This window comes from Roseovarius tibetensis (genome assembly GCF_050896375.1).
Lineage (GTDB): Bacteria > Pseudomonadota > Alphaproteobacteria > Rhodobacterales > Rhodobacteraceae > Roseovarius > Roseovarius tibetensis.
In genome coordinates this window covers 1-110,039 of the sequence record NZ_JBPBBB010000010.1, presented here as the reverse complement: position 1 = coordinate 110,039, position 110,039 = coordinate 1, and the positions used below count along the sequence as shown (strand labels likewise).

Genomic DNA, 110,039 nt, shown 5'->3' with positions numbered 1-110,039 from the left:
GTCCCTTCCCGTTGTGATCTGAGTTGGCAGATACTGCGTACCACCCGGTACAAACATTCAAAAGAGTGTCTCGCCAACAGATGTATGACAGGGGAACAAGATGCCACTCGATGCACCGCAGACAAGTACGATGTCCCGCACCGCGATGAAGGCGGAGATGCTGGACGCTGAAACAGAGCTTGCCCTCGCTTACGCGTGGCGGGATCACCGCGACGAAGCCGCGCTTCACCGGCTCATCAACGCGTATATGCGGCTTGCCATTTCCATGGCGTCAAAGTTCCGCCGCTACGGCGCGCCGATGAACGACCTCATTCAGGAGGCCGGTCTTGGCCTGATGAAGGCCGCCGACAAGTTCGATCCCGACCGGGGGGTGCGCTTTTCGACCTATGCCGTGTGGTGGATCAAGGCCAGCATCCAGGATTACGTGATGCGCAATTGGTCGATGGTGCGCACCGGCTCGACCTCCTCGCAAAAGTCGCTGTTCTTCAACATGCGCCGCGTGCAGGCCCGGATCGAGCGCGAGGCGATGGCCCGCGGCGAGGAACTGGATGGCTACCAACTGCGCGAGATGATCGCCCACGAGGTCGGCGTGCCACTGCGCGATGTCGAGATGATGGAAGGGCGCCTGTCGGGTTCTGACTTTTCGCTCAACGCCACGCAATCGTCCGAGGACGAGGGGCGCGAGTGGATTGACACGATCGAGGATGTCGGGTCGCGCGGCGACGAAGAGGTCGAGAAGGATCACGATCTGCAGGCGCTGCGCGACTGGCTGACCGATGCGATGTCCAACCTCAACGACCGTGAGCGGTTCATTGTCCGCGAGCGCAAGCTTCGCGACGGGGCCCGCACTCTGGAAAGCCTTGGTGAAGAGCTGAACCTCAGCAAGGAACGCGTGCGCCAGCTCGAAGCGGCGGCGTTCCAGAAGATGCGCAAACATCTTGAAAAGCATGGGGGCGAGGTGGAAAGCCTTCTGGCATGAACCTTCGGCCCGTTCTGACAGCCCTTGCGATCTGCGCCGCCCTTCCGGGGGCGGCGCAAGACGTTGCGATCCTGGGCGAGATCCACGACAATCCCGCGCATCACGCCGAACAGGCCGAACAGGTCGAACGGCTGCAGCCCGCCGCCCTTGTCTTCGAGATGCTGACCCCGGATCAGGCCGCGCGCGTGACACCCGAGTTGCGCGGCGATTCCGACGCGCTGGAGGCCGCGCTCGACTGGGCATCGGGCGGCTGGCCCGAATTCTCGATGTATTACCCGATCTTCACCGCCGCGCCAAAGGCCGCGATCTATGGCGCAATGGTGCCGCGCGATGCGGCGCGGGCTGTCTTCGAGGGCGGGCCGGCGGACGTGTTCGGCGAGGGTGCCGCGCGCTACGGGTTGGACGAAGATCTGCCGCCCGAGCAGCAGGCGACCCGCGAGGCGTTGCAGATGCAGGCCCACTGCGACGCGCTGCCCGAAGACATGCTGCCCGGCATGGTGGATGTCCAGCGCCTGCGCGATGCGGTTTTGGCGCGAACGGTGGTCGAGGCCATTGATGATACCGGCGGCCCCGTCGCGGTGATCACCGGCAATGGCCATGCGCGCCGCGATTGGGGCGTTCCGGCGGTGCTGGCCCGCGTCGCCCCGGATCTCGACCTCTGGGTCTTGGGCCAGACCGAAGAGGATCGCCCGCTGGAGGGCGGGTTCGACGTGGTCAGATCCGCGCCCGCCCCGGACCGCCCCGACCCCTGCGACGCGTTCCGGTGACAGCCCGCGCCCTTGTGCCGGCGCGGCACCCGGCCTAATGTCGCCGGGCAACCGGAGGGACCGTCCATGCTCGCCTCGAAACGCATTCTTCTGATCATCGGCGGTGGCATCGCGGCGTTCAAGACGCTCGACCTGATCCGCAGATTGCGCGAGCGCGGCGCCGATGTGACGCCTGTTCTGACGCGGGCGGGGGCGGAATTCGTCACGCCCCTGTCGGTCTCGGCGCTGGCCGGACGCAAGGTATTCTCCGATCTCTTCGATCTGACCGACGAGGCCGAGATGGGCCATATCGAGCTCAGCCGGTCCGCCGACCTGATCGTGGTGGCCCCTGCCACCGCCGACCTGATGGCGAAGATGGCGGCGGGGCAGGCCGATGACCTCGCCTCTACGCTGCTCTTGGCAACCGACACGCCCGTTCTGATCGCCCCGGCGATGAATGTCCGGATGTGGCAGCACGCGGCCACGCAGCGCAATATCGCGACGCTGACGGCAGATGGCATCGGCCTTGTCGGCCCGAACGAGGGCGACATGGCCTGCGGCGAATACGGCCCCGGCCGCATGGCCGAGGTGCCGGAGATGATCGCGGCCATCGAGAGCGCGCTGTCGGCGGGGCCGTTGCAGGGGCGGCGGGTGCTGGTGACCTCTGGGCCGACGCATGAGCCCATCGACCCGGTGCGCTACATCGCCAACCGCTCGTCCGGTGCGCAGGGCACGGCCATCGCCCGCGCCCTCGCCGCTCTTGGGGCCGAGGTCGTCTTCGTCACCGGCCCCGCAACGGTGCCGCCCCCCGAGGGGGTCGAGGTGATCCGCGTCGAGACCGCGCGCGAGATGCTGGCGGCGGTCGAGGCCGCGCTGCCGGTCGACGTGGTGATCTGTGCCGCGGCGGTGGCCGACTGGCATGTTGCGGGTCAGAGCGACCGCAAGATGAAAAAGACGGCAGGCGGGATGCCCGCGCTGGAGTTTGCCGAGAACCCCGATATCCTTGCGACCGTGTCGCAGCGCGGCACGGACCGGCCCGGGCTGGTCGTCGGATTTGCTGCCGAAACCCATGACGTCGAGGAACACGCCACCGCGAAACGCGCGCGCAAGGGCTGCGACTGGATTCTGGCCAACGATGTAAGCCATGCGACCGGCATCATGGGCGGTACCGAGAACGCGGTGACGCTGATCACCGAAGACGGGGCCGAGACCTGGCCGCGCATGGGCAAGAGCGACGTCGCCAGACAGCTGGCCGACCGGATCACACGGGTGCTGGCCTGAGGATTTTCGAGTATTTCTGGAAAGATGAAGGTGGCGCATGGTGACGGTCGCGGTGCAATGGGATGACGGGGCGGATCGCGCCCTGGGGCTGCCCGAATATGCAACGGCGGGGGCGGCCGGGGCCGATCTGCGCGCGAACCTCCCCGACCGCCGCGCGGTGGTGCTGGCGCCCGGCGCGCGCGTGCTGGTGCCCACCGGGCTGCGGATCGCCGTGCCCGAGGGCTACGAGGTGCAGTTGCGTCCGCGCTCGGGGCTGGCGCTGCGTCACGGGATCACCTTGCCCAACAGTCCTGCCACCATCGACAGCGACTATCGCGGTCCCCTTGGCGTGATCGTGATGAATGCCGGGGCGGAGCCGTTCGAGATCGTGCATGGCGCGCGTATCGCGCAGATGGTGGTCGCGCCGGTCGTGCGGGCGCAGTTTGAAACCGCGGCTGATCTTGACGAGACGGCGCGCGGGACGGGCGGCTTCGGCTCGACAGGGGGTCTCTGATGTTGCTGGTTCTGGTCATGGCGGCGGCGATCTGGGGTATGGGGGCGGCCATGGGCACCCCGCGGCGCCTGAGATGGGCGATGATCGCGGGGCTCTGGGTGGCGGTGACGCTGGCGCATCTGGTGCTGCCCTTTGGGCATCCGATCCGTGCCGCCACGGGCGAGCGCGCGGCGTTGTGGCTGATGATCGGCGGGGCGGCGGGGATCGTTCTGGTCTACCGCGCGGGGCTGGGCGCGTTGCGGACACGCGCCGGAACCCGTGCGGCTGAAGCTGCACGCAAGGCCGAAGACCACGCCGGCACACCGCTATTCGGAGCCGCCGAGCTGGACCGTTACGCAAGGCATATCGTGCTGCGCGAGATCGGAGGGCCGGGGCAGAAGGCGTTGAAAGAGGCGCGGGTGCTGGTCATCGGGGCGGGTGGGCTAGGCTCGCCCGCGATTCTCTATCTGGGGGCCGCCGGGGTGGGCACGATCGGGGTGATCGACGATGACACGGTCGAGAATTCCAACCTGCAACGGCAGGTCATTCATGACGATGCGGGGATCGGCCTGTCCAAGGCGCAATCTGCCGCGCAGCGGGTTCAGGCGCAGAACCCGCATGTCGTGATGCGGCCCTACCGCAGGCGTCTGACGCCCGAGATCGCGTCCGATCTTTTCAATGACTACGACCTGATCCTCGACGGCACCGACAATTTCGACACGCGGTACCTGTCCAATGCCACCGCCGCCGCCCAGAACAAGCCGCTGGTGTCCGGCGCGTTATCGCAATGGGAGGGACAACTGAGCGTCTTCGATCCCGCCCGCGGCACGCCGTGCTACGAGTGCCTGTTTCCCGAGGCGCCGGCTCCGGGGCTGGCCCCGTCCTGCGCCGAGGCCGGGGTGTTGGGGCCGTTGCCCGGCGTGGTGGGCGCGATGATGGCTGTCGAGGCGGTCAAGCTGATCACCGGGGCAGGGCAGGCATTACGCGGTGAGATGCTGATCTATGATGCGCTGTATGGCGAGAGCCGCAAGATCGGCGTGCAGCGCCGGGCCGATTGCCCGATCTGCGGCGACAAAGGAGACAGAGATGACCAACCCCTTGCTGGCTGACTGGCACACGCCCTTCGCTCTGGCCCCGTTCGACAGCATTACAGACGACGATTTCGCGCCCGCCTTCGAGACGGCATTGGACGCGGCGCGGGCCGAGGTTGCGGCGATCGCCGAAAATCCCGAGCCCGCGACCTTCGCCAACACCATCGAGGCGCTGGAATCCTCCGGCGCGGCGCTAGACAAGGTGTTGTCGGTGTTCTTCACGCTGGCGGGTGCCGACAGCACCCCGAAGCGGCAGGAATTGCAGCGCGATTTCGGGCCGAAGCTGGCCGCGTATTCCTCGGAGCTTTACGGCAACAAGGCGCTGTTCGCACGGGTCGCGGCGCTGTGGCACGCGCGTGCCGATCTGGGGCTGAGCGCGGAAGAGGACCGGCTGTTGATGCTGACGCATCGCGCGTTCCGCCGTGCCGGTGCCGCGCTGACCGGCGACGAGGAGGCGCGGATGCGCGCGATCATGGCGCGGCTGGCCGAACTTGGCACCGCGTTCACGCAGAACCTGCTGGCCGATGAGGCGGGCTGGCACATGGAACTGGGCGAGGATGATCTGGGCGGGCTGCCGGATTTTGTCGTGGCCTCGGCCCGGGCCGCCGGGCGCGACAAGGGGCTGGACGCGCCGGTGATCACGCTGTCACGCTCGCTGATTGTGCCGTTCCTGCAGTTTTCCGCGCGGCGCGACCTGCGCAAGCGCGCCTTTCAGGCCTGGACCGCGCGCGGCGCCACGGGCGGCGAGACCGACAACCGACGCCTTGCCGAGGAGATCCTCGCGCTGCGGTCCGAGCGCGCTGGCCTGCTGGGATATGACAGTTTCGCCGCCTACAAGCTGGAAACCGAGATGGCCAGGACGCCGGAGGCCGTGCGCGATCTGCTGATGTCAGTCTGGGCGCCGGCGCGCGCGCAGGCCGAACGCGACGCCGAGACGCTGGCGGCGATGATGCATGCCGACGGGGTCAATGGCGAGCTGGAGCCGTGGGACTGGCGCTATTATTCGGAGAAACGGCGGCAGGCCGAGCATGATCTCGACGAGGCCGCGCTGAAGCCGTACCTGTCGCTCGACCGGATGATCGAGGCGGCGCAGGCCTGTGCGACCCGTCTGTTCGGACTGGAATTCACACTGCTGGACGTACCGCTGTACCATCCCGATTGCCGGGCCTGGGAGGTGACGCGCGGCGGGCGCCATGTCGCGGTGTTCATCGGGGATTATTTCGCGCGCGCATCGAAGCGGTCGGGTGCCTGGTGCTCGTCGATGCGGGGTCAGGCCAAGCGGCCGAAGGTGCAGGGCCCCGTCGTCATCAACGTGTGCAATTTTGCCAAGGGTGATCCGGCGCTGCTGAGTTATGACGACGCGCGGACACTGTTTCACGAGTTCGGGCATGCGCTGCATCACCTGCTGTCGGACGTGAGTTACGAATCGCTGTCGGGCACCTCGGTGGCGCGCGATTTCGTGGAACTGCCCAGCCAGTTGTTCGAGCATTGGCTGGAAGTGCCCGAGGTGCTGGAACGCTACGCCACCCATGTCGAAACCGGCGAGGCGATGCCGCGCGACATGTTGGACCGGCTACTGGCCGCGACGACCCATGACATTGGGTTCCAGACGGTCGAATACCTTGCCTCGGCGTTGGTCGATCTGTCCTTTCACGAGGGTACGCCGCCCGACGATCTGATGGCCGCGCAGCAGGCCGTTCTGGACGATCTCGGGATGCCGCACGCCATCGCGATGCGCCATGCGGCCCCGCATTTCGCGCATGTCTTCGCGGGCGACGGCTATTCTGCTGGCTATTACAGCTACATGTGGTCCGAGGTCATGGATGCCGACGCCTTCGCCAGTTTCGAGGAGGGCGCCGGGCCGTTCGACGCCGACCGCGCGCAGGCGCTGGAGCGTCACATCCTGTCGCGCGGCGGGTCCGAAGATCCGGTCGCGCTGTATGAGGGGTTCCGAGGGCGGCTTCCGGGCGTGGAGGCCTTGCTGCGCGGGCGTGGGCTGGCCGTCGCCTGAAGCGCGCGACCCATCCCGGTCGGCAACGAAAAACCCCTGCCAGGGGATGCCTGGCAGGGGTCGTTTTTTCAGTACGCGGTGCGTGGTGCGATTACTCTTGCTGGCCCATGAACATCAGCAGGAACTGGAACATGTTCAGGAAGCTGATGTAGAGGTTCAGCGCGCCGTCATAGGCGGCCTTGTCCAGCCATTCCTGATCGCCTTGCGCGGCATGCGCCACGTAGACGTTCTTGATTTCCTGCGTGTGATACGCGGTGAGACCCGCGAAGATCAGAACGCCGATGGACGAGATCGCGAACATCATCGCTTCGCTTTGCAGGAAGATGTTGATGATCATCGCCACGATCAGACCGATGACCCCCATGATGAGGAAGCTACCCCAGCCCGAGATGTCCTTTTTGGTCGTGTATCCCCACAGCGACAGGCCGGAGAACGCGATCGCGGTGACAACGAAGGTCTGGGCGATCGAGAAACTCGTGAACACGAGGAAGATCGAGCTGAGCGAAAGCCCGATCAGGGCCGCGAAGCCGAAAAAGCCCAGTTGCACGCCCGCCGCTGGTGCCCGGCGCAAAAGCGACCCCCAACCAAGAAAGATGAAGGCGAGCGGCGCAAGCATCACGACCCATTTTAGCGGCGACAGATACAGCGCGGCGCCCAGACCTGTCAGCATCTTGCCATTGCCCAGTTCGGCGGCGGCAGCGGATGGATCGGTCGTCACGGCCAGTCCCGAAATCGCCCACGCCGCCAGTGCGGTGATGAGCATGCCGATAGACATGGTCGCGTAGACCTTGTTCATGTGTGCGCGTAGTCCGGCGTCGATCTGCGTGCTGCGTGCACCCGTCGTCGACGACCGGATCGTGTCAAACTCTGCCATAAATCCCTCCGATATGTGATGGCCACCCCACGTTTGGGGCTTTGACATCAATATCGGTTAGGCCGGTCCCGTTTTCAAGTTTTTCCGACAGTTTTCGACATGCATTGCGCGCTGCCGCCCGTCGGTTATGCAGGGTTGCGTCGGTGCGCGCCGGAATGATCCGACACTGTATCGCGGGGCCGCGTGCATGTGTCCGCGCACCTCATCCTGTCGGCGGTGTGACGACGACCTTGCCCGTGGATGTGCGGCTGCGCAGAAGTTCGAGCGCCTCGTCTGCCCGATCCAGTGGCATGACATGGCTGACATGCGGCTTGATCCGGCCCGCCGCGTACCAGTCGAAGAGGGTGCGCAGGCTGTTGGTCACGACCTCCGGGCGAAACTTGAGATAGCCGCCCCAGTACAGCCCCATGACCGCAAGGTTCTTGACCAGCAGGTGATTGGCGGGGATTTGCGGCACATCGCCGCTGGCAAAGCCGATGGTCAGGAGCCGTGCCTCGGGGTTGCAGGCTCGAAACGCGGCCTTGAACTGATCGCCGCCGACGGGATCATACACCACATCGACGCCGCCCAAGCCCTTGCAGACCTCGCGGATATCCTCGGTCCTGGCGTCGATGAGATGGTCCGCGCCGGCCTTGCGGGCGACGTCGAGCTTGTCAGACCCTCGTGCGCAGGCGATGACGCGGGCGCCCATCAGCTTGCCGATCTCGACCGCCGTCAACCCCACGCCGCCCGCCGCGCCGAGCACCAGTAGCGTCTCTCCGGGCTGCAGCCGCGCGGTATGGGCCAGCGCCACGTGGCTCGTGCCATAGGCGATCTGAAAGGCGGCCGCGTCGGTGAAGCTCATCTCGTCGGGCAGCACTACCGCGCGTTCGGCGGGGAAACACCCGTATTCCGCCAGGCCGCCATGACCGGCGAACACGGCGACACGGCTGCCGATCGGTGGCCCCTGCGTGTCGGGGCCGACCGCGTCGACGATGCCGGCAACCTCCATCCCAAGGGTGAAGGGGGGCTCCGGGGTTTCCTGATACTCGCCCTTTATCATCAGCAAATCGGCGAAATTTAGCCCGCATGCCGCAATGCGGACACCGATTTCACCCGGACCGGGGGTCGGCGTCTCGATGTCGAGAATAGTGGGCTGTGCCCCGGCGGCTGTGATGGCATAGGCTTGCATGGTTTCCCGTCCGGCAGATGACAGGTCACGCTAGACCACGACAGGCACGGGTTTCAATACGATTCGAGCAGCCGTTGCCGGGGTGGCCCCGACCCCCGGATTGACGGATCGCATCTGCATCCCGATCGCACGGGTTCGTGTTTGAATTGAGTGATTTGGGTCGCTGGCACGTATACGCATAGCGATATGGCTTGTTTTTCGGGACGGAATTGGTATGTACTACAAACGCTGCTGGGATGCGTGGCGTTGGTCTTAATTCGCGTTGTACCGAATATGTGTTATCCGGTCGGAGCATCTTAGTGAGGAAGAGGAAAATCGTATGTCGCACCCCGTGGATGTGCATGTCGGAAAACGGATCCGGCATCGTCGCTGGCTGGTCGGAATGACCCAGCAGCAGCTTGCTGCAGCGGTAGGAATAAAATTTCAGCAAATTCAGAAATACGAAACCGGGGCCAACCGTGTCAGTGCCTCAAGGCTCTGGGATATAGCGTCGGCGCTCGATGTTCAGGTAAGTTTCTTTTTCGACGGTCTGTGCGACAAGGAAAGCGCGGGACGGTCGGACCATCTTTCGGACGACCTGATCGGTGACAAGGAAGCACTTGATCTGGTGCGGTCTTACTACGCGATCCCGGAAAACCAACGCCGCCGTCTGTTCGATCTCGCACGGGTCCTGAGCGACGTGGCTTGAGCCAAAGCGCGGACCGCGTTGTTTCCGTGTCGGAGCACGAATCGGAATTGGCTCTGGACAGAGATGCGATCAGGGCAACAGCGCATGCTGTTGCTGACGCGGCACGGTCGGCGATCGGGCCGTTCTTTCGCGTTGCCGATCTTGGGGCCGACAACAAGATGTCCGACGGATCGTTCGATCCGGTAACGGAGGCGGATCGCGCCGCCGAAACCGCAATGCGCGCCGTTTTGGCGGAATTGCGGCCCGAGGACTCCATTCTCGGGGAAGAGCATGGCCCGAAGCACGGGACATCGGGCCTGACCTGGGTGCTCGACCCGATCGACGGAACACGCGCATTCCTGTCGGGCGCGCCGACATGGGGTGTCCTGATAGCGGTTTCCGACGAAACCGGACCCTTGTACGGGATAATCGACCAACCCTACATCAATGAACGGTTCGAGGGCGGCTTCGGCCAGTCCGTGCTGACCGGCCCGCGTGGCACGATGCCCTTGCGCACAAAGGGAAACCGTCCGTTGGCGGAGGCCATCCTGTTCACCACCTTCCCCGAACTGGGCACGCCGGCCGAGGGGGCAGGCTTTGCCGCCGTCGCCGAGCGGGTAAAGCTGACCCGGTATGGCCTTGATTGCTATGCATATGCCATGCTGGCCCTTGGACAGATCGACCTTGTGATCGAGGCGGGGCTTGCCGGCTACGATATCCAGGCGCCGATTGCCGTCATCGAGGCGGCGGGCGGAATCGTCACCGACTGGCGGGGCAGACCCGCGCATGACGGCGGGCGCGTGCTGGCCGCAGCGGGGCGCGAGCAGCACGAGGCGGCCCTCGATATCCTGTCGCGCGTGCCGTGATCACCGGACCTCGCGCGGTCCGGCCCGGTCATCGACCCGGCCTTTGATCGTGGCACCGGCACCTCAGCCGAAAATGCGGGGTTTCAGCTTGAGAATCGTCTCGCCCATTTCCGTACTGATCTGCCGCGCGGCTGTCAGGGCCTCTTGATGGGCCCCGTAGCCGGTGGCGACGGCGGCGTCAATCGTCGCGCTTTGCACCAGACTTGCCACAAGATCGGGGTGATCGCGCGCGTAGCCGTCTCCGAACTCGGCATCTATGGCGCGGATGGCCTCGGCGAGACGCCTGGCGGGGGTCGTGGGGGTCTCGGTCATCAGTGGCTCCTGTGCTTGTTGGGCGCAGATGGTAGGGTGCCGGGTCAGGGTATCCAATCCGACCTGCGCCGCCAGATTTCCAGCGCCGCGCGGTCTGCGATCGGCGTCAGGCAACGGCATGACCGGCAACCCAGACCTGCGCGACGGCGCGGTCGTCGCCCATCATGATCGTCGGGAAAAGCGCCTCCCATACATCCTCGGCCCGGTCGGCGCGTTGCGATATGGCGGGCGTCGAAGCGAGATCGAGCGCCACGAGGTCGGCCTCCATGCCGGGGGCGATCGTGCCGATGAGATCGCCCATGTGCAGCGCCCGCGCCGAGCCGGCGGTCGCCAGCCACAAAAGCTGCGCGGGATGCAGGGCGGTGCCGGTCAGCTGTCCGATCTCGTATGCCGCCGCCATGGTGCGCAGCATCGAAAAGGACGACCCGCCGCCGGTATCGGTGGCAAGCCCGATGCGGTGGCCGTCGGCTACGCGCGCGGCCATGTCGAACAGCCCCGAGCCGATAAAGCCGTTGGACGTTGGGCAATGGATCAGCGCCGCGCCCACCTCGGCCAGCCGGGCGCGTTCGCGCGGGGTCAGGTGGATGGCATGGCCGTACAGCCCGCGCGCGCCCAGCAGGCCGTGCGCCTCATACGTATCCAGGTAGTCGCGCGCGTCGGGGAAAAGGGATTTCACCCACGCGACCTCGTCGGTCTGTTCCGCGAGATGCGTCTGCATCAGGCAGTCCGGGTATTCGGCCCAGAGCGCACCAAGCGCGTCTAGCTGCGCGGGCGTCGAGGTCGGGGAAAAGCGCGGCGTGATGGCATATCCCAGACGGTCCACGCCGTGCCATGCCTGCAACAGCCGCTTGCTGTCGTCATAGGCCGATTGCGCGGTGTCGCGCAGGCCGTCGGGCGCATTGCGGTCCATGCAGGTCTTGCCCGCCACGGCGCGCAGGCCCCGCGCGCGGGCCGCCTCGAAGAATGCCGTGACGCTGCCAGGATGGATCGTGCCGTAGCTGACCGTCGTCGTGGTGCCCTGTGCCAGCGTCAGATCGAGGTAGCGGTTCGCGATCTCGTCTGCGTAGCCGCGGTCAGCAAAGCGCATCTCCTCGGGGAAGGTATAGGTGTCGAGCCAGTCGATCAGCCGCTTGCCCCAACTGGCGATGATCGTGGTCTGGGGGTAGTGGACATGCGGGTCTATGAACCCCGCGGTGACAAGCGCCGCCCCCATGTCCTGACAGGTCGCCCGCGGATGGTCGGCGCGCAGTGCGTCCCGTGTCCCGACCGCGGTGATACGCCCGTCGCGGATGACCAGCGCCTCGTGCAGCCGCGCCGCGCCGGCCGGGTCGCCGTCGAACGGGGATCGGTCGAAAGCCAGGATTCGACCGGCGATGAGCGTCTCTGACATGATGGCCGTCCCGGTGACTGCGAACACGCTGCGCAAGCATCACGATAGGCGGGGGCTGTCCACTGGTAAATCGTCCCGGTGTCATTGTTTTAGCCACGCGCCTTCTTTATCCATAATCTGGATCTGGCGACGGGAGTGCGCGACATGGAAGACCGGGACGACGTGGCGACGCTCGAAAGCGAGGCCGGGGACAATGACGACCCGCTGAACAAGCAGGCCGTGGCGCGGATCATGGAGGCCGTGGACACCGACGATCGCGACCGCCTGTGGCAAGAGATGGAGACCCTGCACGCCGCGGATATCGCCGACCTTCTCGAACAGATCACGGCCTATGACCGGCGCCGGCTGATCACGCTTTACGGGCATGAATTCGACGGCGACATCCTGTCCGAACTGGACGAGTCGATCCGCGAAGAGGTGATCGGGCTGCTGACGCCAGAGGTTCTGGCCGACGCGGTGCGAGAGCTCGACTCCGATGACGTGGTCGATCTGGTCGAGGATCTGGAGGGGGGCCAGCAGGACGCGATCCTCGGCGCGCTCGGGGCCAGTGACCAGTTGGCGGTGCGTCAATCGCTGAGTTACCCGGAATATTCCGCCGGCCGCCTGATGCAGCGCGAAGTGGTCATGGCCCCCGAGCACTGGACCGTGGGCGACGTCATCGACTTCATGCGCGGCGCCGACGATCTGCCCGAGCAGTTCTACCATATCATCCTGGTCGATCCGCGCCTGCACCCCGTCGGCAACGTGATGCTGGGGCGGATCATGGCGGCGCGCCGCGAGGTGGCGCTGCGCGACATCGTGGAAGAGACGTTTCACGTGATCCCTGTCGGCCAGGTCGAGGGTGACGTGGCCTATGCGTTCAACCAGTACCACCTGATTTCCGCGCCTGTGGTGGATGAAGAGGGACGGCTGGTCGGCGTGATCACCATCGACGACGCGATGACCGTGCTGGACGAAGAACACGAAGAGGACATCTTCCGCCTCGCCGGTGTCGGCGAGGGGGGCGTCAATGACAGCGTGATCCAGACCTCGAAGCAGCGGCTGCCCTGGCTGGGCGTGAACCTGCTGACGGCGATTCTCGCGTCGCTGGTCATCGCTGTCTTCGAGGATGCGATCGGGCAGCTTGTGGCGCTGGCGGTCCTGATGCCGATCGTGGCGTCGATGGGCGGCAATGCCGGCACGCAGAGCCTGACAGTGGCGGTGCGCGCGCTGGCGACCAAGGACCTGACCGGCGCGAACGTCAAGCGCGTGCTGCTGCGCGAGATCACGGTGGGCCTGATCAACGGCCTTGTCTTTGCACTGGTGATGGGGGTCGTCGGCGTCGCCTGGTTCGGCGGGGTCGAGCTGGGCTACGTGATTGCGGCCGCGATGGTGATAAACCTTGTCGCGGCCGGGCTCGCCGGCGCGGCGATCCCCGTGGTCATGGACCGGATGGGGATCGATCCGGCGCTTGGATCCGGCACGTTCGTGACAACGGTGACGGATGTCGTCGGGTTCTTCGCCTTCCTCGGGCTGGGGGCGATGTTCCTGCTATGAGCGACCGGGCCGGGATCAAGACGGCGGCGCGCAAGGCCGCCTTCGCCCGGCGCGCCGAGGCACATCGCGCCGACCCCGGCGGCGCGGATCGGTGGCTTCGGGAGGTGCTCGGGGCGTGGCGCGGGGTGCCGCTGGCGGGGTACCTGCCGATCCGGACCGAGATCGATCCGCGCCCGGCAATGGCCGAGGCCGCGATGCATGGCCCGGTCGCGGTGCCGGTCATCGCCGGGCCGGGCCGGCCGCTGCGCTTTTCGCGCTGGACGCCGAATTGCAGGCTGCGCGAGGGGCCGTTCGGCGCGATGGTGCCGGAGGTGGACGATTTCATCGAGCCCGAGGTGCTGATTGTGCCGCTGGTGGCCTTCGACCGCGCGGGCGGGCGCCTGGGCTATGGCGGCGGCTTTTACGACCGTACGCTGGAGAAGCTGCGGGCGCGGCGGCGGACGGTGGCGATCGGCTTTGCCTACGCCGCGCAGGAGGCCGACGAGGCCCTCCCGCTGGAGTCGACCGACCAGCCCCTCGACATGGTGGCGACCGAGGCGGGCGTGGTCGGGTTTGGCGACTGACGGGTCTGCCGGGACCGGGCCGTGCGCCGGGCCGCGCCGTCGTGTTTCGAGTATTTTTGGAAAGATGAAGGGCAGGGTGACGCCCCATCCCGACTGCTTGCGCTTGCGGGCGCGTGGACCTATCAGGACGACATGAAGATACTTTTTCTTGGCGACGTGATGGGGCGTGCGGGACGTGCGGCGGTGGCCGCCGGGTTGCCCGCGTTGCGCAAGGCCTGGGCCCTCGATTTCGTGGTGGTCAATGGCGAGAATGCCTCGGGCGGGATGGGTCTTTCGGCGGCACATGCGACCGGGTTGTTCGAGGCCGGCGCGGATTGCGTCACGCTGGGGGATCACGCCTTCGACCAGAAGGACATGTTGCAGGCGGTCGAGCGCGAGACGCGCCTCATTCGGCCGCTGAACTATGCCAAGGCCGCGCCGGGACGGGGGCACCGGGTGTTCACGGACGGGCGGGGGCGCAAGGTTCTTGTGGCGCAGGTGCTGGGCAACGTGTTCATGCGGCGGGCCTTCGACGATCCGTTCTCGGCCATCGACACGGTGCTGCGCACGCATCCCTTGGGTGGCGCGGTACAGGCAGCGGTGGTCGACATGCATTGCGAGGCGACCTCGGAGAAGATGGCCATGGGCCATTTCTGCGACGGGCGCGCCAGCCTCGTGGTCGGCACGCACACGCACATCCCGACGGCCGATGCACAGATCCTGACCGGCGGCACGGCGTTCCAGGGCGATGCAGGCATGTGCGGCGATTACGACTCTGTCATCGGCATGGACAAGGCCGAGCCGATGCGCCGTTTCGTGGCGGGCATGGGCAAGGAGCGGTTTACCCCAGCAATGGGCCCCGTCACGTTGTCGGGGGTCTATATCGAGACCGACGATGCGACCGGGCGCGCCAGCCGGATCGAGATGGTACGGCAGGGCGGGCGTCTGCAGCAGGCGGGACCCTGATCGGGCCGGGGGCCGTTGCCCTGCCGTCGCCAAGCCGATAGAAGACCGCGAGATTCCGGGTTTTCAGGAGAGGGCACAATGGCCGGCCATTCGAAATGGGCGAATATCCAACATCGCAAAGGGCGTCAGGACGCGGTCCGGGCCAAGTTGTTTTCCAAGTTTTCCAAGGAGATCACGGTCGCCGCCAAGATGGGTGACCCCGACCCCGAGAAAAATCCCCGGCTGCGTCTGGCCATCAAGGAGGCCAAGGGGCAGTCCATGCCCAAGGACAATATCGAGCGCGCCATCAAGAAGGCGCAGGGCGGCGATGTCGAGGATTACGAGGAGATCCGGTACGAGGGCTACGGGCCGGGCGGCGTCGCGGTGATCGTCGAGGCGATGACCGACAACCGCAATCGCACCGCGTCGAACGTGCGCAGCACGTTCACCAAGAGCGGCGGGAACATGGGCGAGACCGGAAGCGTCGTCTTCATGTTCGAGCGCAAGGGCGAGATCACCTATCCCGCCGAGGTGGGCGATGCCGACACCGTGATGATGGCTGCGATCGAGGCCGGAGCGGATGACGTGGAAAGTGGTGAGGATGGCCACGTGATCTGGTGTGCGGACACGGATCTGAACGACGTTGCGACGGCGCTCGAGGCGGATCTGGGCGAGTCGGAGTCGACGAGGCTGGTCTGGAAGCCCACCACCACGACCGAGATGGATCTCGAGGGCATGCAGAAGCTGATGAAGCTGATCGAGGCGCTTGAGGACGATGACGACGTCCAGCGCGTCACCACCAATTTCGAGGCCAGCGACGAGGTCATGGCGCAGCTTTGACAGCGCGTCGATGCGTGCGACCACGCGCGTCGACATCACGTCAGGTCCTTGATTTACATCGGATTTGACGGAATCGCGTCGGTGCGATCCATCTTGTGGGCTCACCGCGCTTGGTATAATGATCGCGCGTCAACCTAGGAGTGGTGGAATGCGACCTTTGATTATCGGAGTGATGTCCTGTTTCGTGCTGGCCGCTTGCGAAACGGTGCAGGGGGCCGGACGGGATGTCCAGAAGGCCGGGCAAACCATAGAGTCGGCCGCGAACTGAGGGCCGGCGGCGTCGGACGGGTCCCATCCGGTCGTTGCGAACGGACCGTATGCGCAGTGGGCGTGACGACGTAGCGTACCTCTGGCCGGTCGGCACATGGCGGGCGCACGCGTCCGGATGTCGTCTGACCGATGACGCCGCTCTGCGGTCAAATCCCGAATTCACGACCTAATCCCTTGACCGCCGGTCTGCTGTCGCCTAACAGGACGTGTCGGTTCAGCCCCGGATTCGTCCGGGGCTTTGCTGTTGTTCAAAAGAACACCCAACACCGGGGACCTTGCGAGGGCCCTTGATGCGAGCCGGGGGAAGCCCGGCCACAACATAGGCGGGGCAACCCGTCGCAAGCTAACGGAAGACAGAAAGCATGGCACTCAAGTCGTACAAACCGACGACGCCGGGCCAGCGCGGGCTGGTGCTGATCGACCGTTCGGAGCTGTGGAAAGGACGTCCCGTCAAATCCCTCACCGAGGGTCTGACGAAATCGGGCGGCCGCAACAACACCGGGCGGATTACCTCGCGGCGTCGCGGGGGCGGGGCGAAACGCCTCTACCGCATCGTCGATTTCAAGCGAACCAAGTTCGACATCTCGGCCACGGTCGAGCGTATCGAATACGATCCCAACCGCACCGCCTTCATCGCGCTGATCCGCTATGATGACGGGGAGCAGGCCTATATCCTCGCACCGCAGCGCATGGCCGCAGGCGACAAGGTGATCGCCTCGGCAAAGGCCGATATCAAGCCCGGCAACACGATGCCCTTCTCGGGGATGCCGATCGGGACGATCGTTCATAACATAGAGCTCAAGCCCGGCAAGGGTGGCCAAATCGCCCGCGCCGCAGGGGCCTACGCGCAATTCGTCGGCCGTGACGGCGGCTACGCGCAGGTGCGGCTGTCCTCGGGCGAGCTGCGCATCGTGCGTCAGGAATGCCTCGCCACTGTCGGCGCGGTCAGCAATCCCGACAACAGCAACCAGGATTTCGGCAAGGCGGGCCGCATGCGCCATCACGGCAAGCGGCCGTCGGTGCGTGGTGTCGTCATGAACCCGATCGACCACCCGCATGGCGGTGGCGAGGGCCGCACCAGCGGTGGCCGTCACCCGGTCACGCCGTGGGGCAAGCCCACCAAGGGCGCGCGCACCCGCAATACCAACAAGGCGTCGCAGAAGCTTATCCTGCGCTCGCGTCACGCCAAGAAGAAGGGCCGTTAACAAATGAGCCGCTCTGTATGGAAAGGCCCCTTCGTCGATGCCTACGTCCTGAAAAAGGCCGAGGCCGCGCGCGAATCGGGCCGCAACGACGTCATCAAGATCTGGTCGCGCCGGTCGACCATCCTGCCGCAATTCGTCGGACTGACCTTTGGTGTCTATAATGGTAAGAAGCATGTGCCGGTGAATGTCAGCGAGGACATGATCGGGCAGAAGTTCGGGGAATATTCGCCGACGCGCACCTATTACGGTCACACCGCCGACAAGAAAGCGAAGAGGAAATAAGCCATGGGCAAGGACAAGAATCCCCGCCGCGTGGCGGATAACGAGGCGATGGCCAAGCTGCGCATGCTGCGCACCAGCCCGCAGAAGCTGAACCTTGTCGCGGCGATGATCCGGGGCAAGAAGGTGGACCGGGCGCTGACCGATCTGACATTCTCGAAAAAGCGCATCTCTGACGACGTGCGCAAGTGCCTGCAATCGGCGATCGCCAATGCCGAGAACAACCACAATCTCGACGTCGACGAGCTGGTGGTGGCCGAGGCCTATGTCGGCAAGAACCTTGTGCTGAAGCGCGGGCGTCCGCGGGCCCGCGGACGGTTCGGCGCACTGCGCAAGCCGTTCTCGGAACTGACGATCAAGGTGCGTGAAGTTGAGGAGCAAGCCTGATGGGAAATAAAGTAAATCCGATTGGCATGCGCCTGCAGGTCAACCGCACCTGGGACAGCCGCTGGTATGCCGATACCAAGGATTACGGGAACCTGCTGCTGGAGGATCTCGCGATTCGCGAGTTCATCAACACCGAGTGCAAGCAGGCCGGCATCAGCCGGGTGATCATCGAGCGGCCGCACAAGAAGTGCCGCGTGACGATCCACACGGCGCGCCCGGGCGTGATCATCGGCAAGAAGGGCGCGGATATCGAAACCCTGCGCAAGAAGCTGGCCAAGATCACCGACAGCGAGTTGCATCTCAACATCGTCGAGGTGCGCAAGCCCGAGCTTGACGCGGCGCTTGTCGGGGACAGCATCGCTCAACAGCTCGAGCGTCGCGTGTCGTTCCGGCGGGCCATGAAGCGGGCCGTCCAGAACGCGATGCGCATGGGCGCTCTCGGGATCCGTGTGAATGTCGCGGGTCGTCTCGGCGGGGCCGAGATCGCGCGCACCGAATGGTATCGCGAGGGCCGCGTGCCGCTGCACACGCTGCGGTCCGATATCGATTACGCCAGCGTTCAGGCGCAGACCGCGTACGGGATCATCGGCATCAAGGTCTGGATTTTCAAGGGCGAGATCCTGGAGCACGATCCTGCAGCCCGGGATCGCAAGGCGCAGGAACTCCAGGATGGTCCCGCGCCGCGTGGCGCCGGCGGCCGTCGATAAGGGGACATGACAGATGCTACAACCTAAACGCACGAAATTCCGCAAGCAGTTCAAGGGCCGGATCAAGGGCGAGGCCAAGGGCGGCTCTGACCTGAACTTTGGCGGGTACGGCCTGAAGGCAACCGAGCCGGAGCGCGTCACCGCGCGTCAGATCGAGGCCGCGCGCCGTGCCATGACGCGTCACATGAAACGTCAGGGTCGCGTCTGGATCCGGATCTTTCCGGATGTGCCGGTCTCTGCCAAGCCCATCGAGGTGCGCATGGGCAAGGGCAAGGGCTCTGTCGATCGCTGGGTCTGCAAGGTCAAGCCCGGCCGCGTGATGTTCGAGATCGACGGCGTGAATGACGAGACCGCGATGGAGGCCCTGCGCCTTGCCGCGATGAAGCTGCCGCTCAAGACCCGCGTGGTGGTCCGCGAGGACTGGTGAGCGCGGCGATGCGGTGACGACCGAAATGGCCCCGGCGCGCAAGCGGCGGGGCTTTTTCATGCCGCCGGCCTGCGCGCCGTGCCTATCCGCCGAGAATTTCGCGCACGGCCTGCGTGTAGCGATGCCAGGTCATCGTAGCCTTGTTGCCCGCCACGCCATGATAATAGCTGCGCCCCGTGGCCGTGGGCAGGCCGGCCCAGATCTTTGCAAGGTTCAACAGGAACGCGTCCTGCGTGATCTCGCCCCGCTGGACCTTGTCCAGTCCCGCATCCGCAAGCAGCAGATCACCCAGCCGGTCCTGTACGTCCGGGCCGAACCGCGTGCCCGGCGACAGGTGCAGCCGTGCCGTCAGCCGGCGCAGCGTGGCGGGGATGAATTGATACCGACCGATGGCGTGGGGCTGTCCGGGGGTGGCGCGGGTCCATTGGTCGATCTCGCGCAGGGTCATCTGCGTCGGCCGTTTCGGCGGGCGGATCGTCGCGCCGTGCTGCACCGCATCGTAGCCCGCGCGCCCGGCCTCTGCCAGCGCGATGAGATCGCGCAGGCGCGCCGCCGCGGACGGCCCGGTGCGCGGCGCTGTGAGCGGCTGGCGTGGGGTCGGGGCGAACAGGCCGTCCCCATCCTCGGGGCCGACGAACAGGCTGGCGCTTTGCACGGACGGCCCGGTGCGCGCGGCGATCAACGGCTGGCGGGGATTGTCGAACAACGGTGCGCGGTCGCGGAACAGGCCCGTGGGGGCAGGATCTGCCATGCCGCCCGGCGCGCCGACCAGCATCAGGCAGGCCGCGCCGGTCATATGGATCAGGAATTGCGCCGTTCTGGTGCGTGTCATGGCCTGACAATGGCGCAAAAGCATTGAGAAACCCTTGCGCGCCACGGCATCTGCGATAAGGGTTGGCCATGTCCGATATCACATCCCTTTTCGTTACCCGGCTGTATCGTGCCGCCCTGTCCGAGCATGCCCCCACCATCGACGCGGCAGAGCTGGCCGCATCATGCTATTCCATAGCCGAGGATGACGAGGCGGGGCAGGACTGGTGCGAGACGGAAGGTTATCCCGGCTATACCTCTTACGCGTCGCTTGGCGATCTGCCTTGGCGGTTTCCGATCTTCGCCGACCTGGTCACGGTGCTGGACGCGCATGTGGCCGATTTCGTGCAGGATCTGGAGTTCGACCTCGACGGGCGCGCGCTGAAGCTGGAGGATATCTGGATCAACATCCTGCCCGAGGGCGGCAGTCATGGCAGCCATATACACCCGCATTCGGTGATCTCGGGCACGACCTATGTCGCTATGCCCGAGGGGACCAGCGCGCTCAAGCTGGAAGACCCGCGGTCAGCGCGGATGATGGCCGCGCCCACGCGCCGCAAGGAGGCCCGCGCGGACATGCGCACCTTCGTCTATGTCGCGCCGAAGGTCGGGGATGTCCTCATGTGGGAATCGTGGCTGCGTCACGAGGTGCCCATGAACCAGTCCGAAGATGACCGGATCAGCGTGAGTTTCAATTACAGCTGGGACTGATCTCGCGCCGTGTCTTTCGGGGAAAATGCGCCGAAGATCGGGACGGGTGAATTCGGGGCTTGCAAGATGGGCGTATTTGCGCCACAAGGGTCGGGCTAACGTTATTCTATTTCGACGATCTGTCTCCTCCGATACGGCGGTCAGTACCTCGATCCAGACCGACCACGCCAAACTGCCGCACTTCCGCGGGCAGGACTATATCAGGAGACGACACGATGGCATCTGGCACCGTGAAATGGTTCAATTCCACCAAAGGTTTCGGCTTTATCGCACCCGACGGTGGCGGCAAGGACGTTTTCGTTCATATTAGCGCTGTTGAGCGCGCAGGCCTGACCGGCCTTGCGGACGACCAAAAAGTGACGTTCGACGTCGAAGCCGGCCGTGACGGCCGCGAGAGCGCGGCGAACCTTCAGCTCGCGTAACGCGATCTGATCCGAATTCTGAAACGGCCTCGGGATGCCCCGGGGCCGTTTCCATTTCCGGCCGGGATCGGCGCCCCGGGGATGTCGCGGGCCTGCTTGTCCGGTTTTCGCTTGCCCTGTACGGTCAGCTCTTCTATAGAGCGCCAATCCATGTATCCCCGCCCGCCGGGGATTCGGGTGTTTGCAAATCATCCACCGGAGTTTTGGTGACCCTGAACCAACCGTCAGGGGCCTGCCGGTGTTTCGAGATAAAGGAGACGGCGATGAACGCCACGGAACTGCGTGACAAGACCCCGGACCAGCTTCGGGAAGAGCTTACCAAACTGAAAAAGCAGCAGTTCAACCTGCGGTTTCAGGCGGCGACCAGCCAACTCGAAAACCCCGCCCAGATGCGTCTGGCCCGTCGCGATGCGGCGCGGATCAAGACCATTCTGAATGAAAAAGCCCGCGCGGCGGCAGAGTAAGGAGCCCCTGAGATGCCCAAACGAATCCTTCAAGGTGTCGTAACGTCCGACGCCAACGCCCAGACTATCACGGTTTCTGTCGAGCGTCGCTTCAAGCACCCGGTGCTGCAGAAGACGATCCGCAAGTCCAAGAAATACCGGGCGCACGACGAGAACAACACCTACAAGTCCGGCGATGCCGTTCGAATCATCGAATGCGCGCCGCGATCGAAAACCAAACGCTGGGAGGTGCTGGAGGCCTGAGGCCGACAGCGCGGAGCAGCATAATCGAAACCCTGGGGATCAGGCATTGCATCGCCCCCCATAGGTCGGGAGACACCAAATGATCCAGATGCAGACCAATCTGGATGTAGCTGACAACTCTGGCGCGCGCCGGGTTCAGTGCATCAAGGTTCTGGGGGGTTCCAAGCGTAAATACGCGTCCGTTGGCGACATCATCGTCGTCTCGGTCAAGGAAGCCATTCCGCGCGGTCGCGTGAAAAAGGGCGATGTCCGCAAGGCCGTCGTCGTACGCACCGCCAAGGAGGTCCGTCGCGAGGACGGGACCGCCATCAGCTTCGACCGCAACGCCGCCGTCATCCTGAACAACGCGGGAGAGCCGATCGGCACCCGTATCTTCGGGCCGGTGGTGCGCGAACTGCGCTCGAAAAGCTTCATGAAAATCATCTCGCTCGCCCCGGAGGTGCTGTAAGATGGCAGCCAAACTGAAAAAAGGCGACAGCGTGATTGTCCTGTCCGGCAAGGACAAGGGCCGCACGGGCACGATCAGCAGCGTCGATCCGAAATCCGGCAAGGCCGTGGTTGACGGCGTGAACATGGCCATTCGCCACACCCGCCAGAGCCAGTCCACCCAAGGTGGTCGGATTCCCAAGGCAATGCCCGTCGATCTCAGCAATCTTGCGATCGTCGACAAGAACGGCAAACCCACCCGCGTCGGCTTTCGCGTCGAGGGGGACAAGAAGGTGCGGTTCGCCAAGACCACGGGGGACGTGATCGATGCTTGATACTGCTACCTATACCCCGCGTCTGCGCACGCAGTTCCGCGATGTCATCAAGCCGGCCCTCAAGGAGGAATTCGGCTATACCAACGACATGCAGGTCGCGCGTCTGGACAAGATCGTCCTGAACATCGGCTGCGGCGCCGAGGCCGTGCGCGACTCCAAGAAGGCGAAGGCGGCCCAGGACGACCTGAGCACGATCGCCGGTCAGCGCGCCGTGATCACCAAGGCCCGCAATTCGATCGCCGGGTTCCGGGTGCGCGAAGACATGCCTCTCGGGGCCAAGGTCACGTTGCGCGGCGACCGCATGTACGACTTCCTTGACCGCCTGATTACCATCGCCATGCCGCGCATCCGCGACTTCCGCGGTGTGTCGGGCAAATCCTTCGATGGGCAGGGCAATTATGCCATGGGTCTCAAGGAACACATCGTTTTCCCCGAAATCAACTTCGACAAGGTCGACGAAGTCTGGGGGATGGACATCATCATCGCAACCACGGCGAAGACCGACGCTGAAGCACGCAGCCTGTTGAAGCACTTCAACATGCCGTTCAACAGCTGAGCCGGGGAAGGATTACATCATGGCCAAGAAAGCAATGATCGAGCGCGAAAAGAAGCGCCAGAAGATGGTGGACCGTTTCGCCAAGAAACGCGCCGCGCTCAAGGCGGTCATCAACGACCAGAACAAGCCGATGGAGGAGCGTTTTCGCGCCTCACTCAAGCTCGCGGAACTGCCGCGGAACAGCTCGGCAACCCGGCTGCACAACCGCTGCCAGGTGTCGGGGCGTCCGCACGCCTATTACCGCAAGCTCAAGGTCTCGCGCATCGCGCTGCGGGATCTGGGATCTGCCGGGCAGATGCCCGGCGTCGTGAAATCCAGCTGGTGAGGAGGGCAGAGATATGAATGATCCCATCGGCGATATGCTTACCCGGATCCGCAACGGGCAGATGCGTGGCAAGTCCACGATCATCACCCCGACGTCGAAACTGCGCGAACGCGTGCTCGAGGTGCTCAAGTCCGAGGGGTATATCCGCGGCTTCGAGACCGTGACGGGGGCCAACGGCCACCCGAATATCGAGGTCAGCCTCAAGTACTATGAAGGCACTCCTGTCATTCGCGAAATGGCGCGGGTCTCCACGCCCGGTCGTCGCGTCTACATGGGCGTCAAGGACATCCCGCAGGTCCGTCAGGGCCTGGGTGTGTCGATTGTCTCCACCTCGAAGGGTGTGATGTCGGATGCAGCTGCGCGCGCCGCCAATGTCGGTGGCGAAGTGCTCTGCACGGTATTCTAAGGAGGGCCGGATATGTCTCGAATCGGAAAACAACCCGTGACCCTGCCGGATGGCGTCACGGCCACGATGATGGGTCAGACAATCGAGGTGAAAGGCCCGAAGGACACGAAATCCTTCACCTTCACCGATGATGTCTCGATTGCCATCGAGGATGCCCAGATCAAGGTGACGCCGCGCGGCACGTCCAAGCGGGCGCGTCAGCAGTGGGGCATGACCCGGACGGTCATCTCGAACCTCGTCCACGGGGCCACCAACACCTTCAAGCAGGAAATGGAAATCCGCGGCGTCGGCTACCGTGCCCAGTTGCAAGGCAACACGGTCAAGCTCAACCTCGGGCTCAGCCACGATGTCGAGTTTCCCGTGCCGGAGGGTGTGACCATCACCGTGCCCAAGCCCACCGAACTGGTGATCGAGGGCACCGACAAGCAGCTTGTCGGGCAGGTTGCGGCCAATATTCGCGACTGGCGACCGCCGGAGCCGTACAAGGGCAAGGGCATCCGCTACAAGGGCGAGTATCTGCTTTTGAAAGAAGGCAAGAAGAAGTAAGGACGCGACAGATGGCATACAGCAAAAGAAAACTGTTCCTCAAACGCCGCCTGCGCGTTCGGAACAAACTTCGCAAGGTCAATGCCGGGCGCCCGCGCCTGAGTGTTCACCGCTCCAACAAGAATATCAGCGTGCAACTGATCGACGACGTTCGGGGGATGACCCTTGCCGCCGCCTCGACCATGGAAAAAGATTTAGGGTTGGTCGGGCAGTGCAATGTCGAAGCCGCGTCCAAGATCGGCACCGCGATCGCCGAGCGTGCGCAAAAGGCGGGTGTGACCGAGGCGTATTTCGACCGCGGCGGGTTCCTGTTTCACGGCCGGATCAAGGCCGTGGCGGATGCCGCGCGTGACGCCGGCCTGAAGATTTAAGGAGACGATAGAATGGCAAGAGAAGACAACCGCCGCGGAGGTCGCGGACGCGACGAAACGCCGGAATTCGCCGATCGTCTCGTGGCGATCAACCGGGTCAGCAAGACGGTCAAGGGCGGCAAGCGCTTTGGCTTTGCCGCGCTTGTGGTCGTGGGTGACCAGAAGGGCCGCGTCGGCTTTGGCAAGGGCAAGGCCAAGGAGGTCCCCGAGGCCATCCGCAAGGCCAACGAGGCCGCAAAGCGCGCGATGATCCGCGTTCCCCTGCGCGAGGGGCGCACGCTGCATCATGACGGCATCGGTCGCCACGGTGCGGGCAAGATCGTGATGCGCAGCGCCACGCAGGGTACCGGCATCATCGCCGGTGGTCCCATGCGCGCGGTGTTCGAGATGCTCGGCGTGCAGGACGTGGTCGCGAAATCGACGGGGTCGCAAAACCCCTATGCGATGATCCACGCCACGCTGGATGCGCTGAAATTTCAGGCCAGCCCCCGTATGGTGGCGCAGCGGCGCGGCAAGAAAGTCGCCGATGTCCTGAAAAAGGGCGATGAGGCCCCGGCCAGCCAGCCCGAGTCGGCCGAAGCGTAAGGGATCGCAGAGATGTCAAAAACCATAATCGTCAAGCAGATCGGGTCGCCGATCCGCCGCCCGGAAAAACAGCGCCAGACCCTGATCGGTCTGGGCCTCAACAAGATGCACAAGACCCGCGAACTTGAAGACACGCCTGCGGTGCGCGGCATGATCTCCAAGATCCCGCACATGGTGCAGATCGTCGAAGAAAAGGGCTGAACGCCGGTTTCTTGTACAATAGACGGGCCGGAAACACGTGAAGTTCCCGGTGCCTACGTTTGACGCTCCGGTCAGGAATTGACCGGGGCGTTTTCTTTTGCACCAAAGCTCGCCGGCAACGACAAGAATGCATGTTGTCATTGAAAGACCCGCGAGGGGATTTTCGGGAAACGTCCTGGCTGCGGATGCTTTGGTCACCTATGTCGGCAAGGCCGCAGATGCGGCCCGTGATCTCAGGCCGGGCCTGAAGTGTCGCGGGCAGAGGCGCGGCTGCCGCAGTTTTGGCGGAGCGGGCCAAGAGCCGGCGCCCGACTGACGCCCGCTCTTGACCGGAGCTGCGCCTATCCGCGCCCTTGCCCGTAGGATTTTGGCAAGCCAAGCACCTGTTCGGCGATATAGGCAAGGATCAGGTTGGTCGAGACCGGCGCGATCTGGTACAGCCGCGCCTCGCGCCATTTGCGTTCGACATCGTATTCCTCGGCGAAGGCAAAGCCGCCATGCGTCTGCATGCAGGCCTCGCCCGCCTCCCAGCTTGCATCGGCGGCCAGAAGCTTGGCGGCGTTGGCCTCGACTCCGGGGTTCTCGCCGGCGTCGTACATCGCCGCGGCGCGGTAGACGATCGCCTCGGCGCCCATCAGATGCGCCTGCGCGCGGGCCAGCGGGAACTGCACGCCCTGGTTGGCCCCGATCGGTTCGCCAAAGACTTCGCGTGCATTCGCGTAATCGGACCCGGTCTTGAGGAACCACTTGGCATCCCCGATACATTCGGCGGCGATCAGGATGCGTTCGGAATTCATCCCCGACAGGATATAGCGAAATCCCTTGCCTTCTTCGCCGATCAGGCTGTCGGCGGGGATGCGCAGGTTGTCGAAGAACACCTCTGTCGTGGCGTGGTTGATCATCGCGCGGATCGGGCGGATGTTGACGCCGTTGCCGATTTTGTCGCGCAGATCGACGATGAAGACCGACAGACCGCCCGTGCGCGAGGTGGCCTCGTCCCGCGGCGTGGTCCGGGCCAGCAGGATCATCAGGTCCGAGTGTTCGACCCGCGAGGTCCAGATCTTTTGCCCGTTGATGACATACTCGTCGCCCTCGCGCCGCGCCGTTGTCTTGAGCGACAGCGTATCCGTGCCGCTGGTCGGTTCGGTCACGCCAAAGGCCTGAAGCCTTAGCGAGCCGTCGGCGATGCCCGGCAGGTAGGCCTGTTTCTGAGCGTCCGACCCGTGCCGCAGCAGCGTCCCCATCGTGTACATCTGCGCGTGGCAGGCGGCGGCATTGCAGCCCTGACGGTGGATTTCTTCCAGGATCACCGACGCGGCCGTGAGGTTCAGCCCCGAGCCACCGTAGCTTTCGGGAATCATCGCGGCGAGGTAGCCTTCGCGGATCAGCGCATCCACGAACTCCTTCGGATAGGCGCGTCGCGCGTCAAGATCGCGCCAGTACGGGCCCGCGAATTCGGCACAGACCCGTGCCACACCGTCACGAATATCGGCATATTCCGCCGTTGGATCGAAAGAACTCATGTCACCTCCTCGAATTTCCTGCGTCTCTGAGTGGCAGGTTTTCGAGGCGAGGGGAATATGCCCCCGGGCGAAATCAGGGTTTCCCGGCCGACCTGGATGCGGCATGCTGCGCCGAACAGTGCAACACGAAGAGATCTCCATGCACATCGAACTGTCCAGTCTGTCCGCGTGGCCTGTGACGTGCGGGCCGGGTCCGACCACGCGTTCTGTCTTGGGGGGCGAGGATGGCTGAGGCGATGGATACCGGTGCCCGGATCATGGCGATCCTAGACGAGATCGGCGCGCGCGACGTGCTGGATATCGGGTGCGGATCGGGCGCGCTATCGCGTGTGCTGGTCGGGGCCGGGTACCGCGTGACCGGCCTCGACCCTGACGCGGACGCGATCGCGATCGCGCGTGACAGCGTGCCCGAGGCGTCGTTCCAGACCGCCGGGGCCGAGGCGCTGCCCTTTGACAGCGCGACGTTCGATGCATGCGTTTTTCTCAACGCGCTGCACCATGTGCCCGTGGCCAGGATGCAGACCGCACTGCGCGAGGGGCTGCGGGTGCTGCGCCCATCCGGAGAGGTGATCGTCGTCGAGCCACTGGCCGAAGGCCCGTTCTTCGAGGTGATGCGCCCGGTCGAGGATGAGACCGAGATCCGCCACGCCGCCATTGATGCGATCAACGCGATCCTTGATGCAGGGGCGGCCGCCGGCCCGGTGCCGGTCACCTATCCGCGCCCCACGCCGATGGCCGACACGGACGCGTTCATCGATCGCCTTGCGCGCATCGATCCCGCGCGCCGCGCCGTGGCCGAGGCGCAGCGTGACCGGATCGAGCGGTTGTTTGCACAGCACGCCACTGACGGCCCCGGGGGGCGGGGTCTTGTCCAGCCCCTTCGTCTGTGGCGATTGCGCCCCGCCTGACCGGCGCACGCGACTGACCTGTCACCGGATGCGCGCGGCGTCGGGCATCAACCGGACAGGCGTGGTCCGTGATCCGCGGATGCGGCCTCTGGCGCGAGGGCTGTGAAGGCGTCGTATTGTGCGAGATGCACTGTTCCGGTCATCTGCGACAGGAAATGCGCGCGGCGAAGCTGGTCCATGACCGGGCCCTTGACCTCGGACAGGTGCAGGCGGACGCCCATCTCGTCCAGCCTCGTGTTGCATGTCTCCAGCATCTCGACGGCGCTGAGGTCGATCTCGTTTATGGCCGAGCACATCAGAACGAGATCGCGCACCGGCACGCCGGGGCGCACCCGGTCGAAGATGTGATCCTCCACGAAGCGGGCATTGGCGAAATAGAGGCTCTGATCCGGGCGCAGGGTCACGACGTGCGGATCGGTGATCACCTCGTGGCGCAGGATGTTGCGGAAATGCTGGGTGCCGGGGACCAGCCCGACTTCCGCGATATGCGGTTTGGAACTGCGGTAGAGGTGCAGCCCGACCGACAGGATGACGCCGGCCGACACGCCCACCTCGACGCCGAAGCCCAGTGTCAGCACGATGGTGGCCGCGACGGCGGCGAAATCGGCGCGGGAATAGACCCAGGCGCGGCGCAGGATGGCAAAATCCACAAGGCCCAGCACCGCCACGATGATCGTCGCGGCCAGCGTGGCGATCGGCAGGTCGTGGATCAGCGGGGTGAGATACATCGCCGCCACCGCCAGCCCGAGGGCGGTGAACGCGCCCGCTGCCGGGGTCACGGCACCGGCGTCGAAATTCACGACCGAGCGCGCGAAGCCCCCGGTCACCGGATAGCCGCCGGTGAAGGCCGCGCCGAGATTGGCCGCGCCCAGCCCGATCAGTTCCTGATCGGGGTCGATGCGTTGCCGGCGTTTCGCGGCCAGTGTCTGGGCGACGGACATCGATTCGACAAAGCCGATGATCGAGATCAGCAGCGCCGGCATGAAAAGCTGTTCGATCAGTGCCAGCGAGAACGAGGGCAGGGTGAAGGGCGGCAGGCCTTGCGGGACCACGCCGACGATGGCGACGCCGCGCGCGTCGAGATCCAGCGACCAGACGGCCAGCGTGGTCGCCGCGACGGCGGCGACAGGGCCGGCCTTGGTGAGGATGTCGGCGGTGCGCGCGCCCAGCCCGAGGCGCCGCAAGGCCGGCTTCAGCCCGCGCCGCACCCAGAACAAAAAGGCCAGCGCGGTGGCCCCGAGGATCAGCGTCACCGCGTTGATCCCGCCCAGATGCGTCGCCAGCGCCATCCCCATCTCGGGCAGTGTCTTGCCGCTCGCCTCGACGCCCAGAATATGACGCAACTGGCTGAGCGCGATCAGCAGCCCGCTGGCGGTGATGAAGCCCGAGATCACCGGATGCGACAGGAAGTTCGCGAGAAACCCCAGCCGCAGCAGCCCCATCGCCAGCAGGATCGCCCCCGACAGCCCAGCCAGCGTCAACGCCGCCACGGCGTAGCCCGCCGTGCCGGCCTCGGCCACGTCGCCGATCGCCGCCGCGGTCATCAGCGACACCACCGCGACCGGGCCGACGGCCAGCGTGCGGCTGGTGCCGAATACCGAATAAAGCAGGATCGGCACGATCGAGGCGTAAAGCCCCGCCTCGGGTGGCAGCCCCGCCAGGATCGCATAGGCCAGCGATTGCGGGATCAGCATGATCGTCACAATCACCGCCGCCAACGCATCCCCGCCAAGCGCATGACGGTTATAGGTGCGCCCCCAATCGAGCACCGGGACCACGCGGCGCAAGCTCTTCGGGATCATGTGCGCGGGCCTGTCGCTGCGTGAACCCCGCCGATCAAAGCCGGTTCACCGGCAGCTTCAGCATCGGGTTGCCGTCCGTGTCGGTCGGCACCTCGCCGGCGCGCATGTTGACCTGCAGCGAGGGCAGGATCAGACGCGGCATGGCAAGCTGGGCGTCACGCGTCGTGCGGAACTCGACGAAATCCTCTTTCGTCTTGCCGCCGCCCACGTGGATGTTGTGGGCCTTTTCCTCGGCCACCGTGGTTTCCCACCGGATGTCGCGGCCGTTGGGGCCGTAATCGTGGCACATGAAAAGCCGCATGGCGTCGGGCAGGGCCAGCACCTTCTGGATGCTGTCGTAAAGCTGCCCCGCGTCGCCGCCGGGAAAATCGGCGCGTGCCGAGCCGCCATCGGGCATGAACAGTGTGTCCCCCACGAAGGCCGCGTCGCCCATCACATGGGTCATGCAGGCCGGCGTGTGGCCGGGCGTATGCATTGCGAAACATTGCAGGCCACCGATCGTGTACGTGTCGCCGTCGCGGAACAGCCGGTCGAACTGGCTGCCGTCGCGCTGGAACTCGGTGCCCTCGTTGAAGATCTTGCCGAACACGTCCTGCACAACGAGGATCTTCTCGCCGATGCCGATCTTGCCGCCAAGCTGATTCTGGATATACGGTGCCGCCGACAGGTGATCGGCATGGACATGCGTCTCGATGATCCATTCCAGCGTCAGGCCCTCGGCCCTGATATGCGCGATCATGGCGTCGGCATGATCATAGGTGATGCGCCCCGAGGCCATGTCGATATCCATGACCGAATCGACCACCGCGCAGGTGGCTGTGTCCGGATCACGCACCACGTAGCTGATCGTGTTGGTGGCCTCGTCGAAAAACGCCGTCACCGCCGGGGTCGCGTCCATGTTCACGGGGTAATCGGTCATGCCATTGCTCCTTTCCCTGATAGTCTGTCCTGTAGCCTGCGTGCCGTCCACAGCCCTGCGAGCAGGGCCGCGACGAATACCGCGACCTCCCACCGGCCGGTGCCAAGTGCGGGCACTGCGGCCCCTGGGCAGAATCCCGCGATGCCCCAGCCGATGCCGAACACCGCCGAGCCGCCGATCAGCCGTGTGTCGATGCTGCGGGCGGTCGGCAGCTGGAAGCGCGACTCGATCAGCGGGGCGTCGCGGCGCAGCACCAAGCGGTATCCGATAAACGTGGTCACCAGCGCGCCGCCCATGACAAAGGCGAGACTGGGGTCCCATGTCCCTGCGATGTCGAAGAAATTGAGCACCTTGGCCGGGTTGATCATGCCCGACACGGCGATGCCCGTGCCGAAGATCAGCCCGACGAGGAAAGCGGAGAGAAGACGCATGGTTTAGCCCCCGATAACGTGACGAATGATGTAGACGGTGAGACCGCAGGCGATCATGAAGGTGATCGTCGCCGCGATCGACCGGGGTGAGAGACGCGCGATGCCGCAGACGCCGTGCCCCGAGGTGCAGCCCGATCCGAACGTCACGCCAAGCCCCACGATGAAGCCGCCCGCGACGATCATCGGCCAACTCACCGGCACGTCGACGACCGGCATCTGTCCGGTCGCCACGAGCACCAGAAGCGGCCCCGCGATCATGCCAGCGACCAGCGCCGCGCGCCAGCCCTTGTCACCGGGCGTCGTGCCCGTCACGAGGCCCGAAAGGATCCCCGTCGCCCCGAGCACCCGGCCCTGCAGGGCCATGAGAAGTATTGCCGAAAGTCCGATCAGCACCCCCCCTGCCAGCGATTGCAGCGGTGTGAACGCCGTCTCCAGTCCTGTCATGTCAGCCATCCCTTGTCTGTCTGCCGACGTCGCTGGGGCTAGCCGGCAGCGACATTCATATATTCAAAAATCGATATATGATGACTGTCCAAGTTTTCACAGGGTAAATACGAAAATTACTACCCGTTTCCTGCGCCGGGGGCGTTCGTGGCTGCCCGGAAAACAGGCGGACTGCCAGATCTTGCGGCGTGGACGGGCGTTTTTGCCCGCCCGACCCCTCGTGCCACTTTCTGTTCCGCAGCGCGTCGGTGTCATACTTGGATTGGGCGGTTTCTTGATGCGGGGCTCTCATGACGGACTGTTACGACGAGATGTGGGGCCGCGACGGCGTGTGTCGCGCCGCCTATCGCGGGTTTCACGACTGGTTCACCTGTGAAGATCCCAAGCGGCTGCGCGCCAAGCAGCGCGAGGCCGAGGAGATCTTTCGCCTGACCGGCATTACCTTCAACGTCTATGGCCGCGATGCCGCCGAGGAACGGCTGATCCCCTTCGACATCGTGCCGCGCATCATGTCCGGGGCGGAATGGCACCGCCTTGCGCGCGGGATCGAGCAGCGGGTGCGTGCCATCAACGCCTTCCTGCAGGATATCTACCACAAGCAGGAGATCGTGAAGGCCGGGCGCATCCCGCAGGAGATGATCGCGCGCAACGATGCCTTCCTGCCGCACATGATCGGCATGACCCCGCCCGGCGGGGTCTATACCCATATCGTCGGCATCGACCTTGTCTGCACCGACGCGGGAGAGTTCTTCGTGCTGGAGGACAATGCGCGCACACCCTCGGGCATGAGCTACATGCTGGAGAACCGCGAGACGATGCTGCAGATGTTTCCCGAGCTGTTCTCGCGCAACCGGGTGCAGGCGGTGCAGACCTACCCGGCCAACCTGCGCCGGTCGCTGGCCGCCAGCGCGCCGCCCGCCGCCGGGCCGGACCCGGTGGTCGCGGTGCTGACGCCGGGGATCTACAATTCGGCCTATTTCGAGCATGCCTTCCTGGCCGACCAGATGGGCGTGGACCTGGTCGAGGGGCACGACTTGCGGGTGATGGATGGGCGCGTCGCGATGCGCACCACGCGCGGCTACACGCCCATCGACGTCCTATACCGCCGGGTTGACGACGCTTTTCTCGATCCGCTGAACTTCAATCCCGAAAGCCAGCTTGGCGTGCCCGGCATCATGGATGTCTACCGTACCGGCGGCATCACCATCGCCAACGCGCCAGGCACCGGGATCTCGGACGACAAGGCGATCTATTCCTACATGCCCGAGATCGTCGAGTTCTATACCGGCGAGCGCCCGCTGCTGCCCAACGTGCCGACGTGGCGCTGTTCCGAGCCGGACGCGCTGGCCTATGTGCTGGAACACCTCTCGGAACTGGTCGTCAAGGAGGTGCACGGATCGGGCGGGTACGGGATGCTGGTGGGGCCGGCGGCCACCCGCAAGGACCTCGCCGCGTTCCGCCGCAAGCTGAAGGCGCGGCCCGCCAACTATATCGCGCAGCCGACCCTCAGCCTGTCGACCGTGCCGATCTTTGCGCGCAGCGGGCTGGCGCCGCGGCATGTCGACCTGCGCCCCTTCGTGCTGGTGCGCCCCGACGGCATCCGCGTCACACCCGGCGGGTTGACACGGGTGGCGTTGAAGAAGGGGTCGCTGGTCGTCAATTCGTCGCAGGGCGGCGGCACCAAGGACACCTGGGTGCTGGAGGACTGACGGTGCTGGGCAAGACCGCGAACGGCCTGTTCTGGATGTATCGCAGCCTCGAACGGGCCGAGCATACCGGGCGCCTGATCGAGACCGGGCAGCGCCTTGCGCTGACCCGGCTGAACGATCCGGATGCCGAATGGCGCCCGGTGCTGCAATCGGCGGCGGTGCTGAAGGCGTATCTGGCCAATAACGACACCGTCACCCGCGAGGCGGTCATCGACTGGCTGCTGCGGTCGCGTGACAATCCCGGATCGGTGCTGCGCTGCATCGAGCAGGCGCGGCAGAATGCGCGCATGGTGCGGACCGCGCTGACCGGCGATGTCTGGGAGGCGGTGAACGCCACCTACATGCAGACCCGCGAAACACTGGCCCGCAAGGTCAGCGAACGCGATCTGCCGAAGGTTTTGCGCGCGCTGCGCCAGCAGACGGCGCTGGTGCGCGGCATGACGCAAGGCACGATGATGCGCAACGAGATCTACGAATTCGCGCGCCTTGGTACCTATGTCGAGCGGGCCGACAACACCGCGCGCATCCTGGACGTGAAGTACTATGTGCTGCTGCCCTCGACGCTGGCGGTGGGCAGTTCCATCGACAATGTGCAATGGGAAAGCATCCTGCGGTCGCTGTCGGCCAAGGGCGGGTTCCGGATGCATTACGGCTCCAACCCCGCGCCGCGCGAGATCACGCATTTCCTGATGCTTGACAAGCGCATGCCGCGCAGCCTTGCCTTCTGCATCGACACCATTCGCGACAGTCTGAGCTGTCTCAACCGTGGCAATCGCGACCCGAGCAACGCCTTGAGGCTGGTGTGCCAGATCGAACAGCAGTATCTGTCGCATGACGTCGACCGGATCTTCGAGTTCGGCCTGCACGAGATGATCCTCGAACTGCTGGGCGCCTTCGCCACGCTGGCCCGGCAGATCGAGACTGATTACCGCTTTCATGAGTAGGCCCCCATGCGTCTGAGCATCCATCACGTCACCAGCTACCGCTTTGGCGGGCCCGTGCGGTTCGGGCTGCAACAGGTGCGCAAGACACCCAGGACCACGCCGCACCAGACCGTGCTGAACTGGCGTACCGAGATCACCGGCGGCCGCAAGGAGCTGGTCTTCGAGGATCATCACAACAACACCACGGAACTTGTCAGCCTCGACCGAGAGACGCAAAGCCTTGACGTCACCAGCACCGGCGAGATCGAGGTCAGCGACACGCATGGCATCGTCGGCGCGCATCGCGGGCCCGCACCCCTGTGGCTGTATCAGCGCGTGACCCCGCGCACCGAGGCGCGCGACGGTGTCCGCGCCCTGCTGAAAGGTCTGCCCGCCGAGGGTGATCTTGACCGCCTGCACCGGCTATGCGCGATCATCGCAAAGGCCGTGCCGTACCAGACCGGCGCGTCCGAACCCACCTGGAGCGCCGAGGAAACGCTGAAGGCCGGCGCTGGCGTCTGCCAGGACCACGCGCATGTCTTCATCGCGTGCGCGCGGCATCTCGGGCGTCCCGCGCGCTACGTGTCGGGGTATCTTCTGATGGACGGGCAGATCGACCAGACCGCGATGCACGCCTGGGCCGAGGCGTGGCTGGAGGATCTCGGCTGGGTCGGATTTGACGTTTCGAATGTAATTTCACCCGATGCGCGCTATGTCAGGGTTGCGACCGGGCTGGATTACGCGGATGCATCGCCGGTCACCGGGACACGGATCGGCGGGCTGGACGAGACGCTTGGCGTGCAGATCACGGTCGCGGAACAGTAAAGGCGCGTCGGATGACTTATTGCGTGGGCATGGCCCTCAACAGTGGTCTGATCTTCATGTCCGACACCCGCACCAATGCGGGGGTGGATAACGTCTCGACCTTCCGCAAGATGACCCTGTGGGAGGTTCCGGGGCAGATGTCGCTGACGCTGCTGTCATCGGGCAACCTTGCCACCACGCAGGCGGTCATCAGCCAGCTTGACGAACGCAGCAAGGCGCATGGCGACCGCGACCCCGACATCCTGTCAGCCCCGTCGATGTTTCAGGCCGCGCGGATCGTGGCCGAAACCCTGCGCGAGGTGGTGGCGGCGCATGCCACGGGCGGCATGACCTCCAGCGCATCGTTCAAGGCGACGCTGATCCTTGGCGGGCAGATCGCGGGTGGCCCGCCACGGCTGTTCCTGATCTACCCCGAAGGCAACTTCATCGAGACCAGCGAGGACACGCCGTTCCTGCAGGTGGGCGAAACCAAGTACGGCAAGCCGATCCTCGTGCGTGCCTACGATCCCGATCTCGACTTCGGGCAGGCGATGCGGCTTCTGCTGGTCAGCTTCGATTCGACGGTCAAGGCCAATCTCAGCGTCGCCCCGCCGTTCGATTACCATTTCTACCAGACAGACAGCCTGTGCAGCGGGCCCCAGGGGCGCATCCGGTCGGACGATCCGTATTACACCCTGATCTCCGATGCCTGGGGGCAGGCGTTGAAGGATGCGCTTGGCAGTCTGCCGGACTATCGGGGCGGGGGCGACTGAACCGCCGCCGCGCGGTTCACAGACCGTAACGGCCCCAATGTATGCGCGACCACACGCGTTCATAGAAAAAATAGGTCAGGAACCCGATCGCGGTATTGATCGCCGCGATCAGACCGCCGGCGGTGGCCGATCCGGTGACCAGAACGCCCACGACCGTCATCACGGTGAGGCCGATCATCTGCCAGATCACTGCCTTCAAAACACTGCGCAATCGCGTTTCCATGCTGCCTCCTTTGTTTGATGTGCGTTGACGGTTGGAAGATGCGCGACTTCGTGACGCGCCGCCATTCCGAATACAGTTAACATCTCGCTGCATATGTGATTTAACTCATCATATGACCGAAAAGATCGACAAACGTTTGCGGGCCGACCGGTTCCGCACCCGGCTGGCAGAGGCGATGCGCCTGCGCGACACCAATCAAAGCGTTCTGGCCAGGGCCATCGGCGTGGATCGCTCGACCGTCTCGCAACTGCTGAAGGGCACGGCGGCGCGGCTGCCCAATGCGCAGGTGGTGGGGGAATGCGCCGGGGTGCTCGGTGTCTCGGCCGACTGGCTTCTGGGTCTGACGGACCGCCCAGAAACCGCCGCCGACATCCTCGCCAACACCATGTCGCTGACCGAGGCGCCGCGCGCACTGGTCGATGAGCAGATCTTCCAGTGGCACAAGGAGGCGGCGGGCTACAAGATCCGCCACGTACCCGCCGGGCTGCCCGACATGCTGAAAACCCGGCCCATGCTGGAATGGGAATACGCACCGCATCTGGGACGCTCGACCGATCAGGCGATCGGCGCGTCCGAGGATCGCATGGAATGGATGCGCGCCGCGCGCTCGGATTACGAGGTTGCGGTACCGCTTTACGAGATCGAGAGCTTTGCGCGCGGCGAAGGGTATTACCGCGATCTGCCCACCGATGTGCGCCGCGCCCAGCTCGATCACCTGATCGCCGTGACCGGGCAGCTTTATCCGGGCCTGCGCCTGTATCTCTTCGATGCGCGCCGGCTGTATTCCGCGCCGATCACGATCTTCGGCTCGCTGCTTGCGGTGCTGTACCTGGGTCGCAACTACATGGTGTTTCGCGATATCGAACGTGTGCAGGCAATGACGCAGCATTTTGACGGGCTGGTGCGCGAGGCGTCGGTGACCGCGCGCGGCCTGCCGGATCACTTGCGCGATCTGCGCGACATGGTGGGTTAGTCGCGTTGCAGCCGCACCGGGATCTCTCGCGCCAGTTTCAGCAGATGCGCCATGTAGGGTTTGTCACCATCCTCGTCGCGGATCGCGGCATATAGCCGTTTGATCTTGCCGCCGGCAGTCAGCGGGCGCGTCACGTAATCGGAACTGGTGCGCAATTCGCGTACCACCCAGTCCGGCAGGACCGCGACCCCGCGATTCGAGGCCACCAGCAGCAGGATCACCGCCGTCAGTTCCACTTGCCGGATACTTTTCGGTTCGACCTTGGCGGGGGTCAGCAACTCGGTGAACACGTCAAGGCGTGCGCGGTCCACCGGATAGGTGATCAGCACCTCGTCACGCAGATCGGCGGCCTCGATAAACTCCTTTTGCGCCAGCGGATGCTGCGAGGCCGCGACGAAGACCGGCTCATAGTCGAAAAGCGGCTTGAAGCTGATGCCCGGCAGATCCTCGGGATCGGACGACACGACCAGATCGACCTCTTGTTTCTGCAAGGCCGGCAGCGCGTCGAAGGCCAGACCGGGGCGGATGTCAACATCGACCTCGCCCCATGTCTGGCGGAACTGTTCGAGCACGGGAAACAGCCATTCGAAACAGGCATGGCATTCGATGGCCATGTGCAGCCGACCCGCGCTACCGTCGCGCAACCCGTCGAATTCCTGTTCCAGCGCTTCGATCTCGGGCAGGACCTTCTCGGCCAACCGCAGCAGGCGCTGCCCGGCCGAGGATAGCCGCAGTGGGCGCGAGCGCCGCACGAAAAGCTCGACCCCCGCCTGGTCCTCCAGCCCCTTGATCTGGTGGCTCAGGGCCGATTGCGTCATGTGCAGTTGATCCGCAGCCTTGGCGAGACCGCCCGCCTCGTGGATCGCCCGGATCGTTCTGAGATGACGAAACTCGATATGCATTATTAGCAGGCCTCATTCAAAGCATGAATTTTATGAAGTTGTTTCACGATGCTGTACCTGCGACAAGGTCCGTTGACAGGTTTGCAGACAGGATGACCCCGATGATACCGCCCCGCATTTCGTTCGAATTCTTCCCGCCCAAGACGCTAGAGGCGTCGTTCCGGCTGTGGGATACCGTACACGCCCTTTCGCCCCTCGATCCGCGCTTCGTGTCGGTCACCTACGGGGCAGGGGGCACGACCCGCGAATTGACGCGCGAGGCCGTGGGCACGCTGCACAAGGCCACCGGGCTGAACGTCGCCGCGCATTTGACATGTGTCGATGCCACGCGCGAAGAAACCCTCGCCATTGCCGACCAGTTCGCCGAGGCGGGGGTGACCGAAATCGTGGCGCTTCGCGGCGATCCGCCGAAAGGATCGGGCGGGTTCACGCCGCATGAGGGCGGGTTCGCCAATAGTTGCGAGTTGATCTCGGCGCTGGCCGAGACCGGCAAGTTTACCATCCGCGTTGGCGCCTACCCCGAAAAACACCCCGAAGCAGCGGATCACGCGGCCGATATCGACTGGCTGAAGCGCAAGATCGACGCCGGCGCGACCGAGGCGATCACGCAGTTCTTCTTCGAGGCCGAGACGTTCCTGCGGTTCCGGGATGCCTGTGCCGATGCCGGGATCACCGCGCCGATCATTCCCGGTGTCCTGCCGGTCGAGAACTGGAAAGGCGCGCGCAAGTTCGCGCTGTCCTGTGGGACGCATATTCCGGCTTGGGTCGATGATGCGTTCGACAAGGCACTGCGCGACAACCGGCAGGATCTTCTGGCAACCGCGCTCGCGACAGAGCTTTGCAGCACCCTGATCGACGAGGGGGTGCAGGACCTGCATTTTTACACGCTGAACCGGCCCGACCTGACACGTGATGTCTGTCATGCCCTTGGTGTGACGCCGAACGTCACCCTGCGCGACGTCGCCTGATCCTGCCGCGCCGCCCGCGTCGCGGCATGGGCTGAATTGACCCGCGCGGGCGCCAAGATGCGCCAGCGACCTGTGCGATGGTCACGTCGATACGTTGCCTTGCGGCCCACGCCACCCGGACGCGGTCCCGCGATGTCAGCTTGCGGTATCAGGGATCATGCGGACAGCGGGCGTATCGCTGCGCGCCGTCTCTGCGCTGTCTGTGGTCGCGTCACGATCGGTCGAGATATCCTCGATCGTGACCATGTACTCGGTGTCGTGCCGTCCGGCGAAATGCACGTCGCGCTCGTAATGCGCCTCGTAGCCCAGTTCCCCGTCCATCTGATCGGCAAAGCTGTTGAACAGGGCCCAGCTTGCATCGTTGTCGCCGGTGATCGTGGTCTTGAGGTTCGTCACATCGGCGCAAACGTCGCGCGAGAACAGCTCTGTCAGCATCTTCTTGGCGACACCGCGCCCGCGCGCCGGCTCGCCGACGGCGACCTGCCAGACGAACAGCGTGTCTGGCGTGTCCGGCGGGATGAAGGCCGAGATCCAGCCGACAATCTCGCCATCGAGTTCCGCGATGACGCAGGTTTCGGCGAAATGATCACACTGGATCAGGTTGCAGTAGACCGAGTTTTCATCGAGCGGGCCCGCCTTGCGGATGAGATCCCACACATCCACCCCGTCCTCGGACGAGGGCGTGCGGAAGGTGACCGGGGATGTGGTCGTGGAGTGAGCGTTCATGAGCGTGGTGTCCTTGCAAAGCGGTTCTTCAACCGCCGATAATCATGCTACTTTTCCGTGCATCACGCAAGAAAAACCGATCTCCTTTCACCGGAATGTCACACGAGCTGGCGCGGCACGGTCTCGTCCCAGGTCTCTTCGAGGACCAGGTCGGACCCCTCCCAGGCGCGCAGCGTCGCGGCGATACAAAAGTCCGTCTTGGTTGCGGTCAGCCGCGTGGTGGTCTCTGTCCGGATCTCCCAGTCATCGCGCCGCATCTCGTGAACCCATGTCACCTTGCCCTCGGCCGACAGGGGGTCGTCGGGCAGGATCGAATACCGTTCGACACCATCCGCCGAATGGGTGATCCCCTGTTCGGTGATATGTGCGGCCCCTTCGTGATCGCGCGACTCGATGAACAGCCGCCCGGTATCGGCATCCTCGGACATGAGCCATTCCGCCTGCGGCGGCGTCTCGAAACTCTGGTCCAGTGGCGGTCCCGCGCGCGGTGCGGCAAACGCGGGTTCGACCTCGGGGCGGTCGTCGCGCAGCGGCAGGTGCAGCGTGGTCTCGCCGGTTTGCACGCTCAAGGTGACGGGGTCGGGCGCGGGCCACGCCAACGGGAAGTAGCTTGTCGACACGCCAAGCCGGATGCGATGCCCGGCCCGGAAGGTCTGCGCGACATGCTTCATCGGTATGTCCACGGTATAGGCCTGTCCCGGCACAAGGGCTTCGGGATGCTCGTGGCTGTCGCGGTGTGTCAGGTTGAACAACCCGTAGCTGACCCGCGTCGCCGCCCCGTCGGGGGCCACATCGACCAGTCGCAACGCCACCTGCGCCACGGGCTGATCGACGGTGAAGGTCAATGTCAGCGTGGGATCGCCCACCATGTGCAAAGGCTCGGGCAGGGGGGCGGTCTCGAATGTCAGGCTGCCGGCGTCGTCGCGTCGCTGATCGCCGGGCTGGTCGCCGACATGCGCGTAGGAACACCACTTGCCGCCGTGCCGTCCGACCCAGAGGGGCGAGTTGATGGACCGTGTGCCGCCCGGCAGATCGCCCGTCATGGCCAGCGTGCCATCCGCGCCAAGCGCAAAGGCGGTCCGGGTGATATCGGGTGAGGGCCATCCCGCTTCGGTGATCCAGTGCCCGTCGCGATGCGGGTAATGCGTGGCCGGGCGCGCGTGATCCTGCAGGAACAGCCGCAACGGCGGCTCGTCCATGATGCCCGTGTCCTCACCCTTGAGCCAGTGATCCCACCAGCGGGTTTCCTCGGTCAGCCAGTCGATGGCCGGACCCGGCTCGCCGACATGCGGATACTTGTGCGACCACGGCCCGACGATGCCTTTCACCGGGCTGCGCAGGTTCTCGACCAAGCGGAACACGGTGCGGCAATACCCGTCTGCCCAACCGCTCACGGCGTAGACGGGAATTTGAATGTCGTCGTAATCCTCGCAGATCGAGCCATGCTTCCAGAATTCGTCGCGGGTCTGATGCTCCAGCCAGTTCTTCAGCCAGAGCCCCGAGTCGCGCAAACGGTCCATCCACATGTCGCGCCAGCGGTCGCCGACATGCACGGGATCGGGCGGCAGGGTGTTGATGCCGAACATCACCGATGCCCACGACAATTGCTCGCCCAGCAGGGTGCCGCCCATGTAGTGGATGTCGTCGGCGTAGCGGTCGTCGGTGGAACAGATCGACACCACGGCCTTCAGCGCGGGCGGTTGCAGGGCGGCCAGTTGCAGCCCGTTGAACCCGCCCCACGAAATGCCGACGATGCCGACACCGCCATCGCACCATGCCTGCTCGGCGATCCAGGCGATGGCATCGCAGCCGTCCTGCAACTCGATCTCGGTGTATTCATCCGTCATGACGCCTTCGGACTCGCCGGTGCCGCGCAGGTCAACGCGGACATAGGCATAGCCACGTGCGGCCAGCCAGGGTGCGCGAGAGTGATCCCGTTCCAGCGTCTTGTCGTTCTTGCGGTAGGGGATGTATTCGAGGATCGCGGGCACAGGGGCCGTGTCGGCGCCCTCTGGCATCCAGATGCGGGCGGCCAGCCGCGTGCCGTCGGGCATTGGAATTTCCGTATGCTCGATCTCGCGGATCGTGTCGGGCAGCGGCTGGTCTATTTTCATGGGGCGGTTCCGGATTGATACAGGAAAGAGTGGACAGGCATATGCGCCAAGGGGGCGCGCTGTCCAGCGCGCCCCCGGCCGTTATTCGACGATATCGGTGAATTCGTAGTTGAGATGCTTCATCACCCGCTCGTAATTCCACAGAAGCTTGGACTGCTTGCCCGCCCCCATCCAGACCGAGGCGACCGCATAGCTGTAGGCGTCCTGCTCGGGCAGCTCCGACAGTTTCATGCCGCGTTTGACATAGGACACGATCCGCGTGCCCTCGACCTGTTCTTCGGCCACGGCAATCTCGGCGCGCGAGGGCGCGCGCGAGACGGTCGCGTCGCCGAAAAACACCCGGTAGAAGAATTCGCCCGCGACATTCTCGGGGCCTTCGCCCTGCGGCATGTCGGGCTTCTGGCCCAGCCCGAGATCGACGGTCACCTGCTGGTGGCTGACGCCATCGACCATCTCGAACAGGTCGCAATGCGACTGCGCGATCCTTGTGTTGATCTCAAGCAGCCAGATCGTGTTCTGCACCTCGTCCCAGTAATACTCGATGTTGAAGGCCGCGTTGTCATAGCCGATATGGCTCATGATCGTGCGGGTGATGTCGTTCATCTGGTCCTGCACGCGGCGCGGCAGGGTCGAGGGGTAGAGGTAGTAGAAGAAGCTGAGGACCTGGGGGTAGCGGATCGAATCGACGGTGCCGTAGGGCACGACCTCGCCGTCATGCACGTAGCCCTCAACGGTGCATTGCCGACCGCCGATCACCCGCTCGGCCATGCAGTAATGTCCCTCGACCGCGCGGATCTCGTCGGGCAGGTCGGCCTGGTCGAGCACGTAGTTGAACGGTTCGGAGATCTGGCCGATCTCGGCGCGGAAGGCGGCGACGGCGTAGTCGAAATCCTCGGGGCTGTCGATGCGGAACCCCAGCCGCGAGCCTGACGACTTGATCGGTTTCACGAAGAACGGAAAGCGCAGCCCGGCCTCGCCGATATGCGACAGCGCGTTGTCGTCGAACGGGTCGAAGGCGGTGAAGGTGGGCGTGTGGTCGGGGATCACCTCGGCCATGACCTTGCGCGACCAGTACTTGTGTTCGCATTTCAGCAAGGATTCCAGCGAGGCGTTGCGCGTGCCGTATTTCTTGCACAGCAGCGGCAGCATGGTCGACACCGGAAAGTCGATATAGCCGACGATCGCGTCGATCGAGCCGTCGAAGGCATCCAGTGTCGCCTCGGCCTCGGCGAGCATCGCGGGGATGTCGAAATCCTGCGTGTCCGAGACCGCCTCGGAGGTCAGCAGGGGGTGGAACTCGACATCCTCGACCCCGCGCAACCGCTTGAGGCGGTCTGCGTTCAGCTTGTTCATGCCGACGACGAAAACGTTTCTGGTCATTGCTCAAATCCTTCCTGTTGGTCGACGCGCCCGGCGACACCGCCGGGCGGCCTCGCCCGGCGGTGCGGCGCGTTCATGCCTGTGCGAGGTCTGCCTTGACCGGAAAGCTGCGCCCCTTGAGCCGTTCGGTCGTGCCCTTGATGTCATCAACCAGCAGCAGCAGGAAATCGCCCGGCTGGGCCTCTCCGATGGCGCGGTCGACGGCCTCCTGCTCGTTCATGATGAGGTGCACCTCGCTTTGCGAACCGGCGGCGGCAGCCCCGTCGCGGATCAGCTTGGCGACCTCGCCCTCGGCCCGGCCGCGCGCATCGGATTCGTAGACATAGACCACGTTGCACATCTTCGCGAGCTGCGCGCCGAGGGCCGCGAGATCCTCGTCGCGGCGGTTGCCCGGCGCGGTCGAGACGCCGATCCGGCGCTTCTGCCCCAGACCCTTGACCAGCGGTTCCAGCGCCTCGAGTGCGGGCACGTTGTGGCCGTAATCGATCAGGCACTTGACGCCATCGGCCTCGAAATAGTTCGTGCGGCCGGGCATCTGCGCGGGCGTCGGGTGGAAGGTCAGCAGCCCGGCACGGATGTCGTCGATCTCGATGCCGTGGGCCAGCGCCACGGCGGCCGCTGCCATCGCGTTCTGTACGTTGAAGGGCGCGTGCCCCTCGAACGCGATCGGCACGTCGTTGACGTCGACGATATCGACCACGACCTTGCCGCGCAGCAGCACGATGCGCCCGTTGCGTACCGTCAGGACCATTCGCATTTCGCTAAGATGGTCCTGCAGGTCGGGGTTGTCGGGGTTCATGGTGAAATAGATGATCTCGCCGCGTGCCCAGTAGGTGCCATGCTCCATCACCAGCGGGTCGTCGGCGTTAAGCACGCAATACCCGCCCTCTTTCTTGACGGCGTCCACGACCACGGTCTTGCACCGCGCCAGCTCGTCGAGGGTGTGGATGTCACGCTCGCCCAGATGGTCCGAGGCGATGTTCAAAAGCACGCCCACGTCGCATTCGTCAAAGCCGAGGCCCCGCCGCATGATGCCGCCGCGCGCCACTTCCAGCACGGCGTGCTCGACCGTGGGTTCGCGCAGCACGGCCTGTGCCGCCGCCGGGCCGGAATAGTCGCCGCGCAGGATCACATGGTTGTCGATCTCGACCGTGCCGGTGCAGCCCATGCCGACCGAATGCCCGGTCTGGCGCAGGATGTGCGAGGTCAGGCGGGTTGTCGTGGTCTTGCCGTTTGTGCCGGTGATCGCGGTGATCGGGATGCGGCCGTTATCGGTGGGGTCGGGAAACAGCATGTCAACGACATGCTGGCCCACCGGGCGCGGCGTCCCATGCGTGGGCGCCATGTGCATCCGGAAGCCGGGGCCCGCGTTGACCTCGACCACGCCGGCGGATTGTTCCGACAGCGGCTTGGTCAGGGTTTCGGCCAGCAGGTCGATGCCGATCACGTCGAGTCCGACATGCCGTGCGATGCGCTCCATCGAAAAGCGGATATCGGGATGCACCTCGTCGGTGAGGTCCGTGGCGGTGCCGCCGGTCGAGATGTTCGCGGTGGATTTCAGGAACACCATGTCGCCGTCGCCGGGCACGCTGTCGAGGGTCAGCCCTGCCTGTTCCAGCATGCGGTGCGTCTGCACGTCCACATGGATCTGGGTCAGCACGTTCTCGTGACCGACGCCGCGCCGCGGGTCCTCGTTGGCCTTTTCGATCAGCGTCTGGATCGTGGATTTGCCATCGCCGGTGACATGCGCAGGGCGCCGCCGCGCGGCGGCGATCAGCTTGCCGCCGACCACCAGCATGCGGTGATCCTCGCCCTTGATGTAGCTTTCGACGATCACTGCGCCGGAATTGTCGCGCACCCGCGCCAGCGCGGCCTCGTAGCCCGACTTGAGATCGTCGAGATTGCCGATATCGGTGGTCACGCCGCGCCCGTGATTGCCCGCCAGCGGCTTGGTCACGACCGGCCAGCCGATCCACTCGGCGGCGTCCTTGACCTCGTCCCAGGAATAGCAGGTGCACCCCTTGGGCACGGCCACGCCGGCATCGCCGAGGATCTGCTTGGTCCAGTCCTTGTCGTCGGCGATCGAGTGTCCGATGATCCCCGATCCGTCGGTTACCGTCGCCTGGAAGCGGCGCTGCTTCACGCCGTGCCCCAGCTGCGTGTAGCTGGTGCCGGCGGTCAGGTTGTAGAACGGGATGTCGCGCGCCTTGGCGGCGTCGACGATGGTGCCCGTCGACGGCCCGAGCGCATGCGCGTCGCGCACTTCCTTGAGATGGGCGATGACCGGTTCGAGATCGACATGCCCGCCATCGTAGAGCTTGCGCACGATCGCGACCGCGGCCTCGCCGGCGGCAAGGCCGGTGGCCTCGTCGCGGTAGCGGTAGACGACATGGTAGACGCCCTTGTCATAGCTGTCGACGGTCTTGCCGTAGCCGACCGTGAAGCCGACGAGGTTCTGCAATTCGATCGCCAGATGCTCGACCATGTGCCCGGCATAGGTGCCGTTGCGCACACGTTGCAGAAAGCCGCCGGGTTCCCCGACCGAGCAGCGATGCCCGTAGATCGACGGGAACACCGCCTGAAGCTTCTCGGCGATGCCGGGCACCGTATCGCTGGGTTTCTGTTCCAGGTCCTCGATGTCGAGGCGCATGTAGATGGCTTGATAACGGCTATAGTAGTTTGGGCCGCGCAGGGCGCGGTGTTCAAGTATATTCATTTTTTTGCTCCAGACCCTTTTTCCCGAGCTCTTTGGCGTTCAAGGGACGGCGTTCGGTCATGCTGTAGGCATCACCGTCGATCAGCGCGTGCATGATGACGTTGTGAACGCTGACAGTCTCGCCCTCTTCTAAGTCAAACACATTGGAGCCGGTAATCCGTGAACTGTCAACGAGGATCACGTGGCCGGGTCCGAAAGCATGGATGGTATCGCCGCCGAAGAGAACCGCAGCATCTTCGCCCAGACCGACGCCAAGATATTCGGGATTGGTCGCGCCGACCTCCATCAGGCGCGAGAATCGCCCCCGCTCCAAGAAATGCGTGTCGATGATCACCTTGTCTATGAGGCCGAACCCCGCCGACATCTTGACCGCGCCCTTGCGAAGCGAGTCGATCGCGTTTCCGCCATAGACCATCGTGGTCGACTGACACGCCGCGCCGGCACTGGTGCCGGCGACCACCGCCCCGTCGTCATAGCGTTTGCGGATCGCGGCAAGCGCGCCCGATCCGCCGAAGATGCTGGTCAGGCGCATCTGGTCGCCGCCAGAGATGAAGATCACGTCGCTTTGCGCGATCATCTCGATCTTTTCCGCGTCCGCCGCGTCGGCGCGTTCGCGGATGCGAATGTCGATGACCTCGCCGGCCCCCAGTCGCTCGAACACGCTGCGGTATCCCTCGAACACCTCCTCGGGTATGGCGCTGGCCGTCGTGATCACCCCGACGCGCGGCTTTTCCACGTCCGAGCATTTGAGAACCCGCTCCAGAATACTGGTGGCCGAGGCCTTGTCTTCGGCGCCGCCGATGGCAATCAGCTTGCCCTTGCGCGCGGGTTGAATGGGCATGTTCATCTCGGATCTCCTGCCAGCCATGATCTGACACCATATATTGTGAAACTCTGCGCGGTACAAACGCCGGTGGTAGCGCAACCTTACAACATGTGACAGTGATGCTTTACCGTCACAAGGCCCTAGGCGCAGGTGGGCCGGACGTGTTTGACAATCTCGAAAGGATAACAGGAATGACGACAGGTTTCGCACTCGCCATTCACGGCGGTGCCGGGGTGTTGCCCCCGGCGGACATGACCCCCGCGCGTGAGGCGGCCTATCAGGCGGCCCTCGCGCGGGTTCTGCAGGCCGGCGAGGCGGTGCTGTCGGCGGACGGCGCGGCGCTCGACGCGGTGACGGCGGCCGTGACCGCGCTCGAGGACGAGCCGCTGTTCAATGCCGGGCGTGGCGCTGTCTTTACGCATGCCGGCACACACGAAATGGATGCGGCGATCGTCGACGGGCAGGGCCGTCGCGCCGGGGCGGTGGCAGGCATTTGCGGCCCGCGCAACCCGGTGCATCTGGCCCGCGCCGTGATGGAGCACACCGACCACGTGATGATGATCGGCGAGGGCGCGCTGACGGTCGCGCGCGATGCCGGCCTCGCCTTCGAGGACGACGCCTATTTTTTTACGCAGGAACGGTGGGACAGCCTTCAGGAAACGCTGCGCATGCAGGCCGAGGGCACGCTCGATGACGATCCCTCGCGGCGTCACGGGACCGTGGGCGCGGTGGCGCGCGATCGCGCCGGCAATCTTGCCGCCGCCACCTCGACGGGGGGCATGACCGCCAAGCGTGCGGGGCGCGTCGGTGACAGCCCGATCGTCGGGGCGGGCACGTTTGCCGACAACGCCACCTGCGCGATCTCGGCCACCGGCGACGGCGAGGCGTTCATCCGACGGGTTGCGGCGCACGAGATCGACGCGCGGATGCGGCTTGCCGGTCAATCGCTGCCCGAGGCCGCGGAATACGTGGTGCAGGTCGATCTGGCCGCGCATGAAGGGTCTGGCGGGCTGATCGCGATCGATCGTGATGGCACCATCGTCATGCCTTTTAATTGTGCAGGTATGTATCGCGGCAGTGTGAAAGACGGCGAATCCGCGCAGACGGCGATCTACGGATGACGCGTCGCGCGGGTCCGGATCCGGGCCTGTGACGCCTGGTCGGTGCGGCCGTGCCGCACCGCGCCATGGCGCCCCGTTCCGCACTGCATGCTGCTGAAAAGAAGTCATGGTTCCGGCCGGCTGCCGCAGACGCGCTCTGGCAAGGGGCGGCCTGCCGTGATGGCCGTTTTCGCGGCAATTTCCGAAAAATCAGCCGTGTTGACATGTCAGGCCGTTTGGATAAGCTTTAATAAATGCAATAAAAACTCAGGGAGAATGCAATGCTGAAATCTGCAAGACATACATTTGCCGCGGTCGCCGCCACGAGCGTGGTGGCGTTGAGCGCGACGGCGGCCACCGCCGATACGTGGCGCTATGCCTTCGAGGAAGCGATCGACGAGGTGCAGGGCGTTTTCGCCCAGAAGTTCAAGGAAGAGGTCGAGGCGAATACCGATCACACCGTTCAACTGTTCCCGTATGGCACGTTGGGTGAATCGGCTGACACGATGGAGCAGGCACAGGCCGGCATCCTGCAATTCGTCGATCAGAGCCCCGGTTTCACCGGATCGCTGATCCCCGAGGCACAGGTGTTCTTCGTGCCGTACCTGTTGCCGCAGAACACCGAGGACCTTGCCGAGTTTTTCCGCACCTCCGAGGCGATCAACGAGATGTTCCCCAAGCTCTACGCAGAGCAAGGGCTGGAATTGCTGACCATGTTCCCCGAGGGTGAGGTCTGCATCACCACGCAAGAGCCGGTGACATCGCCGGCCGATCTGGATCAGGTCAAGGTGCGCGTGATGACCAACCCGCTGCTGGTCGAAAGCTATCAGGCGTTCGGTGCGACCCCCACCCCGCTGCCATGGGGTGAGGTTTACGGCGCGCTTCAGACCGGCATCATCCAGGGCCAGGAAAACCCGATGTTCTTCATCGAGTCGACCAAGATGTACGAGGTGACCGAGGTCATCACCTGTGCGGGCCACAACAACTTCACCACCGCGGTGATGGCCAACCAGGATTTCTATGACGGCCTCTCGGAAGAGGAACAGCAGGTCGTGCAGGATGCCATCGACGTCGCCTTCGATCACATCATCGAGTATCAGAAGGGCCTGCATGAAGAGAGCATCGAGAAGATCAAGGAGGCCAAGCCGTCGATGGAGGTGAATGTCCTCACCGAAGAGCAGCGGCAGCCGTTCATCGAGGCCGGCAAGCAGGTCGAAGAGCGGTTCATCGAGATGACCGGCGAAAGCGGCCAGCGGATCCTCGACCAGATGAAAGAGGATCTCGAGGAAGTTTCCGGGTAACGACCGGCCCCTCGCGGGGGTGCGGCCGGCATTGCGGGCCGCACCCCCTCCTTGATCCAGACGACATCATACAAAAAACAAGGGGAGGCTCAGCCGTGAGCGACAAGCCTGAACCGAACGGCGGATCAGCGCCGGATCGCAAGCCGCGTGCCAACCCCAAGGCGGACGCCTATGCCTCGACCCTGCCCGGGCCGTTGGGTGTGGTCGACAACGTCATCGCATGGATCGAGAGCGTGATGCTGGCGGTCGGCGTGCTGCTGATGGCGGCGAATACGGTCGCCAACGTGGTCGGCCGCTTCGTGTTCCAGAACAGCCTGTTCTTCTCCGAGGAGCTCAACCGCATCCTCATCATCCTGATCACCTTTGCCGGCATCAGCTACGCCGCCCGGCAGGGCCGGCATATCCGCATGTCGGCGATCTACGACGCGCTGCCCCCCAAGGGCCGCAAGATCCTGATGATCATCATCGCCTCGGTGACGGCGGTATTCATGTTCGGGCTGTGCTATTATTCCTTCCAGTTCATCCTGACCCAGGCCGATCGCGGACGGGTGTTGCCGTCGCTGCAGATCCCGGTCTGGATCACCCTTGTCTGGGTGCCGGTCGGGTTCTTCATGACCGGGCTGCAATACGCGCTGACCGCGATCAAGAACATCATATCCAAGGATACCTACCTGTCGACCTCCGTGCTCGAAGGGTATGACAACAACGAGATGGAGGTCTGAGCGATGGCCGCGACGATATTCTCGATCATGATCGTGCTGCTCTTGCTGGGCTTTCCGATGATGATTCCGCTGATCGTGGCCTCTTTCGTGGGCTTCTACACGATGTTCGGCGGCATGGGTCAGATGGAGACGATGATCCAGCAGATCATGGCGGGCATCCGGCCCGCCTCGCTGATCGCAGTGCCGATGTTCATCTTCGCCGCCGACATCATGACGCGCGGGCAATCCGCCGGGCGGCTGATTGATCTGGTGATGGCCTTCGTGGGGCATCTCAAGGGCGGGCTGGCGGTGTCGACCGCGGCGGCCTGCACGATGTTCGGCGCGGTTTCGGGCTCGACGCAGGCGACGGTGGTCGCCATCGGCTCGCCGCTGCGCCCGCGCATGCAGAAGGCCGGGTACAAGGACAGCTTCATCCTCGCGCTGATCATCAATTCCGCCGACATCGCCTTTCTCATCCCGCCCTCGATCGGGATGATCATCTACGGCGTCGTCTCTGGCACCTCGATCGCGGAACTGTTCATCGCCGGCATTGGGCCGGGGCTGCTGATCCTCGTGCTGTTCTCGTTCTATTCGTGGGTCTACGCGGTGCGCAACAACGTGCCCACCGAAGACAAGTACACTTGGGCCGAACGCGCGCTTGCGATGCGCAGCGCGCTCTGGCCGCTGGGCTTTCCGGCGATCATCATCGGCGGGATCTATGGCGGCATCTTCAGCCCGACAGAGGCCGCCGCGGCCTGCGTGCTGTATGCCCTCATCCTCGAAGTGCTCGTGTTCCGGTCACTGGACCTTTCGGGGGTCTACGACACGGCGAAATCGACCGGCCTGATCACCGCGGTGGTGTTCATCCTCGTCGGCGTCGGCGCGGCGTTCTCGTGGGTGATCTCGTTCGCGCAGATCCCGCAGGAGATCCTCAGCGGCATCGGCATCGACCAGATGGGCCAGATCGGCGTGCTCTTCGTGATCTCGATCGCGTTCTTCATCGGCTGCATGTTCGTCGATCCGATCGTGGTGATCCTCGTGATGGTGCCGATTTTCGCGCCGGTGGTGGACGCGGTCGGGCTGGACCCGGTGCTGGTGGGCACGATCATCACGCTGCAGGTCGCCATCGGGTCGGCCACGCCACCCTTCGGCTGCGATATCTTCACCGCCATCGCGGTCTTCAAGCGGCCCTACTGGGAGGTCATTCGCGGCACGCCGCCCTTCATCGTCATACTGCTTGCGGTGGCCGTGGCGCTGATCTACTTCCCGCAGATCGCCCTGTTCCTGCGCGATCTGGCCTTCGACAAGTAACGGGGAGAACGACATGTTCAAATCGATCCTGGTGCCGTATGACGGCTCTCCGAACGCGGAAATCGCGCTGGACAAGGCGATGGAGATGGCCCGCCTGACCGGGGCGAATCTGACCATACTCACGGTCTACCGGCACCATTCGATGCTGGAGGCGTCCCTGTCGATGGTACGCCCGACCGATCCCGGCAATCTTGACGACATCATGTCCGCACATGCCACGGAAGTCGCGGAATACGCCAAGTCGCACGCCATCGAAAAAGGCTTTGAAGACGTGCGCGCCTTCGTCAAGTCCGGGCCCACGTCGCGCACGATCGTCAAGTTCGCCAAGGAGCACAAGCACGACCTGATCGTGATCGGCAGTCGCGGCATGGGGTCGATGGAAGGCTACCTGCTGGGCAGCGTGTCGCACAAGGTCACGGGCCTGTCGGAGGTGCCGGTTCTGGTCGTCTGAAACAGGTGGAACCCAAATCGCGATCCGTCGGGGAGGGATGGATCGTGTTCCGATTTGCCACTGCAACCGCCGCCGCATGTTACAAATTCTTCATTTGCAAATATGCGGCCGTGGTGACTTTTGACAACCCGAGAGGCGGACCATCGGCACGGTCGACGGATCGTCATGCTCATCTCACTCAACCTGCGGAGAAAACGCGATGACACCCAAACATACTCTTACCGCGATGACCGGCGCGCTGGCCCTGATCGGGTCCGGTGCGACGGCCCAGACCGAGATCCAGTTCTGGCATGCCATGGGCGGGGCCCTCGGACAGAAGGTCGAAGAAATCGCGAGCGACTTCAACGACCGGCAGGACGAGTACACCGTCGTTCCCACCTACAAGGGCAACTACACCGAGAACATGACCGCCGCCATCGCCGCCTTCCGCGCCGGCGAGCAGCCGCATGTCGTGCAGGTCTTCGAGGTCGGCACCGCCACGATGATGTCCGCCGAGGGGGCCATCAAGCGGGTGCAGGGCGTGATGGAGAACGCCGATATCGACTGGAACAACGATGCCTATATCCCCGCGGTGAAGTCCTACTACACCACGACCGAAGGTGACATGCTGTCGCTGCCGTTCAATTCGTCCACGCCGGTGCTGTGGTACAACCGCGATCTGCTGGATGCCGCCGGAATCGAGGACGTGCCGCAGACCTGGGACGAGATGTTCGCGGCCGCCGATGCGCTGCAGGCCAACGGCCATGACTGCGCGTTCTCCTTCGGCTGGCAGTCCTGGGTGATGATCGAGAACTATCTCGCCTGGCACGACCAGCCCATCGGCACGCAGCAGAACGGCTTTGCCGGGCTCGACACCGAATTCGTCTTCGACGAGAGCGCGGATCTGACCGCGCTGCTGCAGCGCATCGCCGACAGCCAGGAAGACGGCACCTTCCAGTATGGCGGTCGCCGCGGTGACAGCCTGCCGCTGTTCACCAATGGTGAATGTGCGATGTGGATGAATTCCTCGGCCTACTATGCCGGGATCAGCGAGCAGGCCGATTTCGAGTTCGGTCAGGCGATGCTGCCGCTCAACACCGACGTGGCCGAGGCACCGCAGAACTCGATCATCGGCGGGGCCACGCTGTGGGTGCTCGAAGGCCATGACGCAGGGGATTACGACGGCGTCGCGGCGTTCTTCAAGTACCTCAGCTCGGCCGAGGTGCAGGCCGACTGGCACCAGTCCTCGGGCTATGTGCCGATCACCACGGCCGCCTACGAACTCAGCCAGGAGCAGGGCTTCTACGAGCAAGAGCCCGGCACCGATACGGCGATCAAGCAACTGTCGCTGAACGAGCCGACCGAGAACTCGCGCGGGCTGCGCTTTGGCAACTTCGTGCAGGTGCGTGACATTATCAACGAAGAGCTGGAAGGTCTGTGGGCCGGCAACCAGAGCGCCGAAACCGCGCTCGAAGCCGCTGCCGCCCGCGGCAACGCCCTGCTGCGCGATTTCGAGGCCGCCAACAACTGAGCGACCCTGACGTAAGCCTAGCGCCGGCCCGACCCCGTCCGGGCCGGCGCATCATTGAACACCAACCGTCGAGGCCTCGCCCGTGCGCACCAAGACCGTCACCTTCCGGCACAAGTGGCTGCCCTACGCGCTGATCGCGCCGCAGATCGTCATAACGCTGATCTTTTTCATCTGGCCGGCCAGCCAGGCGCTGTATCAATCCGTGCTGCGGCAGGACGCCTTCGGGCTGAAGACAGAATTCGTCGGCATGGCCAATTTTGTGCGGCTGTTCGCCGACAGCGATTACATCAACAGCTTCGTCACCACGATCGGCTTCAGCGCCATGGTCGCCGGGTTCTCGATGGCGATCGCGCTGGTGATGGCGATCATGGCCGACCGTGTGATCCGCCGTGCGATGGTCTACCGCACGCTGCTGATCTGGCCCTACGCCGTCGCGCCGGCCGTGGCCGGTGTCCTGTGGTGGTTCCTTTTCAACCCCACCATCGGCATCGCGGCATATGCGCTGGACGGTCTGGGCTATGACTGGAACCATTACGTCGATGGTGGCGACGCGATGACGCTGATCGTCGTGGCCTCTGTCTGGCGGCAGGTCAGCTACAATTTCCTGTTCTTCCTCGCCGGGTTGCAGGCGATCCCGCGCTCGCTGACAGAGGCCGCGGCGATCGACGGTGCCGGCCCGGTCAAGCGCTTCGTCACCATCCAGCTGCCGCTTTTGTCGCCGACGGTGTTCTTCCTGATTGTCGTCAACGTGGTCTACGCCTTCTTCGAAACCTTCGGCGTTGTGCATGCCACAACCAGCGGCGGTCCGGGGCAGGCCACCAATATCCTCGTCTACAAGGTCTGGCGCGACGCGTTCGAGGGGCTCAACCTCGGCTCTTCGGCGGCGCAGTCCGTCATCCTGATGGTCTTCGTGATCGCCCTGACGGCGATCCAGTTCCGCTATATCGAACGCAAGGTCGAATACTGATGGTCGAACGACGCCCCTTCCTGACCTTCATCCAGCACGCGGTCCTGATCTTCGGCGCGGCGATGTTCGTCTTTCCTATCTACCTGGCTTTCGTGGCCTCGACCCATACCGCGTCCGAGGTCGCCACCGGCCTGCCCTTGCTGCCGGGGGCCGAGATGATCCGGAACTATTCGCTGGTGCTCGGCGAGGGGATCTCGACCGCCGGCGCGCCGCCCCTGTGGATAATGCTGATGAACTCGACGATCATGGCGCTGTCGATCACCATCGGCAAGATCGCCATTTCGCTGCTGTCGGCGTTCGCGGTGGTGTATTTCAAGTTTCCCTTCCGCATGCTGGCCTTCTGGACGATCTTCGTCACCCTGATGCTGCCGGTCGAGGTGCGCATCCTGCCGACATTCGAGGTCGTGGCACAGCTTGGCATGCTCAATTCCTATGCAGGGCTGTCGATCCCGCTGATCGCCTCGGCGACCGCCACGTTCCTGTTCCGTCAGTTCTTCATGACGGTGCCCGACCAGCTGACCGAGGCCGCGCGCATCGACGGCGCCGGACCGATGAAGTTCTTTCGCGATATCCTGCTGCCGCTGTCGCGCACAAACCTCGCGGCGCTGTTCGTGATCCTTTTCATCTATGGCTGGAACCAGTACCTCTGGCCGCTGCTGGTGACCACGGATGAAAGCTATTACACCATTGTCATGGGCATTCAGCGCATGGCCAATGCCGGCGAGGAAACCCCGCAATGGCACCTGATCATGTCCACCGCGATCCTCGCATTGCTGCCGCCGGTCGCGGTTATCCTGTTCATGCAGCGGCTTTTCGTGCGCGGCCTCGTCGAAGTTGAGAAGTAAGGCACCCGATGACCAACATCCTGATAGACAACGTACGCAAGACCTATCCCGGCGGGGTCGAGGCGATCCGCGGCATTTCTCTCGACATAGCGGATGGCGAGTTCTGCGTGCTGGTCGGCCCGTCGGGCTGTGGCAAGTCCACGCTGCTGCGCATGGTGGCGGGGCTGGAGACGATTACCGACGGCACGGTCTCGATCGGGGCGCGCGTGGTCAATGACCTGGAACCGGCCGAGCGCGACATCGCGATGGTGTTCCAGAATTACGCGCTCTACCCGCACATGACGGTCTACGGCAACATGGCCTACGGGCTGAAGAATCGCGGCGTGCCCAAGCGTGACATCAAGGTGATGGTCGACGAGGCCGCAGCGACCCTCGGCCTGTCGCAGTTCCTGACCCGCAAACCCGGCCAGTTGTCGGGCGGTCAGCGCCAGCGCGTGGCAATGGGCCGCGCCATCGTGCGCCAGCCGCAGGCGTTTCTCTTCGACGAGCCGCTGTCGAACCTCGACGCCAAGCTGCGCCTCAAGACCCGTGTCGAGATCCGTGATCTGCAACAGCGCCTCGGCACCACCTCGATCTACGTCACCCATGACCAGATGGAGGCGATGACGCTGGCCGATCAGCTTGTCGTGCTCAACGATGGCGCGGTCGAACAGGTTGGCACGCCGATCGATGTCTACAATCGGCCCGCCTCGGTCTTTGTGGCGGAATTCATCGGTTCGCCGCCGATGAACCTTATGCCGGGTCAGATCGACGAGATGGGCCTCGTCACACCGGCGGGTGTGGTGCAGGCGCCATCGGGCGTGCGGCACGGCGCGGTCACCATCGGCATTCGCCCTGAACATCTGCACCCCGAGACCGACGGGCCGTTGCGGATGAAGGTCCGGGTCGTCGAACATCTGGGCGCGTCGGCCAATGTGCATGGCGAGGTGCCAGGCAACGAGGTCGAGATGATCGCAAGCCTGACCGGCGATACGCTGCCTGCCAAGGGCGAAACACTCGGCCTCGGCGTTGCCGCGGATAACCTGCACCTCTTCGACCCGCAGACCGGACGCCGCCTGCACTGAACCAGGTGCGGCGGCGACCCGAGGGCGCGGGCGCAACGAGGCTTGGCAGCAGCGGGCGCAACCGCTAACAGGGCATGAGCCACCCGGAGACCACCATGAAGGCCCGAGACATGACCCGCGACTGGATCGCCACCGCCCGCACGCTGTCCGAGGCGCTGCCCTACCTGCAGCGCTATACCGGCGCTATCGTCGTGATAAAGCTGGGCGGTCACGCCATGGGCAGCGACGCGGCGATGGAAACCTTCGCCCGCGATGTCGTCCTGATGAGCCATGTGGGCGTGCATCCGGTGATCGTCCATGGCGGCGGCCCGATGATCAACGAGATGCTGGAAAAGCTGGCGATCCCGTCGCAATTCGTCGACGGCAAGCGCGTCACCGACGAGGCCACCATGAGCGTGGTCGAGATGGTCCTGTCGGGCCGCGTCAACAAGCGTATCGTGCAGGCGATCAGCGGGCAGGGCGGCCGCGCGGTGGGCCTGTCGGGCAAGGATGCAAGCCTTATCACCTGCACGCCGGTCAGCCCCGAGCTTGGCCTCGTTGGCGCGCCCACGCAGATCGACACGACGATCCTGCACACGCTGTTCGATGCCAACATGATCCCCGTCATCGCGCCCTTGGGCGCCGGCCCGGCGGGCGAGACGTTCAACATCAACGGCGACACCGCCGCGGGTGCCGTGGCCGGCGCGCTCAAGGCCGACCGCCTGCTGCTGCTGACCGATATCGACGGCGTGCGCGACACCTCGGGTCAGGTGGTCACCGAACTGACAGCCGATCAGATCCGCGAGATGACCCGCGACGGCGTGATCGCCGGCGGCATGATCCCCAAGACGGAAACGGCCCTTGCCGCGATCGAGGCCGGCGTGCGCGCGGTGGTCATCCTCGACGGGCGCGCGCCCAATGCCACCCTGCTGGAACTTTACACCGAACACGGCGCCGGCTCGCTCATCCGCGCGACGTGACCGCAGCCTTGTGATATCGCGGCGGCGCGTTAGATGCCCTAACATGCCAAGGATGCCCCGGATATGAACCTCGACCACGTAGCTGACCGCGTGACGCCCCACCGCCTTGCGGTGATGGGCGCGCTGCATCTCGATGACGACGAGGTGGCGGGGTATCGGACATTGGTGCTTCTGGGCCCCGACGGGCCGAAATTCTGGGCGCATTTCGAAAGCCAGCCGGAATATCGCGACGCCCGGCCCGACCCGATGGATCGCTGGTCGGCCCGCGTCATCGATGCGGCCGCGCGCGATCTCGGCGGCGCGGCGCTGTTCCCCTTCGGGGGTCCACCCTGGCAACCCTTCATCGACTGGGCGCGGCGCAGCGGGCGCGCCTGGCCCTCGCCCGTCGGGCTGCTGGTGCATGACACGGCGGGGCTGATGGTGTCCTATCGCGGGGCAATCGCGCTGCCCGAGCGGCTCGATCTGCCGCCTCCCGGCACGCGCCCCTGCGACAGTTGCGCGGGTCAGCCCTGCGTTGCCGCCTGTCCGGTTTCGGCGTTGACACCCGACGGCTACGACGTGCCGGCCTGCCGCGCCGATCTCGACCGACCCGGCAATGACTGCCGCGCCCGTGGCTGCGCCGTGCGCCGCGCCTGCCCAGTCAGCCAAGCACACGCCCGGCCAGAGGTGCAGTCGGCCTTTCACATGGGGTATTTCGGATGAAAGAGCTGATCCTGATGCGCCACGCCAAGTCCTCGTGGGGCACGCCGGGCCTCGACGACCATGACCGACCGCTGAACGGGCGCGGGCGGCGGGCGGCGACGGCGCTCGGTCACTGGATGCGCGACGAAGACCTTGCGCCCGACCAGATCCTCTGCTCGACCTCGATACGCACCCGCGAAACCTGCGACCGGCTCGGCCTGGCATTGGCCCCTGACCTGCAGGACAGTCTCTACCTTGCCGAGCCTGCGGAGATGCTTGGTGTCCTGCGCAAGGCGCGCGGCAACCGCATCCTGATGATCGGCCACAATCCCGGCATCTGCGATTTTGCCCGCACTCTGGTCGCGACGCCCCCCGCGCATGACCGTTTCGCGGATTATCCCACCGGCGCCACCCTGGTCGCGCGGTTTGACATCGACGACTGGTCTGACCTCGTTCCCGGCACCGGGACGGTGCGCAGCTTCGTCACGCCGCACGATCTCGGCTAGGCGGCGATGCAACCCCCCGTCTTCATCGGCTCCAACATCTATCGCGGATCGTCCTACGGGGCGCATCACCCGCTGTCGATCCCGCGGGTGCCCACCGTGATCGACCTCTGCCGCGCCATGGGCTGGTTGCCGCCGGATCGCTACATCAACAGCCCGCGCGCCAAGCCGCAGGCGTTGACCACATGGCACACGCCGGCCTATATCGCGGCACTCCAGCGCGCCGAAGATGCCGGCGCTGTCACGCCCGAGATCCGCGATCGCCACCATCTCGGCACGCTGTCCAACCCCGTCTTCCCCGAGATGTTCCGCCGTCCCGCCACCGCCGCTGGCGGCTCGCTGATGGCGGCCAACCTGCTGGCCGACGGCGGCGTCGTCTACAATCCCGGCGGCGGCACGCATCATGGCATGGCCGACCGGGCGGGCGGCTTCTGCTATCTCAACGACCCGGTGCTGGCGATCCACGCCTTTCTTGCCCAGGGCCTGACGCGCATCGCCTATGTCGATATCGACGCGCATCACTGCGACGGGGTCGCGGCGGCGTGTCATGGCGACCCGCGCGTGCTGATGATCTCCACGCACGAGGCGAACCGCTGGCCCTTCACCGGCGCGCTCGAGGATGACGCCGGCGGCTCGGCGATCAACCTGCCGCTGCCCCGCGGCACCAACGACAGCGGCTTCCGGATGGCGCTGCACGAGGTGATCCTGCCAGCCGTGCAGGCGATGCGCCCCCAGGCCCTCATCCTGCAATGTGGCGCCGATGCGGTAACCGAGGACCCGCTGTCGCGGCTGGCGCTCTCGAACAATTCCCATTGGGACAGCGTGGCGGCGCTGCGCGCGCTCAGCCCGCGGCTGCTGGTGCTGGGCGGCGGCGGCTACAACCCGTGGACGGTGGCGCGGCTCTGGTCGGGTGTCTGGGCGACGCTCGCAGGATACGAGATTCCCGACCGCCTGACCGAGCCCGCCCGCGCGGTCCTTGCCGCCTTGGCATGGTCGCGTCGTCCGATCCTGCCGCCCGACGCGCTGATCGACACGCTGCGCGACACCCCGCGCGAGGGTCCTGTCCCCGACGACCTGCGCCGCGCCATCCACGCCCTGCGCGCCCGCCAGACGGCTTGGGCCTGACAGGAAAAAAGGCGACCCGCCGGGCCGCCTCTTCATCTTTCCCCAAATACTCCGGGGGAGTCGCCCGTCAGGGCGACGGGGGCAGCGCCCCCGCCCTGCGGTCAGTTGCCCAGGATCTGGCTGAGGAACAGCTTGGTCCGGTCGGACTTGGGGTTGTTGAAGAACTCCTCGGGCTCGTTCTGCTCGACGATCTGGCCCTCGTCCATGAAGATCACACGGTTGGCGACCTTGCGCGCAAAGCCCATCTCGTGCGTGACGCAGCACATCGTCATGCCTTCCTCGGCCAGTTCGATCATCGTGTCGAGCACCTCCGAGATCATCTCGGGATCGAGCGCCGAGGTCGGCTCGTCGAACAGCATGATCCGCGGCTTCATGCACAGGCTGCGCGCGATCGCCACACGCTGCTGTTGCCCGCCGGACAGCTGGCCGGGATATTTGTGGGCCTGCTCGGGGATCTTCACCTTGGTCAGGAAATGCATCGCCGTGTCCTCGGCCTCGCGCTTGGGCGTCTTGCGCACCCAGATCGGCGCCAGGGTGCAGTTCTCGAGGATCGTCAGATGCGGGAACAGGTTGAAATGCTGGAACACCATCCCGACCTCCGACCGGATCCGGTCGATGTTCTTGACGTCGTTGGACAGTAGCGTCCCGTCCACGGTGATCGAGCCTTTCTGGTGCTCCTCCAGCGCGTTGATGCACCGGATGAGCGTCGACTTTCCGGAACCGGAGGGCCCTGCGATGACGATGCGTTCGCCCTGATACACGGTCAGGTCAATGTCGCGCAGCACGTGGAAGGTGCCGAACCACTTGTTCATCTTGGTGATCTCGACGGCAACCTCGTCGGACACTTCGGGTTTGGTGACAGCGGCCATGGGTCTTGACCCTCCTCAATGATGATCGGTCTGAAGCTGGCGCTCCAGCCATTGCGAATATTGCGAAATGCCGTAGCAGGTGACGAAGAACAGCAGCGCCGCAAAGCCGAACAGCTCCCAGTAGACGCCGTTCCATTCCGACGACGCAAGGATCGGGCCACGGATCATGCCGACGATGTCGAACATCGAGATCACCGAGACCAGCGTCGTGTCCTTGAACAGCCCCACCGCGACGTTGACGATGCCGGGGATCGAGATCTTGAGCGCTTGCGGCAGGATGATGAACTGCATCGATTGCGCGTAATCCAGCCCGAGGCTGTCGGCAGCCTCGTACTGTCCCTTCGGCAGCGCGGCCAGCCCGCCCCGGATCACCTCGGCGATATAGGCCGAGGCGAACATCGTGATCATGATGATCACCCGCAGGATCAGGTCGAAATTCGACCCCGGCGGCAGGAAGTAGGCCAGCACCACGTTGGCGACGAACAGCAGCGTGATCAGGGGCACGCCCCGGATGAATTCGATGAAGATCACGCAGATCCACTTGATGATCGGCATGCTGGATTGCCGCCCGAGGGCCAGCAGGATGCCGAACGGCACCGACAGCGAAATGCACACGACGCCGAGCATGAGGTTGATCATGAACCCGCCCAGATCCCGCGACTCCACGGGTTCAAGCGCCAGCACGTCGGCCATGGGCCCGGTCACATATCCCGACAGGATCCAGAAGATCAGTGCCGCCGCAAAGCCGGCGATGACCGCCATCCCCGCACTGGCGAAGACGGTCTTCTTGTAGACATACGCCCCGAGCAGGGCGCCCAGAAGGGCGAAAACCGGGATCATGATCGTGCCGCCCCAGATCAGCCAGTAGGCGACGAACGGATAGAGGCCGGTCAGGACCAGGAACTTGCTGGGAATGAACTTGAAGAACAGAAGCGGTGCCGCGCACACGAACAGCAGGATGAAGGCGAGGCCGGGTCTCCAGTACAGCTCCTCGGGATACTTGAAGCCGAACAGAAGCTGGTTCCACCGCTCGGTCAGCACCGCGAAACAGGCGCCCACCTCGCCGTCGAGGATTTCGCGGCAGGCCGACAGGCTGGGGCTGACCCAGATCCCGTTGAGCACCCACGGCGCAGACGCGACGACGATCTGGTAGACCACGTAGATCGACACGACGGTCAGCAGCGAATTGGCAGGCGAGGAAAACAGGTTCTCGCGCAGCCATTTGACGATTCCGGTCTCGGCGGTCGGCGGAGGGGCCTCGGGCAGCATGTGCCGACGCACGAAAGAGGGGTCAGTGTGCGGCATGGCTCAACGCTCCTTCAGCTTGATGGAGTTGTTGTAGACGTTCATGATCGCCGAGATGCCAAGGCTGATCGCGAGATAGAACAGCATCAGAAGCAGCACGCATTCGATCGCGCGCCCGGTCTGGTTGAGGGTGATCCCCCCAAGCGTACCGGTTACGTCCATGTAGCCCACGGCGATGGCCAGCGACGAGTTCTTGGTCAGGTTCAGGTATTGCGAGATCAGCGGCGGAATGATGATGCGCAGCGCCTGCGGCAGGATCACGAGGTTCATGATCCGGCGCGGCCGCAGGCCGAGCGACGCCGCGGCCTCGGTCTGGCCGCGATCGACCGCCTGGATGCCGGCGCGCACGTTCTCGGCGATGAACGCCCCGGTATAGACCGCCAGCGCCAGCCACAGCGCAATCAGCGACCCGCGGACATGAATGCCCCCCTGGAAATTGAATCCGGCGAGTGCCGGGTAATCGAAGGTTATGGGCCGGCCAAGGATGAAGTACATGAGGATCGAGGGCACAAGCAGGATCGTCAGCGCCGGCCACCCCATCGGCAGCAGCTTGCCGGTGTCGTAGAGAAGCTTGGTGGCGTAGCGGCGGTAATAGATCGCGCCGAAGATCGACGCGACGAATGTCAGCCCCAGCACCAATGATCCCGGTCCCCAGATCGGCGCGGGCAGGTAGACGCCGCGATTGGTGAATGCGAAGGCCCCGAACAGCATGCTCGACGGGGAATCATCCCCCCGGAACGCGCTGGGCGGGGGCATCACCGCGGTCATGATCGTGAAGATGATCAGGATCCAGATCAGCACGGGCACGTTGCGGAACGCCTCGACATAGCCGGCCATCAGCTTGCGCACCAGCCAGTTGGGCGAGATCCGCAATATCCCCGCCACGACCCCGAGGATCGTCGCGGTGACGCAGCCGAGGAACGCGACGATCAGCGTGTTGAGGACCCCGACGAAAGACGCGCGCAGATGGGTCGACTGGCTGTCATACTCGATGGGACGCTGGTTGATGTCGTAGCCTGCGGGTTCGGTGAGGAAGCCGAACGCGATGTTCTGCCCCTGATCGGCCAGATTTCGTACGAGGTTCCCGCCAAGATAGGCCATCAGCGCGATCAGCAGCATCAGCGCGATGAACTGGAATGTGTAGGACCGGTACCGGGTGTCGTAGACCAGCTGCGAGAGATGGAACGACTCCTTCGGAGGGTCGGTTGCCGTTGTCATCCGAGAATTCCCTGTTGTTCGACCCGTTATTGGCGACACGCATGTCCTGGGTCGGTTTTTTTTGGAAACGTAAAGGCAAGAGGGGCGCGACAAATGCCGCGCCCCTCGAAGATCCCGGTTTTACCGGAAAGGCGGTGCGTAGAGAAGGCCGCCTTCGGTCCACTGCGCGTTCAGGCCGCGCGCCAGACCAACGGGCGTGTTCTCACCGATATGACGCTCGAAGATCTCGCCATAGTTGCCGCCGGCCGAGATGGCCTTGACGGCCCAGTCCTTTTCCAGACCGATCATGTCGCCAAGGTCGCCCTCGGTGCCGAGAATGCGGTTGATTTCAGGGCTGTCCGTCGTGGACGAGGCCATTTCCTCGACATTCGCGCTGGTGATGCCGTACTCTTCGGCAGCGATCAGCGCGTTGAGCGTCCAGCGGACGATATCGCCCCACTCGTTGTCACCGTGGCGCACCAGCGGGCCGAGCGGTTCCTTGGAGACGACCTCGGGCAGGATCACGTGATCGGTCGGGTTCTCGAACGCCGCGCGGGTCGCGGCCAGACCGGACGTGTCGGTGGTGTAGGCGTCACAGGCGCCGGCCAGGTATTGCTGCTGGCCCTCGGCATTGGTTTCGATCGGGACCGGCTCGTAGTCCATGTCGTTCTTGCGGAAGAAATCCGCGAGGTTCAGCTCGGTCGTGGTGCCGGTCTGGATGCAGACCGTGGCCCCGTCGAGTTCCAGCGCCGATGTCACGCCAAGCGCCTTGGGAACCATGAAGCCCTGGCCGTCATAGTAGTTGATGCCGGTGAACTCGAAATTCAGGTCGTTGTCGCGCGAGAACGTCCAGGTCGTGTTGCGCGCCAGCATGTCCACCTCGCCCGACGACAGCGCCGTGAAGCGGGTCTTGCCGGTGGTCGGGACGAACGAGATCGCCTCCTGGTCGCCCAGAACGGCGGCGGCGACGGCCCGGCACAAGGCCACGTCGAAGCCTTCCCAGACACCGTTCGCATTCGGCGCCGCGAACCCGACGAGACCGGTGGTCACGCCGCAGTTCAGCTCGCCGCGCGCCTTCACGTCGTCCAGCGTGGCCGCGGCGGATGCCCCGGCGGTCACGCCTGCGAGCGTCAGCGCGCCCATAAATACGGATCGTTTCATGTTTACCTCTTCCTGATTGTCCGCCCGTTTGCAGGGCAGTTCGTTCGGCCTGCGCGAGGCCGCTTGCACACTGCTTTCGGGACCAAAGCCCCGGTCAGTGACTGCAAGTTTGTGTGGATTCATCATGAAACGTCAAGTCTTTGTTCAGAAACACGGGCCGGTGCCGGCCGTGCGGGACGACACAATCGGCGTGCCAGTGTCAGGTGCGCGACAGATCGAAAAAGCGCTTTGCGTTGATGAAGTCATTTTCTTTTCTGCGCGCGACCTTTTCGGCGTCCTCGTCGCTACCCCATTGCTCCTGTTGCCATGTTTCGTCGATCCGCGACACCTGCCAAAGCGTTCGCGCCGGATGCACGTCGCGGATCGCGGCAAAACCGATGATCAGCGAGCCGCTGAGACCGACAAGATCGTGAAACGCCGTCAGTGCCCAGAAATCGAGCGTTTCGACCTCGCGGTGCAGCCGCGCGAGGCTGTCGGGGTCCTGTGGATGCGGCATAACGCCCGTGAACGGGCGCAACCGCGCCGAAAGTGCCGATTCGGCCCAATCGAGCAGCGGGTCCCAGGCGTCGGCCTGCCGTGCTGCCAGCTCTGCGGGGCTGTCGGCCCGGTAGCAGAGCAGATCCGTGTCGCCATAATCGGCCAGCATCCGCGCCACGTCGGCATGCTGATGGGCAACCTTGTCGATGGCGGCATTGGCGGCGCGGGTGACCGGCATGCTCGTGGGGACGATCTTGCCGTCCTGTGCGTCCCATTCCTCGGCGATCGCATCGGCAAGCGCGCGCGTCGGCAGGATCAGCGGCGCCTTGGACGGGGTGCGCACGGGACGCCCGTCCAGATGCACGGTGTAGCCGCCGGCGGCCTCGGCGGTATCGGTTGCGGTCCAGAACCGTTTCGCGTCCCATTCGCTCATGCCGGTATCCCCCTGATATCATCGAGCAGCCTGGCCAGGTCGCCGAAATCCCGTGCGATCGCGGTCGCCGCGGTCAGCGCGTCGGGCCGGTGGTAGCCCCAGCTTACACCGATCCCGGCGATCCCCGCGGCGCGCGCCATCTCCATGTCGTAGCTCGTGTCGCCGACCATCACCGCGTTTTCCGGCGCGACGCCGGTCTCGGACAGCGCGGCCCGCAGCATCGACGGGTGCGGTTTGGACGGGTGGTGATCGGCCACCTGCCGTGTGACGAAAAGCCGCCGCAGATCGTGCCCGTCGAGCAGCTTGTCGAGACCGCGCGCGGATTTTCCGGTGGCGACCCCCAGCAGCGTTTCGGGTGTCGCGTGCAATGCATCGAGCGTGGCGCGCGCGTCCGGGTAAAGCGGCGAAGAATCTGCCACGCCCGATGTCGCGCGCAGGTCCGTGTAGGCCTCCTTGTACCAGCCGACGATACGCCCATGCACATCCGGCGTCAGATCGGGGGCCAGCCGCGGCACCGCCACGTCGAGCGACAGCCCCACGATGCCTAGGATCGTCTCGCGGGTCGGGGCGGGCTGATCGGCGCGCGCGAACGCGCTGCGCATCGCGGCAAGGATATCGCCCTGACTGTCCACCAGCGTGCCATCCACGTCGAAGATGATCAGGCGCAAGGGCGCGGTCATGTCATATCCTCGAGCGGGTCCTCCGGGGCCTCGGAGGGCTGCCATTGAAACAGGTCCCAGGTGCGCGCCATGTGCTCGGGCAGGGGGGCGGTCAGGTGCAGCATCGCGCGCGTCACCGGATGCTCGATCTTCAGGGTGCGGGCGTGCAGGTGCAGCTTGCGGCTGACATCGCCGCCCAGTTGCGCGCCCCAGCCATCGCCGAGGTTCTCCTGCCCCGACCCGCCGTACTTGCCGTCGCCGATGATCGGATGCCCGATCTCGGCCAGATGCGCGCGCAGCTGGTGGGTGCGCCCGGTCACGGGGATCAGCGCCATCCACGCAACGCGCCCGCCGGCATTCTCGACGGTCGCGTAATCGGTGGTGGCGGGCTTGGCGCCGGGGGTTGCGTCGATCTCGCGCGGGTGCAGACACAGCATCTTCTCGCCTTCGCCCTTGTCGCCATGCCCCGGTGCCTTCACCAGCCCAAAGCGGATCGTGCCCATGCGCGGCACCGGGGCCCCGGCCACGGCGGCCCAGTAGATCTTGCGCGTGTTGCGATGCCGGAATGCGGCCGTCAGCCCCTTGGCGGCCTCGCGTGTGCGGGCAAGGATCAGCACGCCCGACGTGTCCTTGTCCAGCCGGTGCACGAGCCGCGGCTTGGCCTCGGACCCAAAGCGCAGCGCCTCGGCCAGCCCGTCGACATGCCGCACCTGTTTCGAGCCGCCCTGCACCGGCAGGCCCGGCGGCTTGTTCAGCGCGATGATGTGATCGTCGCGGTAGATCACGCAGGACTGGATCATCTTCGCGTCGGCGGCGCTGATCCGCGCGGCCTCGGGCGTGGGCTTGGTGCCCGGATCGGGCAGCGGTGGGATGCGCACGCTCTGCCCCTCTTCCAGGCGCGTCGCGGATTTGACCCGCCCGCCTTCGACACGCAGATCGCCCTTGCGGCACATCTTCTCGATCTGGCCTTGCGTCAGATGCGGAAACTGCCGTCGCAACCAGCGGTCGAGGCGCTGATCGCCGTCGCCCGTCGCGACCTGCAGGGTTTGAACGCGGCTCATGCCAGCACCCCGCGCGACAGCCAGACCGCAAGCGCGAAGGCCGCAAGCGACAGGCCGACGGTGAGCCCCACATACGCCCCGGCCGCCAGCACCTGCCCGCGCTCGACCAGCGTGAACGCCTCCAGCGAGAAGGTGGAAAAGGTGGTGAAGCCACCAAGCAGTCCGGTCATCAGGAACGGATTGAGGTGCGCGATCCCGCGTTGTACCGACAGCACCATCACGACCCCCATCAGGAAAGAACCAAGGACATTGACCGTCATAACCCCCAAGGGAAACCCCGGCGCGGGACCGCGCAGCATCCACAGGCTCACGCCAAAGCGCAGGGATGCGCCGATCGCGCCGCCCAAGGCCACCTGAAGAAGGGTCAATATCATGGCCGCGTCTGTCGCGTGCGGCGTGGCCATTGTCAAGCTGCGCGCGCGCAGCTCTGCCCGCGTCGTCACGGTGCCAAGCCGATCCTTGCCGGCCGCACGGGATGCTTGGCAAAACGGTTGAGGGGCCTGCGACCCGATCATTCGCACCGGGCCGCGCCGCGCGGTCGCCAGATCAGTTGCGGGGTGACTGGCCCGCCCGTTCCGGTCTACCGTGCCGTGATGATCCGCCTGTCCCCGGTCGCCGGAAGGTCCGATGCATGACCCAACTGAACCTCGCCCATCTGCGCACGTTTCTGGCCGTCGTCCGCACCGGCGGTGTGCGCAAGGCGGCCGTCAGCCTCAACCTTACGCAGCCCGCCGTCACCGCGCGCATCCGCAATCTCGAAGACAGTCTGCAGGGCACGCTGTTCGACCGCGAGACGCGCGGGATGACCCTGACCAAGCGGGGCGAGCGGCTGATGCTTCATGCCGAGAAGTTCGAGCGCCTGCAGGAAATGATCGAGGCCGACGTCATCGACCCCGAGGGGCTTGAGCGGCATCTGCGCATCGGCGTCTCCGAAACCATCGCGCAAAGCTGGCTGCCCGACCTGATTGCCGGGCTGCACAGCACGTTTCCAAGGCTTGAGATCGAGTTCAACGTCGATATCTCGCTGGATCTGCGTGCGCGACTGCTCAATCGCGAGATCGATCTCGCGATCCTGCTTGGCCCGATATCGGAACCGTCCGTTGACAACGCGGATCTGCCGGGGTTCGATCTGGCGTGGTATGTCGCCGCCGACGCGCCCGTCGAGGCCGACCCAGCCAAATATTTCCGCCGCCCGGTCCTGAGTTACGCACGCAACACCCGACCGTATCGCGAGCTGCGCGAATTGCTGTTCCAGCATGTCGGCCCGGACGTGTCGATCTTTCCGTCATCCGCGCTGTCGGCCTGTTTCCGGCTGGTCGAGGCCGATCTGGGCATCGCGGCGCTGCCACGATCGCTGGGGGCGGATTTCATCGCGCAGGGCCGCATCCGCGAATTCGATCCCGGCTGGGTGCCGCCGCCACTGCGCTTTACCGCGTCATGGTTGGCAGAGCCGCGCAGCCACGTCGTCGAAGTCACGGCACGCACCGCGCAGGAGGTTGCAAGGGCGTATCGTGAACAGGAAGCCGATAAATGAAGTTGATATGATCTGAAAAAATTATTCGATTTGCTTTTATAGTCGGCCTCGGCCACCGTGAGTATGCACCAGGACGAAAGGTCGCCCGATATGACGGATTTCGATCGTTTGAGACGCGCCGACCTGTCGAGCCTTCGCGCCGATATCCGCGCCGGGCGCTATGCCGGGCATACCGCGGGGCTGGGTGTCGGCTACCTTCAGGCCAATATCGTGATCCTTCCGACGGCATCCGCGCTCGACTTCATGCGGTTCTGCCAGCGCAACCCCAAGCCCTGTCCGTTGGTGGGCGTGTCGGATACCGGCGATCCGATGATGCACACGCTTGGCCGCGATATCGACATCCGCAGCGAAGTGCCCGCCTACAACATCTACCGGCATGGCCAACTTGACGGCACCGCCGACGATATCCGCGATTTCTGGACCACGGACATGGTGGCCTTCGCCCTGGGTTGCTCGTTTACTTTCGAGCATGCGCTGATGCGGGCCGGTATCCCGCTGTGGCATGTCGAGAACGACACCACCGTGCCGATGTTCCGCACCAATATCGACTGCGTGCCCGCCGGGCCGTTCCGATCCCGGATGGTGGTCAGCATGCGCAGCGTCGCGCCTGCGCGCCTGGACGAGGTGACGCGCATCGCGCGCCGCTATCCGCTGGCGCATGGTGCGCCCGTGCATCACGGCAACCCCGTGGATATCGGCATCACGGATATCGGCCGCCCTGACTGGGGCGATCCGGCGCCGTTGCCGGATGACGAGGTGCCGGTGTTCTGGGCCTGTGGCGTGACCCCGCAGGTCGCGCTCGAGGCTGCGGCGCCACCGCTTTGCATCACGCACAGGCCGGGGCATATGCTGATCACCGACATTCCCGAAGATGCCGAAACGCCGGTCCTCGCGCCGGCACAATGATAAAACCGACCCCAACAAGGAGATGACTATGAAAACGCTTACCGGGTTTCTTGCTGCAACCACTGCGCTGGCGGCCCCCGCCATCGCGCAGGATCTTTCCGTCGTCGGCAGCTGGTCCAGCCTGCCGCTGCACCAGCAATACGAGGCACCCTTCTGGACCGAGACGCTGCCCGAGGCCTCGGGTGGCGAGATCAACGTGTCGTTGACCACGCATGACCAGATGAACCTCGGGGTGGGCGATGTCTATCGCCTGCTGGGGCAGGGCGTCTATGACGTGGGCATGACCGTGGCCGATTACGCCGTGGCCGATGCGCCCGAACTGGAAGGTCTCGACGTGCCGCTCGTCGCGCTGACCGCCGAAGAGGCGCGCGAGATGGTCGATGCCGCGCGCCCGATGGTCCACGACATCTTCCGTGATAGGTTCAACAGCCACGTTCTGGCCATCGCGCCCTATCCGCCGCAGGTGGTGTTCTGCAATGCGCCCGTCACCGAACTGGCCGACCTCGAGGGGCTCAAGGTGCGCGCCTCGGGGCGGATGACGGCGAATTTCCTCGAGGCGCTGGGCGCCGAGGGGATCAATGTCAGCTTTGGCGAGGTGCCCGGGGCGCTGCAAAGCGGCGTGGTTGATTGCGCCGTAACCGGTGCCGGATCGGGCTATTCAGCGGGCTGGTGGGAGGTCACGACACACCTTCTGCCGATCCCGCTGGGGGGTTGGGACAGCGTGGTGACGGCGATGAACCTCGATCGCTGGAACAGCCTCGACGCCGACACGCAAGAGCTGATCGAGACCGAGATCGTGACCGGGTTCGAGGACCCGGCCTGGAACACCGCGCAGGACGCCCTTGTCAACGACATCGCGTGCCTGACCGGCAATGGCGACTGCCCGTCGGGCGAGGCGCGCGACATGACGCTGGTCGAGGTGTCTGACGCCGATTTCGAGCATGCCCGCGAGGTTCTGGTCAGCGACGTGCTGCCCGCCTGGGCCGAGCGTGCCGGCGATGACTGGGCCAAGCGGTGGAACGACACCGTGGGCGAGGCCGTGGGCGTCAGCATCGAAGGCGTGAACTGAGCCATGCCGCCCGAGACCTCGACCGCCACTGCCCTGCTGCACGCGCTGCGCCGCGTCAATCGCGGCGTCGCGATCGCCGTCGGCCTGTTGCTGCTGGGATGTGCCGCGTTCGTGCTGTGCGACGTGGTGCTGCGGCAGGTCGGGGCCTCGTTCGGCGGCACCGACGAGATCAGCGGCTATGTCATGGCCATCGCCACGTCCTGGGGCATGGCCTATGCGCTGATGGAACTGGGCCATGTGCGCATCGACCTTGTCCGATCACGGGGCAGGGCGATGACGCGGTCGCTGTTCGACCTGTTCGCCCTGGCCACGCTTGCCGGCACCGTGACGCTGATCGCGTGGTACGCGTGGCCGGTGGTCGAACGCTCGCTTGCCAATGCCTCGCGCGCCAACACGCAGCTTGGAACGCCGCTGGCATTGGTGCAGGTGCCGTGGTTCGCGGGTTGGGTCTGGTTTGCCGCCGTTGCGTGGCTTACGCTGCTGTCGACGGCAATGCTGGTGCTGCGCGGCGATCACGCGGCGGTGGACCGGGCCATCGGGTCTCCGGCCGAAGCGGAGGGCGGTGAATGATCTCGTTCGTCACAATCGGCCTTCTGTTTCTGCTGGCGTTGTCGATCCCGGTTGGGATCGTGCTGTTCCTGCTCGGTTTCGGCCTCGACATGTTCTACAGTGCCTTCCCGCTGATCCGTGGGCTTGGCAACCTCGTGTGGTCCACCTCGAACAACCCGACGCTGATCGCGATCCCGTTCTTCGTGCTTCTGGGCGAGATCCTTGTGCGGTCGGGGATCGCCACGCGGACCTACGCCGCGCTCGACAAGTGGGTCAGCTGGTTGCCGGGAGGGCTGGTGCATGCCAATGTCGCGACCGCCACGATGTTCTCGGCCACCTCGGGCAGTTCGGTGGCGACCGCGGCGACCGTGGCGACCGTCGCCATGCCGCAGGCCGAAAAGCTGGGCTACGACCCCAAGCTGTTTTCGGGCGCGATCGCGGCGGGCGGAACGCTCGGCATCATGATCCCGCCCTCGATCAACCTGATCGTCTACGGCTTTCTCACGCAAAGTTCGATCCCGAAGCTTTTTCTTGCCGGGCTGGTGCCGGGGATCGGGCTTGCGCTGGCGTTCATGGCGATCACGGTCATCATCTGCCTGATCCGCCCCGATCTCGGCGGTGAACGCCGCCTTTATCCGTTCGTGAAGATGGTGCGTGCCCTGGCACAGCTTGTGCCCATCATCCTTTTGTTCACCGTCATCATCGGGGCGATCTACAAGGGCTGGGCCACCCCGACCGAGGCGGCATCGGTCGGCGTGTTCGGGGCATTCGTCATCGCCGCGCTGTTCGGGACGGTCAATCTCGACGTTCTGCGGCAAAGCTTGCTGGGGACGGTCAAGATCACGGCGATGATCATGCTGGTGGTGATGGGCGCGTCGTTCCTGAACTTTACCCTCGCTTCGGCGGGACTGGGGCAGGAATTGCAGGCGCTTCTGGGCGGGATGGGCCTGTCGCCGCTGGGCACGATCCTTGTGGTCGTCGGGATCTATATCGTGCTGGGGTTCTTCATCGAGACGCTGTCGCTGATGGTCGTGACGATCCCGATCATCGTGCCGCTTGTGGTGGCACAAGGATTCGACCCGATCTGGTTCGGCATCCTGATGATCGTGCTGATCGAGATGGCCCTCATCACGCCACCCGTGGGTCTGAACCTGTATGTCGTGCAGGGCGCGCGGCAAGGCGGCCGGATGAGCGAGGTGATGCTGGGCGCGGCCCCTTACGCGGTCACCATGCTGGTCATGGCGGGGCTGTTGATCGCGTTTCCGCAGATCGCGCTTTTCCTGCCCAATGCGGTTCAATAGGCCGGTATCCGGCACCGACGGGACATCTGATTTGTGACCGATGACAGCCAGACAGTACAGGACGCCGCGTTTCCCCGTATCGGCCGGGTGGGGCTGGACGGCATGCTCGTGTCCTTCGGTGATCGCCTGAGCGAGCCTGCCAACCGCGCCGCGCTGGCCTTTCGCGCGGCGGTGGAGGCCGCCACGCCCGCGGGGGTCGAGGAAAGCGCGACCTCGCTCGTCTCGGCCTTCCTGCGGTTCGATGCGCTGCATGTGGATTTCGACACCCTGCGCGCCGAGATCCGCGATCTGCTCGACAGCCGCGACTGGTATGCGGCCGGCCTGCCGGGTGGGCGCAGGTTGTGGCGTGTTCCCACCGTCTATGGCACCGATCTGGCCCCGCAACTGGCCGAGGCGGCCGAGGCGGCGGGCACGACCGCCGAGGCCGCCGCCGCGCAGATCGCCGGCACGCGCGTGCGCGTGCAGACCATCGGCTTTGCCCCCGGCCAGCCCTATCTGGGGGTGCTACCGCAGGCGTGGGATATCCCCCGCCAGACCGATCTGACCGACCGCGTGCCGATCGGCGCGCTCACCGTCGCGATCCGTCAGCTCGTGTTGTTTTCCGTCTCGACCCCCACCGGCTGGCGACATGTGGGGCAGACCGGGTTCCGCCCGTTCCGCCCCGAAGCGGACACGCCATTCGTGCTGCGCCCCGGCGACGACGTGCTGTTCGAGGCGGTGGATCGCGAGACCTACGAGCGACTGCGCGGTGATGGCCCCGATGGCGGTGCCGTCTCCGAGGTGATCCGATGAGCCGTCTGCTGATCGTGCATGCCGCCGGGCCGGGGATGAGCATTCAGGATGCGGGCCGGCCTGGCTATCTCGGGTTCGGCCTGTCGCGGGGCGGCGCGGCCGACATGCAGGCCCTGGCCGAGGGCGCGGCGCTGCTGCAGCAGGATGCGGGGCTTGCCGCGCTGGAATTGGCAGGCATGGGCGGCAGGTTCGAGGTGACGCAGGATACGCGCATCGCCCTTGCGGGTGCGCCGATGCGGGCCAGCATCGACGGTGCGCCCCTTGCCTGGAATGCGTCGCATCTGCTGCCCGCGGGCAGCCATCTGGACATCGGCGGGGCCACGCGCGGCGTTTACGGGTATCTGCATCTGGGCGGTGGACTCGATGTGACCCGACACCTTGGCGCACGGTCCGCGCATCTGGCCGCCGGGATCGGCGGGCTGGTCGAGGCGGGTGCGGCGCTGCCCGTCGGCACGGACATGACCGGTGGAGAGACCGGCCTGACGCTGCCCGAAGACCCCCGCTTCGACGGGGGTGAGGTGCGCGTGCTGACCGGCTTTCAGACCGGGTTTTTTCCCGACGATGAAATCGCGCGGTTCGAGGCCACGCAGTTCAGCCGCGACGCGCGCGGCAACCGGATGGGCGTGCGGATGGTTCCCGAGGGCGCGGGTTTTGCCAGCGCGGCGGGGCTGTCGGTCCTGTCCGAGGTGATCGTGCCCGGCGACATCCAGATCACCGGCGATGGCACACCCTTTGTCCTGCTGGCCGAATGCCAGACCACGGGCGGCTATCCCCGCATCGGGTCCGTGCTGCCCTGCGACCTGCCGCGCGTTGCGCAGGCCGCACCCGGCGCACGCCTGCGGTTTCGGTTTGTGACACCCGAGGAGGGCATGAGGATCGCGCGGGCCGCCGCCGCCACACGCACGGGGCTGCGATCGACCCTTCGCCCCCTGGTGCGCGACCCGCATGACATCCGCGATCTTCTGTCCTATCAACTGATCGACGGTGTCACCGCCGGTCACGATCAGGAGGATTGAACATGCAGACCAGTGTCGATCTCAACGCCGACATGAGCGAAAGCTTCGGGGCGTGGACCATGGGCGACGACGCGGCCCTGCTGGAGGTCGTCAGTTCCGCCAATGTCGCCTGCGGGTTCCATGCCGGCGACCCGGACGTGATGGCCCGGACCATGGCAAAGGCCGTGGCGTGCGATGTCGGGATCGGTGCCCATCCCGGTTTCGCCGACCTGCAGGGCTTTGGCCGGCGTCGCACCCATCTGGGGCATGAAACACTGGGCAACCTCGTTCGCTATCAGATCGGCGCGGCGCAGGCCATGGCGCGCGCCGCCGGCGGGACGGTGCGACATCTCAAGCTGCACGGCGCGCTTGCCAACATGGCGTCCGAGGATGCGGACCTCGCGCGGGCCGCCTACGAGGCCGCCCTGTCGATCGATCCCGAGATCATCCTCATGGTGCTTGCCGGCACCGCGCAAGAGGCGGCGGCACGTGATCTGGGCGCGCGCATGGCCTGCGAAATCTTTGCCGACCGCGCGTACAACGATGATTGCACGCTGGTGGACCGGCGCGAACCGGGCGCGGTGATCCATGACGCAAGGCACGCCGCCGACCGCGTTCTGGCGATGATACGTGCCGGGGCGATCATTTCCGCAAGCGGCGCCCATATTCCCACCCGTATCGACACGATCTGCCTGCACGGCGACACCCCCGAGGCCGTCGCCATCGCGCGGGCCCTGCGCGCAGAGCTGACATCCGGGGGGCTGCGTGTCGCCCGCTTCGACGGTGCGCGCCCATAGCGGCACGGACGGCTGTCTTTGGCAGGCAAGCATCCCGCCGGGCATGATCCGGATCAATGCACGGGCACGCGACTCGGGTCACACTCGATGGCGCAACAAGGAAAGGATATCCCATGTACAACCATGTTCTGGTTCCCGTGTCTTTCGACAACGATCGCGACAGCGCGGGCGCGCTGGCCGTGGCGCAGCGGCTTGTCTCGGATGACGGTCGCATCAGCCTGCTGCACGTGATCGAAGACGTGCCGAACTACGCCATCTCCTACATGCCGGAGGGGTTTCGCGAGCAGGCCCGCAAAGCCGTCGAGACCGAGCTGGCCGAGATCGCGGCAGCCTTGCCCAATGCCTCATCCCACGTCATAGAAGGACATTCCGGTCGCACGATCCTCGACTGGACCGAGAAGCACACGCCCGATTGCATCGTGATCGCCAGCCACCGACCGGGCATGCAGGACATGCTTCTGGGGTCCACGGCCGCGAAAGTGGTGCGTCATGCGAATTGTGCGGTCCACGTCATTCGCTGACCGGCAAGTCTTGCAAGGATCAATCCGCGCGCCCATCTCTTGTGGAAATCACGCACAGGAGGAATGTGATGCAGTGCCCTATCGATGGAGCGAAACTCGTTATCGCCGAACGCAGCGGTGTCGAGATCGACTATTGCCCCGAATGCCGGGGCGTCTGGCTCGACCGTGGGGAACTTGACAAGATCATTGACCGGTCCGCCCGTGAGGTGGCCCCACAGCGCCCGGACGACCGGTCCGAGGCGTATGGCAAGCCACGCAAGAAGCGCGAAAGCTTCCTTGGAGAGCTTTTCGATTTCTGATCGCCGCTTGATCTTCGGCGGGGCGGCGGCGTATCAGGTGGGATGGCCCATGCTGCGACCCTCGCCCTCGCCCTGATCATTGCGTCGCTGACCCTTGCGCCGCTGCCCCCCGGTCCGCCGGGTATCCCCGGACTTGACAAGATCGCGCATCTATCGGCTTTCGCGGTTCTTGTCGCGCCGCTGGCGTGGAAATATCCGCGCCACTGGATGATCGTTGCGGTGGCGGCGACGTGCTATGGCGGGATTATCGAGGTTGTGCAGCCCTATGTCGGTCGTGGCATGGAATTCGCGGATCTGCTGGCCGATGCGGCGGGCGCTGTTGCGGGATCGTGCATCGCGTCGCGGATCGGCGCGCGTCGCCGGATATCCTGAAAATCACAGTACTTGCGACATTCCGGCCATGCGGTGACACGCGGACGCGGATGTGCCGACACGCAGGCGTGACGGTCACTACGACACCGGGCTGAACCCGCCCTGGGCGGATGCCGCCGCCCCGCAATCGGTCGTCACAGCGGCCAGACAAGCAGCAGGATCGGGACGCTTACGGCCACGACAATGATCTCGAGCGGCAGGCCGAGTTTCCAGTAATCGCCGAAGCGAAAGCCACCGGGGCCAAGGATCAGGGTGTTGTTCTGGTGCCCGATGGGGGTCAGAAAGGCGCACGAGGCGCCGATCGCCACCGCCATCAGGAAGCTGTCGGGATTGACGTCCAGGCTTGCCGCGATGCCGATGGCTATGGGACACAGCACTGCCGCCGTCGCCGCGTTGTTCATGACGCTCGACAGGATGATCGTGGTGATCATGATCATCGTGAGCGCGGCAACGGCATTTCCCTGGGCGATGGTCATGACGAGGACGTTCGCCAGCAGTCCTGCCGCCTCGGTGGTCTGCATCGCCTCGGCGACCGGCATCAGCGCCGCCAGCAGCACGATCACCGGCCAGTCGATGCTTGAATAGATCTGACGCATCGGCACGGTGCGCGCCGCCATCGTGGCCACCACCCCGAGCGTAAAGGCCGCCGACGCCGGCAACAGCCCCGACGTCACAAGCGCGATGGACCCGAGCAGGATCGCCACAGCAAAGAGCGCCAGCCGCGCATCGGGCATGCGCAGCGCCCGCTCGTCCAACGGCACGCAGCCGGTTTCGTTGACGAACTCGAAGATCGCGTCCGACGGGCCGTGCATCAACAGCAGGTCACCCGATTTCAGCTTGAGATTGCGCAGCCGTGCATGCGGTGGCCGCGCCTCGCGTGAAACCGCCAGCAGGTTCAGCCCGAAGCGGGCCCGCAGGTTGATGTCGCTGGCCGACAGTCCGGCGATGGTCGATCCGGGCAGCACCGCCAGTTCGCGCAGCACGACGTCATCGTCCTTGCGCGGGCGGGTCTCGGCCTCGTCTTCGGTGCCATCGGCGCGTCCGCCGCGCAACTTTTCAAGGCTGGCGGGAAGCGATCGCCTGCGACCCGTCGCGGACCGATCTGTGTCTCGTGTCTGCGCCTTCTCGTCTGTCGGCGCGTCTTCGTCGGGCGCACGCTCTTCTTCGAGCTTGATACCAAGGACCGCCAACGCTTCGGCGAGGGCCGCGACCTCGGCCTCCAGCAACAGGACGTCATTTTCCCGGATCCGCCGTCCGCCATGCGGGGCCGTCATCCGGACATCGTTGCGCAACAGGCCGACGACCTGCGCATGGCTCTGCTCGAGTTCGGTTTCGAAGGCGCGCAAGGTCATGCCCACGGCCTTGCTGTCACGCGGCACGCGCACCTCGGTCAGGTAGGCGCCCGGATCGAAACTTTCGCCGCCCGATCCCTCGCGCTGCGGCACCAGCCGCCACCCGAGCAGCACGATGAACACGACACCGGCCAACGCGACCGCCGCACCGACCGGGGCAAAGTCGAACATCGCGAAAGGGCCGTATCCCGCATCGTCGCGAAAGCTGGACACGATCAGGTTCGGCGGCGTGCCGATCAGGGTCGTCATGCCGCCCAGGATCGTCCCGAAGGCCAGCGGCATCAGAACCTGTCCCGGCGTCAGGTCCAGCCGGTGCGACATCTTGATGGCCACGGGCATCAACAGCGCCATCGCGCCGACATTGTTCATGAAGCCGGACAGCGCCGCACCAAGCCCCAGCAGGACCGCCATGCTGGTCGCGCGCCCTGCCTTGCGCGGTATCACGCGGCGGGCCAGCCAGTCCACGGCGCCGGTATCCTTCAAGCCGCGGCTCAGGATCAGGACGCAGGCCACGGTGATCACCGCCGGGTGGCCAAAGCCGGCAAACGCCGCGTCCGGCGATACCAGCCCCGTAACCACGCATGCCATAAGCGCTGAAAGCGCCACGAAATCGTGTCGAAACCGGCCCCATAGCAGAACCAGCAGCATCGCCGCGATGATCGTGAAAATGAGGATCTGCGAGGGTGTCATGGGGCCAATGCCAGCTATCACGACTGCACCAGATCATCATGCACGTCCGGTTTCAACAGGACACGACCCGTATCAATCGGTGGCGGGTGATGACAGGCTGCCGAACATGTCGGCCACGGCAGGACCCTTGGCCCCGCCTGCACCGTTTTCAGGTCACGCCGTGCCCCGGCACGGCGCGGCCGTCGGTCGATGGAACACCCGGATCGCATCCGGGATTGGCGGCCGCACCCGGCCTTCTATGGTCAGCCCCGCGTCCATACCGGGGTGCCGGGCCGTTGCCTTGCAGGCAAAAGGACACTTCAAATCGCGCACGCCAGGTGCAATATGTCAAACGCGCCACGAGATCGTGGCCTGACGATGGATATCCCGTGCCTGCGGAAGGTGATGACGTGGCCGACGGTTTTCACAGATCGACGAAGGTAACCTCGAGCCACTGGGGCGCGTTCGAGGTGGACGTCGAGGACCACCGGATCGTTGCCACGCGGCCGTTCGGTGCCGATCCCGACCCGTCGCGCATACCCGACATCCTGCCGGCTGCCGTTCACCACGACACGCGGGTGGCGCGTCCGTCGATCCGGCGCGGCTGGCTGGAAACGCGCCGGCGTGACGGTCGCGGCACGGATGATTTCGTGGATGTTCCATGGGATGAAGCTTTCGACATCACCGCGGAAGAGATCGACCGCGTCCGTCGCACCCTTGGCAACGAGGCGATCTTCGGTGGCTCCTACGGTTGGGGGTCGGCCGGGCGCTTCCATCACGCCCAAAGCCAGGTTCATCGCTTTCTCAATTCCATCGGGGGCTACGTCGCCTCGTTCGGCAGCTATTCGACAGGATGCGCGCAATCGATCATGCCCCACGTGTTCGGGGTGAATTTCCTGAAGCTGCTATACGAGCATCAGGACGGGTGGCAGACGATCCACGACCACACCGAGACGCTGGTCATGTTCGGCGGGATCAATCCCAAGAACGCCCAGGTCAGCATGGGCGGGATCACCGAGCATGAAACCGCCGGCTGGTTCGACCGCTTTGCTGTCAAGGGAATGTACCGCGTCAACATCGGACCACAGCGGACCGATGCGCCGGACGGATGCGAGTGGCTGCCCGTTCGGCCGGCTTCGGATACGGCGCTCATGCTGGCGCTGGCGCATGTGCTGGAAAGCGAGGGCTTGACGGACCACGACTTCATCGATCGGTGCACCAGCGGTTTCGCGCGGTTCCGTCCCTACCTGATGGGCGAAACCGACGGCACGCCCAAGGACCCCGAATGGGCCGCACCGCTTTGCGGTGTCGCGCCCCAGACGGTCCGCGACCTGGCGCGTCGCATGGCCTCGACACGCACGCTCATCACCGTGGCATGGTCGCTTCAGCGGGGCGAGCACGGCGAACAGCCCTACTGGATGTCCGCCGTGCTCGCCGCGATGCTGGGACAGATCGGGCGTCCGGGCGGAGGGGTCGGGTATGGCTACGGCGCGATCGGGGGTGTGGGCAAGTCCATGCGCGGTCTGCGGGGCATGACCCTGTCGCAGCTCGAGAACCCGGTGCGCGCGACCATCCCCGTGGCCCGGATTGCCGACATGCTTCACAATCCCGGTCTGCCCTACGACTTCAATGGACGGCGCGAGACGTATCCGGATATCCGCCTGATCTACTGGGCCGGCGGCAACCCCTACCATCACCATCAGGATCTCAACGCCCTGCACGAGGCCTGGCAGCGTCCCGAGACGATCATCGTGAACGAGCCGTGGTGGACCGCGACCGCCAGGCGCGCCGACATCGTCTTTCCCGCCACCACGCCGTACGAGCGCGAGGATATCGGACGGACCAATCTTGACGATTACCTCTTTCACATGCCGCGGCTGATCCCGCCGGTGAACGAGGCGCGCGACGATTACGAGATCTTCTCGGGCCTCGCCCATCGTCTCGATGCAGGCCAGACATTTACCGAAGGTCGCAGCGCCAGTGACTGGATCGCGCGGCTCTATGCGGATTACCGCGATCTCGCCGCCGGGTCCGGCATCGAGGTGCCCGACCTCGACACGCTGAGACAGGTGAACTGGGTTCGATTGCCGATCCGGGCAGAGGGACCGAACCGGACGTTCTTTGCCCCGTTTCGGGACAACCCGGACGCATGCCCGCTGGCCACGCCCTCGGGCCGGATCGAGATCTTTTCTGAGACGATAGACGGGTTTGGCTATGATGACTGCCCGGGCCATCCGGTCTGGCTTCCGCCTTCGGAATGGCTGGGGGCCGCCACATCCGCAGCCCCCCTGCATCTGGTTTCGCCGCAGCCCGGCGACAAGCTTCACAGCCAGCTTGAAAGCGCGCTTGCAGATATCGATGACGCGCGCCCTGAAACGCTGGTCATCCATCCCGAAGACGCGACACCGCGAGGCATCATAACCGGCGATGTGCTGCGCGTGTTCAATTCACGTGGTGCCTGCCGCGCCCGCGCGCTTGTCACCAAGGACATATCTCCGGGCGTGGTGGCGCTGCCGACCGGGGCTTGGTTCGGAGATCCGGGAAACAATATCGACCCCGATGGAAATCCGAACGTTCTCACCAAGGATGTGGGAACATCGCGTCTCGGTCAGGGGTGCAGCGCGCATACGGCGCTGGTTGACGTGGCTGGCCTTGGCGCTTGCCCCGAATGAGGCCGGCGCCCTGTGGCCAGGGCTAGGACGAGTTTGCGGATGAGTTCCTTCGTTCGTGAGCGCGGGACTCGCGGTCCGGCCATTCGCCGGGCTGCGGGCTGGTAACCGGGCGGGGGTTGAAGCGTCTGCCGGTAGATCCGGGTGAGGGCCAGCCGCTTCCAGATGACGAGGATCGCGAGAATGACGAACCGCGTCAGCAACGTCGCCGTGGCCATGCCGCCGATCATCGGGGCGGCGATGCGTCGCATCACCTCCGATCCGGTCACATCGCCACACATGATGAGGCCGAGGCCCGCGAAGATCGTGGCGACCGTCATCAGCTTGGGCCGCAGCCGCAGAAGCGCGCCGTCGAAGACCGCAACGTACCATCCGCGACGCACACTATGACCTGTTCCGCCCGCCCGGTGCGGATCACCACCTCGGACGGCACGGTCAGCGCCGCGCGTCGACATTGTCGAATCGCAGCCGCAGCTTGAGTGTGCGCGTCTCGGGGTCAAGCTCGGGAACATCTAGTCGATCTCGCCTGCAAACACGTCTTCTGGCAGATGCTCGATGCGCGCGGTGGCGCTGCGCATGCCGATGGCGTTGACCCCGGCGACCGAGAGCGTGACCGGACCAGAGGGACGCCGCCGAAGATCACCACTGCCAAGACGAGCAGCCAGAGGATGCCGGGAAACCACACCAACCCGTACAAGCCGCCCTGCATGTGCCGCTGTGCGGCGACCGGAGCCCTCAACACGTCAGCGGCGGTAGCGAGGAAGGGCATTGCATTCCGATGACGCCGGTATCGTGCATTGGCGAGGACCGGGCGGGGATATGAAGTTAGATGGTCTCCACGTCCGGCGCCTCGTCGTGTTCGCACCGCGCTGCGATCCCGGCCGGGGGCCGCGGCCGGATGCCGTGCGTGCGGGGTCGTCCGCGCGAAACGGGGTGGGACTTGGGCTTCGGTCTTCTCAACGCCCGAGGAAGCTGCGGATCAGCGCCACGATGACAGACAGGACGACCGAGACAAGAATGGCACTGGTCACTGGAACGTAGAGCGTGAAGCTTTCACGCTCTATCACGATATCGCCGGGCAGCCGCCCCAGCCCGAGCCGTGACAGCGGCCCCCAGAGCAGACCGATGACGACCAGCACGATGCCGGCGAGGATCAGATAGCGCGCCATGCCGGCAAGATAGGGAAGCCGGCGACGGCTGTGAAGGGGCACGGTCGGCCATTCGCGCTCAGACCGTCGGGGTGTGCCCGAAATCTTTGAAAGATTTCGGTCCGATTTCTTTCGAAGAAATCGGGCGCGCGGAGCCAGCGGTGAGCCAGCGGACCGGGGCGCGATTGCAGAAGATCACGATCTGCCCGGAGTTCTCGGCCACCTGATAGCCACGGCGCTGGATCTCGCGCATGAACAACGCCATGCCCGCGAAGCGTGACATAGTGAGGTGCGGTTGGGCCGCAGGCCCAATCAATCGCTCCGGGGGAGCGATTGAAGCGCCGAACGCCTTGCGCCGGATCACGCCGCCCTGCTGCACGGCCTTGGACGTGAAGAGATCATGCAGCCAGACCTCGGGTGTGAGGGGAGAGTTGCGGTTTTTGCCTGCGAGCAGAGTGATGCGTGCCTGGTCACGGTGTGGTGAGGGATGTTCAAGTTCTTGTGTATTGGCAAAAACTCGCCTAGGCTATTAATAATATGGAAATAAGTGCTTGAGTAGACTATGATATTTTTCGCTGTGGGGAAACGATTCGACGCTCTTAAAGAGATACAGGGCTTAGATCATAAAGTAGCCACTCCTTGTCAGGCGGAATCCTATCTTGAGGCGCTGAACATGATGGAGACTTTGAGTGAAAAAGGATTCAATCATGTAAAGGATTGTTACGGCTGGGTAGAACTCGGCATTGATGACCTGTGGATCTACATCTGGCGGTGTATAGTGGTGCACTACCTCATCCCGGGAAATGGAAGGGGAGAGACTTTTTCTGCATCCATCATAAAGTCACAATTTTGCCCTGAAGGGTTGAAAGTGTCCCAAATAACGAATGCGATCGCTTTAGAGCGTTTAAGGAGCGCCAGTCAGTATAGAGAGTGGGAATAAAAATGGTTGAAGCTGAAACGATACGAGAGTTTCGTAATCGAGTTTCCAACAAGCTTGCTAGGAAGAAATACGCGCTGAAGGTTGAGGCGCGGAATCATGCTATGCTATTCATTAACTCTGTTCTTGATGCGAACAACGCATCAGTTGAGGAGTACTCTGGCTATGCGGTAGTAGACCGAAGTGAACTTGTGGGGCTTCTTCAACGCGATCCAAGATTCTTTCCAAGTAGGTCCGTTTTGTCTTCTGTGATTGAAGCAAGCGAAGCCGAGTTATCTAGTAATATTTTACATCAGTATCGGTTGTCGCTCGAGTTTTTGGATATGGTTAGTCGCTTGGAAGCATTAGAAACTTCAAGTACTACTAATAGAAGAAAGGTTAAATTTGAGGAGTTTCCTCTTATAGCCCAATATAGCAAGTATAAATATCTATTTCAATAATGGGTATCTCCTCAATTGATATGATTGGGTTTTTGTCTGGCGTTGCCGGAGTTGTTGGTTCTTTGCTATTAGTAATCCCAACATTAAGGTCCTACAACTCTCGTCGGGCAGACTTGATGGCTGCCCTGCTCACACCGCGAGTGAAGAGTGCAACTAATAACTCCAGAGATGTAGTTCGAAGAAATCTTCAACAGCTTGTGGTAAGGGAAAGAATTTTTAATATCTTGGGAATTTTCTTCATTTTTCTCAGCTTTGTTTTTGTCATTATTGGTTCGATGAAATGAAAATTCACATTCATTGATCAAATCAGTCGTTTTTAGGTGATTTGTCGATGTCATCTTCGACGCTTCACATTCCCGCCCCGCTGTCCCGGCCTGCCGGCGGTGGAGCGGCCCTTGCCCTTGGTGGCCTCGGCGGAGGCTTTTTCCACCGCTTGCTGGCGGGCCAAGGGATCATCCGCCACCGCGAGGTCCACCGCTTCCAGCCGCTTGACCTCGTCGCGCAGGCGGGCGGCTTCCTCGAATTCGAGGTTTTCGGCGGCTTTGCGCATGTCGGTGCGCAGCCCGTCGAGATGGGCTTGCAGGTTGCCGCCCGCAGGCGTGTCGACCTTTGCGGTCACGCGGTTCATGTCCACGTCGCCCTTGTAGAGCCCCTGCAGCACGTCATCGACGTTCTTGCGGATGGTCTCGGGGGTGATGCCGTGTTCCTCGTTATAGGCGATCTGCTTGGCGCGGCGGCGGTCGGTCTCACCCATGGCGCGCTCCATCGAGCCGGTGATGCGGTCGGCATACATGATGACGCGGCCTTCGGAATTGCGGGCCGCCCGTCCGATGGTCTGGATCAGTGACGTCTCCGAGCGCAGGAAGCCTTCCTTGTCGGCATCAAGGATCGCCACCAGCCCGCATTCGGGAATATCCAGCCCCTCGCGCAGCAGGTTGATCCCCACCAGCACGTCGAAGGCGCCGAGGCGCAGATCGCGCAGGATCTCGATCCGCTCGATCGTGTCGATCTCGGAATGCATGTAGCGCACGCGGATACCCTGTTCGTGCAGGTATTCGGTCAGGTCCTCGGCCATGCGTTTCGTCAGTGTCGTACACAGCGTGCGGTAGCCCGCCTGGCTGACGCGGCGCACCTCGTCGAGCAGGTCGTCGACCTGGGTGTCGACGGGCCGGATCTCGATATAGGGGTCGATCAGGCCGGTGGGGCGGATCACCTGTTCGGTGAAGACGCCGCCCGATTGCTCCATCTCCCACGCCGCCGGGGTGGCCGAGACGAAGACCGATTGCGGGCGCATGGCGTTCCATTCCTCGAACTTGAGCGGTCGGTTGTCCATGCAGGACGGCAGGCGGAAGCCATGTTCGGCCAGCGTCATCTTGCGCCGGAAGTCGCCCTTGTACATGCCGCCGATCTGCGGAACCGAGACGTGGGATTCGTCGGCAAAGACGATGGCGTTGTCGGGGATGAATTCGAACAGGGTGGGCGGCGGCTCGCCCGGGGCGCGGCCCGTCAGGTAGCGCGAATAGTTCTCGATCCCGTTGCAGACGCCGGTCGCCTCGAGCATTTCCAGATCGAACTGCGTGCGCTGTTCCAGCCGCTGCGCCTCGAGCAGCTTTCCCTCGCCCACCAACTGATCGAGCCGGGTGCGCAGCTCTTTCTTGATGTTGATGATGGCCTGCTGGATCGTCGGTTTCGGCGTGACGTAATGCGAATTGGCGTAGACGCGGATCTTGTCGAAGGTGCCGGTCTTCTCGCCGGTCAGCGGGTCGAATTCGGTGATCGCCTCAAGCTCGTCGCCGAAGAAGGACAGCCGCCACGCGCGATCCTCGAGGTGGGCGGGGAAGATTTCAAGGGAATCGCCCCGGACCCGGAAGCTGCCGCGCTGGAAGGCCTGATCGTTGCGCTTGTATTGCTGGGCCACCAGATCGGCCATGATCTTGCGCTGGTCGTAGTCATTGCCGACATGCAGATCCTGGGTCATTGCGCCGTAGGTCTCGACCGAGCCGATGCCGTAGATGCACGAGACCGAGGCGACGATGATCACGTCGTCGCGTTCCAGCAGGGCGCGGGTGGCCGAGTGGCGCATGCGGTCGATCTGTTCGTTGATCTGGGATTCCTTCTCGATGAAGGTGTCCGAGCGCGGCACGTAGGCCTCGGGCTGGTAGTAGTCGTAATAGCTGACGAAATACTCGACCGCGTTGTCGGGAAAGAAGCCCTTGAACTCGCCGTAAAGCTGCGCGGCCAGCGTCTTGTTGGGGGCGAGGATGATGGCCGGGCGCTGCGTCTCCTCGATGACCTTGCCCATGGTGAAGGTCTTGCCGGTGCCGGTGGCGCCCAGGAGAACCTGGTCGCGCTCGCCACCCAGCACGCCGCTGCTGAGTTCTGCAATCGCGGTGGGCTGGTCGCCCGCCGGTTCGAACTCGGTCGCCATGACGAAGCGCTTGCCACCTTCGAGTTTTTCGCGCGTCGCGACATCGGGGGCGGGGTGGGCCAGAACCGCTTCGGTCTTGTCGGAATGGGCGTAGGGCATGGGCGTCTCCTTGACGCGTAATGTGTCACCCGGACGGGGAGATGCAAGGGCCGGGTGTCTCGCGGCCAGGCCGGTGTGCGGCCCGACAGGGCCTAGGGAACGGCGCAAGACCGGTCGCCGTCACAGGACGGGCGCATCATGCCCGGAAGAGAAGGGACCATGATGACGGAGACGCATCAGGGGCAGTGTTTCTGCGGCGCGGTCGGGATCAGGCCCACCGCGCGGCCAGCCGCCGACGGTTGTCGCGGGCGGTGCCGGTCAGGGGCGTGATCGCCGCGATCATGATCTCGTCGAGGCGCTGCCCGGCCATCGCCGCCGTGCCGGCATCGGTGGCGGCGCCCATCAGTGCGGGGCCTTTTTCGCTGAACATGCGCTGCGTCTCGTCCATGCGGACGGGCCAAAGCCCCACCATACCGGCCAGCCGCATCGCGACGACCATCTGTGTCTCTGCCAACAGCTGAAAGCTGGGCACGAGGATATTGTTCATGTGAAGGTGGGACATCGGATACATTTTCAATCGCTCCTTGATACAGATTTCTCTGGATAACACAGCATATGCTGCGATGCAGCATTTTTGTGCCCTGCCCATAATCTTGTCGGTGTCGCCGCTGTGTGCCGGGTCGCGGGGCAGCGCGTCTCTCCGTTTGGGGGCGCCCCGTGCCGGTCCAACCCTGGAAATCGGGACAGCGTGGCGGTTCACGCCCGATTCGCCGTGCGCGTCGAATCGATGTGCAGGACGATTGTTCGCGCCAACCTGTCGCCCGCGCCGCGCCCGACCTTGTCATCCTGCACGCAATTTTCGTGCTGGACGGGCGGCATTTTTTTGCTTTATGAACTCTGAGGCTGGAGGGGCGCGCGACCGGTAAACCGCGCAATCGTCTTGGGAAACTGGCGGTGTAAAGAAATTTACCAAGCGCGCGGGCACGGACAAGACAATGTTTACATGATTTTAATCGGTTGCTTGACCCGTGTTAATTTGGTGACAGTGCTGAAGTATAGTATGCGACAGAATGCAATGATCATCCGGTTCGGTCCGGATGGCCAAGGGATGGAGGGCTTCAAACTATGAACGACGCTACACGAGGAAACGCAGCCGACACGACTGGGTTCCATATCGACGCCGAGACATACGCGCGGATGTACGAGGAATCGATCACCGATCCCGAGGGCTTCTGGGGGGAACATGGCAAACGGCTCGACTGGATCAAGCCGTACACGAAGGTGAAGAATACCTCGTTCGACTTCGACAATGTCTCGATCAAGTGGTTCGAGGACGGCACGCTCAACGTCGCGGCAAATTGCATCGACCGGCATCTGGAGACGCGCGGCGATCAAACCGCCATCATCTGGGAGCTGGATGACCCCAAGGACGAGGCGCTGCACATCTCCTACAAGGAATTGCACGCGCAGACCTGCAAGATGGCCAATGTCCTGAAATCCATGGGCGTGGGGCGCGGCGACCGCGTGGTGATCTACCTGCCGATGATCCCCGAAGCGGCATATGCGATGCTGGCCTGCGCGCGGATCGGGGCGATCCATTCGATCGTGTTCGCCGGGTTCTCGCCCGACGCGCTGGGCGCGCGGATCAACGGCTGCGACGCGAAGGTGGTGATCACCGCCGATGCCGCCCCGCGCGGCGGACGCGCGACCAAGCTGAAGGACAACGTCAACCAGGCGCTGCTGCATGACACGCGGGACGTCAAGTCCCTCGTGGTCAAGCGCACCGGGCAGCAGGTGGCATGGCGCCGCGATCTCGATTTCTGGTGGCACGAGGAGGCCGAGAAGGTCGAGGCCGATTGCCCCGCGGAAGAAATGAACGCCGAGGATCCGCTGTTCATCCTCTACACCTCGGGGTCCACCGGGCAGCCCAAGGGCGTGGTGCACACATCGGGCGGATATCTGGCCTTTGCGTCGATGACGCATGAATACGTCTTCGACTACCATCCGGGCGATGTCTATTGGTGCACCGCCGATGTCGGCTGGGTCACCGGCCACAGCTATATCGTCTATGGTCCACTGGCCAACGGTGCGACCACGCTGATGTTCGAGGGCGTGCCGACATGGCCCGATGCGGGCCGGTTCTGGCAGGTCTGCGAAAAGCACAAGGTGACGCAGTTCTACACCGCGCCCACGGCGATCCGCGCGCTGATGAGCAAGGGCACAGAGCCCGTTGAGGGCAGCGATCTGAGCAGCCTGCGCATCCTTGGCTCAGTCGGCGAACCGATCAATCCCGAGGCATGGAACTGGTACAACGAGAATGTCGGCAAGGGGCGCTGCCCGATCGTCGACACCTTTTGGCAGACCGAGACGGGTGGCATCCTGATCACGCCGCTGCCGGGCATCAAGCGCGAGCAGAAGCCGGGATCGGCCACCAAGCCGTTCTTCGGCGTGCAGCCCGTCGTGCTGGAGGCGGAATCCGGCAAGGAAATCACCGAGACCGAAGCCGCTGGCGTGCTGGCCATGAAGGACAGCTGGCCGGGGCAGATGCGCACCGTCTGGGGCGATCACGACCGGTTCAGGGCGACCTATTTCCAGCAATACAAGGGCTATTACTTTACCGGCGATGGCTGCAAGCGCGATGCGGACGGCGATTACTGGATCACCGGCCGGGTCGACGACGTGATCAACGTCTCGGGCCACCGCATGGGCACAGCCGAGGTCGAGAGCGCGCTGGTCGCGCATCAGCATGTCAGCGAAGCGGCGGTCGTGGGCTATCCGCATGACGTCAAGGGGCAGGGCATCTACTGCTACGTGACCTTGATGGACGGGGTCGAGGCGACGGACGAGCTTCGGACCGAACTGCAGAACTGGGTGCGCACCGAGATCGGGCCGATCGCCAAGCCGGACATCATCCAGTGGGCGCCGGGCCTGCCCAAGACCCGTTCCGGCAAGATCATGCGCCGCATCCTGCGCAAGATTGCCGAGAACGAGTATGACAGCCTTGGTGACACCTCGACGCTGGCAGACCCGTCGGTGGTCGATGACCTCATCGCCAATCGTGCTGGCTGAGCGGAGGGGACAATCATGGACGGAACCGACGTGACCCCTGCGAATCTCATCCTTCTCGGGCCTCCGGGCGCGGGAAAGGGCACGCAGGCGCGGATGCTGGAAGAGGAATTCGGCCTCGTGCAGCTGTCGACCGGGGATCTTCTGCGCGCTGCCGTGGCGGCGGGCACCCCGGCCGGCAAGCAGGCCAAGGCAGTCATGGAGGCGGGCGATCTGGTCAGCGACGAGATCGTCATCGCCATCCTGCGTGACCGTCTGTCCGAGGGCGATTGTGCCAACGGCGTGATCCTTGACGGCTTTCCGCGCACCACGGTGCAGGCCGAGGCGCTGGATGCGCTGATGTTTGACATGGATCAGAGGATTCGCGCCGCGATCAGCCTAGACGTGGATGATGCCGCGATGGTCGAGCGGATCTCGGGCCGCTACACCTGCGGGAAATGTGGCGAAGGGTATCATGACAAGTTCAAGACGCCGCAGGTGGACGGCGTCTGCGACAAGTGCGGCGGCACCGAGATGAAGCGCCGCGCCGATGACAATGCGGAGACCGTGGAAAGCCGTCTGACGGCGTATCACGCACAGACCGCGCCGCTGATCGACTACTATGACGGCAAGGGCGTGCTTGCCCGTGTCGACGCCATGGGCGGGATCGACAGCGTGGCCCGCGAACTGAACACGGTGGTCAAGCAGGCCACTGCGTAAGGAAACGTCCGTTTCGGGATGGTCCCGGACGGGCAGGAGGACGCCTTTGACAGAGGGAGGACATATTTTGTCTGACAAAGCGAAAGACAAGGCCGCCGCCGATGCCTATTGGAAAACCAACGTGCGCATCATTCTTATCAGCCTGGTGATCTGGGCCCTCGTCTCGTTCGGCTTCGGCATATTGCTGCGTCCGATGCTGTCGGGAATATCCGTGGGCGGAACCGATCTGGGCTTCTGGTTCGCACAGCAGGGGTCGATCCTCGTCTTTCTGGCGCTGATCTTCTTCTACGCCTGGCGGATGAACAGGCTCGATGCCGAACACGGCGTCGGTGAAGAGTAAAAGGGGCAGGAACACATGGATCAGTTTACACTCAACCTGATATTCGTGGGCGCATCCTTCGCCCTCTATATCGGGATCGCGGTCTGGGCACGTGCCGGATCGACCTCGGAATTCTATGCCGCCGGGCGCGGGATTCATCCCGTCACCAACGGCATGGCCACGGCGGCCGACTGGATGTCGGCGGCCTCGTTCATCTCGATGGCGGGTCTCATCGCCTTCACCGGCTACGACAACTCGTCGTTCCTGATGGGCTGGACCGGCGGGTACGTTCTGCTGGCGCTTCTGCTGGCCCCCTACCTGCGCAAGTTCGGCAAATACACGGTCAGCGAGTTCATCGGCGACCGGTTCTACAGCCCGACCGCGCGTCTGGTCGCCGTGATCTGCCTTATCGTGGCGTCGCTGACCTACGTGATCGGCCAGATGACCGGCGTCGGCGTGGCCTTTGGCCGCTTTCTGGAGGTCAGCAACACGCTCGGCCTGCTGATCGGCGCCTGTGTGGTCTTTGCCTATGCGGTCTTTGGCGGCATGAAGGGCGTGACCTACACGCAGGTGGCACAATATATCGTGCTGATCTCGGCCTACACGATTCCGGCCGTGTTCATCTCGCTGCAACTGACCGGCAATCCGATCCCGGCGCTCGGCCTCTTCGGCGAGCATCAGGCCTCGGGCATGCCGCTGCTGGAAAAGCTCGACCAGATCGTGACCGAGCTTGGCTTCAGGGAATATACCGCGCATCACGGTGACACGCTCAACATGGTGCTTTTCACCCTGTCGCTGATGATCGGCACCGCCGGTCTGCCGCACGTCATCATGCGCTTCTTCACCGTGCCGCGCGTGGCCGATGCGCGCTGGTCGGCCGGTTGGGCGCTGGTCTTCATCGCCCTGCTTTACCTGACGGCCCCGGCCGTGGGTGCCATGGCGCGTCTGAACATCACCGACCTGATGTGGCCCGAGGGCACCGACGGGCAGGCCGTCTCGACCCAGCAGATCGCGGAAGACCCCGCCTATGACTGGATGGCGACCTGGCAGCAGACCGGCCTTCTGGGCTGGGAGGACAAGAACGACGACGGACGCATCCAGTACTACAACGATGCCGATGCGGACATGCAGGCCCGTGCCGCGGAAGAAGGCTGGGAGGGCAACGAGTTCACCAACTTCAACCGCGACATCCTTGTGCTCGCCAACCCCGAGATCGCCAACCTGCCGGGCTGGGTGATCGGTCTGGTGGCCGCGGGTGGTATCGCTGCCGCGCTGTCCACCGCGGCGGGTCTGTTGCTCGCCATTTCCTCGGCGGTCAGCCACGACCTGGTGAAGGGGCGCTTCAACCCCAACATCTCGGAGAAGGGCGAACTTCTGTCGGCGCGGATCGCGATGGCGGCGGCGATCGTCGTGGCCTCGTATCTGGGCCTCAACCCGCCGGGTTTTGCGGCGCAGACGGTGGCCCTGGCCTTCGGGATCGCGGCGGCGTCGCTCTTCCCGGTGCTGATGATGGGCATCTTTACCAAGGTGAACAACAAGGGCGCCGTGGCGGGCATGCTGTCCGGTCTGATCGTGACGCTGGTCTACATCTTCCTGCACAAGGGCTGGTTCTTCATCCCCGACACCAACAGCTTCACGGATGCCGATCCGCTGCTTGGCACGATCAAGTCCACGTCCTTCGGGGCTGTCGGGGCGATGATCAACTTCATCGTGGCGTTCACCGTCTCGAAGATGACGGCGCCGATCCCGCAAGAGATCGACGATCTGGTCGAAAGCGTGCGGGTGCCCAAGGGCGCGGCCGCAGCAGCAGCCGACCACTGAACATGACGGGCGGGGGCGGCATGTGCCGCCCCCGTGCCTTTCGCCCGCCGGTATTTGCGGCACGCACCGGGCGCTTTTAGATCATTTTCCCTCAGACCCGAACGGAGCCGGCCGGCATGCACGACACGGACCCCGCCCTGATCGAGACCCTGTGCCGCTTTGCGCCGTTCGATGACCTGTCCGAGGATCTGCGCGCGCGGATCGCCCCGGACCTGATCCGCGTCGAGGTCGCGGCGGACGAGACGCTGTTGTCCAAGGGGGACACGCTCGACGGGCTATACGTGATCGAGAGCGGGGGCTTCGACATGCAGGCCGGCACGCAGGACCTCGTGGCGCATCGCGGCCCCGGCGAGATCATGGGCGAGCGTGGCCTGCTGCGCGACGGGACCGCGCAACTGAACATCCAATCGACCGAGGCGTCGCGCCTGATCCTGATCCCCAAGGCGCATTTCGATGCGCTGATGACGCGCTGCGATACCGTGGCACGCTGGTTCGAGCGCGCCCGCCCCACCGATCCAGCCGATCCCGGACCCTATGCGACCGGGCTGACCGCGTTGCAGGTGTCCGACCTGATGGCGAAGACGCCCGTCACCTGCGCACCGGACGCCACGATTTCAGAGGTCGCGCGGCTGATGCGCCATCACGTCATATCCTCTGTCGTGGTGATGCAGGACGACTATCTTGCCGGGATCATCACCGTGCATGACCTGAGCAACCGGGTACTGGCCGAGGATCTGGACGGCACGATCACGGTGGCCCAGGTCATGACCCCCGATCCGGTGACCATCGCGCCCGATCGCCTTGGCCTCGACGCGCTGATGAAGCTGGCCGAGCTTGGCGTCAATCACCTGCCCGTCGAACGTGGCGGCCGCGTTGTGGGGATGATCGGCAAGACCGATCTTTTCCGGCAACAGGCCGCCACCGCCAGCCACATGGTCGCCGATATCGCAAGTGCGGCGTCGGCGCAGGACATGGCGCATGTGATGGAACGGGTGCCCGGCCTTCTGGCGCAGCTTGTACAGGCGGGCGTCAAGCCCGGCTCGATCACCCGGCGGATCACCGATATCACCGACGCGATCACCCGCCGTCTTCTGACGCTGGCCGAGGAAAAGCTCGGGCCGCCGCCGGTTCCGTATCTCTGGGCCGCCTGCGGCAGCCAGGGCCGGCGCGAGCAGACCGGCGTCAGCGATCAGGACAACTGCCTGATCCTCGACGATTCCTTCACACCCGAGCATGATGCCTATTTCGCCGAGCTGGCGAAATACGTCAGCGACGGTCTGGACGTGTGCGGGTTCTTCTACTGTCCCGGCGACATGATGGCGACCAACCCGCGCTGGCGACAGCCGCGCCGCGTGTGGCGCGAGTATTTCGCCCGCTGGATCCGACAGCCCGACAACGAGGCGCAGATGCTGGCCTCGGTCATGTTCGACCTGCGCGCCATTTCGGGCGAGACTGCCTTGTTCGAGAACCTGCAGGAAGAGGTGCTGGCAAAGGCCAGAAAGAACTCGATCTTCGTGGCGCACATGATCTCGAACTCGCTCAAGCATACCGTGCCGCTGGGGTTCTTTCGCGGGTTCTCGCTGATCCGGTCGGGCGAAAACCGCAACACCATCGACCTCAAGGCGTCCGGTGTGGTGCCGATTGTCGATCTCGGGCGCATCTATGCGCTTTTGGGATCGTTGGCCGCCTCGGGCACACGCGAGCGGATTGAGGGCGCGCGCGATGCCGGGGTGATCTCGGAAAGCGGGGCGCATGATCTTCTGGACGCCTATGACCTGATCGCCGAGACGCGGCTGCGCCACCAGGCAGGGCAGGTCGCCCGCGGCGAGGCGCCGAACAATTTCATGAACCCCGCCGAAATGTCGGATCTGGAACGCAATCACTTGCGCGACGCCTTCATGGTGGTCAAGACGATGCAATCGGCCATCGGGCAATCCAGAGGGGCACGCGAGTAGATCATGTTTTTCGAGCTTGTCGCGACAATCGCCGCAGGGATGGCGGCCGCCGGTCTGGCACTCATCGCCGGGCATCTCAGCGGCGGGCGTCTGCCGCGCTGGTTCATACCGGTGGCCGCGGGGGCGGCGATGCTGGGCTACGCCATCTGGTCGGAATACACATGGGCCGCGCGCACGGTCGAGGGGTTGCCGGACGGCGTGGAGGTGCTGACGACAGTCGAGGAGACGCGGTTCTGGAAGCCCTGGACCTATGTCGTGCCACAGACCACCCGGCTCATGGCGCTGGACCGCGAGGGGGTGCTGAGAAACCCCGATGCAACCGGTATCCTGCTGGCGGATGTCTATCTTTTCGCGCGCTGGACGCCGCCTGCGAAGCGCCCGCAGCTTGTCGATTGCAAGGCCGGCGCGCGGGCCGATGTCAGCAGCGCGGCACTTGCCGATCCGGACCAGGCCACATGGAGGAGTGTGGACGCGGACGACCCGCTGATGGAGGCGCTGTGCCAGTCATGAGGCAGGCAGGCATGACCGGGAGAGGAGGCCCGCAATGTCGCAAAAGACCGTTCTGCTCGTCGAGGACGAGGATAACATCGCGCTTGCGCTCACCCATCTGATCGGGCGGGCCGGCTACACGCTGCGCCGCGAGGCGACGGGCAATGCCGCGCTTGACGCGCTGCGCGACGAGCGGCCCGATCTCGTGGTGCTCGACGTGATGCTGCCCGAACGCTCAGGGTATGAAATCTGCGAGATCATCCGCCGCGATCCCGACCTTGCGGGGATCAAGGTCCTGATGATCACCGCCGGGGGAGGCGATGTGGAACGCCGCAAGGGGCTGGCCGTGGGCGCGGACGCCTTCATGACAAAACCGTTCGCGACCGCCGATCTGACCGCGCGGATCACCGAATTGCTGGGAGAGGACGGCGATGATTGACCGGCTGACCGAACGTCTCGGGTTGCGCCTGCGGTTTGCCTTGTTCTTCGCGGCGCTCGGGCTTGGCGGGTCGGCCCTGATTGTCGCGGGGCTCTGGGTCGGTCATGCCCGTGCCGGCGGGGATCTGGACGGCTACGTGATCGCGGGGGTGCTGGCAGGGGCCGGTGTGCTGGGCCTGTCCGTCTGGATCGGGCTTCTCTTCGACGAGAATGTCGCAAAGCCGATCCTCAGCCTTGCTTCGGATCTGACCACGCGCGCCCGCGCCGATGTTGACCTGGAGATTGACGAGAGCGAGGCCAGGCATCTCAGCAGTCTTGCGCCCGCCGCCAACGCGATCAACGATGCATTGTCCGAGGCGCGCGCCGCCCGCCAACGCGCCGTCGAGCGTGAGACCGCCCGCATCGCCCGCGAAAAGGCGCTGTTCGAGGCGCTGTTTCGCGATCTGGGAGAGGGCGCGGTGGTGGCCACGCCCGACAATCGCGTGATGCTTTATAACCGCATGGCGCAGGATCTGCTGGGCGATATCGGGCTGGACCGGCCGCTTTCCGCCTTTCTGCGGCCCGAGCCGATCATGGACGCGCTGTCGCGCATGCAAAAGGCCCGCGTGCGCGGCGAGGTCACCGCCGAGACGTTTCTGGCGGCTTCGGCGGATGGCACCCGGTTTCTTCTGGGGCGCGTCAGCCCGATCCTGTCGGACGAGGAACTGTCAGGCCATGTCCTGATCTTTCAGGACGCGACCGAGGATCTCAGCGCGCATGCCCGGCATGATCACCTGTTCATGACCTTGATGGAGGGGGTTCGCCGCCCCGCCGGCACCATCGGCGCGCTGCTGGATCTCATGCAATCGGACGAGGATCTGCCGGCCGAGACGCAGGCGCAGGTCCGCCGGGGCATCGAGGACGAGGTCGCACGGCTGTTTGCCTGTCTCGACGAGATGGGCGAACGGCACGCGGCGATCAAGTCGCGCCGCTGGCCGATGTCGCCGGTGGCCGCCGCCCATATCTTTGACGGGATCCGGGCCGGGGCCGACACGCCGCTCGACACACCCCGCAGCGAGGCGATGCTCAGTTGCGACGGCTTTGCGATCACCACGCTTCTGGCGTCCATGGTGGCGCATCTCGTTCAGGACGGCACCCGCGAGGCGCTGACACTCGAGGCCGAAGAGGATGGCGCGGAGACACGGTTGATCCTGGGCTGGCAGGGCGAACCGGTGACCGACGGGCAACTGACAGACTGGCTCCAGCGGCCGCTTTCTTCCGCCTATGGCGAGTATTCCGGGCGGGATGCACTCAGCGCGCATCAGACCGACCTGTGGTCCGAGCCGCACGATGACGGCTACAGGATCGTGCTGCCGCTCGCCTCTGCCTCGCCGCGTCTGGCGCCCTGTGACGCGCGCCCCGAGTTCTACGATTTCAATCTGCCCGACGCGCCCGACGGCGATCTTGCCGACACGCCGCTGTCGGATCTCAGCTTTGTCGTGTTCGACACCGAGACAACCGGTCTGTCGCCGCGCGGCGGCGACGAGATCGTGCAGATCGCCGGGCTGCGGATCGTCAACGGGCGCATCCTGCACGGCGAGACCTTCGACACGCTGGTCGATCCCGGCCGATCCATTCCCGCCGCCTCGACCCGTGTTCATCATATCAGCGAGGATATGGTCGAGGGTGCGCCGGACATCGCCGAGGCCGGCAAACGCTTTCATGCCTTCTGTCAGGGCGCGGTTCTGGTGGCGCATAACGCGCCGTTTGACCTCGCCTTTCTGCGGCTCAAGGAAGAGGCGATCGGACGGCGTTTCGACAATCCGGTGCTGTGTACCGTTCTGATGTCGGCGGGGCTGTTCGATCATAGCGGGCAACACACGCTTGATGCGCTGTGCGACCGGTTTGGCGTGCACATCCCCCCCGAGGCGCGTCATACCGCCATGGGCGACGCGGTGGCCACCGCCGAGGTCTTCATCCGCATGCTGCACCTGCTGGAGGCAAAGGGCGTCACCACCCTGGGCGGGGCCATCGCCGAAGAAGGGCGCATGACCAGAATTCGCAAGGCGCAGGACTATTGACCCGACCCGCATGCTCGACTAACACCGATGCCACGCGGGCGTTGTGTAATGGTAAGACCTCAGCCTTCCAAGCTGATGATACGGGTTCGATTCCCGTCGCCCGCTCCATTCCCCCAGATGCGACCCGACCGCCCCTTGACCCCGGCGCGTGCGCCCGACAAGACAGGGTGCGAAACGAGAAGGGACGCTGAACCATGGCGCAACAGCCCGAGGCCGGGGCCGATACACTGGATCGAGACAAATCGAAACGGGTCGGGGCGCTGGCCGAATTGTGGCCGTTCATGCGGCCCTATCGCGCGCTATTGATCGCGGCGATCTCGGCGCTGGTGCTGACGGCGGCGGTGGCGCTTGTGCTGCCGCTGGCGGTGCGGCGCGTGGTGGACAATTTCGGGATCGAGGACGGCGCGCTTCTGGATCGCTACTTTGGCGCGGCGCTGCTTATCGCGGGGCTTCTGGCGCTTGGAACGGGGCTTCGCTATCTTTTGGTGACCCGTCTGGGCGAACGCGTGGTGGCCGACATCCGCAAGGCTGTCTTCGACCGCGTGATCGGTATGAGCCCGGCGTTTTTCGAGCGCCTGATGACCGGCGAGGTGCTGAGCCGTATCACCACCGACACGACGTTGATCCTGTCGGTCATCGGCTCTTCGGTGTCCATCGCGCTGCGCAACCTTCTGTTGTTCATGGGGGGCATCGTCCTGATGCTGCTGACTTCGCCCAAGCTGACCGGGCTGGTGTTGTTGATCGTGCCGCTGGTGATCGTGCCGATCCTGGTCCTCGGGCGGCGCATGCGCGTGCTCAGCCGCGAGAACCAGGACTGGATCGCCAACAGTTCCGGCAACGCGTCCGAGGCGCTTTTGTCCGTGCAGACCGTGCAGGCCTTTACCCATGAGCATGAAAGCCGCGCGCAGTTCGCCGATGTGACCGAGGCAAGCTATGACGCCGCGCGCCGCCGTGTGAACACGCGTGCGGCGATGACGGTGATCGTGATCTTCCTGGTCTTTACCGGCATCGTGGGCGTGCTTTGGATCGGTGCGCGCGACGTGCGCGCGGGTGACATGACGCCTGGCAGCCTGGTGCAATTCGTGATCTACGCGGTGATGGTCGCCGGTGCCGTCGCCGCCCTGTCGGAGATCTGGGGCGAGTTGCAGCGCGCGGCCGGCGCGACCGAGCGGCTGGTCGACCTGTTGCAGGCGGACGATCCGGTGACGGACCCGGCAAACCCCCGTCCCGTGCCGCGCCCCGTCAAGGGCGAGATCGTGTTCGATGCTGTGCGCTTTGCCTATCCCGCCCGCCCGGAGACGCCGGCGCTGGACGATGTGTCGCTGACCATCCGGCCGGGCGAGACCGTGGCGCTGGTGGGGCCGTCGGGGGCGGGAAAAACGTCGGTGATGCAGCTTATCCAGCGCTTCTACGATCCCGACGCGGGGCGTATCACGCTGGATGGCGTGACGCTGTCCGAGATGGCGCGGCACGATTTCCGCCGCGAGTTTGCGCTTGTGCCGCAGGACCCGGTGATCTTTGCCGCCTCGGCACGCGACAATATCCGCTTTGGCCGTCTCGACGCCAGCGGCCCCGAGATCGAGGCGGCTGCGCGCGCCGCCAATGCGCATCAGTTCATCACCGCGCTGCCGCAGGGGTACGACACCTATGTGGGCGAGCGCGGCGTCATGCTGTCGGGCGGACAGAAACAGCGCATCGCCATTGCCCGCGCGATCCTGCGCGACGCGCCGGTGCTGCTCTTGGACGAGGCGACATCGGCGCTGGATGCCGAAAGCGAACGCGCGGTACAGTCGGCGGTCGAGGCGATGGCGCGCACGCGCACCACGATCATCGTGGCGCACCGTCTGGCCACCGTGAAAAAGGCCGACCGTATCGTGGTGCTGGACGCGGGGCGCATCGTGGCGCAAGGAACCCATGACAGCCTTGTCGCCGAGAACGGCCTTTACGCCCGTCTGGCCCGGCTGCAGTTCACCGATGGCGAGGCCGCCTGAGCGCGGCCATTCGTCCAGCGTGCTTTCGTCCCTTGCCCCGGTGACGGGGATTTGGGATAGTCCTGCAACACATGCCTACGGAGAAAGCCATGCCCGCACGCATCTACAAACCCGCCCGCGCCGCGACCCAATCCGGCTATGCCGGGACCGATCACTGGGTGCTGGAATTCGTGTCGGAAACCCGGCGCGAGGTCGATCCGCTGATGGGATGGACCTCTAACAACGACACGCAGGCGCAGGTTCGGTTGCGTTTCCCGACGAAAGAGGCCGCACTGGACTATGCGCGCGATCACCGCATCGACGCCGTGGTCCAAGAGCCGCACAAGCGCAAGCCGAATATCCGGCCGGGCGGCTATGCAGAGAATTTCTCGCCCAATCGCCGCCAGACCTGGACGCACTGAGCGCCGGTTCGGTTGGCAAGGCATCGTCGCCCGCCACGTCATCCCGACAATAGAAAAAACCGGGCCCCGCAAGAGGCCCGGTTTTCTTGATGTGTACCGTGTCTGTCATGCCGCGTTGCGCCACGCACGCGATCAGGGGCGAGTGGTGTCTCCGGCGTCTTTCTCGCTATCGCCATTCTCGACGACCTCGGCATCGAGCACATCGTCGTCTCCGGTGTCGGTCGTCTTGTCCTCGATCGCGCCGACGATCAGCGGCAGCATCTCCAGGCCGCTTGGCGTGCCCAAAGAGGATTTCGGCGGTTCCCGCCAGCTAAGCGAATCGAACGCGCCACAATTGTCGCATGTCGGGGTCCAGTCGGCATGGATGTGCTGGCACGAATCGCAGACCCATTGCGGCCCGCGCGGCGCGCTGAGCGCGCGCGCCAGCCAGCCCTTGACGATTGCGTCGGATGACCCCTCGCCGCGTTCGATCGCGGCCATAATGGTCAGCGCACGGGCATCGGGTTCGACCTCGGCCATGTCGCCAAGCGCGCGCCGTGCTGCCGGGAAATCCTCGGCGGCGAGGTTAAGCTCGGCCTTCAGCAGCCGCGTCTCGCGCGCGTCGGGATGCAGCTTCAACAGTTTTGCAAAGCGCTTGAGGCGTTTGGACGGTGTTTCATCGGGTTCGATTTCGGCGAATACCGCGGCGAGATCGGGATGCGGGCGCGCCTGCCATGCCTTGACGATCACCCGGATCGCGTTGCGCTTGCTGCCCTGTTCAATGTAGCTGCGCGCGGCCATGACCGCTGCGGGGATCAGGTCGGGCGACTTTCGATTGGCCTCGATCGCTGCTTCCCGCGCCTCGATGCCCTTGCCCTCGTCGATGACGTCGCGCGCCTCTGACAGGGCCAACACCGCGTCGCGCCGCTTGTGCAGATCCCGCGGCATGCTGCCGTATTTCAGCTTGGCGTTCAGCGTCGTGCGGGCGCCCTTCCAGTCGTGCTGCCCGGCCTGCAACTTCAACAGGGTATCCTGCACCTCGGTATGGCGGGGACGCAAAGAGAACGCGGTCTGCGCAAGCTTGAGCGCGGTTTCCGTCTCGCCGTTGGCCAGCTTTTGACGCAACATCCCGCGCACGCCGACAAACCGCGTCTTCTCGTTGTTGAGAAGACGCTTGTACACCTCTGTCGCCTTGGCGCGATCGCCCTTCAATTCCGCGCCCTGCGCAGTGATCAGGTTGGTCAGGGCGGGCTTGTGCAGGTACTTGTCGGCCTTGGTCGCCTTGGCGATCGCCACGTCCCCGTCGCCCTCAGCCAGCGCGAGCATCCCTTCGCTGAGCGCGCGATATCCCTTTTCCTGACGATTGCGGTCGAAATGGCGTGACAGGGCCGTTTCATCGCCGTTGACGAATTTCAGCGTCGCGACCAGCAGCGCCGCAAGCTTCATGAACAGCCATATCACCAGCATCAGCAGCCCCAACGCGATGACCGCCTTGATCGGCGTGAGATTGATCTCGATCCCCGCCATGACGATGCGCACGCCGCCCTCGATCTCCAGCAGGTAACTCGCGGCATAGGTCGCCGCGGCCACAAGGGCGATGAACAGGACTATCTTTATAATCGACCAAAGCATTGGGATCGCCTTTTCTGATTCAATTCAAGGTGTCGGCCAGCGCATCGGCGGCGGACAGGGCCTCTTGACGTTGTTCGGCGCGCGCGACCCAGTCATCGAGCGCGGTGCGGGCCTCTTCGGGCAGGGTCTCTATCTCGGTCAGGGCATCGCCGATCCGGGCGTCACGCAGCGCGGCCTCGGCACGCGACAGGATGGCGTCCGGGTCGTTGCCTTCGCGCGGCACCAGCGACCGCATGCCAAGCTGCTCTCGGAAGAAGTCACCGATTTCGACGGCGCCCAGCCCGTCCGTCGTGTCGCGCACGTTCGACAGGGCGGCCCGCGCGGCGTCGGGGAAACTCTCGATCAGGTCGGGTCGCGTGGGCACGCCGGTCTCGGCGGTATCGGCAAGCGCCGTGGGCACCTCGACGCCGGTTTCGCGCAGATCGGCAAGCGCGTCCGGAAACGGGCTGCCGGTGTCGATCGCGGTCATCACACGTGACAGCGCCGCTTGCTGCAACGTGGCACGCGCGCTGTCGCGCGCGGCGGCCTCCTCGGCCTCTGCCGCGTCGCGCAGTGCCGCGATCTCGTCGGCCTGGGTTTCAAGCGTGTCGCGCAGCGCCGCGATTTCGTCGCCCTGCGCGGACATGTCCGAGCGCTGCGTCTCGATGTTCGACAGTTGCGATTCGATCTGCGATCGCTGCGCTTCGATTGCGTCGCGTTGTGCCTCCATGTCGGCGCGTTGCGCTTCGACACGGGCGCGCAGATCCTCGATCTCGCTGGACGAGACCTCGCTGTCATCGGATGTCGGCACGGCGCGGTTCTCGACGGCGGTCAGGCGGTTGCCAAGCGTGCCGATCCGCCCCTCAATGTCACCGACCTGTCCCACGACGTCCGAAAGCTGTGCCTCGACGTCCGAGATCCGGCCCGTGATGTCGCCGATCCGCCCGTCGATACCGTTCAGCGTTTCGGACAGGCTGGACACCTCGTCGCTGAGGTCGGGGGGCGGTGCGGGCCGGTCCATCGCCGACCGGATGTCGCCCGCAAGATCGTCGAGCCGGGTCTGCACCTCGTCAAGCTGTTCCTGTTGCGCGGACAGTTGCGCCTCGACCTGGTCTGCCGTGTCCTCTTGTTGTGGCGACAGAAACGCCTGCAGCCGGCCCTCGAGTACATCTGACGACAGGATATAGGGTGACGCGACCACCCCGATGCTGGCGGCAATGGCCCCGCCGAACAGCATCGACCAGAAGCCGCCTTGCCGGATCGTGACCTGTTCGGGCCTTTTGGTGTCCGGCGCGGGGCTGTCCTGGGGCGCGGCCTCTTGGGGTGCGGTGTCCTGTGTGGACCCGGCGGCATCCGCGGGATCCGGCGTGCTGGTGGTCTGCCCGGCGCTTTCCGGCTCGTGCGCGTCGGACTGGGACGCGTCGGAGCGGGTCTCGGCCGGGTCCGCCGTGTCGGGCCCCGGTGCCGGTGCGGCTGCGCCTTCGGCGGAGATGCCGGGTGTGTCGTCCGATGTGTCCGTCGGCGGGGTCAGTGCCGCCGGGTTCGTCGGGGCCGAGACCTTGGCCGGATCATGCGCGTAGGGCCCGGTCATGGGGGCGTCGCCCTGGGGGGCGGGCATGTCTGTTGCGTCGTTTTCGGGTGTGGATGCGGGCCCGGAGCCATCACGCCGTGTCGTGCCTTGACCGTTGCCGGGTTTCTTTTTTCTCGTCACGTTCTGCCACCCTTTCGAATCTCGCCGCTCTGATCTGTCAAGAAGACCTTACTGCGCTCGTTTCTTACCCTCAAGCTGCTTGGCAGTTTTCACCATATCCCGCAACAGATTGCGAATGGCATCTGCATCGGGTGACGCCGCGATCCGCAACATGTGCGCCGCGCCTTGCGGCACCGTTCGCGCGGTGTTCTGGCTGATCGCGGCGATCAACAGCGGGGATTTGGGCCGTCCGGCCTGCGCAAAGAACAGCGCGCCGCTGCGCGGCGACATCAGCGGCAGGATCACCGGGTCCGTCCCGGCGAGGACCGCCTGCGCCGTATCGTCCAAGGGCCGGGTCTGCTGGTCATAGACGATCGCCTCGGTGCTGTCATGCCCGGCGGCACGCAGCGCGCCGGCGATATCCGCCGCGACATGCGCGCCGCGCAGGTGCAGGAACGGCGCGCGTGCCCCGTCATCCGCGATGCGCTGCAGCAGCGCGCGCGCATCGCCGCCACAGGTGATGGCCTCCAGTCCTGCCATCCGCGCGGCATGTGCCGTCGCCTCGCCCACGGCATAGCAGGGCAGATCGCGCCGCTCGGTCAGACGACAAAACCCCGCCACACCGTGCCGCGAGGTGAAGATCAGCGTCTCGTCGCCCCCGAGCGGGGGCAGCGCGCCGGTCCAGCGGATATGCATCAGCGGGGCGGTCAGCACGTCGACCCCGGCCCCGTGATCGGCGCGCAGCGTCGCCGCAAAGCGGCCCGCCTCCGGCTCTGGTCGGGTGATCAGGATCGTGATGGTCATGCCTCATCCAGAGTTGTTGGCCCGAGGTATCAGTGGTACCCATGTTGGATCTTCCACGCAATCTTGCCGGGCGCGATGACCAAGCCGCTGATCTTCCTTGGCCTCGAAAGCAGCTGCGACGACACGGCGGCGGCGCTGGTGCGCGTTGCGCCGGATGGATTGCCTGAGATCCTCGCCTCGGTGGTCTACGATCAGGCGGCATTGCATGCCGATTTCGGCGGCGTCGTGCCCGAGATCGCGGCACGCGCGCATGCCGAAAAGCTCGACATCTGTGTGCATGAGGCGTTGCTGCTGGCGACGTTGACCCTGCGCGATGTGGATGCCGTGGCTGTCACCGCCGGGCCGGGGCTGATCGGCGGGGTGATGTCCGGGGTGATGTGCGCCAAGGGGATCGCGGCCGGTGCCGGGCTGGACCTGGTCGGTGTCAACCACCTGGCCGGGCATGCGCTGACGCCGCGGCTGACCGACCGGGTGGCCTACCCGTACCTGATGCTGCTGGTCTCGGGCGGACATTGCCAGTTCCTGATCGTGCGCGGGCCGGACGATTTCAGCCGTCTGGGCGGCACCATCGACGACGCCCCCGGCGAGGCGTTCGACAAGGTCGCGCGCCTTCTGGGGCTGGCACAACCCGGCGGCCCCGCGGTGGAACGCGAGGCGGCAAGGGGCGATGCCGCGCGTCTGCGTCTGCCGCGCCCGCTGCTGGATCGGCCCGGCTGCGACATGTCATTCTCCGGTCTGAAGACCGCCGTCCTGCGGGCGCGCGATCGGATTGTGGCGGAAAAATCCGGGTTGACGCGGCGTGACCGTGCGGATCTTTGCGCGGCGTTCCAGGCGGCGGTCTGTGACGTGCTGGCCGAAAAGACCCGGCGCGCGCTGGCGCTATACATGGCCGAGGCGCCCGACTGTCCGGTGATCGCCGTGGCCGGCGGCGTCGCGGCCAACGGCCCGATCCGGGCCGCGCTGCGCGGCGTGGCCGAGGACGCGGGCGCGCGCTTTCTTGCGCCGCCGCTTGAGCTGTGCACCGACAACGCGGCGATGATCGCCTATGCGGGGGCCGAATTGCACGGCATCGGGCGCCGCGATGACATGGGCCTTGTGGCCCGGCCCCGCTGGCCGCTGGACCGGTCCGGTCCGGGCATGCTGGGTGGCGGCCGGAAAGGTGCCAAGGCATGACGCTGATCTGCGGGGCAGGGGCATTCGGGACCGCGCTTGCGGTGACACTGGCGCAGACCGGCCCCGTCACCCTTTGGGCGCGCGACCCCGACCACGCGGCAGAGATGCGTGGGACGCGCCGCAACGCCCGCCGACTGCCGGACATTCCCTTGCCAGAGGCCGTCACGGTGATCTCGGGCGAGGTTCCAAACGGCGACGCACCGTGCCTTCTGGCCGTGCCCATGCAAAGGCTGGGCGGTTTTCTGACCGACCATCACGCGGCGCTTGATGCGCGCCCGTTGGTGGCCTGCTGCAAGGGCATGGATCTGGACACCGGTCTTGGCCCGACCGGCATGATCGCGCAAAATTGTGTGCAGGCCATCCCGGCGATCCTGACCGGTCCCAGCTTTGCGCGCGACATCGCCCTTGGCCTGCCGACGGCGCTGACGCTGGCCTGCCGCAACGCCGAGACGGGCAGGGCGCTGCAATCGGCGCTGACCACGCCCACGCTGCGGCTGTATCGCACCAGCGACACCATCGGCGCCGAACTGGGTGGCGCGCTCAAGAACGTGATTGCCATCGGGTGCGGTGCGGTGATGGGCGCGGGCTTGGGCGAAAGCGCGCGCGCCGCGCTGATGACCCGCGGCTATGCCGAGATGGACCGGTTCGCCCGCGCCCTTGGCGCGCAGTCCGACACGCTGGCGGGGTTGTCGGGCTTTGGCGACCTGGTGCTGACCTGCACGAGCGGACAGTCGCGCAACACGCGCTACGGTCGCAGCTTGGGGTCGGGCGAGGCGTTCGACACATCGATCACCGTCGAAGGGGCGGCGACCGCGCGCGCCGTGGCGCAGCGCGCCCGAACGCTCGACCTGGACATGCCGATCACCGGCGCCGTCACCGCGCTGGTTGCGGGCGAATTGCGCGTGGCGCAGGTGGTGGATATGCTGCTGTCACGACCATTGAAGGAAGAATGATGCTGATTGCCCTGATTGCCCGCGACAAACCCGGTGCCCTGCAAACCCGGATGGACACCCGCGACGCCCATGTTGCGTACCTGAAAGACACCGGCGTGGTCAGCCAGGCCGGGCCGCTGCTGAACGAGGCCGGCGAGATGATCGGATCGCTGGTGATCCTTGACGTGGCCGACATGGACGCCGCGCGGGACTGGGCCGACGGCGATCCCTACGCGAAGGCGGGGCTGTTCGAAGAGGTCGAGCTGATCCCGTGGAAGAAGGTCATCTGATGCGCTATTGGCTGTTCAAGTCCGAGCCGTCGGACTGGTCCTGGCAGGATCAGCTGGACAAAGGCGACGCGGGCGAGGAATGGGACGGTGTACGCAATTATCAGGCCCGCAACGTCATGCGCGAGATGTCCGTGGGCGACCGCGGCTTTTTCTACCATTCGCAAAAGGAGAAGGCCGTTGTCGGCATTGTCGAGGTTATAGCGCCGGCACATCCCGACAGCACGACTGACGATCCCCGATGGGACTGTGTTGATGTCCGGGCTGTGCAAAGTCTGAAACGCCCCGTGACGCTGGACGCGATCAAGGCCGATCCGCGTCTTGCCGGGATGGCGCTGGTAAAGCAGCCGCGCCTGTCGGTGCAACCCGTCACCGAAGCCGAATGGCGCATCATCTGCGACTTGGCAGATGGAACGACGTGACCGGCTGGCTGCTGCCGTGATCTGGTCAGATCCCTGTGCCGTCACGACACGTTGGCGCATACCCCAATGCAAACCCAAACGGAGGATGCCGGGCAGACTGCCGACACCCTCCGTCCCCCACGTGCTCCCTACGCACCACACGTGTAACTTGATAAGGTCTCGGCCATCCTAGCCTGAACAAGATCATCATACGCAAGACACGCTATTTCGCCAAACGCATATTACCGCGCATTTGCCGCAAACCCGATTGATCCGGGACGCCAGACGCGATGACGCGTGTCCCAGGCCAGCACGGTCATGCATGGCCAAGATCGGGGATCTGCGCGATCAGGCGGCCTTTTGCGGCGCGTCGACTGCCTTGCCCTCGATCAGGACGCGGTGCAGCGCGGTGATCCCGGCCTCCATGTCCTTGGCACCGACGAGGAATTGCACATCCACGCTGCGCGGAGTCTGGTGCGCGGCAATCACCTCGATCCCGGCCTCTTCCAGCGCCGCAAGACCGCGTCCCAGAACCTTCAGGCCGGTCAGATCCCGTCCTACAGGCGATACCAGCGACATGGTGCGTGCCGAAACCTCGGAGGACGCGTAGAGCGCCTCGAGATCCTTGGCGACGCGGCGCACCGTCTTGAGCGAGGCATGCACGTAATGCGTGATCGTGTTGGCATTCGACGATTTGGACACGATCCAGACATTGTGCCGCTTCAGCGCGTCCAGAATGGCGGCATCGTAGCCTTTGACGCCGACCATGTCCTGTTCAAACAGCTCCAGCGCGACGACCTTGAGACCCGTGACGATCTCGACGCCGGGGGTGTCGGCAGGCTGATCGTCGATCAGCGTGCCGGGATCGCGCGGCTCGAACGCGTTGGTGACGCGCAACGGCACCTCGGCCTGGCGCAGGGTCTTGGCGGCCTTGGGATGGATCGCCTCCATCCCGAGATTGGACAGCTGATCGGCAACATCGTAGTTGGTATGCCCGATCTTGCGCACCGCGTCCTCGCCGACAAGCTTCGGATCGGCCGATGACAGGTGGAATTCCTTGTGAATGATCGCCTCGGCGGCTTGGGTCTGGGCCGCGATATTGGCGAAGGTGACCTCGGAATACCCGCGGTCGAATTCGCGCATCAGTCCTTCGGTGCATTGCGCGTAACCGGTGACAATCGGCAATTCGGTTGCGAAATCGACGTCCGACAATCCGCTCGCGATACGCTCTTGCAAGGTGTGGTCGCTTTCGTCGCGCCAGCCGCTGAGATCGACGAACCGCGCATTGACGCCCGCACGTTGCAACAGCAGCGTGGTGACAAAGGCCGAATGCGCCTCGCCCAGACCTGACAGCAGTTCGCGCGTGACCAGCATGTGATCGCCCAGCCGGAAATGCCCATAGGAACACAGGCGTTGCAGATCGAACAGGCATGATCGCGCGCCCTCGATCCGTTCACGGACGAATTCGTCGGCCATGTTGCGATCACCCGCATGTTCGAGGATCTCGCCATGCGTCTCGCGCATCGCGCGGGACACATCCGTCAGCGCGTCGAGCCAGCCATGATCGTCGTCGTCATTGGCAAATCGACCGTAAACCCCTGGCGTGCCGGATTTCTTGTGCTCCAGCAGCAGATCGGTGACGCCACCAAAGGCCGAAACGACGAAGATCCGCTTGTACAGCGCGTCACCTTCGCGATCGCCGATGAACAGCGTATCGACCAATTCGCCGACGCGGCTCATCGACGTGCCGCCGATCTTTTCGACGGTGTGATCTTTAAGTGTCATATACCCTTTCCGGGACCAGCGCCCGGATCCTTGTCAACTGTCGGCCAGCGCGTAAGAGCCGTCTTCCTGATGCACCTCGTTGCCGGTGACCGGCGGGTTGAAGCAACAGGCCATCACCAGCTCTTCGTCGGCGCGCAGGATGTGACGATCATGCTTGTCGAGTGCGTACATCACGCCGGGCTTGATCTCGTGGGTCTCACCCGTCGCGATATCGGTGATCGAGCCCGAACCCTGCATGCAATACACGCTCTCGAAGTGGTTCTTGTACTCGAACGTATGCTCCGAGCCGGGCTCGAGGAAGGTGATGTGGAACGAGAACCCCATCCCGTCATCGGCCAGCAGCATCCGCACGCTGGACCACTGCGCGTCCGATACGACGCGCTCGCGCTCTTCGGTGACAAGTTTGTTGAAATCTCTTACGATCATGGTCTTACTCCGCTGCAACCTTGGTGGTGTCGGTCACGTCTTTCACAGCGTCAACCAGGATGTCGAGACCCTTCTGGAACATTTCGTCCGGCGTGGTCAGGGGGGCGAGAACCTTGACCACTTCGTCATCGGCGCCCGACGTCTCGATGATCAGACCCTTTTCGAAGGCCCGCGCACAAATCTTTTCCGCCAGATCGCCCGAGCCGACATCGACCCCGCGCATCATGCCACGCCCTTTCAGGCGTGCGCCCGGGACCAGCTCGACGATCCGTTTCAGCGCAACTTCGAGAACCTCAGCCTTGGCATGGATGGATTTCTGGAACGTGTCATTCGTCCAGAACTTTTCCAGCGCGACGCGGGCCGTGACAAAGGCATGCGTGTTGCCGCGGAAAGTGCCGTTATGCTCGGCCGGCTTCCAGATGTCGTGCTCCGGCTTGATGAGCAGTGCCGCAAAGGGCAGGCCCATGCCGGAAAAGCTTTTCGCCATGGGAATGAAATCAGGCTCGATCCCCATCTCCTCGAAGCTGAAGAACGTCCCCGTGCGACCGCAGCCCGCCTGAATGTCGTCAACGATCAGCATCGCGCCATGTTCCTTGGCCAGCTTGGCCACGCCCTGCATGAATTCGGTCGAGGCGGCGTTCAGCCCGCCTTCGCCCTGCACGGGCTCGATGATGAAGGCCGCCGGCGCATCCATGCCGCTGGACGAATTGCCAAGCATTTCGCGGATGATCCGCAGGCTGTCCATGTCGGGCCCGAACGCATGCTCGTAGGGCATGTGGGTGGTGCCGCAGAGTGGCCCGCTGCCCGCGCCCTGGCGCTTGCCGGAATTGCCGGTGCAGGACAGCGCACCCATGGTCATGCCATGAAAGCCGTTGGTGAAGGCGACGATGTTCTTGCGTCCGGTCACCTTGCGCGCCAGCTTCATCGCGGCCTCGACCGCGTTGGTCCCGGTCGGGCCGGTCATCATCACCTTGTAGTCCATGTTGCGCGGCGTCAGGATGATGTCCTCGAAGGCGCGCAGGAACGCGGCTTTGGCGCCGCTGTGCATGTCAAGGCCGTGTGCGATGCCATCCTCGGTGATGTGTTCGATCAGGGCCTGTTTCATGTCCGGGTCGTTATGCCCGTAATTCAGGGTCGAACATCCGGCGAGAAAGTCGATATACGTCTTGCCCTCCGAATCGGTCAGCTCCGATCCCTGCGCCTTGACGAAAGACACAGGGAAGCTGCGGCAGTAGCTGCGCGCCTCGGATTCGCGGCGCGTGTAAACGGACAGGTCGGCTGACGTTTGGGTCGACATGACGATTTCCTTCAAATGATTGATGTGGGGGCGAAGGGCAGGACCTTTCGGGATCAGGCCGCCGTCTTCGCGCGCTCCATCATGGTTATTGTTACCATATGTTCGGTGTCGTGCATATCGTTGAAATGCTCCGACTTCGAGAAGTAGGGCTCGCTCGACAGCTCGCCGTCGGCGGCATCGCTGAATTTGCGGAACAGCGCCCAGCTGGCCGCGTTGTCGCGGGTGATCGTCGTCTGCAGGCGTGTGACATCGGCGCAGTTGTCCCGCTCGAGCAGTCCCTGCAGCATCAATGTGCCCAATCCGGTGCCGCGCGCGGCTTCCGAGACGGCCACCTGCCAGACGAAGAAGGTCTGCGGGTCGTCCGGCAGGACATAGCCCGATACCCAGCCCACGATCTCGCCATCGAGTTCGCCGACGATGCATGTGTCACTGAAATGATCGCACTGGATCAGGTTGCAGTACATGGAATTCTCGTCCAGCGGCTTGCACGCCTGTATCAGCTCCCAGATCGCCGGGCCATCCTCTGCAGTCGGCTTGCGCAGGGACGGCATGGCCTTGTGAAACATTTCCATCGCGTGTTGCATGGGTCTTGCCCTCTTCATTTGCTTCGACTAAGTAAATATACGACGCGATATGCGAAATCAACATTTGATGCGAAAATGCCGTGAAAATCGTAGAGAGGCGAAATTTCCTTTATTCTCATTGCGATTATGCTGTATGCATTTAGTTAGACAAAGGATCGGTCGGGTGATGGAGGATAGAGCATGAAACTGAGTGACAGCTTCGCGACCATCGGGTCAATGGCGGATGGGGTCCATATGGATCGCACGGACCAAAGCCTCATCGCGCTGCGCCGTATCCTGCGCGCCACGGAAATCTACGGGCGCAAACTTGCCAACGCGGCGGGGCTGACGGCCGTGCAATTCCGGGTATTGCAGATCGTGGCCGAGCGGGGCAGTTGCACCGCGACCGAGATTGCCCACAAGATGCGTGTGTCGCAGGCGACGGTCACGTCCCTGGTGGACAAGCTGGTAAAGCATGGGGTCGTCACGCGCGAAAAGTCACAGACTGACCGGCGACAGATTCATATCATCATCTCCAAGGCCGGGCGCGATATCGTCACCCATGCCCCGGATGCGCTGCAACAACGCTACGTCCGCAAGTTCGAGGCGCTTGCGGATTGGGAACAGGCGCAACTCGTGGCCTCGCTGGAGCGTGTGGCGACGATGCTGGACGCGGCGGATATCGACGCGGCACCCGTTCTGGATACCGGCGATCTGCGCAGCATGTCCTGAGGGACCGAAGACACCAGACTTGACGACGCCCGCCAGCCACCGGCCAGCGGGCGCATCAGAGCACCGACCCGCGATCAGTACCGGTACTGATCGGGTTTGAAGGGGCCTTCGGGTTTGACGCCGATATAGGCGGCCTGGTCGGGGGCGAGTTCGGTCAGGC

The 110,039-nt window shown here is 64.6% G+C and carries 120 protein-coding genes and 1 tRNA gene; 82 read left to right on the top strand and 39 right to left on the bottom strand.

The genetic code is table 11. The annotated features are described in order from the left end of the window. The first annotated feature begins 100 nt into the window (after positions 1-100). From ACROSR_RS09275 to ACROSR_RS09250, 6 genes are all read left to right on the top strand, one after another. Entirely contained in the window at positions 101-979 is an 879-nt protein-coding gene (locus ACROSR_RS09275) for an RNA polymerase factor sigma-32 (protein ID WP_432684303.1), read from the top strand. Further along, positions 976-1,746, top strand: coding sequence for a ChaN family lipoprotein (locus tag ACROSR_RS09270; protein ID WP_432684301.1), 771 nt, complete (start codon positions 976-978; stop codon positions 1,744-1,746). The genes ACROSR_RS09275 and ACROSR_RS09270 overlap by 4 nt, the downstream gene beginning before the upstream one ends. A 66-nt stretch (positions 1,747-1,812) precedes the next feature. After that, positions 1,813-3,006: a bifunctional phosphopantothenoylcysteine decarboxylase/phosphopantothenate--cysteine ligase CoaBC gene (gene coaBC / locus ACROSR_RS09265; RefSeq protein WP_432684299.1), complete on the top strand. Its 1,194-nt coding sequence runs from the start codon at positions 1,813-1,815 to the stop codon at positions 3,004-3,006. Positions 3,007-3,043: 37 nt separating this feature from the next. Continuing rightward, positions 3,044-3,499 (top strand): dUTP diphosphatase, encoded by a 456-nt coding sequence (gene dut, locus ACROSR_RS09260; protein WP_432684297.1) that lies wholly within the window; start codon positions 3,044-3,046, stop codon positions 3,497-3,499. After that, positions 3,499-4,587 carry a HesA/MoeB/ThiF family protein gene (locus ACROSR_RS09255; RefSeq protein ID WP_432684295.1) on the top strand — a complete coding sequence of 363 codons (1,089 nt, stop codon included), beginning with the start codon at positions 3,499-3,501 and terminating at the stop codon, positions 4,585-4,587. The genes dut and ACROSR_RS09255 overlap by 1 nt, the downstream gene beginning before the upstream one ends. Continuing rightward, the gene (locus ACROSR_RS09250) at positions 4,565-6,580 is read left to right on the top strand and encodes a M3 family metallopeptidase (protein WP_432684293.1); all 2,016 of its coding nucleotides are present in this window, start codon (positions 4,565-4,567) and stop codon (positions 6,578-6,580) included. The genes ACROSR_RS09255 and ACROSR_RS09250 overlap by 23 nt, the downstream gene beginning before the upstream one ends. 91 nt (positions 6,581-6,671) lie before the next feature. On the opposite strand, the gene ACROSR_RS09245 is transcribed toward ACROSR_RS09250, so the two are convergent. Both ACROSR_RS09245 and ACROSR_RS09240 read right to left on the bottom strand, forming a co-directional pair. After that, positions 6,672-7,454 (bottom strand): Bax inhibitor-1/YccA family protein, encoded by a 783-nt coding sequence (locus tag ACROSR_RS09245; protein WP_432684291.1) that lies wholly within the window; start codon positions 7,452-7,454, stop codon positions 6,672-6,674. Between the two features lie 202 nt (positions 7,455-7,656). Continuing rightward, positions 7,657-8,625, bottom strand: a complete 969-nt coding sequence (locus tag ACROSR_RS09240; protein ID WP_432684289.1) for an NADPH:quinone oxidoreductase family protein — start codon at positions 8,623-8,625, stop codon at positions 7,657-7,659. A gap of 319 nt (positions 8,626-8,944) precedes the next feature. On the opposite strand from ACROSR_RS09240, the gene ACROSR_RS09235 reads away from it, so the two are divergent. Together ACROSR_RS09235 and ACROSR_RS09230 are read left to right on the top strand one after the other, a co-directional pair. Beyond that, the gene (locus tag ACROSR_RS09235; RefSeq protein ID WP_432684287.1) at positions 8,945-9,313 is read left to right on the top strand and encodes a helix-turn-helix domain-containing protein; all 369 of its coding nucleotides are present in this window, start codon (positions 8,945-8,947) and stop codon (positions 9,311-9,313) included. 26 nt (positions 9,314-9,339) lie between these two features. Continuing rightward, a complete protein-coding gene (locus tag ACROSR_RS09230; RefSeq protein WP_432684285.1) occupies positions 9,340-10,158 on the top strand; it encodes an inositol monophosphatase family protein in 819 nt (272 codons plus the stop codon). A gap of 63 nt (positions 10,159-10,221) precedes the next feature. Here ACROSR_RS09230 and ACROSR_RS09225 read toward each other — a convergent pair whose 3' ends face one another. Then, positions 10,222-10,470 (bottom strand): hypothetical protein, encoded by a 249-nt coding sequence (locus tag ACROSR_RS09225; protein ID WP_432684283.1) that lies wholly within the window; start codon positions 10,468-10,470, stop codon positions 10,222-10,224. 106 nt (positions 10,471-10,576) lie between these two features. After that, the gene (gene guaD / locus ACROSR_RS09220) at positions 10,577-11,860 is read right to left on the bottom strand and encodes a guanine deaminase (protein ID WP_432684281.1); all 1,284 of its coding nucleotides are present in this window, start codon (positions 11,858-11,860) and stop codon (positions 10,577-10,579) included. Positions 11,861-12,004: 144 nt separating this feature from the next. Here guaD and mgtE point away from each other — a divergent pair, with 144 nt between their 5' ends. From mgtE to rplP, 10 genes are all read left to right on the top strand, one after another. Next, positions 12,005-13,396, top strand: a complete 1,392-nt coding sequence (gene mgtE / locus ACROSR_RS09215; protein ID WP_432684279.1) for a magnesium transporter — start codon at positions 12,005-12,007, stop codon at positions 13,394-13,396. Continuing rightward, positions 13,393-13,959 (top strand): 5-formyltetrahydrofolate cyclo-ligase, encoded by a 567-nt coding sequence (locus ACROSR_RS09210; RefSeq protein ID WP_432684277.1) that lies wholly within the window; start codon positions 13,393-13,395, stop codon positions 13,957-13,959. Before mgtE ends, ACROSR_RS09210 begins: the two co-directional genes overlap by 4 nt. A gap of 132 nt (positions 13,960-14,091) precedes the next feature. Then, a complete protein-coding gene (locus tag ACROSR_RS09205; RefSeq protein WP_432684275.1) occupies positions 14,092-14,904 on the top strand; it encodes a TIGR00282 family metallophosphoesterase in 813 nt (270 codons plus the stop codon). A 78-nt stretch (positions 14,905-14,982) separates the two neighbouring features. Continuing rightward, positions 14,983-15,723, top strand: a complete 741-nt coding sequence (locus ACROSR_RS09200; RefSeq protein WP_432684273.1) for a YebC/PmpR family DNA-binding transcriptional regulator — start codon at positions 14,983-14,985, stop codon at positions 15,721-15,723. A gap of 118 nt (positions 15,724-15,841) precedes the next feature. Then, on the top strand, positions 15,842-15,991 hold the full coding sequence (locus tag ACROSR_RS09195) for an entericidin A/B family lipoprotein (RefSeq protein ID WP_432684271.1): 150 nt from the start codon (positions 15,842-15,844) through the stop codon (positions 15,989-15,991). A gap of 364 nt (positions 15,992-16,355) precedes the next feature. After that, positions 16,356-17,198 (top strand): 50S ribosomal protein L2, encoded by an 843-nt coding sequence (gene rplB, locus ACROSR_RS09190; protein ID WP_432684269.1) that lies wholly within the window; start codon positions 16,356-16,358, stop codon positions 17,196-17,198. 3 nt (positions 17,199-17,201) lie between these two features. Continuing rightward, complete coding sequence (gene rpsS / locus ACROSR_RS09185; protein ID WP_336418239.1) at positions 17,202-17,480, top strand: 30S ribosomal protein S19; 279 nt, start codon at positions 17,202-17,204, stop codon at positions 17,478-17,480. A 3-nt stretch (positions 17,481-17,483) separates the two neighbouring features. After that, the gene (rplV, locus tag ACROSR_RS09180; RefSeq protein WP_336418240.1) at positions 17,484-17,864 is read left to right on the top strand and encodes a 50S ribosomal protein L22; all 381 of its coding nucleotides are present in this window, start codon (positions 17,484-17,486) and stop codon (positions 17,862-17,864) included. Beyond that, entirely contained in the window at positions 17,864-18,571 is a 708-nt protein-coding gene (rpsC, locus tag ACROSR_RS09175; RefSeq protein WP_432684267.1) for a 30S ribosomal protein S3, read from the top strand. Before rplV ends, rpsC begins: the two co-directional genes overlap by 1 nt. Positions 18,572-18,584: 13 nt before the next feature. After that, complete coding sequence (gene rplP, locus ACROSR_RS09170) at positions 18,585-18,998, top strand: 50S ribosomal protein L16 (RefSeq protein WP_432684265.1); 414 nt, start codon at positions 18,585-18,587, stop codon at positions 18,996-18,998. Positions 18,999-19,080: 82 nt separating this feature from the next. Here rplP and ACROSR_RS09165 read toward each other — a convergent pair whose 3' ends face one another. Continuing rightward, a complete protein-coding gene (locus ACROSR_RS09165; RefSeq protein WP_432684263.1) occupies positions 19,081-19,830 on the bottom strand; it encodes a hypothetical protein in 750 nt (249 codons plus the stop codon). A 68-nt stretch (positions 19,831-19,898) separates the two neighbouring features. Between ACROSR_RS09165 and ACROSR_RS09160 the strand changes: the two genes are divergently transcribed. The 13 genes from ACROSR_RS09160 (at position 19,899) to rpmD (ending at position 25,399) form a co-directional block, all read left to right on the top strand. Beyond that, positions 19,899-20,519, top strand: a complete 621-nt coding sequence (locus ACROSR_RS09160; RefSeq protein ID WP_432684261.1) for a TIGR02466 family protein — start codon at positions 19,899-19,901, stop codon at positions 20,517-20,519. 215 nt (positions 20,520-20,734) lie between these two features. Beyond that, complete coding sequence (locus ACROSR_RS09155; protein ID WP_432684259.1) at positions 20,735-20,941, top strand: cold-shock protein; 207 nt, start codon at positions 20,735-20,737, stop codon at positions 20,939-20,941. Positions 20,942-21,204: 263 nt separating this feature from the next. Beyond that, positions 21,205-21,405 carry a 50S ribosomal protein L29 gene (gene rpmC, locus ACROSR_RS09150; RefSeq protein WP_432684257.1) on the top strand — a complete coding sequence of 67 codons (201 nt, stop codon included), beginning with the start codon at positions 21,205-21,207 and terminating at the stop codon, positions 21,403-21,405. A 12-nt stretch (positions 21,406-21,417) separates the two neighbouring features. Next, a complete protein-coding gene (gene rpsQ / locus ACROSR_RS09145; RefSeq protein ID WP_432684255.1) occupies positions 21,418-21,648 on the top strand; it encodes a 30S ribosomal protein S17 in 231 nt (76 codons plus the stop codon). A gap of 79 nt (positions 21,649-21,727) precedes the next feature. Beyond that, on the top strand, positions 21,728-22,096 hold the full coding sequence (gene rplN / locus ACROSR_RS09140; protein ID WP_432684253.1) for a 50S ribosomal protein L14: 369 nt from the start codon (positions 21,728-21,730) through the stop codon (positions 22,094-22,096). A gap of 1 nt (position 22,097) precedes the next feature. Beyond that, positions 22,098-22,409 carry a 50S ribosomal protein L24 gene (rplX, locus tag ACROSR_RS09135; protein ID WP_432684251.1) on the top strand — a complete coding sequence of 104 codons (312 nt, stop codon included), beginning with the start codon at positions 22,098-22,100 and terminating at the stop codon, positions 22,407-22,409. Continuing rightward, positions 22,402-22,965, top strand: coding sequence for a 50S ribosomal protein L5 (gene rplE / locus ACROSR_RS09130; RefSeq protein ID WP_432684249.1), 564 nt, complete (start codon positions 22,402-22,404; stop codon positions 22,963-22,965). Before rplX ends, rplE begins: the two co-directional genes overlap by 8 nt. A 19-nt stretch (positions 22,966-22,984) precedes the next feature. After that, the gene (gene rpsN / locus ACROSR_RS09125) at positions 22,985-23,290 is read left to right on the top strand and encodes a 30S ribosomal protein S14 (protein WP_432684247.1); all 306 of its coding nucleotides are present in this window, start codon (positions 22,985-22,987) and stop codon (positions 23,288-23,290) included. 13 nt (positions 23,291-23,303) lie between these two features. After that, entirely contained in the window at positions 23,304-23,696 is a 393-nt protein-coding gene (gene rpsH, locus ACROSR_RS09120) for a 30S ribosomal protein S8 (RefSeq protein ID WP_432684245.1), read from the top strand. 12 nt (positions 23,697-23,708) lie between these two features. Next, positions 23,709-24,242, top strand: coding sequence for a 50S ribosomal protein L6 (gene rplF, locus ACROSR_RS09115; protein ID WP_432684243.1), 534 nt, complete (start codon positions 23,709-23,711; stop codon positions 24,240-24,242). Positions 24,243-24,253: 11 nt separating this feature from the next. Beyond that, entirely contained in the window at positions 24,254-24,613 is a 360-nt protein-coding gene (gene rplR / locus ACROSR_RS09110) for a 50S ribosomal protein L18 (RefSeq protein WP_432684241.1), read from the top strand. Between the two features lie 12 nt (positions 24,614-24,625). Beyond that, positions 24,626-25,198 (top strand): 30S ribosomal protein S5, encoded by a 573-nt coding sequence (gene rpsE, locus ACROSR_RS09105; protein WP_432684239.1) that lies wholly within the window; start codon positions 24,626-24,628, stop codon positions 25,196-25,198. A gap of 12 nt (positions 25,199-25,210) precedes the next feature. Next, on the top strand, positions 25,211-25,399 hold the full coding sequence (rpmD, locus tag ACROSR_RS09100) for a 50S ribosomal protein L30 (protein ID WP_432684237.1): 189 nt from the start codon (positions 25,211-25,213) through the stop codon (positions 25,397-25,399). Between the two features lie 341 nt (positions 25,400-25,740). Here the strand turns inward: rpmD and ACROSR_RS09095 are convergent, their stop codons facing one another. Next, positions 25,741-26,922, bottom strand: a complete 1,182-nt coding sequence (locus ACROSR_RS09095) for an acyl-CoA dehydrogenase family protein (RefSeq protein ID WP_432684235.1) — start codon at positions 26,920-26,922, stop codon at positions 25,741-25,743. Between the two features lie 224 nt (positions 26,923-27,146). Here ACROSR_RS09095 and ACROSR_RS09090 point away from each other — a divergent pair, with 224 nt between their 5' ends. Then, positions 27,147-27,830 (top strand): class I SAM-dependent methyltransferase, encoded by a 684-nt coding sequence (locus ACROSR_RS09090; RefSeq protein ID WP_432684233.1) that lies wholly within the window; start codon positions 27,147-27,149, stop codon positions 27,828-27,830. Between the two features lie 47 nt (positions 27,831-27,877). Here the strand turns inward: ACROSR_RS09090 and ACROSR_RS09085 are convergent, their stop codons facing one another. The 4 genes from ACROSR_RS09085 to ACROSR_RS09070 are packed head-to-tail and all read right to left on the bottom strand — an operon-like array spanning position 27,878 to position 31,426. Then, positions 27,878-29,632 carry a SulP family inorganic anion transporter gene (locus ACROSR_RS09085; RefSeq protein ID WP_432684231.1) on the bottom strand — a complete coding sequence of 585 codons (1,755 nt, stop codon included), beginning with the start codon at positions 29,630-29,632 and terminating at the stop codon, positions 27,878-27,880. 34 nt (positions 29,633-29,666) lie between these two features. After that, positions 29,667-30,551, bottom strand: coding sequence for an MBL fold metallo-hydrolase (locus tag ACROSR_RS09080; RefSeq protein ID WP_432684229.1), 885 nt, complete (start codon positions 30,549-30,551; stop codon positions 29,667-29,669). Next, on the bottom strand, positions 30,548-30,982 hold the full coding sequence (locus ACROSR_RS09075; protein WP_432684227.1) for a DUF6691 family protein: 435 nt from the start codon (positions 30,980-30,982) through the stop codon (positions 30,548-30,550). Before ACROSR_RS09075 ends, ACROSR_RS09080 begins: the two co-directional genes overlap by 4 nt. A 3-nt stretch (positions 30,983-30,985) precedes the next feature. Continuing rightward, entirely contained in the window at positions 30,986-31,426 is a 441-nt protein-coding gene (locus ACROSR_RS09070) for a YeeE/YedE family protein (RefSeq protein WP_432684225.1), read from the bottom strand. Positions 31,427-31,716: 290 nt separating this feature from the next. On the opposite strand from ACROSR_RS09070, the gene ACROSR_RS09065 reads away from it, so the two are divergent. The 4 genes from ACROSR_RS09065 to ACROSR_RS09050 are packed head-to-tail and all read left to right on the top strand — an operon-like array spanning position 31,717 to position 35,635. Further along, complete coding sequence (locus ACROSR_RS09065) at positions 31,717-33,135, top strand: circularly permuted type 2 ATP-grasp protein (protein WP_432684223.1); 1,419 nt, start codon at positions 31,717-31,719, stop codon at positions 33,133-33,135. Positions 33,136-33,137: 2 nt separating this feature from the next. After that, entirely contained in the window at positions 33,138-34,079 is a 942-nt protein-coding gene (locus tag ACROSR_RS09060) for an alpha-E domain-containing protein (protein WP_432684221.1), read from the top strand. 6 nt (positions 34,080-34,085) lie between these two features. Continuing rightward, complete coding sequence (locus tag ACROSR_RS09055; RefSeq protein WP_432684219.1) at positions 34,086-34,883, top strand: transglutaminase family protein; 798 nt, start codon at positions 34,086-34,088, stop codon at positions 34,881-34,883. An 11-nt stretch (positions 34,884-34,894) separates the two neighbouring features. Further along, positions 34,895-35,635, top strand: coding sequence for a proteasome-type protease (locus ACROSR_RS09050; protein WP_432684217.1), 741 nt, complete (start codon positions 34,895-34,897; stop codon positions 35,633-35,635). A gap of 16 nt (positions 35,636-35,651) precedes the next feature. Here ACROSR_RS09050 and ACROSR_RS09045 read toward each other — a convergent pair whose 3' ends face one another. Beyond that, positions 35,652-35,858: a DUF2061 domain-containing protein gene (locus tag ACROSR_RS09045; RefSeq protein ID WP_432684215.1), complete on the bottom strand. Its 207-nt coding sequence runs from the start codon at positions 35,856-35,858 to the stop codon at positions 35,652-35,654. A gap of 112 nt (positions 35,859-35,970) precedes the next feature. Here ACROSR_RS09045 and ACROSR_RS09040 point away from each other — a divergent pair, with 112 nt between their 5' ends. Next, positions 35,971-36,831, top strand: a complete 861-nt coding sequence (locus ACROSR_RS09040) for a helix-turn-helix domain-containing protein (RefSeq protein WP_432684213.1) — start codon at positions 35,971-35,973, stop codon at positions 36,829-36,831. Here ACROSR_RS09040 and ACROSR_RS09035 read toward each other — a convergent pair. Then, on the bottom strand, positions 36,828-37,733 hold the full coding sequence (locus tag ACROSR_RS09035; protein ID WP_432684211.1) for a LysR family transcriptional regulator: 906 nt from the start codon (positions 37,731-37,733) through the stop codon (positions 36,828-36,830). The genes ACROSR_RS09040 and ACROSR_RS09035 overlap by 4 nt on opposite strands. 101 nt (positions 37,734-37,834) lie before the next feature. Between ACROSR_RS09035 and metF the strand changes: the two genes are divergently transcribed. Then, entirely contained in the window at positions 37,835-38,701 is an 867-nt protein-coding gene (gene metF, locus ACROSR_RS09030) for a methylenetetrahydrofolate reductase [NAD(P)H] (RefSeq protein ID WP_432684209.1), read from the top strand. Positions 38,702-38,836: 135 nt separating this feature from the next. On the opposite strand, the gene ectA (ACROSR_RS09025) is transcribed toward metF, so the two are convergent. The 5 genes from ectA (ACROSR_RS09025) to ACROSR_RS09005 form a co-directional block, all read right to left on the bottom strand. Further along, complete coding sequence (ectA, locus tag ACROSR_RS09025) at positions 38,837-39,427, bottom strand: diaminobutyrate acetyltransferase (RefSeq protein ID WP_432684207.1); 591 nt, start codon at positions 39,425-39,427, stop codon at positions 38,837-38,839. A 98-nt stretch (positions 39,428-39,525) separates the two neighbouring features. Next, positions 39,526-41,541, bottom strand: coding sequence for a CocE/NonD family hydrolase (locus ACROSR_RS09020; protein ID WP_432684205.1), 2,016 nt, complete (start codon positions 41,539-41,541; stop codon positions 39,526-39,528). 81 nt (positions 41,542-41,622) lie between these two features. Beyond that, on the bottom strand, positions 41,623-42,921 hold the full coding sequence (locus ACROSR_RS09015; RefSeq protein ID WP_432684203.1) for an ATP-grasp domain-containing protein: 1,299 nt from the start codon (positions 42,919-42,921) through the stop codon (positions 41,623-41,625). A gap of 73 nt (positions 42,922-42,994) precedes the next feature. Then, positions 42,995-45,637: a cyanophycin synthetase gene (cphA, locus tag ACROSR_RS09010; RefSeq protein ID WP_432684201.1), complete on the bottom strand. Its 2,643-nt coding sequence runs from the start codon at positions 45,635-45,637 to the stop codon at positions 42,995-42,997. Beyond that, positions 45,624-46,484, bottom strand: coding sequence for a cyanophycinase (locus tag ACROSR_RS09005; RefSeq protein WP_432684199.1), 861 nt, complete (start codon positions 46,482-46,484; stop codon positions 45,624-45,626). The genes cphA and ACROSR_RS09005 overlap by 14 nt, the downstream gene beginning before the upstream one ends. Positions 46,485-46,654: 170 nt before the next feature. Between ACROSR_RS09005 and ACROSR_RS09000 the strand changes: the two genes are divergently transcribed. The 13 genes from ACROSR_RS09000 to ACROSR_RS08940 all read left to right on the top strand — a co-directional run bounded on the left by ACROSR_RS09000 (position 46,655) and on the right by ACROSR_RS08940 (position 58,981). Beyond that, entirely contained in the window at positions 46,655-47,584 is a 930-nt protein-coding gene (locus ACROSR_RS09000) for an isoaspartyl peptidase/L-asparaginase family protein (RefSeq protein ID WP_432684197.1), read from the top strand. Positions 47,585-47,844: 260 nt separating this feature from the next. Then, entirely contained in the window at positions 47,845-48,864 is a 1,020-nt protein-coding gene (locus ACROSR_RS08995) for a TRAP transporter substrate-binding protein (RefSeq protein WP_432684195.1), read from the top strand. Positions 48,865-49,046: 182 nt separating this feature from the next. After that, positions 49,047-49,586, top strand: a complete 540-nt coding sequence (locus ACROSR_RS08990) for a TRAP transporter small permease (RefSeq protein ID WP_432684324.1) — start codon at positions 49,047-49,049, stop codon at positions 49,584-49,586. A 3-nt stretch (positions 49,587-49,589) separates the two neighbouring features. Then, the gene (locus ACROSR_RS08985; protein ID WP_432684193.1) at positions 49,590-50,876 is read left to right on the top strand and encodes a TRAP transporter large permease; all 1,287 of its coding nucleotides are present in this window, start codon (positions 49,590-49,592) and stop codon (positions 50,874-50,876) included. A 13-nt stretch (positions 50,877-50,889) separates the two neighbouring features. Further along, positions 50,890-51,327 (top strand): universal stress protein, encoded by a 438-nt coding sequence (locus ACROSR_RS08980; protein WP_432684191.1) that lies wholly within the window; start codon positions 50,890-50,892, stop codon positions 51,325-51,327. Positions 51,328-51,526: 199 nt separating this feature from the next. Then, on the top strand, positions 51,527-52,837 hold the full coding sequence (gene ugpB, locus ACROSR_RS08975) for a sn-glycerol-3-phosphate ABC transporter substrate-binding protein UgpB (protein WP_432684189.1): 1,311 nt from the start codon (positions 51,527-51,529) through the stop codon (positions 52,835-52,837). A gap of 82 nt (positions 52,838-52,919) precedes the next feature. After that, positions 52,920-53,804: a sn-glycerol-3-phosphate ABC transporter permease UgpA gene (ugpA, locus tag ACROSR_RS08970; protein WP_432684187.1), complete on the top strand. Its 885-nt coding sequence runs from the start codon at positions 52,920-52,922 to the stop codon at positions 53,802-53,804. After that, entirely contained in the window at positions 53,804-54,649 is an 846-nt protein-coding gene (gene ugpE / locus ACROSR_RS08965; RefSeq protein ID WP_432684185.1) for a sn-glycerol-3-phosphate ABC transporter permease UgpE, read from the top strand. Before ugpA ends, ugpE begins: the two co-directional genes overlap by 1 nt. A gap of 8 nt (positions 54,650-54,657) precedes the next feature. Continuing rightward, positions 54,658-55,713, top strand: a complete 1,056-nt coding sequence (locus tag ACROSR_RS08960) for a sn-glycerol-3-phosphate import ATP-binding protein UgpC (protein ID WP_432684183.1) — start codon at positions 54,658-54,660, stop codon at positions 55,711-55,713. 95 nt (positions 55,714-55,808) lie between these two features. After that, complete coding sequence (gene argB, locus ACROSR_RS08955; protein WP_432684322.1) at positions 55,809-56,672, top strand: acetylglutamate kinase; 864 nt, start codon at positions 55,809-55,811, stop codon at positions 56,670-56,672. Positions 56,673-56,735: 63 nt separating this feature from the next. Then, positions 56,736-57,374 (top strand): ferredoxin, encoded by a 639-nt coding sequence (locus tag ACROSR_RS08950; RefSeq protein WP_432684181.1) that lies wholly within the window; start codon positions 56,736-56,738, stop codon positions 57,372-57,374. Then, positions 57,371-57,859, top strand: a complete 489-nt coding sequence (locus tag ACROSR_RS08945; RefSeq protein WP_432684179.1) for a SixA phosphatase family protein — start codon at positions 57,371-57,373, stop codon at positions 57,857-57,859. The genes ACROSR_RS08950 and ACROSR_RS08945 overlap by 4 nt, the downstream gene beginning before the upstream one ends. 6 nt (positions 57,860-57,865) lie before the next feature. Further along, positions 57,866-58,981: an acetoin utilization protein AcuC gene (locus ACROSR_RS08940; protein WP_432684177.1), complete on the top strand. Its 1,116-nt coding sequence runs from the start codon at positions 57,866-57,868 to the stop codon at positions 58,979-58,981. A gap of 101 nt (positions 58,982-59,082) precedes the next feature. Here the strand turns inward: ACROSR_RS08940 and ACROSR_RS08935 are convergent, their stop codons facing one another. The 8 genes from ACROSR_RS08935 to crcB all read right to left on the bottom strand — a co-directional run bounded on the left by ACROSR_RS08935 (position 59,083) and on the right by crcB (position 66,517). Beyond that, a complete protein-coding gene (locus ACROSR_RS08935; protein ID WP_432684175.1) occupies positions 59,083-59,850 on the bottom strand; it encodes an amino acid ABC transporter ATP-binding protein in 768 nt (255 codons plus the stop codon). A gap of 15 nt (positions 59,851-59,865) precedes the next feature. Beyond that, a complete protein-coding gene (locus ACROSR_RS08930) occupies positions 59,866-61,155 on the bottom strand; it encodes an amino acid ABC transporter permease (RefSeq protein ID WP_432684173.1) in 1,290 nt (429 codons plus the stop codon). Positions 61,156-61,158: 3 nt separating this feature from the next. Continuing rightward, positions 61,159-62,373, bottom strand: coding sequence for an amino acid ABC transporter permease (locus ACROSR_RS08925; protein WP_432684171.1), 1,215 nt, complete (start codon positions 62,371-62,373; stop codon positions 61,159-61,161). A 120-nt stretch (positions 62,374-62,493) separates the two neighbouring features. Beyond that, complete coding sequence (locus ACROSR_RS08920; protein WP_432684169.1) at positions 62,494-63,513, bottom strand: amino acid ABC transporter substrate-binding protein; 1,020 nt, start codon at positions 63,511-63,513, stop codon at positions 62,494-62,496. Between the two features lie 199 nt (positions 63,514-63,712). Then, entirely contained in the window at positions 63,713-64,423 is a 711-nt protein-coding gene (locus ACROSR_RS08915; RefSeq protein WP_432684168.1) for an ATP12 family chaperone protein, read from the bottom strand. Next, complete coding sequence (locus ACROSR_RS08910; RefSeq protein WP_432684166.1) at positions 64,420-65,103, bottom strand: HAD-IA family hydrolase; 684 nt, start codon at positions 65,101-65,103, stop codon at positions 64,420-64,422. The genes ACROSR_RS08915 and ACROSR_RS08910 overlap by 4 nt, the downstream gene beginning before the upstream one ends. After that, positions 65,100-66,143: an RluA family pseudouridine synthase gene (locus ACROSR_RS08905; RefSeq protein ID WP_432684164.1), complete on the bottom strand. Its 1,044-nt coding sequence runs from the start codon at positions 66,141-66,143 to the stop codon at positions 65,100-65,102. Before ACROSR_RS08905 ends, ACROSR_RS08910 begins: the two co-directional genes overlap by 4 nt. Beyond that, complete coding sequence (gene crcB / locus ACROSR_RS08900; RefSeq protein ID WP_432684162.1) at positions 66,140-66,517, bottom strand: fluoride efflux transporter CrcB; 378 nt, start codon at positions 66,515-66,517, stop codon at positions 66,140-66,142. Before crcB ends, ACROSR_RS08905 begins: the two co-directional genes overlap by 4 nt. A 257-nt stretch (positions 66,518-66,774) precedes the next feature. On the opposite strand from crcB, the gene ACROSR_RS08895 reads away from it, so the two are divergent. The 11 genes from ACROSR_RS08895 to ACROSR_RS08845 all read left to right on the top strand — a co-directional run bounded on the left by ACROSR_RS08895 (position 66,775) and on the right by ACROSR_RS08845 (position 75,278). Beyond that, positions 66,775-67,677 carry a LysR family transcriptional regulator gene (locus ACROSR_RS08895; RefSeq protein ID WP_432684160.1) on the top strand — a complete coding sequence of 301 codons (903 nt, stop codon included), beginning with the start codon at positions 66,775-66,777 and terminating at the stop codon, positions 67,675-67,677. 90 nt (positions 67,678-67,767) lie between these two features. Then, positions 67,768-68,583, top strand: a complete 816-nt coding sequence (locus ACROSR_RS08890) for a putative hydro-lyase (protein WP_432684158.1) — start codon at positions 67,768-67,770, stop codon at positions 68,581-68,583. Positions 68,584-68,611: 28 nt separating this feature from the next. Continuing rightward, positions 68,612-69,652: a TRAP transporter substrate-binding protein gene (locus tag ACROSR_RS08885; RefSeq protein ID WP_432684156.1), complete on the top strand. Its 1,041-nt coding sequence runs from the start codon at positions 68,612-68,614 to the stop codon at positions 69,650-69,652. 3 nt (positions 69,653-69,655) lie between these two features. Beyond that, complete coding sequence (locus ACROSR_RS08880; RefSeq protein WP_432684154.1) at positions 69,656-70,222, top strand: TRAP transporter small permease subunit; 567 nt, start codon at positions 69,656-69,658, stop codon at positions 70,220-70,222. After that, positions 70,219-71,502 (top strand): TRAP transporter large permease, encoded by a 1,284-nt coding sequence (locus ACROSR_RS08875; protein WP_432684152.1) that lies wholly within the window; start codon positions 70,219-70,221, stop codon positions 71,500-71,502. Before ACROSR_RS08880 ends, ACROSR_RS08875 begins: the two co-directional genes overlap by 4 nt. Before the next feature lie 33 nt (positions 71,503-71,535). Further along, the gene (locus ACROSR_RS08870; protein ID WP_432684150.1) at positions 71,536-72,294 is read left to right on the top strand and encodes a 5-oxoprolinase subunit B family protein; all 759 of its coding nucleotides are present in this window, start codon (positions 71,536-71,538) and stop codon (positions 72,292-72,294) included. Continuing rightward, positions 72,291-73,310 (top strand): 5-oxoprolinase subunit C family protein, encoded by a 1,020-nt coding sequence (locus ACROSR_RS08865; RefSeq protein ID WP_432684148.1) that lies wholly within the window; start codon positions 72,291-72,293, stop codon positions 73,308-73,310. The genes ACROSR_RS08870 and ACROSR_RS08865 overlap by 4 nt, the downstream gene beginning before the upstream one ends. Before the next feature lie 2 nt (positions 73,311-73,312). Further along, positions 73,313-74,086 (top strand): LamB/YcsF family protein, encoded by a 774-nt coding sequence (locus tag ACROSR_RS08860; RefSeq protein ID WP_432684146.1) that lies wholly within the window; start codon positions 73,313-73,315, stop codon positions 74,084-74,086. A gap of 113 nt (positions 74,087-74,199) precedes the next feature. Continuing rightward, positions 74,200-74,607 (top strand): universal stress protein, encoded by a 408-nt coding sequence (locus tag ACROSR_RS08855; RefSeq protein ID WP_432684144.1) that lies wholly within the window; start codon positions 74,200-74,202, stop codon positions 74,605-74,607. Between the two features lie 68 nt (positions 74,608-74,675). Further along, positions 74,676-74,906 (top strand): TFIIB-type zinc ribbon-containing protein, encoded by a 231-nt coding sequence (locus ACROSR_RS08850; RefSeq protein ID WP_432684142.1) that lies wholly within the window; start codon positions 74,676-74,678, stop codon positions 74,904-74,906. A gap of 42 nt (positions 74,907-74,948) precedes the next feature. Next, positions 74,949-75,278 (top strand): VanZ family protein, encoded by a 330-nt coding sequence (locus ACROSR_RS08845; protein ID WP_432684140.1) that lies wholly within the window; start codon positions 74,949-74,951, stop codon positions 75,276-75,278. Between the two features lie 134 nt (positions 75,279-75,412). On the opposite strand, the gene ACROSR_RS08840 is transcribed toward ACROSR_RS08845, so the two are convergent. After that, positions 75,413-77,320 (bottom strand): SLC13 family permease, encoded by a 1,908-nt coding sequence (locus ACROSR_RS08840; RefSeq protein WP_432684138.1) that lies wholly within the window; start codon positions 77,318-77,320, stop codon positions 75,413-75,415. Positions 77,321-77,709: 389 nt separating this feature from the next. Here ACROSR_RS08840 and ACROSR_RS08835 point away from each other — a divergent pair, with 389 nt between their 5' ends. Beyond that, complete coding sequence (locus tag ACROSR_RS08835) at positions 77,710-79,971, top strand: molybdopterin-dependent oxidoreductase (protein ID WP_432684136.1); 2,262 nt, start codon at positions 77,710-77,712, stop codon at positions 79,969-79,971. Here ACROSR_RS08835 and ACROSR_RS08830 read toward each other — a convergent pair. The 3 genes from ACROSR_RS08830 to ACROSR_RS08820 form a co-directional block, all read right to left on the bottom strand. Then, positions 79,908-80,288: a hypothetical protein gene (locus ACROSR_RS08830; protein WP_432684135.1), complete on the bottom strand. Its 381-nt coding sequence runs from the start codon at positions 80,286-80,288 to the stop codon at positions 79,908-79,910. The two genes, ACROSR_RS08835 and ACROSR_RS08830, sit on opposite strands and share 64 nt — an antisense overlap. A gap of 636 nt (positions 80,289-80,924) precedes the next feature. Next, the gene (locus tag ACROSR_RS08825; RefSeq protein WP_432684133.1) at positions 80,925-81,137 is read right to left on the bottom strand and encodes a DUF2905 domain-containing protein; all 213 of its coding nucleotides are present in this window, start codon (positions 81,135-81,137) and stop codon (positions 80,925-80,927) included. A gap of 58 nt (positions 81,138-81,195) precedes the next feature. After that, the gene (locus ACROSR_RS08820; protein WP_432684131.1) at positions 81,196-81,369 is read right to left on the bottom strand and encodes a hypothetical protein; all 174 of its coding nucleotides are present in this window, start codon (positions 81,367-81,369) and stop codon (positions 81,196-81,198) included. A gap of 309 nt (positions 81,370-81,678) precedes the next feature. On the opposite strand from ACROSR_RS08820, the gene ACROSR_RS08815 reads away from it, so the two are divergent. Genes ACROSR_RS08815 through ACROSR_RS08805 form a run of 3 tightly spaced genes read left to right on the top strand, consistent with a single transcriptional unit; the run spans position 81,679 to position 82,777 of the window. Further along, a complete protein-coding gene (locus tag ACROSR_RS08815) occupies positions 81,679-82,056 on the top strand; it encodes a hypothetical protein (protein ID WP_432684129.1) in 378 nt (125 codons plus the stop codon). A 2-nt stretch (positions 82,057-82,058) separates the two neighbouring features. Further along, positions 82,059-82,493: a hypothetical protein gene (locus ACROSR_RS08810; RefSeq protein WP_432684127.1), complete on the top strand. Its 435-nt coding sequence runs from the start codon at positions 82,059-82,061 to the stop codon at positions 82,491-82,493. Then, positions 82,493-82,777 (top strand): hypothetical protein, encoded by a 285-nt coding sequence (locus tag ACROSR_RS08805; protein WP_432684125.1) that lies wholly within the window; start codon positions 82,493-82,495, stop codon positions 82,775-82,777. Before ACROSR_RS08810 ends, ACROSR_RS08805 begins: the two co-directional genes overlap by 1 nt. Before the next feature lie 50 nt (positions 82,778-82,827). On the opposite strand, the gene uvrB is transcribed toward ACROSR_RS08805, so the two are convergent. Both uvrB and ACROSR_RS08795 read right to left on the bottom strand, forming a co-directional pair. Next, positions 82,828-85,020 (bottom strand): excinuclease ABC subunit UvrB, encoded by a 2,193-nt coding sequence (gene uvrB / locus ACROSR_RS08800; protein ID WP_432684123.1) that lies wholly within the window; start codon positions 85,018-85,020, stop codon positions 82,828-82,830. Positions 85,021-85,228: 208 nt separating this feature from the next. Beyond that, positions 85,229-85,507, bottom strand: coding sequence for an antifreeze protein (locus ACROSR_RS08795; protein ID WP_432684121.1), 279 nt, complete (start codon positions 85,505-85,507; stop codon positions 85,229-85,231). Positions 85,508-86,085: 578 nt separating this feature from the next. Here ACROSR_RS08795 and acs point away from each other — a divergent pair. From acs to ACROSR_RS08740, 11 genes are all read left to right on the top strand, one after another. Then, positions 86,086-88,029: an acetate--CoA ligase gene (gene acs / locus ACROSR_RS08790; protein ID WP_432684119.1), complete on the top strand. Its 1,944-nt coding sequence runs from the start codon at positions 86,086-86,088 to the stop codon at positions 88,027-88,029. A gap of 15 nt (positions 88,030-88,044) precedes the next feature. Then, entirely contained in the window at positions 88,045-88,725 is a 681-nt protein-coding gene (locus tag ACROSR_RS08785; protein ID WP_432684117.1) for an adenylate kinase, read from the top strand. Positions 88,726-88,792: 67 nt separating this feature from the next. Then, on the top strand, positions 88,793-89,065 hold the full coding sequence (locus tag ACROSR_RS08780) for a DUF4212 domain-containing protein (protein ID WP_432684115.1): 273 nt from the start codon (positions 88,793-88,795) through the stop codon (positions 89,063-89,065). A gap of 15 nt (positions 89,066-89,080) precedes the next feature. Next, positions 89,081-90,865, top strand: coding sequence for a sodium:solute symporter family protein (locus ACROSR_RS08775; protein ID WP_432684113.1), 1,785 nt, complete (start codon positions 89,081-89,083; stop codon positions 90,863-90,865). A 116-nt stretch (positions 90,866-90,981) separates the two neighbouring features. Beyond that, a complete protein-coding gene (locus tag ACROSR_RS08770) occupies positions 90,982-92,820 on the top strand; it encodes a DUF294 nucleotidyltransferase-like domain-containing protein (protein ID WP_432684111.1) in 1,839 nt (612 codons plus the stop codon). Between the two features lie 3 nt (positions 92,821-92,823). Beyond that, the gene (locus ACROSR_RS08765; protein ID WP_432684109.1) at positions 92,824-93,330 is read left to right on the top strand and encodes a hypothetical protein; all 507 of its coding nucleotides are present in this window, start codon (positions 92,824-92,826) and stop codon (positions 93,328-93,330) included. 34 nt (positions 93,331-93,364) lie between these two features. Further along, the gene (locus tag ACROSR_RS08760; protein WP_432684107.1) at positions 93,365-93,748 is read left to right on the top strand and encodes a response regulator transcription factor; all 384 of its coding nucleotides are present in this window, start codon (positions 93,365-93,367) and stop codon (positions 93,746-93,748) included. Beyond that, positions 93,741-95,807 (top strand): 3'-5' exonuclease, encoded by a 2,067-nt coding sequence (locus ACROSR_RS08755; RefSeq protein ID WP_432684105.1) that lies wholly within the window; start codon positions 93,741-93,743, stop codon positions 95,805-95,807. The genes ACROSR_RS08760 and ACROSR_RS08755 overlap by 8 nt, the downstream gene beginning before the upstream one ends. 34 nt (positions 95,808-95,841) lie before the next feature. Next, a tRNA-Gly gene (locus ACROSR_RS08750) sits at positions 95,842-95,915 on the top strand. Between the two features lie 86 nt (positions 95,916-96,001). After that, complete coding sequence (locus ACROSR_RS08745; RefSeq protein WP_432684103.1) at positions 96,002-97,798, top strand: ABC transporter transmembrane domain-containing protein; 1,797 nt, start codon at positions 96,002-96,004, stop codon at positions 97,796-97,798. 89 nt (positions 97,799-97,887) lie between these two features. Further along, the gene (locus ACROSR_RS08740) at positions 97,888-98,199 is read left to right on the top strand and encodes an ETC complex I subunit (RefSeq protein WP_432684101.1); all 312 of its coding nucleotides are present in this window, start codon (positions 97,888-97,890) and stop codon (positions 98,197-98,199) included. A gap of 132 nt (positions 98,200-98,331) precedes the next feature. Here the strand turns inward: ACROSR_RS08740 and ACROSR_RS08735 are convergent, their stop codons facing one another. The 3 genes from ACROSR_RS08735 to ACROSR_RS08725 form a co-directional block, all read right to left on the bottom strand. Continuing rightward, a complete protein-coding gene (locus ACROSR_RS08735) occupies positions 98,332-99,810 on the bottom strand; it encodes a heme biosynthesis protein HemY (RefSeq protein ID WP_432684099.1) in 1,479 nt (492 codons plus the stop codon). A 19-nt stretch (positions 99,811-99,829) separates the two neighbouring features. Next, positions 99,830-101,380 (bottom strand): COG4223 family protein, encoded by a 1,551-nt coding sequence (locus ACROSR_RS08730; protein ID WP_432684097.1) that lies wholly within the window; start codon positions 101,378-101,380, stop codon positions 99,830-99,832. Positions 101,381-101,548: 168 nt separating this feature from the next. Further along, complete coding sequence (locus ACROSR_RS08725; protein ID WP_432684095.1) at positions 101,549-102,283, bottom strand: uroporphyrinogen-III synthase; 735 nt, start codon at positions 102,281-102,283, stop codon at positions 101,549-101,551. A 75-nt stretch (positions 102,284-102,358) separates the two neighbouring features. Here ACROSR_RS08725 and tsaD point away from each other — a divergent pair, with 75 nt between their 5' ends. From tsaD to ACROSR_RS08705, 4 genes are read left to right on the top strand one after another with little or no spacing between them, the layout of a single operon-like run. Next, positions 102,359-103,456, top strand: a complete 1,098-nt coding sequence (gene tsaD, locus ACROSR_RS08720) for a tRNA (adenosine(37)-N6)-threonylcarbamoyltransferase complex transferase subunit TsaD (protein ID WP_432684093.1) — start codon at positions 102,359-102,361, stop codon at positions 103,454-103,456. Continuing rightward, positions 103,453-104,409 carry an NAD(P)H-dependent glycerol-3-phosphate dehydrogenase gene (locus ACROSR_RS08715; RefSeq protein ID WP_432684091.1) on the top strand — a complete coding sequence of 319 codons (957 nt, stop codon included), beginning with the start codon at positions 103,453-103,455 and terminating at the stop codon, positions 104,407-104,409. The genes tsaD and ACROSR_RS08715 overlap by 4 nt, the downstream gene beginning before the upstream one ends. After that, positions 104,409-104,678 (top strand): YciI family protein, encoded by a 270-nt coding sequence (locus ACROSR_RS08710; protein WP_432684089.1) that lies wholly within the window; start codon positions 104,409-104,411, stop codon positions 104,676-104,678. The genes ACROSR_RS08715 and ACROSR_RS08710 overlap by 1 nt, the downstream gene beginning before the upstream one ends. Further along, positions 104,678-105,097, top strand: a complete 420-nt coding sequence (locus tag ACROSR_RS08705; protein WP_432684087.1) for an EVE domain-containing protein — start codon at positions 104,678-104,680, stop codon at positions 105,095-105,097. Before ACROSR_RS08710 ends, ACROSR_RS08705 begins: the two co-directional genes overlap by 1 nt. A gap of 327 nt (positions 105,098-105,424) precedes the next feature. Here ACROSR_RS08705 and ACROSR_RS08700 read toward each other — a convergent pair whose 3' ends face one another. The 4 genes from ACROSR_RS08700 to ectA (ACROSR_RS08685) are packed head-to-tail and all read right to left on the bottom strand — an operon-like array spanning position 105,425 to position 109,168. After that, positions 105,425-106,861 (bottom strand): aspartate kinase, encoded by a 1,437-nt coding sequence (locus ACROSR_RS08700; protein WP_432684085.1) that lies wholly within the window; start codon positions 106,859-106,861, stop codon positions 105,425-105,427. A 33-nt stretch (positions 106,862-106,894) separates the two neighbouring features. Continuing rightward, positions 106,895-107,287, bottom strand: a complete 393-nt coding sequence (locus ACROSR_RS08695) for an ectoine synthase (protein ID WP_432684083.1) — start codon at positions 107,285-107,287, stop codon at positions 106,895-106,897. Positions 107,288-107,291: 4 nt separating this feature from the next. Beyond that, a complete protein-coding gene (gene ectB / locus ACROSR_RS08690; RefSeq protein WP_432684081.1) occupies positions 107,292-108,584 on the bottom strand; it encodes a diaminobutyrate--2-oxoglutarate transaminase in 1,293 nt (430 codons plus the stop codon). Between the two features lie 53 nt (positions 108,585-108,637). Further along, entirely contained in the window at positions 108,638-109,168 is a 531-nt protein-coding gene (ectA, locus tag ACROSR_RS08685; RefSeq protein ID WP_432684079.1) for a diaminobutyrate acetyltransferase, read from the bottom strand. Between the two features lie 234 nt (positions 109,169-109,402). Here ectA (ACROSR_RS08685) and ACROSR_RS08680 point away from each other — a divergent pair, with 234 nt between their 5' ends. Beyond that, a complete protein-coding gene (locus ACROSR_RS08680; protein ID WP_432684320.1) occupies positions 109,403-109,879 on the top strand; it encodes a MarR family winged helix-turn-helix transcriptional regulator in 477 nt (158 codons plus the stop codon). 74 nt (positions 109,880-109,953) lie between these two features. Here ACROSR_RS08680 and ACROSR_RS08675 read toward each other — a convergent pair. Then, positions 109,954-110,039: adenosylhomocysteinase (locus ACROSR_RS08675; protein ID WP_432684318.1), on the bottom strand; the 86-nt coding region annotated here is incomplete at its 5' end.

What these genes read in the sequence shown, in the direction of transcription:
- ACROSR_RS09275 (WP_432684303.1), top strand. Translation starts at nt 101, where the DNA reads ATGCCACTCGATGCACCGCAGACAAGTACGATGTCCCGCACCGCGATG.
- ACROSR_RS09270 (WP_432684301.1), top strand. Translation starts at nt 976, where the DNA reads ATGAACCTTCGGCCCGTTCTGACAGCCCTTGCGATCTGCGCCGCCCTT.
- coaBC (WP_432684299.1), top strand. Translation starts at nt 1,813, where the DNA reads ATGCTCGCCTCGAAACGCATTCTTCTGATCATCGGCGGTGGCATCGCG.
- dut (WP_432684297.1), top strand. Translation starts at nt 3,044, where the DNA reads ATGGTGACGGTCGCGGTGCAATGGGATGACGGGGCGGATCGCGCCCTG.
- ACROSR_RS09255 (WP_432684295.1), top strand. Translation starts at nt 3,499, where the DNA reads ATGTTGCTGGTTCTGGTCATGGCGGCGGCGATCTGGGGTATGGGGGCG.
- ACROSR_RS09250 (WP_432684293.1), top strand. Translation starts at nt 4,565, where the DNA reads ATGACCAACCCCTTGCTGGCTGACTGGCACACGCCCTTCGCTCTGGCC.
- ACROSR_RS09245 (WP_432684291.1), bottom strand. Translation starts at nt 7,454, where the DNA reads ATGGCAGAGTTTGACACGATCCGGTCGTCGACGACGGGTGCACGCAGC.
- ACROSR_RS09240 (WP_432684289.1), bottom strand. Translation starts at nt 8,625, where the DNA reads ATGCAAGCCTATGCCATCACAGCCGCCGGGGCACAGCCCACTATTCTC.
- ACROSR_RS09235 (WP_432684287.1), top strand. Translation starts at nt 8,945, where the DNA reads ATGTCGCACCCCGTGGATGTGCATGTCGGAAAACGGATCCGGCATCGT.
- ACROSR_RS09225 (WP_432684283.1), bottom strand. Translation starts at nt 10,470, where the DNA reads ATGACCGAGACCCCCACGACCCCCGCCAGGCGTCTCGCCGAGGCCATC.
- guaD (WP_432684281.1), bottom strand. Translation starts at nt 11,860, where the DNA reads ATGTCAGAGACGCTCATCGCCGGTCGAATCCTGGCTTTCGACCGATCC.
- mgtE (WP_432684279.1), top strand. Translation starts at nt 12,005, where the DNA reads ATGGAAGACCGGGACGACGTGGCGACGCTCGAAAGCGAGGCCGGGGAC.
- ACROSR_RS09210 (WP_432684277.1), top strand. Translation starts at nt 13,393, where the DNA reads ATGAGCGACCGGGCCGGGATCAAGACGGCGGCGCGCAAGGCCGCCTTC.
- ACROSR_RS09205 (WP_432684275.1), top strand. Translation starts at nt 14,092, where the DNA reads ATGAAGATACTTTTTCTTGGCGACGTGATGGGGCGTGCGGGACGTGCG.
- ACROSR_RS09200 (WP_432684273.1), top strand. Translation starts at nt 14,983, where the DNA reads ATGGCCGGCCATTCGAAATGGGCGAATATCCAACATCGCAAAGGGCGT.
- ACROSR_RS09195 (WP_432684271.1), top strand. Translation starts at nt 15,842, where the DNA reads ATGATCGCGCGTCAACCTAGGAGTGGTGGAATGCGACCTTTGATTATC.
- rplB (WP_432684269.1), top strand. Translation starts at nt 16,356, where the DNA reads ATGGCACTCAAGTCGTACAAACCGACGACGCCGGGCCAGCGCGGGCTG.
- rpsS (WP_336418239.1), top strand. Translation starts at nt 17,202, where the DNA reads ATGAGCCGCTCTGTATGGAAAGGCCCCTTCGTCGATGCCTACGTCCTG.
- rplV (WP_336418240.1), top strand. Translation starts at nt 17,484, where the DNA reads ATGGGCAAGGACAAGAATCCCCGCCGCGTGGCGGATAACGAGGCGATG.
- rpsC (WP_432684267.1), top strand. Translation starts at nt 17,864, where the DNA reads ATGGGAAATAAAGTAAATCCGATTGGCATGCGCCTGCAGGTCAACCGC.
- rplP (WP_432684265.1), top strand. Translation starts at nt 18,585, where the DNA reads ATGCTACAACCTAAACGCACGAAATTCCGCAAGCAGTTCAAGGGCCGG.
- ACROSR_RS09165 (WP_432684263.1), bottom strand. Translation starts at nt 19,830, where the DNA reads ATGACACGCACCAGAACGGCGCAATTCCTGATCCATATGACCGGCGCG.
- ACROSR_RS09160 (WP_432684261.1), top strand. Translation starts at nt 19,899, where the DNA reads ATGTCCGATATCACATCCCTTTTCGTTACCCGGCTGTATCGTGCCGCC.
- ACROSR_RS09155 (WP_432684259.1), top strand. Translation starts at nt 20,735, where the DNA reads ATGGCATCTGGCACCGTGAAATGGTTCAATTCCACCAAAGGTTTCGGC.
- rpmC (WP_432684257.1), top strand. Translation starts at nt 21,205, where the DNA reads ATGAACGCCACGGAACTGCGTGACAAGACCCCGGACCAGCTTCGGGAA.
- rpsQ (WP_432684255.1), top strand. Translation starts at nt 21,418, where the DNA reads ATGCCCAAACGAATCCTTCAAGGTGTCGTAACGTCCGACGCCAACGCC.
- rplN (WP_432684253.1), top strand. Translation starts at nt 21,728, where the DNA reads ATGATCCAGATGCAGACCAATCTGGATGTAGCTGACAACTCTGGCGCG.
- rplX (WP_432684251.1), top strand. Translation starts at nt 22,098, where the DNA reads ATGGCAGCCAAACTGAAAAAAGGCGACAGCGTGATTGTCCTGTCCGGC.
- rplE (WP_432684249.1), top strand. Translation starts at nt 22,402, where the DNA reads ATGCTTGATACTGCTACCTATACCCCGCGTCTGCGCACGCAGTTCCGC.
- rpsN (WP_432684247.1), top strand. Translation starts at nt 22,985, where the DNA reads ATGGCCAAGAAAGCAATGATCGAGCGCGAAAAGAAGCGCCAGAAGATG.
- rpsH (WP_432684245.1), top strand. Translation starts at nt 23,304, where the DNA reads ATGAATGATCCCATCGGCGATATGCTTACCCGGATCCGCAACGGGCAG.
- rplF (WP_432684243.1), top strand. Translation starts at nt 23,709, where the DNA reads ATGTCTCGAATCGGAAAACAACCCGTGACCCTGCCGGATGGCGTCACG.
- rplR (WP_432684241.1), top strand. Translation starts at nt 24,254, where the DNA reads ATGGCATACAGCAAAAGAAAACTGTTCCTCAAACGCCGCCTGCGCGTT.
- rpsE (WP_432684239.1), top strand. Translation starts at nt 24,626, where the DNA reads ATGGCAAGAGAAGACAACCGCCGCGGAGGTCGCGGACGCGACGAAACG.
- rpmD (WP_432684237.1), top strand. Translation starts at nt 25,211, where the DNA reads ATGTCAAAAACCATAATCGTCAAGCAGATCGGGTCGCCGATCCGCCGC.
- ACROSR_RS09095 (WP_432684235.1), bottom strand. Translation starts at nt 26,922, where the DNA reads ATGAGTTCTTTCGATCCAACGGCGGAATATGCCGATATTCGTGACGGT.
- ACROSR_RS09090 (WP_432684233.1), top strand. Translation starts at nt 27,147, where the DNA reads ATGGCTGAGGCGATGGATACCGGTGCCCGGATCATGGCGATCCTAGAC.
- ACROSR_RS09085 (WP_432684231.1), bottom strand. Translation starts at nt 29,632, where the DNA reads ATGATCCCGAAGAGCTTGCGCCGCGTGGTCCCGGTGCTCGATTGGGGG.
- ACROSR_RS09080 (WP_432684229.1), bottom strand. Translation starts at nt 30,551, where the DNA reads ATGACCGATTACCCCGTGAACATGGACGCGACCCCGGCGGTGACGGCG.
- ACROSR_RS09075 (WP_432684227.1), bottom strand. Translation starts at nt 30,982, where the DNA reads ATGCGTCTTCTCTCCGCTTTCCTCGTCGGGCTGATCTTCGGCACGGGC.
- ACROSR_RS09070 (WP_432684225.1), bottom strand. Translation starts at nt 31,426, where the DNA reads ATGACAGGACTGGAGACGGCGTTCACACCGCTGCAATCGCTGGCAGGG.
- ACROSR_RS09065 (WP_432684223.1), top strand. Translation starts at nt 31,717, where the DNA reads ATGACGGACTGTTACGACGAGATGTGGGGCCGCGACGGCGTGTGTCGC.
- ACROSR_RS09055 (WP_432684219.1), top strand. Translation starts at nt 34,086, where the DNA reads ATGCGTCTGAGCATCCATCACGTCACCAGCTACCGCTTTGGCGGGCCC.
- ACROSR_RS09050 (WP_432684217.1), top strand. Translation starts at nt 34,895, where the DNA reads ATGACTTATTGCGTGGGCATGGCCCTCAACAGTGGTCTGATCTTCATG.
- ACROSR_RS09045 (WP_432684215.1), bottom strand. Translation starts at nt 35,858, where the DNA reads ATGGAAACGCGATTGCGCAGTGTTTTGAAGGCAGTGATCTGGCAGATG.
- ACROSR_RS09040 (WP_432684213.1), top strand. Translation starts at nt 35,971, where the DNA reads ATGACCGAAAAGATCGACAAACGTTTGCGGGCCGACCGGTTCCGCACC.
- ACROSR_RS09035 (WP_432684211.1), bottom strand. Translation starts at nt 37,733, where the DNA reads ATGCATATCGAGTTTCGTCATCTCAGAACGATCCGGGCGATCCACGAG.
- metF (WP_432684209.1), top strand. Translation starts at nt 37,835, where the DNA reads ATGATACCGCCCCGCATTTCGTTCGAATTCTTCCCGCCCAAGACGCTA.
- ectA (WP_432684207.1), bottom strand. Translation starts at nt 39,427, where the DNA reads ATGAACGCTCACTCCACGACCACATCCCCGGTCACCTTCCGCACGCCC.
- ACROSR_RS09020 (WP_432684205.1), bottom strand. Translation starts at nt 41,541, where the DNA reads ATGAAAATAGACCAGCCGCTGCCCGACACGATCCGCGAGATCGAGCAT.
- ACROSR_RS09015 (WP_432684203.1), bottom strand. Translation starts at nt 42,921, where the DNA reads ATGACCAGAAACGTTTTCGTCGTCGGCATGAACAAGCTGAACGCAGAC.
- cphA (WP_432684201.1), bottom strand. Translation starts at nt 45,637, where the DNA reads ATGAATATACTTGAACACCGCGCCCTGCGCGGCCCAAACTACTATAGC.
- ACROSR_RS09005 (WP_432684199.1), bottom strand. Translation starts at nt 46,484, where the DNA reads ATGAACATGCCCATTCAACCCGCGCGCAAGGGCAAGCTGATTGCCATC.
- ACROSR_RS09000 (WP_432684197.1), top strand. Translation starts at nt 46,655, where the DNA reads ATGACGACAGGTTTCGCACTCGCCATTCACGGCGGTGCCGGGGTGTTG.
- ACROSR_RS08995 (WP_432684195.1), top strand. Translation starts at nt 47,845, where the DNA reads ATGCTGAAATCTGCAAGACATACATTTGCCGCGGTCGCCGCCACGAGC.
- ACROSR_RS08985 (WP_432684193.1), top strand. Translation starts at nt 49,590, where the DNA reads ATGGCCGCGACGATATTCTCGATCATGATCGTGCTGCTCTTGCTGGGC.
- ACROSR_RS08980 (WP_432684191.1), top strand. Translation starts at nt 50,890, where the DNA reads ATGTTCAAATCGATCCTGGTGCCGTATGACGGCTCTCCGAACGCGGAA.
- ugpB (WP_432684189.1), top strand. Translation starts at nt 51,527, where the DNA reads ATGACACCCAAACATACTCTTACCGCGATGACCGGCGCGCTGGCCCTG.
- ugpE (WP_432684185.1), top strand. Translation starts at nt 53,804, where the DNA reads ATGGTCGAACGACGCCCCTTCCTGACCTTCATCCAGCACGCGGTCCTG.
- ACROSR_RS08960 (WP_432684183.1), top strand. Translation starts at nt 54,658, where the DNA reads ATGACCAACATCCTGATAGACAACGTACGCAAGACCTATCCCGGCGGG.
- argB (WP_432684322.1), top strand. Translation starts at nt 55,809, where the DNA reads ATGAAGGCCCGAGACATGACCCGCGACTGGATCGCCACCGCCCGCACG.
- ACROSR_RS08950 (WP_432684181.1), top strand. Translation starts at nt 56,736, where the DNA reads ATGAACCTCGACCACGTAGCTGACCGCGTGACGCCCCACCGCCTTGCG.
- ACROSR_RS08945 (WP_432684179.1), top strand. Translation starts at nt 57,371, where the DNA reads ATGAAAGAGCTGATCCTGATGCGCCACGCCAAGTCCTCGTGGGGCACG.
- ACROSR_RS08940 (WP_432684177.1), top strand. Translation starts at nt 57,866, where the DNA reads ATGCAACCCCCCGTCTTCATCGGCTCCAACATCTATCGCGGATCGTCC.
- ACROSR_RS08935 (WP_432684175.1), bottom strand. Translation starts at nt 59,850, where the DNA reads ATGGCCGCTGTCACCAAACCCGAAGTGTCCGACGAGGTTGCCGTCGAG.
- ACROSR_RS08930 (WP_432684173.1), bottom strand. Translation starts at nt 61,155, where the DNA reads ATGCCGCACACTGACCCCTCTTTCGTGCGTCGGCACATGCTGCCCGAG.
- ACROSR_RS08925 (WP_432684171.1), bottom strand. Translation starts at nt 62,373, where the DNA reads ATGACAACGGCAACCGACCCTCCGAAGGAGTCGTTCCATCTCTCGCAG.
- ACROSR_RS08920 (WP_432684169.1), bottom strand. Translation starts at nt 63,513, where the DNA reads ATGAAACGATCCGTATTTATGGGCGCGCTGACGCTCGCAGGCGTGACC.
- ACROSR_RS08915 (WP_432684168.1), bottom strand. Translation starts at nt 64,423, where the DNA reads ATGAGCGAATGGGACGCGAAACGGTTCTGGACCGCAACCGATACCGCC.
- ACROSR_RS08910 (WP_432684166.1), bottom strand. Translation starts at nt 65,103, where the DNA reads ATGACCGCGCCCTTGCGCCTGATCATCTTCGACGTGGATGGCACGCTG.
- ACROSR_RS08905 (WP_432684164.1), bottom strand. Translation starts at nt 66,143, where the DNA reads ATGAGCCGCGTTCAAACCCTGCAGGTCGCGACGGGCGACGGCGATCAG.
- crcB (WP_432684162.1), bottom strand. Translation starts at nt 66,517, where the DNA reads ATGATATTGACCCTTCTTCAGGTGGCCTTGGGCGGCGCGATCGGCGCA.
- ACROSR_RS08895 (WP_432684160.1), top strand. Translation starts at nt 66,775, where the DNA reads ATGACCCAACTGAACCTCGCCCATCTGCGCACGTTTCTGGCCGTCGTC.
- ACROSR_RS08890 (WP_432684158.1), top strand. Translation starts at nt 67,768, where the DNA reads ATGACGGATTTCGATCGTTTGAGACGCGCCGACCTGTCGAGCCTTCGC.
- ACROSR_RS08885 (WP_432684156.1), top strand. Translation starts at nt 68,612, where the DNA reads ATGAAAACGCTTACCGGGTTTCTTGCTGCAACCACTGCGCTGGCGGCC.
- ACROSR_RS08880 (WP_432684154.1), top strand. Translation starts at nt 69,656, where the DNA reads ATGCCGCCCGAGACCTCGACCGCCACTGCCCTGCTGCACGCGCTGCGC.
- ACROSR_RS08875 (WP_432684152.1), top strand. Translation starts at nt 70,219, where the DNA reads ATGATCTCGTTCGTCACAATCGGCCTTCTGTTTCTGCTGGCGTTGTCG.
- ACROSR_RS08865 (WP_432684148.1), top strand. Translation starts at nt 72,291, where the DNA reads ATGAGCCGTCTGCTGATCGTGCATGCCGCCGGGCCGGGGATGAGCATT.
- ACROSR_RS08860 (WP_432684146.1), top strand. Translation starts at nt 73,313, where the DNA reads ATGCAGACCAGTGTCGATCTCAACGCCGACATGAGCGAAAGCTTCGGG.
- ACROSR_RS08855 (WP_432684144.1), top strand. Translation starts at nt 74,200, where the DNA reads ATGTACAACCATGTTCTGGTTCCCGTGTCTTTCGACAACGATCGCGAC.
- ACROSR_RS08850 (WP_432684142.1), top strand. Translation starts at nt 74,676, where the DNA reads ATGCAGTGCCCTATCGATGGAGCGAAACTCGTTATCGCCGAACGCAGC.
- ACROSR_RS08845 (WP_432684140.1), top strand. Translation starts at nt 74,949, where the DNA reads ATGGCCCATGCTGCGACCCTCGCCCTCGCCCTGATCATTGCGTCGCTG.
- ACROSR_RS08840 (WP_432684138.1), bottom strand. Translation starts at nt 77,320, where the DNA reads ATGACACCCTCGCAGATCCTCATTTTCACGATCATCGCGGCGATGCTG.
- ACROSR_RS08830 (WP_432684135.1), bottom strand. Translation starts at nt 80,288, where the DNA reads ATGACGGTCGCCACGATCTTCGCGGGCCTCGGCCTCATCATGTGTGGC.
- ACROSR_RS08825 (WP_432684133.1), bottom strand. Translation starts at nt 81,137, where the DNA reads ATGGCGCGCTATCTGATCCTCGCCGGCATCGTGCTGGTCGTCATCGGT.
- ACROSR_RS08820 (WP_432684131.1), bottom strand. Translation starts at nt 81,369, where the DNA reads ATGCGCGAGATCCAGCGCCGTGGCTATCAGGTGGCCGAGAACTCCGGG.
- ACROSR_RS08815 (WP_432684129.1), top strand. Translation starts at nt 81,679, where the DNA reads ATGATATTTTTCGCTGTGGGGAAACGATTCGACGCTCTTAAAGAGATA.
- ACROSR_RS08810 (WP_432684127.1), top strand. Translation starts at nt 82,059, where the DNA reads ATGGTTGAAGCTGAAACGATACGAGAGTTTCGTAATCGAGTTTCCAAC.
- ACROSR_RS08805 (WP_432684125.1), top strand. Translation starts at nt 82,493, where the DNA reads ATGGGTATCTCCTCAATTGATATGATTGGGTTTTTGTCTGGCGTTGCC.
- uvrB (WP_432684123.1), bottom strand. Translation starts at nt 85,020, where the DNA reads ATGCCCTACGCCCATTCCGACAAGACCGAAGCGGTTCTGGCCCACCCC.
- ACROSR_RS08795 (WP_432684121.1), bottom strand. Translation starts at nt 85,507, where the DNA reads ATGAACAATATCCTCGTGCCCAGCTTTCAGCTGTTGGCAGAGACACAG.
- acs (WP_432684119.1), top strand. Translation starts at nt 86,086, where the DNA reads ATGAACGACGCTACACGAGGAAACGCAGCCGACACGACTGGGTTCCAT.
- ACROSR_RS08785 (WP_432684117.1), top strand. Translation starts at nt 88,045, where the DNA reads ATGGACGGAACCGACGTGACCCCTGCGAATCTCATCCTTCTCGGGCCT.
- ACROSR_RS08775 (WP_432684113.1), top strand. Translation starts at nt 89,081, where the DNA reads ATGGATCAGTTTACACTCAACCTGATATTCGTGGGCGCATCCTTCGCC.
- ACROSR_RS08770 (WP_432684111.1), top strand. Translation starts at nt 90,982, where the DNA reads ATGCACGACACGGACCCCGCCCTGATCGAGACCCTGTGCCGCTTTGCG.
- ACROSR_RS08765 (WP_432684109.1), top strand. Translation starts at nt 92,824, where the DNA reads ATGTTTTTCGAGCTTGTCGCGACAATCGCCGCAGGGATGGCGGCCGCC.
- ACROSR_RS08760 (WP_432684107.1), top strand. Translation starts at nt 93,365, where the DNA reads ATGTCGCAAAAGACCGTTCTGCTCGTCGAGGACGAGGATAACATCGCG.
- ACROSR_RS08755 (WP_432684105.1), top strand. Translation starts at nt 93,741, where the DNA reads ATGATTGACCGGCTGACCGAACGTCTCGGGTTGCGCCTGCGGTTTGCC.
- ACROSR_RS08745 (WP_432684103.1), top strand. Translation starts at nt 96,002, where the DNA reads ATGGCGCAACAGCCCGAGGCCGGGGCCGATACACTGGATCGAGACAAA.
- ACROSR_RS08740 (WP_432684101.1), top strand. Translation starts at nt 97,888, where the DNA reads ATGCCCGCACGCATCTACAAACCCGCCCGCGCCGCGACCCAATCCGGC.
- ACROSR_RS08735 (WP_432684099.1), bottom strand. Translation starts at nt 99,810, where the DNA reads ATGCTTTGGTCGATTATAAAGATAGTCCTGTTCATCGCCCTTGTGGCC.
- ACROSR_RS08730 (WP_432684097.1), bottom strand. Translation starts at nt 101,380, where the DNA reads ATGACCGGGCCCTACGCGCATGATCCGGCCAAGGTCTCGGCCCCGACG.
- ACROSR_RS08725 (WP_432684095.1), bottom strand. Translation starts at nt 102,283, where the DNA reads ATGACCATCACGATCCTGATCACCCGACCAGAGCCGGAGGCGGGCCGC.
- tsaD (WP_432684093.1), top strand. Translation starts at nt 102,359, where the DNA reads ATGACCAAGCCGCTGATCTTCCTTGGCCTCGAAAGCAGCTGCGACGAC.
- ACROSR_RS08715 (WP_432684091.1), top strand. Translation starts at nt 103,453, where the DNA reads ATGACGCTGATCTGCGGGGCAGGGGCATTCGGGACCGCGCTTGCGGTG.
- ACROSR_RS08710 (WP_432684089.1), top strand. Translation starts at nt 104,409, where the DNA reads ATGCTGATTGCCCTGATTGCCCGCGACAAACCCGGTGCCCTGCAAACC.
- ACROSR_RS08705 (WP_432684087.1), top strand. Translation starts at nt 104,678, where the DNA reads ATGCGCTATTGGCTGTTCAAGTCCGAGCCGTCGGACTGGTCCTGGCAG.
- ACROSR_RS08700 (WP_432684085.1), bottom strand. Translation starts at nt 106,861, where the DNA reads ATGACACTTAAAGATCACACCGTCGAAAAGATCGGCGGCACGTCGATG.
- ACROSR_RS08695 (WP_432684083.1), bottom strand. Translation starts at nt 107,287, where the DNA reads ATGATCGTAAGAGATTTCAACAAACTTGTCACCGAAGAGCGCGAGCGC.
- ectB (WP_432684081.1), bottom strand. Translation starts at nt 108,584, where the DNA reads ATGTCGACCCAAACGTCAGCCGACCTGTCCGTTTACACGCGCCGCGAA.
- ectA (WP_432684079.1), bottom strand. Translation starts at nt 109,168, where the DNA reads ATGCAACACGCGATGGAAATGTTTCACAAGGCCATGCCGTCCCTGCGC.
- ACROSR_RS08680 (WP_432684320.1), top strand. Translation starts at nt 109,403, where the DNA reads ATGGATCGCACGGACCAAAGCCTCATCGCGCTGCGCCGTATCCTGCGC.